At 60.7% G+C, this 115,343-nt stretch carries 93 protein-coding genes and 1 pseudogene (2 of these 94 cut by a window edge); 60 read left to right on the top strand and 34 right to left on the bottom strand.

Features of this window, described 5'->3' with window-relative positions; all coding sequences use genetic code 11:
- On the top strand, positions 1-763 hold the 3' portion of the coding sequence (locus ACE3O2_RS11925) for a 6-phosphofructokinase (RefSeq protein WP_374337755.1). Its footprint begins 359 nt before the window's first position; the window shows 763 of its 1,122 coding nt (coding positions 360-1,122); its start codon lies off the left edge, out of view; the stop codon is at positions 761-763.
- Here ACE3O2_RS11925 and ACE3O2_RS11920 read toward each other — a convergent pair.
- Positions 749-3,196, bottom strand: coding sequence for a DUF1631 family protein (locus tag ACE3O2_RS11920; RefSeq protein WP_374337753.1), 2,448 nt, complete (start codon positions 3,194-3,196; stop codon positions 749-751). The genes ACE3O2_RS11925 and ACE3O2_RS11920 overlap by 15 nt on opposite strands.
- Before the next feature lie 166 nt (positions 3,197-3,362).
- Between ACE3O2_RS11920 and ACE3O2_RS11915 the strand changes: the two genes are divergently transcribed.
- Positions 3,363-4,541: an acyl-CoA dehydrogenase gene (locus ACE3O2_RS11915; protein WP_374337751.1), complete on the top strand. Its 1,179-nt coding sequence runs from the start codon at positions 3,363-3,365 to the stop codon at positions 4,539-4,541.
- An 80-nt stretch (positions 4,542-4,621) separates the two neighbouring features.
- Complete coding sequence (locus ACE3O2_RS11910; RefSeq protein ID WP_374337749.1) at positions 4,622-5,830, top strand: CaiB/BaiF CoA transferase family protein; 1,209 nt, start codon at positions 4,622-4,624, stop codon at positions 5,828-5,830.
- Between the two features lie 97 nt (positions 5,831-5,927).
- On the opposite strand, the gene ACE3O2_RS11905 is transcribed toward ACE3O2_RS11910, so the two are convergent.
- The 4 genes from ACE3O2_RS11905 to ACE3O2_RS11890 all read right to left on the bottom strand — a co-directional run bounded on the left by ACE3O2_RS11905 (position 5,928) and on the right by ACE3O2_RS11890 (position 11,078).
- Positions 5,928-7,697, bottom strand: a complete 1,770-nt coding sequence (locus ACE3O2_RS11905) for a DEAD/DEAH box helicase (RefSeq protein ID WP_374337747.1) — start codon at positions 7,695-7,697, stop codon at positions 5,928-5,930.
- A gap of 177 nt (positions 7,698-7,874) precedes the next feature.
- A complete protein-coding gene (locus tag ACE3O2_RS11900; RefSeq protein ID WP_168877193.1) occupies positions 7,875-8,549 on the bottom strand; it encodes a GntR family transcriptional regulator in 675 nt (224 codons plus the stop codon).
- A 107-nt stretch (positions 8,550-8,656) separates the two neighbouring features.
- A complete protein-coding gene (locus ACE3O2_RS11895; RefSeq protein ID WP_374337745.1) occupies positions 8,657-10,084 on the bottom strand; it encodes an aldehyde dehydrogenase family protein in 1,428 nt (475 codons plus the stop codon).
- A gap of 88 nt (positions 10,085-10,172) precedes the next feature.
- A complete protein-coding gene (locus tag ACE3O2_RS11890; protein WP_168877191.1) occupies positions 10,173-11,078 on the bottom strand; it encodes a dihydrodipicolinate synthase family protein in 906 nt (301 codons plus the stop codon).
- Positions 11,079-11,535: 457 nt separating this feature from the next.
- On the opposite strand from ACE3O2_RS11890, the gene ACE3O2_RS11885 reads away from it, so the two are divergent.
- The 4 genes from ACE3O2_RS11885 (at position 11,536) to ACE3O2_RS11870 (ending at position 15,542) form a co-directional block, all read left to right on the top strand.
- Positions 11,536-12,546 (top strand): 4-hydroxyproline epimerase, encoded by a 1,011-nt coding sequence (locus ACE3O2_RS11885; protein ID WP_374337743.1) that lies wholly within the window; start codon positions 11,536-11,538, stop codon positions 12,544-12,546.
- A gap of 2 nt (positions 12,547-12,548) precedes the next feature.
- Positions 12,549-13,799, top strand: a complete 1,251-nt coding sequence (locus ACE3O2_RS11880) for an NAD(P)/FAD-dependent oxidoreductase (protein WP_374337741.1) — start codon at positions 12,549-12,551, stop codon at positions 13,797-13,799.
- A gap of 82 nt (positions 13,800-13,881) precedes the next feature.
- Positions 13,882-15,015, top strand: a complete 1,134-nt coding sequence (locus ACE3O2_RS11875; protein ID WP_374337739.1) for a branched-chain amino acid ABC transporter substrate-binding protein — start codon at positions 13,882-13,884, stop codon at positions 15,013-15,015.
- Between the two features lie 143 nt (positions 15,016-15,158).
- Positions 15,159-15,542 (top strand): VOC family protein, encoded by a 384-nt coding sequence (locus ACE3O2_RS11870; protein WP_374337737.1) that lies wholly within the window; start codon positions 15,159-15,161, stop codon positions 15,540-15,542.
- Positions 15,543-15,556: 14 nt separating this feature from the next.
- On the opposite strand, the gene ACE3O2_RS11865 is transcribed toward ACE3O2_RS11870, so the two are convergent.
- The gene (locus ACE3O2_RS11865; protein ID WP_374337735.1) at positions 15,557-16,195 is read right to left on the bottom strand and encodes a helix-turn-helix domain-containing protein; all 639 of its coding nucleotides are present in this window, start codon (positions 16,193-16,195) and stop codon (positions 15,557-15,559) included.
- A gap of 462 nt (positions 16,196-16,657) precedes the next feature.
- Here ACE3O2_RS11865 and ACE3O2_RS11860 point away from each other — a divergent pair, with 462 nt between their 5' ends.
- On the top strand, positions 16,658-17,761 hold the full coding sequence (locus ACE3O2_RS11860) for a hypothetical protein (protein WP_374337733.1): 1,104 nt from the start codon (positions 16,658-16,660) through the stop codon (positions 17,759-17,761).
- Between the two features lie 200 nt (positions 17,762-17,961).
- Here the strand turns inward: ACE3O2_RS11860 and ACE3O2_RS11855 are convergent, their stop codons facing one another.
- From ACE3O2_RS11855 to ACE3O2_RS11840, 4 genes are all read right to left on the bottom strand, one after another.
- Positions 17,962-18,612, bottom strand: coding sequence for a response regulator transcription factor (locus tag ACE3O2_RS11855; RefSeq protein WP_168877186.1), 651 nt, complete (start codon positions 18,610-18,612; stop codon positions 17,962-17,964).
- A complete protein-coding gene (locus ACE3O2_RS11850) occupies positions 18,612-20,597 on the bottom strand; it encodes a sensor histidine kinase (RefSeq protein ID WP_374337731.1) in 1,986 nt (661 codons plus the stop codon). The genes ACE3O2_RS11855 and ACE3O2_RS11850 overlap by 1 nt, the downstream gene beginning before the upstream one ends.
- A 101-nt stretch (positions 20,598-20,698) precedes the next feature.
- Positions 20,699-21,385, bottom strand: coding sequence for a phosphoadenylyl-sulfate reductase (locus ACE3O2_RS11845; protein ID WP_374337729.1), 687 nt, complete (start codon positions 21,383-21,385; stop codon positions 20,699-20,701).
- A 39-nt stretch (positions 21,386-21,424) separates the two neighbouring features.
- Entirely contained in the window at positions 21,425-22,201 is a 777-nt protein-coding gene (locus ACE3O2_RS11840; protein ID WP_168877183.1) for a sulfite exporter TauE/SafE family protein, read from the bottom strand.
- 117 nt (positions 22,202-22,318) lie between these two features.
- On the opposite strand from ACE3O2_RS11840, the gene cysB reads away from it, so the two are divergent.
- Positions 22,319-23,248 (top strand): HTH-type transcriptional regulator CysB, encoded by a 930-nt coding sequence (gene cysB / locus ACE3O2_RS11835; protein WP_168877182.1) that lies wholly within the window; start codon positions 22,319-22,321, stop codon positions 23,246-23,248.
- A 79-nt stretch (positions 23,249-23,327) separates the two neighbouring features.
- Positions 23,328-23,819 carry a GAF domain-containing protein gene (locus ACE3O2_RS11830; RefSeq protein ID WP_374337727.1) on the top strand — a complete coding sequence of 164 codons (492 nt, stop codon included), beginning with the start codon at positions 23,328-23,330 and terminating at the stop codon, positions 23,817-23,819.
- Positions 23,820-23,832: 13 nt separating this feature from the next.
- On the opposite strand, the gene ACE3O2_RS11825 is transcribed toward ACE3O2_RS11830, so the two are convergent.
- A complete protein-coding gene (locus tag ACE3O2_RS11825) occupies positions 23,833-25,089 on the bottom strand; it encodes a diguanylate cyclase domain-containing protein (protein ID WP_374337725.1) in 1,257 nt (418 codons plus the stop codon).
- Between the two features lie 143 nt (positions 25,090-25,232).
- Between ACE3O2_RS11825 and ACE3O2_RS11820 the strand changes: the two genes are divergently transcribed.
- Together ACE3O2_RS11820 and ACE3O2_RS11815 are read left to right on the top strand one after the other, a co-directional pair.
- Positions 25,233-26,372, top strand: coding sequence for an efflux RND transporter periplasmic adaptor subunit (locus tag ACE3O2_RS11820; RefSeq protein ID WP_374337723.1), 1,140 nt, complete (start codon positions 25,233-25,235; stop codon positions 26,370-26,372).
- Positions 26,369-29,497 carry an efflux RND transporter permease subunit gene (locus ACE3O2_RS11815; protein ID WP_374337721.1) on the top strand — a complete coding sequence of 1,043 codons (3,129 nt, stop codon included), beginning with the start codon at positions 26,369-26,371 and terminating at the stop codon, positions 29,495-29,497. Before ACE3O2_RS11820 ends, ACE3O2_RS11815 begins: the two co-directional genes overlap by 4 nt.
- Here ACE3O2_RS11815 and ACE3O2_RS11810 read toward each other — a convergent pair.
- From ACE3O2_RS11810 to trxA, 4 genes are all read right to left on the bottom strand, one after another.
- Positions 29,488-31,107, bottom strand: a complete 1,620-nt coding sequence (locus tag ACE3O2_RS11810; RefSeq protein WP_374337719.1) for an ArnT family glycosyltransferase — start codon at positions 31,105-31,107, stop codon at positions 29,488-29,490. The two genes, ACE3O2_RS11815 and ACE3O2_RS11810, sit on opposite strands and share 10 nt — an antisense overlap.
- A gap of 71 nt (positions 31,108-31,178) precedes the next feature.
- A complete protein-coding gene (gene rpmE, locus ACE3O2_RS11805) occupies positions 31,179-31,385 on the bottom strand; it encodes a 50S ribosomal protein L31 (protein WP_373282880.1) in 207 nt (68 codons plus the stop codon).
- Positions 31,386-31,480: 95 nt separating this feature from the next.
- Positions 31,481-32,740 carry a transcription termination factor Rho gene (gene rho, locus ACE3O2_RS11800; RefSeq protein WP_168877176.1) on the bottom strand — a complete coding sequence of 420 codons (1,260 nt, stop codon included), beginning with the start codon at positions 32,738-32,740 and terminating at the stop codon, positions 31,481-31,483.
- A 136-nt stretch (positions 32,741-32,876) separates the two neighbouring features.
- Complete coding sequence (gene trxA, locus ACE3O2_RS11795; protein WP_168877175.1) at positions 32,877-33,203, bottom strand: thioredoxin TrxA; 327 nt, start codon at positions 33,201-33,203, stop codon at positions 32,877-32,879.
- A gap of 294 nt (positions 33,204-33,497) precedes the next feature.
- Here trxA and ACE3O2_RS11790 point away from each other — a divergent pair, with 294 nt between their 5' ends.
- Both ACE3O2_RS11790 and aac(3) read left to right on the top strand, forming a co-directional pair.
- Positions 33,498-34,268: a hypothetical protein gene (locus ACE3O2_RS11790; RefSeq protein WP_168877174.1), complete on the top strand. Its 771-nt coding sequence runs from the start codon at positions 33,498-33,500 to the stop codon at positions 34,266-34,268.
- A gap of 100 nt (positions 34,269-34,368) precedes the next feature.
- Complete coding sequence (gene aac(3) / locus ACE3O2_RS11785; protein ID WP_374337715.1) at positions 34,369-35,190, top strand: aminoglycoside 3-N-acetyltransferase; 822 nt, start codon at positions 34,369-34,371, stop codon at positions 35,188-35,190.
- A 35-nt stretch (positions 35,191-35,225) separates the two neighbouring features.
- On the opposite strand, the gene lpdA is transcribed toward aac(3), so the two are convergent.
- From lpdA to ACE3O2_RS11765, 4 genes are all read right to left on the bottom strand, one after another.
- Positions 35,226-36,986 (bottom strand): dihydrolipoyl dehydrogenase, encoded by a 1,761-nt coding sequence (lpdA, locus tag ACE3O2_RS11780; RefSeq protein WP_374337713.1) that lies wholly within the window; start codon positions 36,984-36,986, stop codon positions 35,226-35,228.
- A gap of 9 nt (positions 36,987-36,995) precedes the next feature.
- Complete coding sequence (gene aceF / locus ACE3O2_RS11775) at positions 36,996-38,717, bottom strand: dihydrolipoyllysine-residue acetyltransferase (RefSeq protein ID WP_374337711.1); 1,722 nt, start codon at positions 38,715-38,717, stop codon at positions 36,996-36,998.
- 68 nt (positions 38,718-38,785) lie between these two features.
- On the bottom strand, positions 38,786-41,449 hold the full coding sequence (aceE, locus tag ACE3O2_RS11770; protein ID WP_374337709.1) for a pyruvate dehydrogenase (acetyl-transferring), homodimeric type: 2,664 nt from the start codon (positions 41,447-41,449) through the stop codon (positions 38,786-38,788).
- A 577-nt stretch (positions 41,450-42,026) separates the two neighbouring features.
- The gene (locus tag ACE3O2_RS11765) at positions 42,027-43,622 is read right to left on the bottom strand and encodes a peptide chain release factor 3 (RefSeq protein WP_168877170.1); all 1,596 of its coding nucleotides are present in this window, start codon (positions 43,620-43,622) and stop codon (positions 42,027-42,029) included.
- 285 nt (positions 43,623-43,907) lie between these two features.
- Here ACE3O2_RS11765 and crcB point away from each other — a divergent pair, with 285 nt between their 5' ends.
- The 7 genes from crcB to fliI all read left to right on the top strand — a co-directional run bounded on the left by crcB (position 43,908) and on the right by fliI (position 50,158).
- Positions 43,908-44,288, top strand: a complete 381-nt coding sequence (gene crcB, locus ACE3O2_RS11760; RefSeq protein ID WP_374337706.1) for a fluoride efflux transporter CrcB — start codon at positions 43,908-43,910, stop codon at positions 44,286-44,288.
- A gap of 45 nt (positions 44,289-44,333) precedes the next feature.
- Positions 44,334-44,897, top strand: a complete 564-nt coding sequence (locus tag ACE3O2_RS11755; RefSeq protein ID WP_374337704.1) for a thermonuclease family protein — start codon at positions 44,334-44,336, stop codon at positions 44,895-44,897.
- A gap of 130 nt (positions 44,898-45,027) precedes the next feature.
- Positions 45,028-45,345 carry a flagellar hook-basal body complex protein FliE gene (fliE, locus tag ACE3O2_RS11750; RefSeq protein ID WP_168877167.1) on the top strand — a complete coding sequence of 106 codons (318 nt, stop codon included), beginning with the start codon at positions 45,028-45,030 and terminating at the stop codon, positions 45,343-45,345.
- Between the two features lie 18 nt (positions 45,346-45,363).
- On the top strand, positions 45,364-47,106 hold the full coding sequence (gene fliF, locus ACE3O2_RS11745; RefSeq protein WP_374337701.1) for a flagellar basal-body MS-ring/collar protein FliF: 1,743 nt from the start codon (positions 45,364-45,366) through the stop codon (positions 47,104-47,106).
- Complete coding sequence (gene fliG / locus ACE3O2_RS11740) at positions 47,103-48,101, top strand: flagellar motor switch protein FliG (RefSeq protein WP_168877165.1); 999 nt, start codon at positions 47,103-47,105, stop codon at positions 48,099-48,101. The genes fliF and fliG overlap by 4 nt, the downstream gene beginning before the upstream one ends.
- A complete protein-coding gene (locus ACE3O2_RS11735) occupies positions 48,091-48,774 on the top strand; it encodes a flagellar assembly protein FliH (protein WP_374337699.1) in 684 nt (227 codons plus the stop codon). Before fliG ends, ACE3O2_RS11735 begins: the two co-directional genes overlap by 11 nt.
- A complete protein-coding gene (gene fliI / locus ACE3O2_RS11730; RefSeq protein ID WP_374338098.1) occupies positions 48,758-50,158 on the top strand; it encodes a flagellar protein export ATPase FliI in 1,401 nt (466 codons plus the stop codon). The genes ACE3O2_RS11735 and fliI overlap by 17 nt, the downstream gene beginning before the upstream one ends.
- On the opposite strand, the gene ACE3O2_RS11725 is transcribed toward fliI, so the two are convergent.
- Together ACE3O2_RS11725 and ACE3O2_RS11720 are read right to left on the bottom strand one after the other, a co-directional pair.
- Entirely contained in the window at positions 50,159-51,091 is a 933-nt protein-coding gene (locus ACE3O2_RS11725) for an exopolyphosphatase (RefSeq protein ID WP_374337697.1), read from the bottom strand.
- A 71-nt stretch (positions 51,092-51,162) separates the two neighbouring features.
- Positions 51,163-51,747 carry a methyltransferase gene (locus tag ACE3O2_RS11720; protein ID WP_374337695.1) on the bottom strand — a complete coding sequence of 195 codons (585 nt, stop codon included), beginning with the start codon at positions 51,745-51,747 and terminating at the stop codon, positions 51,163-51,165.
- Positions 51,748-51,812: 65 nt separating this feature from the next.
- Between ACE3O2_RS11720 and ACE3O2_RS11715 the strand changes: the two genes are divergently transcribed.
- From ACE3O2_RS11715 to ACE3O2_RS11695, 5 genes are all read left to right on the top strand, one after another.
- Positions 51,813-53,753, top strand: a complete 1,941-nt coding sequence (locus tag ACE3O2_RS11715; protein ID WP_374337693.1) for an ATP-dependent DNA helicase — start codon at positions 51,813-51,815, stop codon at positions 53,751-53,753.
- Positions 53,754-54,052: 299 nt separating this feature from the next.
- A complete protein-coding gene (locus tag ACE3O2_RS11710) occupies positions 54,053-55,276 on the top strand; it encodes an ABC transporter substrate-binding protein (RefSeq protein WP_374337691.1) in 1,224 nt (407 codons plus the stop codon).
- A gap of 135 nt (positions 55,277-55,411) precedes the next feature.
- On the top strand, positions 55,412-56,422 hold the full coding sequence (locus tag ACE3O2_RS11705) for a DUF2157 domain-containing protein (RefSeq protein ID WP_374337689.1): 1,011 nt from the start codon (positions 55,412-55,414) through the stop codon (positions 56,420-56,422).
- The gene (locus ACE3O2_RS11700; protein ID WP_374337687.1) at positions 56,419-57,549 is read left to right on the top strand and encodes a DUF4401 domain-containing protein; all 1,131 of its coding nucleotides are present in this window, start codon (positions 56,419-56,421) and stop codon (positions 57,547-57,549) included. The genes ACE3O2_RS11705 and ACE3O2_RS11700 overlap by 4 nt, the downstream gene beginning before the upstream one ends.
- A complete protein-coding gene (locus ACE3O2_RS11695) occupies positions 57,536-58,120 on the top strand; it encodes a GDYXXLXY domain-containing protein (protein WP_374337685.1) in 585 nt (194 codons plus the stop codon). Before ACE3O2_RS11700 ends, ACE3O2_RS11695 begins: the two co-directional genes overlap by 14 nt.
- Positions 58,121-58,124: 4 nt before the next feature.
- Here the strand turns inward: ACE3O2_RS11695 and ACE3O2_RS11690 are convergent, their stop codons facing one another.
- Positions 58,125-58,865: a substrate-binding periplasmic protein gene (locus ACE3O2_RS11690; protein WP_374337683.1), complete on the bottom strand. Its 741-nt coding sequence runs from the start codon at positions 58,863-58,865 to the stop codon at positions 58,125-58,127.
- Between the two features lie 73 nt (positions 58,866-58,938).
- Between ACE3O2_RS11690 and ACE3O2_RS11685 the strand changes: the two genes are divergently transcribed.
- Both ACE3O2_RS11685 and glyA read left to right on the top strand, forming a co-directional pair.
- Positions 58,939-60,855 (top strand): ATP-binding cassette domain-containing protein, encoded by a 1,917-nt coding sequence (locus tag ACE3O2_RS11685; protein ID WP_374337681.1) that lies wholly within the window; start codon positions 58,939-58,941, stop codon positions 60,853-60,855.
- A gap of 51 nt (positions 60,856-60,906) precedes the next feature.
- On the top strand, positions 60,907-62,154 hold the full coding sequence (gene glyA / locus ACE3O2_RS11680) for a serine hydroxymethyltransferase (RefSeq protein ID WP_374337679.1): 1,248 nt from the start codon (positions 60,907-60,909) through the stop codon (positions 62,152-62,154).
- 66 nt (positions 62,155-62,220) lie between these two features.
- Here the strand turns inward: glyA and ACE3O2_RS11675 are convergent, their stop codons facing one another.
- Genes ACE3O2_RS11675 through ACE3O2_RS11655 form a run of 5 tightly spaced genes read right to left on the bottom strand, consistent with a single transcriptional unit; the run spans position 62,221 to position 66,514 of the window.
- The gene (locus ACE3O2_RS11675; protein ID WP_374337677.1) at positions 62,221-63,129 is read right to left on the bottom strand and encodes a patatin-like phospholipase family protein; all 909 of its coding nucleotides are present in this window, start codon (positions 63,127-63,129) and stop codon (positions 62,221-62,223) included.
- Between the two features lie 9 nt (positions 63,130-63,138).
- Positions 63,139-63,999 carry a L,D-transpeptidase gene (locus ACE3O2_RS11670; protein ID WP_374337675.1) on the bottom strand — a complete coding sequence of 287 codons (861 nt, stop codon included), beginning with the start codon at positions 63,997-63,999 and terminating at the stop codon, positions 63,139-63,141.
- Complete coding sequence (locus ACE3O2_RS11665) at positions 63,989-65,113, bottom strand: M48 family metallopeptidase (RefSeq protein ID WP_374337673.1); 1,125 nt, start codon at positions 65,111-65,113, stop codon at positions 63,989-63,991. The genes ACE3O2_RS11670 and ACE3O2_RS11665 overlap by 11 nt, the downstream gene beginning before the upstream one ends.
- Before the next feature lie 38 nt (positions 65,114-65,151).
- Positions 65,152-65,952 (bottom strand): TIGR00266 family protein, encoded by an 801-nt coding sequence (locus ACE3O2_RS11660; protein ID WP_374337671.1) that lies wholly within the window; start codon positions 65,950-65,952, stop codon positions 65,152-65,154.
- A 58-nt stretch (positions 65,953-66,010) separates the two neighbouring features.
- Complete coding sequence (locus tag ACE3O2_RS11655) at positions 66,011-66,514, bottom strand: DUF2946 family protein (protein ID WP_374337669.1); 504 nt, start codon at positions 66,512-66,514, stop codon at positions 66,011-66,013.
- Between the two features lie 96 nt (positions 66,515-66,610).
- Between ACE3O2_RS11655 and ACE3O2_RS11650 the strand changes: the two genes are divergently transcribed.
- The 10 genes from ACE3O2_RS11650 to ACE3O2_RS11605 all read left to right on the top strand — a co-directional run bounded on the left by ACE3O2_RS11650 (position 66,611) and on the right by ACE3O2_RS11605 (position 78,015).
- Positions 66,611-68,491: an ATP-binding protein gene (locus ACE3O2_RS11650; protein WP_374337667.1), complete on the top strand. Its 1,881-nt coding sequence runs from the start codon at positions 66,611-66,613 to the stop codon at positions 68,489-68,491.
- A 161-nt stretch (positions 68,492-68,652) separates the two neighbouring features.
- The gene (locus tag ACE3O2_RS11645) at positions 68,653-69,891 is read left to right on the top strand and encodes an EAL domain-containing protein (protein ID WP_374337665.1); all 1,239 of its coding nucleotides are present in this window, start codon (positions 68,653-68,655) and stop codon (positions 69,889-69,891) included.
- 116 nt (positions 69,892-70,007) lie between these two features.
- A complete protein-coding gene (locus ACE3O2_RS11640) occupies positions 70,008-70,979 on the top strand; it encodes a prephenate dehydrogenase (protein ID WP_374337663.1) in 972 nt (323 codons plus the stop codon).
- The gene (gene aroA / locus ACE3O2_RS11635) at positions 70,966-72,258 is read left to right on the top strand and encodes a 3-phosphoshikimate 1-carboxyvinyltransferase (RefSeq protein ID WP_374337661.1); all 1,293 of its coding nucleotides are present in this window, start codon (positions 70,966-70,968) and stop codon (positions 72,256-72,258) included. Before ACE3O2_RS11640 ends, aroA begins: the two co-directional genes overlap by 14 nt.
- Before the next feature lie 98 nt (positions 72,259-72,356).
- Positions 72,357-74,075 (top strand): arginine--tRNA ligase, encoded by a 1,719-nt coding sequence (gene argS, locus ACE3O2_RS11630; RefSeq protein ID WP_374337659.1) that lies wholly within the window; start codon positions 72,357-72,359, stop codon positions 74,073-74,075.
- 60 nt (positions 74,076-74,135) lie between these two features.
- Positions 74,136-74,372, top strand: a complete 237-nt coding sequence (locus ACE3O2_RS11625; RefSeq protein ID WP_374338096.1) for a helix-hairpin-helix domain-containing protein — start codon at positions 74,136-74,138, stop codon at positions 74,370-74,372.
- On the top strand, positions 74,369-75,043 hold the full coding sequence (gene cmk, locus ACE3O2_RS11620; protein ID WP_374337657.1) for a (d)CMP kinase: 675 nt from the start codon (positions 74,369-74,371) through the stop codon (positions 75,041-75,043). Before ACE3O2_RS11625 ends, cmk begins: the two co-directional genes overlap by 4 nt.
- Positions 75,044-75,205: 162 nt before the next feature.
- A complete protein-coding gene (gene rpsA, locus ACE3O2_RS11615) occupies positions 75,206-76,882 on the top strand; it encodes a 30S ribosomal protein S1 (protein WP_168877637.1) in 1,677 nt (558 codons plus the stop codon).
- 81 nt (positions 76,883-76,963) lie between these two features.
- Positions 76,964-77,260: an integration host factor subunit beta gene (locus ACE3O2_RS11610; protein WP_168877143.1), complete on the top strand. Its 297-nt coding sequence runs from the start codon at positions 76,964-76,966 to the stop codon at positions 77,258-77,260.
- A 71-nt stretch (positions 77,261-77,331) separates the two neighbouring features.
- On the top strand, positions 77,332-78,015 hold the full coding sequence (locus ACE3O2_RS11605) for a hypothetical protein (protein WP_374337654.1): 684 nt from the start codon (positions 77,332-77,334) through the stop codon (positions 78,013-78,015).
- Here ACE3O2_RS11605 and ACE3O2_RS11600 read toward each other — a convergent pair.
- Positions 78,012-78,344 carry a hypothetical protein gene (locus ACE3O2_RS11600; protein WP_168877141.1) on the bottom strand — a complete coding sequence of 111 codons (333 nt, stop codon included), beginning with the start codon at positions 78,342-78,344 and terminating at the stop codon, positions 78,012-78,014. The genes ACE3O2_RS11605 and ACE3O2_RS11600 overlap by 4 nt on opposite strands.
- A gap of 88 nt (positions 78,345-78,432) precedes the next feature.
- Between ACE3O2_RS11600 and ACE3O2_RS11595 the strand changes: the two genes are divergently transcribed.
- Positions 78,433-79,644 carry a sorbosone dehydrogenase family protein gene (locus ACE3O2_RS11595; RefSeq protein ID WP_374337652.1) on the top strand — a complete coding sequence of 404 codons (1,212 nt, stop codon included), beginning with the start codon at positions 78,433-78,435 and terminating at the stop codon, positions 79,642-79,644.
- 76 nt (positions 79,645-79,720) lie between these two features.
- Here ACE3O2_RS11595 and nemA read toward each other — a convergent pair whose 3' ends face one another.
- Together nemA and ACE3O2_RS11585 are read right to left on the bottom strand one after the other, a co-directional pair.
- Positions 79,721-80,812 (bottom strand): N-ethylmaleimide reductase, encoded by a 1,092-nt coding sequence (nemA, locus tag ACE3O2_RS11590; RefSeq protein ID WP_374337650.1) that lies wholly within the window; start codon positions 80,810-80,812, stop codon positions 79,721-79,723.
- Positions 80,813-80,865: 53 nt separating this feature from the next.
- Complete coding sequence (locus ACE3O2_RS11585; protein ID WP_374337648.1) at positions 80,866-81,453, bottom strand: TetR/AcrR family transcriptional regulator; 588 nt, start codon at positions 81,451-81,453, stop codon at positions 80,866-80,868.
- A 96-nt stretch (positions 81,454-81,549) separates the two neighbouring features.
- Here ACE3O2_RS11585 and ACE3O2_RS11580 point away from each other — a divergent pair, with 96 nt between their 5' ends.
- The 17 genes and pseudogenes from ACE3O2_RS11580 (at position 81,550) to ACE3O2_RS11500 (ending at position 104,289) form a co-directional block, all read left to right on the top strand.
- On the top strand, positions 81,550-81,930 hold the full coding sequence (locus ACE3O2_RS11580; protein ID WP_374337645.1) for a hypothetical protein: 381 nt from the start codon (positions 81,550-81,552) through the stop codon (positions 81,928-81,930).
- A gap of 268 nt (positions 81,931-82,198) precedes the next feature.
- Positions 82,199-82,768, top strand: a pseudogene (locus tag ACE3O2_RS11575) (TetR/AcrR family transcriptional regulator); the annotation flags it as partial.
- 193 nt (positions 82,769-82,961) lie between these two features.
- Positions 82,962-85,337, top strand: a complete 2,376-nt coding sequence (locus ACE3O2_RS11570) for a 3-hydroxyacyl-CoA dehydrogenase/enoyl-CoA hydratase family protein (protein WP_374337643.1) — start codon at positions 82,962-82,964, stop codon at positions 85,335-85,337.
- Positions 85,338-85,381: 44 nt separating this feature from the next.
- Positions 85,382-86,581, top strand: a complete 1,200-nt coding sequence (locus tag ACE3O2_RS11565; RefSeq protein ID WP_374337641.1) for an acetyl-CoA C-acyltransferase — start codon at positions 85,382-85,384, stop codon at positions 86,579-86,581.
- A gap of 94 nt (positions 86,582-86,675) precedes the next feature.
- A complete protein-coding gene (locus ACE3O2_RS11560; RefSeq protein WP_374337639.1) occupies positions 86,676-87,506 on the top strand; it encodes a DMT family transporter in 831 nt (276 codons plus the stop codon).
- Positions 87,507-87,596: 90 nt separating this feature from the next.
- Positions 87,597-88,451 (top strand): transglycosylase SLT domain-containing protein, encoded by an 855-nt coding sequence (locus ACE3O2_RS11555; RefSeq protein WP_374337637.1) that lies wholly within the window; start codon positions 87,597-87,599, stop codon positions 88,449-88,451.
- 136 nt (positions 88,452-88,587) lie between these two features.
- Positions 88,588-90,255 (top strand): energy-dependent translational throttle protein EttA, encoded by a 1,668-nt coding sequence (gene ettA, locus ACE3O2_RS11550; protein WP_168877132.1) that lies wholly within the window; start codon positions 88,588-88,590, stop codon positions 90,253-90,255.
- Positions 90,256-90,314: 59 nt separating this feature from the next.
- Positions 90,315-91,061 carry a 5'/3'-nucleotidase SurE gene (gene surE / locus ACE3O2_RS11545; protein ID WP_374337634.1) on the top strand — a complete coding sequence of 249 codons (747 nt, stop codon included), beginning with the start codon at positions 90,315-90,317 and terminating at the stop codon, positions 91,059-91,061.
- Complete coding sequence (locus ACE3O2_RS11540; RefSeq protein ID WP_374337632.1) at positions 91,058-91,714, top strand: protein-L-isoaspartate(D-aspartate) O-methyltransferase; 657 nt, start codon at positions 91,058-91,060, stop codon at positions 91,712-91,714. The genes surE and ACE3O2_RS11540 overlap by 4 nt, the downstream gene beginning before the upstream one ends.
- Before the next feature lie 30 nt (positions 91,715-91,744).
- A complete protein-coding gene (locus tag ACE3O2_RS11535) occupies positions 91,745-92,761 on the top strand; it encodes a peptidoglycan DD-metalloendopeptidase family protein (protein WP_374337630.1) in 1,017 nt (338 codons plus the stop codon).
- 248 nt (positions 92,762-93,009) lie between these two features.
- Positions 93,010-93,963: an RNA polymerase sigma factor RpoS gene (gene rpoS, locus ACE3O2_RS11530; RefSeq protein WP_168877129.1), complete on the top strand. Its 954-nt coding sequence runs from the start codon at positions 93,010-93,012 to the stop codon at positions 93,961-93,963.
- A gap of 252 nt (positions 93,964-94,215) precedes the next feature.
- A complete protein-coding gene (locus ACE3O2_RS11525) occupies positions 94,216-95,889 on the top strand; it encodes a DUF2138 family protein (RefSeq protein WP_374337628.1) in 1,674 nt (557 codons plus the stop codon).
- On the top strand, positions 95,868-96,545 hold the full coding sequence (locus ACE3O2_RS11520) for a DUF1175 domain-containing protein (RefSeq protein WP_374337626.1): 678 nt from the start codon (positions 95,868-95,870) through the stop codon (positions 96,543-96,545). The genes ACE3O2_RS11525 and ACE3O2_RS11520 overlap by 22 nt, the downstream gene beginning before the upstream one ends.
- Positions 96,479-101,068: an alpha-2-macroglobulin gene (locus ACE3O2_RS11515; RefSeq protein ID WP_374337624.1), complete on the top strand. Its 4,590-nt coding sequence runs from the start codon at positions 96,479-96,481 to the stop codon at positions 101,066-101,068. The genes ACE3O2_RS11520 and ACE3O2_RS11515 overlap by 67 nt, the downstream gene beginning before the upstream one ends.
- Positions 101,047-102,705 carry a DUF2300 domain-containing protein gene (locus ACE3O2_RS11510; protein WP_374337622.1) on the top strand — a complete coding sequence of 553 codons (1,659 nt, stop codon included), beginning with the start codon at positions 101,047-101,049 and terminating at the stop codon, positions 102,703-102,705. Before ACE3O2_RS11515 ends, ACE3O2_RS11510 begins: the two co-directional genes overlap by 22 nt.
- A 2-nt stretch (positions 102,706-102,707) precedes the next feature.
- A complete protein-coding gene (locus tag ACE3O2_RS11505; protein WP_308418721.1) occupies positions 102,708-103,499 on the top strand; it encodes a DUF2135 domain-containing protein in 792 nt (263 codons plus the stop codon).
- Positions 103,500-103,509: 10 nt separating this feature from the next.
- Positions 103,510-104,289: a YfaP family protein gene (locus ACE3O2_RS11500; RefSeq protein ID WP_374337619.1), complete on the top strand. Its 780-nt coding sequence runs from the start codon at positions 103,510-103,512 to the stop codon at positions 104,287-104,289.
- Between the two features lie 45 nt (positions 104,290-104,334).
- Here the strand turns inward: ACE3O2_RS11500 and ACE3O2_RS11495 are convergent, their stop codons facing one another.
- Positions 104,335-105,534 carry a PLP-dependent aminotransferase family protein gene (locus ACE3O2_RS11495; RefSeq protein ID WP_374337617.1) on the bottom strand — a complete coding sequence of 400 codons (1,200 nt, stop codon included), beginning with the start codon at positions 105,532-105,534 and terminating at the stop codon, positions 104,335-104,337.
- Between the two features lie 219 nt (positions 105,535-105,753).
- On the opposite strand from ACE3O2_RS11495, the gene ACE3O2_RS11490 reads away from it, so the two are divergent.
- Together ACE3O2_RS11490 and ACE3O2_RS11485 are read left to right on the top strand one after the other, a co-directional pair.
- The gene (locus tag ACE3O2_RS11490; RefSeq protein WP_374337615.1) at positions 105,754-106,341 is read left to right on the top strand and encodes a LysE family translocator; all 588 of its coding nucleotides are present in this window, start codon (positions 105,754-105,756) and stop codon (positions 106,339-106,341) included.
- Positions 106,338-107,750, top strand: a complete 1,413-nt coding sequence (locus tag ACE3O2_RS11485) for a PLP-dependent aminotransferase family protein (RefSeq protein ID WP_374337613.1) — start codon at positions 106,338-106,340, stop codon at positions 107,748-107,750. The genes ACE3O2_RS11490 and ACE3O2_RS11485 overlap by 4 nt, the downstream gene beginning before the upstream one ends.
- On the opposite strand, the gene dnaE is transcribed toward ACE3O2_RS11485, so the two are convergent.
- Positions 107,747-111,211, bottom strand: coding sequence for a DNA polymerase III subunit alpha (gene dnaE / locus ACE3O2_RS11480; RefSeq protein ID WP_374337610.1), 3,465 nt, complete (start codon positions 111,209-111,211; stop codon positions 107,747-107,749). The genes ACE3O2_RS11485 and dnaE overlap by 4 nt on opposite strands.
- An 82-nt stretch (positions 111,212-111,293) precedes the next feature.
- Between dnaE and ACE3O2_RS11475 the strand changes: the two genes are divergently transcribed.
- Positions 111,294-112,202 carry an alpha/beta fold hydrolase gene (locus tag ACE3O2_RS11475; RefSeq protein WP_374337608.1) on the top strand — a complete coding sequence of 303 codons (909 nt, stop codon included), beginning with the start codon at positions 111,294-111,296 and terminating at the stop codon, positions 112,200-112,202.
- Here ACE3O2_RS11475 and ACE3O2_RS11470 read toward each other — a convergent pair.
- Positions 112,185-112,865 (bottom strand): hypothetical protein, encoded by a 681-nt coding sequence (locus ACE3O2_RS11470; protein ID WP_374337606.1) that lies wholly within the window; start codon positions 112,863-112,865, stop codon positions 112,185-112,187. The two genes, ACE3O2_RS11475 and ACE3O2_RS11470, sit on opposite strands and share 18 nt — an antisense overlap.
- 37 nt (positions 112,866-112,902) lie before the next feature.
- Between ACE3O2_RS11470 and ACE3O2_RS11465 the strand changes: the two genes are divergently transcribed.
- The gene (locus ACE3O2_RS11465; protein ID WP_374337603.1) at positions 112,903-113,706 is read left to right on the top strand and encodes a substrate-binding periplasmic protein; all 804 of its coding nucleotides are present in this window, start codon (positions 112,903-112,905) and stop codon (positions 113,704-113,706) included.
- A gap of 53 nt (positions 113,707-113,759) precedes the next feature.
- Here ACE3O2_RS11465 and recN read toward each other — a convergent pair whose 3' ends face one another.
- A protein-coding gene (gene recN / locus ACE3O2_RS11460; protein ID WP_374337601.1) for a DNA repair protein RecN crosses the window boundary here: on the bottom strand, positions 113,760-115,343 show its 3' portion. 75 nt of this gene lie beyond the right edge of the window; 1,584 of the gene's 1,659 nt are visible here — the last part of the coding sequence; its start codon lies off the right edge, out of view — the gene reads right to left on this strand; it ends in the stop codon at positions 113,760-113,762.

The raw sequence follows: 115,343 nt of genomic DNA, 5'->3' as shown, positions 1-115,343 counted from the left end.
CGATGGCACCATGCAGATGGCGGATCGTCTGCAGCGGCTGGGTGTGGGGGTCGTCGGAGTACCCAAGACCATTGATAACGATTTGCTGGCCACGGACCAGACTTTTGGCTTTGATACCGCAACGGCCGTGGTGAGCGAGGCGCTGGACCGGCTGACCACCACGGCTTCCTCGCACCACCGGGTGATGGTGCTGGAGGTGATGGGCCGTACCGCGGGCTGGATTGCGCTGATGGGCGGGGTGGCCGGTGGCGCCGACGTGATCCTGTTGCCCGAGATCCCGTTCCAGTGGCAAGCCGTGTTTGACAAGGTCAAGGCGCGTGCAGCCATGGGCATGCGCTATAGCATTATCTGTGTGGCAGAAGGTGCACAACTCCCCACCGGCGGCGAAGTGGTGCAGCGCATGGATCGCCGCCGTACCGACCCCAAGCGGCTGGGGGGGATTGGGGCCGTGGTGGCGGAGCATATTGAGGCGGGAACCGGGCTGGAGGCACGGGTCACCGTGCTGGGGCATTTACAGCGAGGTGGGTCACCCACTGCGTTTGACCGCATCCTGGCAACCCGGCTGGGCAGCCATGCGGCAGATTGCATCTGCCGTGGGGAGTCTGGTGTTCTGGTGGCGTATCACCAGATGGGGACCTGCACGGTACCCTTGTCTGCGACGCTTGCCGGGCGGCGCAATGTCCCGGCAGACCATGATCTGATCCAGGCCGCCCGCGCGCTGGGAACCTGCTTTGGTGATGAGGCAGGCTCAGGCCGCGCGTGAGCGGTCCACCTTGTCGGCGTTTTCCAGCAGCAATGTGACGGCACGCTCGAACAGTGGACGATCTTCCAGAAAGCGTGCCCGCCCGATGCGGATCAGTTGCAGGAACAGCTTGACCGTCATCACCGACGGGGTGGGGTGGTCACCAATGCGGATCACCATCCGCGGCTCATCGGGGTCAACCCAGCTCAATACCGCCCGCTGTGGACGCCCATCCAGATTAACCTCCACCGCAACCCCAATCCGTAAACGTTCCAGCGCGCTTTGCTCGGTGGCCTTGTCGAACTGTACGCTGGGCTCGCTGCCATACAGGTATTCGTTGACGATGGATCGCACGGCGTCATGCTGACTATCCAGCACCTCAATGCTGGCAGCAACCTGACTCAGTTCCTCATTACGAACCAAGGGGTGAGGCTCCGCCGCATCGCTGTGGGGAGCCGCATCCGGCGCATTGTCATGAATGAAGGCGTGAAAGCGCTGCTCAAAGGCGGTCAGTGTCAAGCCAGGCAACTGGAGCGGGTTTGCCTGCAAGGCCTGGCGATGCAGGCCGGAAAAGTTCCTCATCAGTTGATCGGTTTCCGCTGCCGGTTGCCCGATGAACTGCATGCCACTGCGCAGGGTATTGACCAGGGCGGGGAGCGCGCGGGTCAGTTGGCGGCGGTCCTCTTCCGTCAGCTTGGGCTCGGCACTCCACAGCAGGCGAGGCACACAGGCCCTAAACACCTGGCTTTGCAACAGGTCGGATTGCTCGGCACGCTCAATCACCCGCGCCCAGGTATCGCTCAGAAAGCCCCACAGCAAAGGCGAGATTTGCAGTTCCCCGATAGCATCGGTCAACTGCAACACAATCTGCCCAAGCCGGGCACTGCGTTTGTCGGCGGTTGCCAGCGCCTGCAGGGTTTGATGCACAGGCGCATCCTGGCTGTTCAGCACATGACTGATGAAGCTTTCCAGCTGATCGAGCATGCGGGTAAACCGCTCAGTGCCGGGAGCATCGTCTTGCAGCAGGGTTTCGACGATATGGCTGATTTCCTGCGTGACCCGCTCGCCGCTGGGGTCGATTTGCTGCAGCCCCAGTGAAATGCTGCCAATACGGTTCACCAGCTGGCGCGCCGGGTGCTGCTTCTGGGTGAGCAAGGTGGGGTCGGTCAGTGCTTGTTTCAGCACCAGAAACTGCATGCGACCCAACTGGGTGCGGACGTCGGTAGGCACCTTGCCGTCACGCAGGATCAGCTCGAACAGCATGGACACCAGATCAATCACCATCAGCTCTTGCGGATGACTGGTCAGGCTGCCTAGGTAGCTGCGGTTCTCCAGGATCAGGTTGCGCAGCTGGCCGTGTGCATCCCGCATGTGCTGGCTATCCGGCGTGGCGGCCTGCTGCAGGGTACTGATGGATTGCACCAGGCTGGATTCCAGCTCAGTGGCCACCAGCGGGGGGGATGCGGTGGCGTCCCCTGCGCTGATGCTTTCCTCTCCCTGAAACAAACCCCGCAGCATGGCGCCAACCTGCTGTGGGCCAATCAGCCAGCTTCCCCAACCCTCCTGTTCGCTGGAGGGCGCACTGGCCTGCATGCTGACAGACGGCTGGGCGGCTTGGGGCATTTCTCCAGTGGGCATCGCGGAGGAGGCCGCGCCTGTGGGGCGAGGCATGCTGCGGCGCTGAACCATTTGCATCAGCATCGCTTCGGGTGAGGGCGTGTTGCTACCGGGTGAGGCCAGCTGATCAGGCTCCGGCGGGGCTTCCGGCATGGGCGTTGCTGCAGGGGTGGGGCGCGGTGTGCGTTCCGGACGTTGCACCACCTGCAAGGGCAGTTCCGCCGGTACCCCCAGCTCTGCCAGGGATTGGTTGGTGGCTTGGTAAATCTGGGCGGCAGAAGGGTACAGGCTCAGCGCCAGCTGATCAATCAGCACATCACTGATATCGCGTGACCACGCCATGCGCTCCACACCATTGGCCAATCCCTTGGCCAGCAGGTAGGGCCGAAACGGGTTTTCCCGTTCGATCGCGTGGGTTTGCCCGAACAGCACGGTGATGCGGATGGTCAGATCCGAGAGTTGTTCTCCTGCGTGCTCTCTGAGCTGGCGGCAGATGCCATCCAGGCGCATTTCAGATTCAACCGCCTGCATGCTCACCAAAGACAGGCTCTGGTTGAGGCGGTCGGCATAGCTGGGGCGATAACTGCTGAAGGCTGTCTGCAAGCTGCGCTCCAGCAGGGGCTGCAAAGCCAGCACGATGGCATCTTGCAAGGCATCGGATTCATTGCTGAGCACCGTGCGGCTATCCAGCAATAGACCTTGCAATTGCATGGACGTGGCGTGCTCGGCACGTTCAAACAGACGGTCCTTTGCGGCCTCGAGCATGGCGGGCAACAGGGTGGTGCACGTTTGCAGAAAGGCGCTGGAGGCGGCGTTCAGGCAGTCTTGACGAGTCATGGTGTTATCCTAGCCTGAAACAGCAGGACTTGCGAGCAGACCACTTTGACTGGGCTGTAAAAACTGCAAGGTTGAAAATTGCAGCCTGCCCGGTTTTACGGTAGTATTTTCGCATTGCAGAATATTATTCCGCCAAGCGGAACTAATAAACCACAGGAGACCCACGATGAGCCGCTTCAACTTTCAATGGGATGATGCCCTGCAGCTGACCCAGCAACTGACCGAAGAAGAGCGCATGGTGCGTGATGCTGCGCACAGCTACTGTCAGGAACAGTTGATGCCGCGCGTGCTGGAAGCCAACCGCCATGAGCAGTTCGATCGCAGCATCATGAGCGAGATGGGTGAGCTGGGTTTCCTGGGCGCGACCATTCCGGAGCAATACGGTGGTGCCGGGCTGGGCCATGTGGCCTATGGTCTGATTGCACGTGAAGTGGAGCGGGTGGATTCTGGCTATCGTTCTGCCATGAGCGTACAAAGCTCGCTGGTGATGTACCCGATCTACGCCTATGGCAGCGAAGCGCAGCGCATGAAGTACCTGCCCAAGCTGGCCAGTGGCGAATGGGTAGGCTGCTTTGGCTTGACCGAACCCAATCACGGCTCCGACCCCGGCAGCATGATCACCCGTGCCCGCAAGGTTGATGGTGGCTATATACTGTCCGGCAGCAAGATGTGGATTACCAACTCGCCGATCGCCGATGTCTTTGTGGTGTGGGGCAAGGATGACGCGGGCGAGATTCGTGGCTTCATTCTGGAAAAGGGCATGAAGGGTCTGCACGCACCGAAGATCGAAGGCAAGTTCTCCCTGCGTGCATCGATCACCGGCGAAATCGTGATGGACGAAGTGTTTGTGCCGGATGCGCAATTGCTGCCCAATGTGAAAGGCCTCAAGGGGCCGTTTGGCTGCCTGAACAAGGCGCGCTACGGCATTGCCTGGGGCGCCATGGGCGCAGCAGAGTTCTGCTGGCATGCTGCCCGTCAGTACACGCTGGACCGCAAGCAGTTCAACCGCCCGCTGGCCGCCAACCAGCTGGTGCAACTGAAGCTGGCCAATATGCAGACCGAGATCACGCTGGGCTTGCAGGCTGCCCTGCGCGTCGGCCGCCTGCTGGACGAAGAGCAATGGGCGCCGGAAATGATCTCGCTGATCAAGCGCAATAACTGCGGCAAGGCGCTGGAGATTGCCCGTGTCTCGCGTGACATGCACGGTGGCAACGGCATCGCGGACGAGTTTCATGTCATTCGCCATGTGATGAACCTGGAGGCGGTCAATACCTACGAAGGCACCCACGACATCCATGCACTGATCCTGGGCCGTGCGCAGACTGGCATTCAGGCCTTCAGTTAAGCGCTTTTCGTTTTGGGTGTGCTGGCGGCTTCCCCTCGTCCCGCTGCTGGCCCCCCCCACCTCTCTGGCAGGAACATCCCATGAGTGCCTTGTCTTCCATTCGCGTGCTAGATCTCTCCCGGGTGCTGGCCGGACCGTGGTGCAGCCAGAATCTGGCCGATCTGGGGGCGCAGGTCATCAAGGTCGAGCGACCTGGCCAGGGCGATGATACCCGGGGTTGGGGCCCTCCCTTCCTCAAGGACAGCGGCGGGCAGGATACCCGTGAGGCCGCATACTATCTGTGCGCCAACCGTGGCAAGCAGTCCATCACGGTGGATTTCACCCAGCCCGAAGGGCAGGCGCTGTTGCACGAGCTGGTCAAGCACTGTGATGTGGTGCTGGAGAACTTCAAGGTCGGCGGCTTACGCAAGTACCAGCTGGACTACGACAGCCTGAAAGCGATCAAACCCGACCTGGTGTACTGCTCCATCACCGGTTTTGGTCAGACCGGGCCCTATGCCGACCGGGCCGGTTATGACTTCATGGTACAAGGGTTGGGGGGGCTGATGAGCATCACCGGCGCCCCGGATGGCGAGCCACAGAAGGTTGGGGTGGCAGTTGCCGATCTGTTTACCGGCATGTATGCCACCACGGCCATCCTCGCCGCCCTGTTCCATCGGCAGCAAAGTGGGCAGGGGCAGCACATCGACATCGCCTTGCTGGATTGCCAGCTGGCGATGCTGGCCAACGTCAACATGAACCATCTGATCGGTGGGGTGACACCGCCACGACAAGGCAATGCGCACGCCAATATCGTGCCCTATCAGGTGTTTGCCACGGCGGATGGCCACGTGATTGTGGCGGTGGGCAATGACAGCCAGTTCGCCCGCTATGCGGCCTTGTGCGGTCACCCGGAATGGGCGGCGGATGAGCGCTTTGCCACCAATCGGGCGCGGGTGCAGCACCGGCAGGTGCTGGTACCGATGATCGCCGAGGTGATGCGTACCCGCACGCGCGATGAATGGATTGCGCTGCTGGATGCAGAGACCATTCCCTGCGGCCCGATCAATACCATCCCGCAGGCGTTTGCCGATCCGCAGATCCAGCATCGCGGTATGCGGGTGGACATCCCCCACCCTGTGGCGGGCAGTGTGCCGCAAGTGGCCAGCCCAATGCGCTTCTCGGCCACGCCAATCCAGTATGAGACGCCACCGCCCTTGCTGGGACAGCATACGGCGGCAGTCTTGCAATCGGTGTTGGGGAAATCGGATGAGGCCTTGGCGCAATTGCAGGCGCGAGGGGTGATCTGAGACGGGGTCGGCCTGCTTCACCCCATAAAAAAACCGCCAGCGGTCATCCCGGCTGGCGGTTTTTTCATGGGCGGCAAGGCGCTAATGGATCACCGGCTTAACCACCACGACGCGAGTTATTGCCTCGATTGCGGTTGCCATTGCCATTGCCGCCGCCACCTTGGCGCTGGCGGTTCTGGCCTTGGCCTTGCTGTTGCGGGCGGCCTTGCTGACGGTCGCCCCGGTTGCCGGGCTTACCGCTACCTTGGGTGCTACCGCCACGAGGCTGGGTGGGGCGGGTCTGGGTGCTGGCCCAGCCATCACTGTTGAAGTGGTGCCCGGTTAGTTCACGATAGCCATCAATCTCGCGGTTATCCGGCATGATGCGGTTACCATTGACGGCTTCATCCAGGTCCTCCAGACGCTGCGGGTTGCCCAGCAGGGAGGCTTGCTGTCGTGGCTTGCGGGTGTTCCGGTTCTGTTGTTGCGCGGGCTGACCGCGACCTTGAGCTTGCTGTGGCCTGCTTTGTGCTTTTGCCGGGCCTTCCTGTGGCTTGCGGGGCGGGCGTGGCTCACTCCCTGCCTGGCGCTGGCGATCGCTACCTTCTGCGGTAGGCTTGCGCGGTGCACGTGCTTGAGGTGCACCCTCGCTGGCAGGCTTGCGCCCCTGCCTGGACTGGCCTTCACCTTGCGGGCGGGCCTGACGGCCTCGCTGTTGCGGCGGTGGGTCTGCCGGGCGGTTCGGATCAGGCTCGAAGCCCTCTACCTGCACCCGCTCAATGTCACGCTTGGTCAGTCGTTCAATATCGCGCAGCAGCTTCTGTTCATCCGGGCTGACCAGCGAGATGGCCTCACCGGTTGCGCCGGCGCGGCCGGTACGGCCAATACGGTGCACATAATCTTCCGATACATTCGGCAGCTCGTAATTGACCACATGCGGCAACTGGTCGATGTCCAGACCGCGTGCGGCAATATCGGTAGCCACCAGCACCTGCAGCTCGCCGGATTTGAATTCGGCCAGCGCACGGGTGCGTGCATTCTGGCTCTTGTTGCCATGAATGGCGAGCGCGGTGATGCCGGCCTTGGCCAGCTTTTCAGCCAGTGCGTTGGCGCCATGCTTGGTGCGGGTAAAGACCAGCACCTGAAACCAGTTATGATCCTGAATCAGCTTGATCAGCAGGTCACGCTTGCGCTCCTTGTCGACCGGGTACACCTTCTGGGTGACCAGATCAATCGGGGCGTTGCGGCGGGCCACTTCCACTTCTGCCGGGTCTTTCAGCAAACCGTGCGCCAGCTCACGGATCTCGTCGGAGAAGGTGGCGGAGAACAGCAGGTTTTGCCGCTCGGCTGGCAGCAGGGCCAGAATCTTGCGGATGTCACGGATGAAGCCCATGTCCAGCATGCGGTCGGCTTCGTCCAGCACCAGGATCTCGACCCCGCTCAGGTCCAGTGTGCCTTGTGACACGTGGTCCAGCAGGCGGCCGGGTGTCGCCACCAGAATGTCGACCCGGCTTTTCAGCGCCTTGATCTGCGGGTTGATGCTGACCCCGCCAAACATCACCATCGAGGCCAGCTTCAGGTATTTGCCATAGGTGCGAACGCTTTCCTCCACCTGCGCGGCCAGCTCACGCGTCGGTGTCAGGATCAGCGCCCGTACCGGCGGGCGACCACTGGAAGGGCCCGGTTTGGTGCGGTTGCTCAGCCGGTGCAGGATGGGCAGGGTAAAGCCGGCAGTTTTACCGGTGCCGGTTTGTGCCCCAGCCAACAGATCACGGCCAGACAGTACCACCGGGATGGCCTGTGCCTGAATGGGCGTGGGGTCGGTGTAACCTTGTTCGGCAATGGAACGCAGAATCTCCTCGGAGAGGCCGAGTTCAGTAAACAGCATGGATGGACTCCGGGCAGCTACCCAGGCACGCGGGGCGTGGTTCGGTCGGAGGGTTGGCCCTGTCAGCGATTATCGGATCATGGGTCCGTGCTTGCAGCTACACGGTCACGCCACCGACCGATGGTGGCGTGGATGATTAAACAGGATTATAACATTGATTTCCGGGGCTGGATGCTATTAGCGGGATTGACCCTGCTTGGCAAAATAATTTTCCAGCGCATGCTCGGCACCCAGGATGTGCTCACGCAAGAAGCGTGCACCACCCTCGGCGTCCTTCTTCCGGCAAAACTCCAGCAAGGCGCTGTGCTCCGATTGCGCCCGCTGGCTGTAATCGGCATACAGAATCTGCATGCGGGTATACCGCTCGGTCTTGTTCAGCAGGGATTCCACCAGTGCGAGGCTGTGTGGCCGCCCGGCGGAGCGGTACAGCGACAGATGGAACTGGGCGTTCAGTCGGCCCCACAGGGACACATCCTTCTTCTTCAGCGCCGCTTCGAACTGTTTGAGCAGGCTTTCGGCCTCCTTCAGCTCGGCTTCCGACTGTAAAGGGATGGCCCGCTGCAGCAGGTCACATTCAACCAGAGCCCGGATGTCCAGCAGTTCCTTTACATCGGTAAAAGAAAACTGGGTGACGGTAGCGCCTTTGTGATCCAGGATTTGCACCAGACCTTCGGCTTCCAGCTGACGCAACGCTTCTCGTACCGGTACGCGGCTGACGCCAAACTCCTGGGACAGCGCCTCTTGCCGCAGCTGCATGCCATCTGGCAGCTCGCCGGTCAGGATCTGGTTGCGCAGGGCTTCCGTTACCGCACCAGTCAGGGTTTGTCGGGCAATCAGCGGAGGTTTGGACATGCGGGTTCTCGTGGTATGGGCAGACGCCTGTTGTAATATGCGGTTTTATCACCCGCCAGACAAAATGTCCACTGCTCCCGGCCTGGCAGGCCGGGAGCTCCCGGACGTCAAGCTGCTACGTAGGCGGTCTTCACCGTGGTGTAAAACTCGGCCGCGTAGCGACCTTGCTCACGTGGACCATAGCTGGAGCCTTTGCGGCCGCCGAACGGGACATGATAATCCACCCCGGCGGTCGGCAGGTTCACCATCACCATACCCGCTGCTGCGCGGCGGCGGAACTGGGTGGCCAGCTTGAGTGACTGGGTACAGATGCCGGAGACCAGCCCAAAGGGCGTGTCGTTGGCAATGGTCAGCGCTTCTTCAAAGTCTGCCACCTTGATGACGCTGGCGACCGGGCCAAACACTTCTTCACGGTTAATGCGCATCTGGCTATGGGTGCCGGTGATCAGCGCCGGGCTCATGTAGTAGCCGTCTTTCTCGGCTTGCAGGCGTTCTCCACCATATGCCAGCAGTCCGCCTTCTGCCGTGGCGATGCCGACATAGTCGAGATCCTGTTGCAACTGCCCCGCATCCACGACCGGGCCAATGTGGCTGCTGATATCCAGCGCGTGCCCCACCTTCAAGGTCTTCAGGCGCGACACCATGGCCTCGACAAAGGCATCATGGATACCCGCAGTCACCACCAGACGACTGGAAGCGGTGCAACGCTGACCAGTCGAGAAGTAAGCCCCATTGATGGCAGCCTCCACCGCCAGCTTGAGGTCGGCATCGTCCAGCACCACCAGCGGGTTCTTGCCGCCCATTTCCAGCTGGAACTTGCTGCCGCTGCCAAGGCAGGCGGCTGCCACTTTCTTGCCGGTATCTTGCGAGCCGGTGAAGCTGATGCCATCCAGCCCGGCGTTCAGCAACACATCACCCACTTCACGGCCACTGCCCATCACCAGATTGAAGACCCCGGCGGGAACACCTGCCCGGTGCAGGATGTCAGCCAGCGCCCAGCTGGAGGCCGGAACCACGCTGGCGGGCTTGAAGACCACGGCATTGCCATAAGCCAGCGCAGGGGCAATCTTCCAGGCCGGGATGGCAATCGGAAAGTTCCACGGAGCAATGATACCGACGACACCCAATGGCTCGCGGGTGATGCTGACTTCAATTCCAGGGCGCACGGAATCCAGTACCTCGCCGTGCTGGCGCAGGCACTCACCGGCAAAGTATTTGAAGATATTGCCGGCACGAACGACTTCACCCATCCCCTCGGCCAGAATCTTGCCTTCTTCACGGCTGAGCAGGCGCCCCAGCTCTTCCTTGCGGGCCAGAATTTCGCTGCCTGCACGGTCGAGGATGTCAAACCGCTGCTGCGGGGTGGTGGCTGCCCAGGCAGGGGCAGCCTGCCGCGCCGCGGCAATGGCATCCAGAGTTTGCTGACGATCGGCACTGGCGTACTCGCCGATCACATCAGACAGGTCGGAGGGGTTGCGGTTGACAATGGCGTGGGCGCTCTGAACCCATTCACCGTTGATCAGATTGGCAAACATGGCAGTTCCTTTTCCGTGGAGGAGGCAGCTTCACCGTAATGACAAACCCGGCGCACCAGGCGCCGGGTTGGGGGAGGGCAGATGAGAATCAGATTTGCGGCAGGGTCGGGCGCTTTTCCAGCGCAGTGCGAATGATCTTCTCGACCTGGGCGCGTTCTTCGCCAACCAGCGGCAGGCGCGGCGCACGCACGTGCTCAGTGCCAACACCCACGATGGCTTCTGCCAGCTTGATGTTCTGTACCAGCTTGGTGGAGATGTCCAGACGCAGCAGCGGCTGGAACCAGCGGTAGATGGCACGGGCCTCTTCCCAGCGGCCGGCTTGCACCAGACGGTAGATGGTCACGGTCTCTTTCGGGAATGCGGTCACCAGACCCGCCACCCAGCCGGTAGCGCCCATGGCCATTTCTTCCATCGCCAGATCGTCCACGCCGCAGAAGATGCCATAGCGGTCACCGCAAGCGTTGATCACCTGGGTAACGCGGCGCACGTCGCCGGTGGATTCCTTGATGGCCACGAAGTTTGGCTCATCGGCCATTTCCACCAGCATGTCCGGCGTGATGTCCACCACGTAGGCCAGCGGATTGATGTAGAGCATGATCGGCAGCTTGCTGGCCTGGGCCACGGCGCGGTAGTGTGCGATGGTTTCACGGCGGTCGGACACATAGCGCATGCCCGGCAGTACCATCAGACCATTGGCACCTTGCTCTTCCGCTAGCTTGGCCAGACGGCACGCATCTGCTGTGGTGCCTTCGGCCACCGTCAACAGTACCGGCACGCGGCCACGGCTGGCTTTCAGACCTGCGCCCAGTACCGCCAGCTTTTCATCAAAGGACAGGGTGGAGTTCTCGCCCAGCGAGCCGCAGACGATGATGCCATCTGCGCCGCAGTCAATCTGCCACTCAATGTGTTGTTGGGTACCTGCAAGATCCAGAGCGCCGTCGGCGGTGAACTTGGTGGTAACAGCCGGATAAACGCCAGTCCAGGGGCAAGCCATGAGTTTACTCTCCATCTTTGATTGGTCAGACCTGACATCCGGACTGTAGTGGCAGCCCTGAATGCTCGGGTATGCTGCGCATCATATCTTTTTTGTATACAATATTCAATATGTACAGCAAATAAATTAGGTTGCACCGTAGAACTACAAGCGTACACCCCATGTGATGCGTAGTAATACGTAGATGATTATGCAGGCTGGAAAAAGGCTTGTTCTCCACCGTCTTGTAATGTATACAATATACATATTGCAAGGGGTAACCCGGTGAGAAGACAGGCATTTCCAGCATGCCATTGTGTATGGTGTGGCAGTTTAATGGATGCTGACTGTTTTCCTTGTTTGGTCATCAGGTCACTTTGCCGGTGAATGTTTGGCCTTTTTGATGTTTTTCAAAACCCTGTTTGGTAATCAGATCAATACCATGAACAATCATGAAACCTCCCATGCATCAGCCGTAATGTCGCCTCGTACGGCTCATACCTTCCACTGCATCGACGGACACACCTGTGGCAATCCGGTTCGGCTGGTCGTGAGCAATCATCCCCCTTTGCTGGGCGCAAACCAGGGGGAGCGGCGGGTTCATTTCATGGAACAGTTCGACTGGATTCGTACCGGTCTGATGTTCGAGCCGCGTGGCCATGCCCAGATGTCGGGTGCTTTCCTGTACCCGGCGACCCGCCCTGACTGCGATATTGCTGTCTTGTACATTGAAACCAGCGGGTGCCTGCCGATGTGCGGTCATGGCACCATTGGGGTAGTAACTTTTGCCATTGAGCGTGGGCTGGTCACGCCGCGTACACCGGGGGAACTGCGGCTGGAAACGCCTGCAGGCCTGGTGGTGGCCCGCTATGAGATGGATGGTCAATACGTCAAAGGCGTGCGTATTACCAATGTACCGTCTTTCCTGTTCCGTACCGATGTCAAGGTGGTGATCCCGCAACTGGGTGAGCTGAAGGTGGACATCGCCTATGGGGGCAACTTCTACCCCATTGTGGAAGCGCAGGAGAATTTCCGTGACATGGCGGATTTCAAGCCTTCTGAACTGGTGGAGATGGGGCGGGCGGTGCGCCAGTATCTGAACGAACACTATGAGTTTGTGCATCCGGAAGACCCCAAGATTCGTGGCGTGCGGCACTGCCTGTGGACCGGTGCGCCGCGCCAGCCAGGCTCGGATGCACGTAATGCCGTGCTGTATGGCGAGGCAGCCATTGACCGCTCGCCCTGCGGGACCGGTACCTCGGCCCGCATGGCACAGCGCTATGGCCGTGGCCTGCTGAAGGCAGGCGACCAGTTTGTGCACGAGAGCATCATTGGCAGCCAGTTCATCGGCCGTATTGAGGCTGAAACCAAGGTGGGTGATTACGCTGCGATGGTGCCCAGCATTGAAGGCTGGGCGGTGATTACCGGTACCAGCCAGATCACGCTGGATCCGCGTGACCCCTACTGTCACGGTTTTGAGGTGGCCTGACCATGACGGCGCGCAAACAGGTTGTTGTGGTTGGGGCGGGCATCGTCGGCATTTGTTGTGCCGCCTGGTTGCGGCAGGACGGGCATGAAGTGGTGCTGGTCGATGCAGAAGCGCCAGGCCGCTCCACGTCGTTTGGCAATGCCGGTGCCTTTGCCGTGAGTGACATTGTGCCGCTGTCCGAGCCGGGGGTATTCCGCCGCATTCCGGGCTGGATGATGGACCCGCTGGGACCGCTGGCCTTGCAGTGGCGCTACCTGCCCTCATTGACCCCATGGCTGTTGCGTTTTGTCTGGGCCGGTCGACGCAGCAAGATGCAAAGTTTGACCTCCGCCATGGCGCAGTTGCTTAACCGTGTCTATGCTGATCTGGAGCCGCTGGCTCATTGGGCGGGGGTGAATGCGATCTGGCGACGACATGGCTCGTTGACTGTGTATGACGGACCCGGAGACCTTGCCAAGGATGCCGCCAAATGGCAGATCAAGCGTGACCATGGCATCCGCTGTGATGTGGTGGAGGGGGGGCAGCTCAAGAGCCTGGAGCCTGCGCTGGACCCGCGCTGGCAGCACGCGGTGCATGTGCCATCATGGTCTCATGTGGACGATCCCTATGTCTTCACGGAAGGGATTGCCCGCAAGGCGATGGCAGAGGGTGTCACCCAGGTACGTCAGTCGGTCTCGGCCTTCCTGCTGGAGCAGGGGCGGGTGACCGGGGTGAAACTTGCGGGGGGCGACACACTCAAAGCAGATCATGTGGTGGTGGCCGCGGGGGTTTGGTCGGGCGAGCTGGCGAAGCAACTGGGCTACAAGGTGCCACTGGAGAGCGAACGCGGGTATCATGCGACCCTGCCGAATGCCGGGGTAGCGCTGGACAAGTTCATTTTGTCGGCCTCGGGCGGTTTTGTGATCCTGCCGATGGCGGATGGCGGCATCCGGGTGGCTGGTACGGTCGAACTGGCGAGCAAGGATGCGCCCCCCAATATGCGGCGTGCTGAAGTGCTGATCGACAAAGCCAAGCAGTATCTGCCCCAGCTGAATGATGCCGGTGCCAGCTTCTGGATGGGAAACCGTCCTGCGCTGCCGGATACTGTGCCGGTGATTGGCAAGGCGCCACGGCACGACAATGTGAGTTTTGCCTTCGGTCATGGTCATCTTGGCCTGACGCTGGGGGCGACAACAGGCCGGATCATTGCTGATCTGGTCGCCGGTCGACAGGCTGCCTACCCCCAGGAGGCATGCCGGATTGATCGTTTTTGAGAGTACGGACGCATGCGATGCCCCGGCGCATGCTGTTTTTCCGTTATGGGGCTCATAAAATCAAACGAGGAGTGAATCGATCATGATGAACCCGAAGAAACTGGCCCTGTCTGCCATCGCCCTGGCGTTTGCCGCCAGCTCCGGTCTGACCCTGGCTGATACCGTTGTGAAACTGGGCTTTGCTTCGCCGCTGTCTGGCGCACAAGCACACTATGGCAAGGACAATGAAAATGCAGCCCGTCTGGCCGTAGAAGAGCTGAACGCCAAGGGTGTGATGGTAGGTGGCCAGAAGGTCAAGTTTGAACTGGTGGTTGAAGACGACCAGGCCGACCCGCGCATGGGTACGGTGGTGGCCCAGAAGCTGGTGGACGCCAAGGTGAGCGCCATCATCGGTCACTTCAACTCCGGCACCTCCATTCCGGCCTCCAAAGTGTACGCCGATGCGGGCATTCCGCAGCTGACCGTGGCGACCAACCCGAAGTACTCCCAGCAAGGCTTCAAGAGTGCCTTCCGTCTGGTGGGTAACGACGCGTTCCTGGGCAAGGTGCTGGGCGAATATGCCGTCAAGACCCTGAAGGCCAAGAACATTGTGGTGGTCGATGACCGTACCGCCTATGGTCAAGGTCTGGCCGAGCAGTTTGAAGCTGCGGTGAAGGCCAACGGCGGCAAGATCCTGCGCCACGAATTCACCACCGACAAGGCTGTGGATTTCAGCGCCATCCTGACCTCCCTGAAGGGCAGCAATCCGGACGTGCTGTTCTACGGTGGTGCGGATGCGCAAGCTGCGCCGCTGGTCAAGCAAATGGCCGGCCTGGGCATGACCGCCAAGATCATGGGCGGTGACATGCTGAATACCGACAAGTTTGTGGAAATGGCAGGCGGCAAGCCGGCTGAAGGTCACTTCTCCGCTGTGGCTGGTGCCCCGCTGGACAAGCAACCGGGCGGCGCTGCATTCGAGAAGAAGTACAAGGCCAAGTACAACCAGGAAGTGGTGCTGTTTGGGCCGCAGTTCTATGATGCCGTGTACTTGGTTGCTGAAGCCATGAAGAAGGCCAACAGCACCGAACCTGCCAAGTATCTGGCAGCGTTGAAGACCATCAGCTACAAGGGCGTGACCGGCACCTTCGAATTCGAAGCCAACGGTGAGCCGAAGAATGCCCCGGTCACCATTTATGAAGTGAAGGGTGGCAAGTGGCAAGTGGTGACGGTGAAGTAAGGACTGCAATGAGTCCTGCACCGTGAGGTGACCACAGATCAGGCCGGGTTTGCCCGGCCTGATTTTTTGGTATTGACGGCTTTGTTCAAGACATCACGCCAGGCAGGCGGGTAAGCTGATCCAGTTTTCAAGCAAGGAGTGAGATGATGAAGCTGGGATACACCATTTTCTATGTGCATGATGTGAAGAAAAGCTTGGCCTTCTACCAGGCTGCATTTGGTTTCGACTGTCGCTTTCTGCATGAATCGGGTGACTGGGGCGAGCTGGAAACCGGTACTACCACACTGGCGTTTTGTTCACATGCCTTGTTGCAGCAGATGGGTAAACGTACGCAGGCTCCGGACCCTTTGGCGGCATGCAGCGAGATCGCCTTGGTGACGGAAGATGTTGCTGCAGCTGTTGAACGGGCCTGTCAGGCAGGGGCGACGCTGCGACAATCACCGGAAGAAATGCCCTGGGGGCAGATTACCGCATATGTCAGCGACCCGGATGGTTTCCTGGTCGAAATTTGCACTGCAGTGGGCTGAGCGTTCCGCCGCGCTCAAGCAAAGGCCGGGGCCGACAGTAGCCCCAACCATGTGGGCTGGTTGCGCAACTGGCCGGGGGTATGCTGGAACCAGCGCTGAAAGGCGCGCGTCATGTGCGCCTGGTCAGCATAGCCCACATCGCAGGCCAGAGCCGTCAGGGGCGTGGCTGAGAATAGGGCGCGTGCCGCACGGCGAGCACGCGCCAGCGCAATCCAGTATGCGGGATGGCGACCCGTGGGTGTCAGCAAGCGCTGCAAGGTGCGCTCACCCACCCCCAACTGGCGACAGGCGACGGCTACACTCGAGCTGGCAGCCAGCCCCTGCAACGCCTCATGTATCCGCGCATCCAGTCGTACTTCTTCACCAATAATGGCATTCAGGTCAACCGCATCCGGGTTACGCTGCAGCTGCAAGGCGCGGAGCAGACGGCTTTCATCAAACTGGGCACCGGGCTGGAAACGATAGCCGAGGTAGCGCTCGCCGACTACGCCTTCTACGGTGTAGGCCTGATCGGCCAGCGGGGCGATCAGGGCCACACGTTGACCTGATGAACGGGTGTGGATGATCAGGTCGCGACAACCATCTGGCGGCACCCAGAATGCGCCGCTGGCTGCCGTAGTGGCTTGCCAGGCTTCGAGAATGACAGGGATCATGAGGTGTATCACAGCATGGCAGGATAGACATCCATGATACGGGATTGTCTGGCAGAGTGGGGTGCGGCTATTTTGTTGCTTCGCAACAAAACGAAATGATGTACTGCGCGTTGTCAAACTACACGGCAGGGTGAGGCATGGGAGGGAGAAAAAAGAGGCCCGGTGTGAACCGGGCCGCAAACTCCAAAGGAGAAAAGAGGAGACACTATCAAGAAATCAGAAGAACCTCATTCCTGATGACTGCATTATGCTACAAGACAATTCAGTTTGCAAGCTAAATGTTGTGCACAGCAGCAAAAAAATGACATTCTATCCTGACAGCCCAACTCAGAGTAGGCTGCCCTTGGGAAAGTTCCATGCCGTCCCACTTTTTTGTGACCCGCTGCACAAACGGGCTGGGCATGGTTGTGCAGGCGGTGCTGGTATACTGTCGTCTTGACTGATGAAACCTCTGAAGAACCGATGACCATGCTCTTGCCTGATCCCCGCCAGTACGCCCGGATGGACCCCAAGCAGCCCTTGCTGCGCCGTGTAATGAGCCACCTGACCCAGGCGGATCAGCCGGAAACCTTGATCGCCCTGCAACACGAGGTACGCGATGCCTTGCTGTCGGGACAGGACGAAGCCTTGCAGCACGCACTGCAGGCAGCACCTGCCCAAGAGGCGCATGACCTGCTGTGGCAGCAGCTGTGTCAGCTGGTGGATGGGGAGGTGCTCAGCCGCCCGGATGGCAAGCGGGCTCGCCTGTTCATGTTGCCGCTGATACTGGTGGCGGGTGCACGGCAGGAGGTGACCATTCCGGCGACCTTGCCAGATGCGGCGGCTGTCATGGCCTTGCTGCAACAGCACGGGGTGCTGGCCGACAGCAATCAGGTCTGGCTGTCTGATACTCTGTGCGATTTACCGTCCATGGATGCTGTTTCAGCCAGTACCTGGTATCAGGCCATGTTGTCCGTGCAGCAAGGCGGACAGGGCTTGCCCTTGTCGTTGCCGGCATCACCGTTAGTGGTCAAAGGCAATGAAGGGGTGCATGTACGCTGCTTGGTGGGCTTGGCGCTGGAGCAGGAGGGGGAGTCGCTGGTGCGGTTGGGGGGGGATGCGCAAGGTTGGGGGTTGGCACTGTGCAAACTGCTGCAGACCCAATGGCAACAGAATGGGCTGACCCTGTTTGTCATGCCCCGCCCCATGAGCGGGGTGATGGCGGGTCGGCATGATGCGCGTTTTACCTGCCTGGAAGTGGCATTTCAGTTGTTTGCCAGCACTCAGATTCGTAAGGTACGGGAGGGCGTGGGCGATCCGGCAGCCGTGCTGGCGTGTCATGAAGGTGGCGAGCTGCGGGTGTGCTTGGGCTCGGTACTGCAGCCCTCCTTGCGGGAGCGTTTTGTCTGGCGCCTGTCGGCGCTGGATCGGGTTGCTTCGGTGCAGCACATGATGGAAAGCTTGTTGCAGGAGTGCCAGGTGACGGACATTCGCCGTGTTCGTGACGTGCAGCCTGCGTTAGGAACGGACGGGCAGCCCTTGTTCCTGGATCTGGATCAGGTTGCGGCGGATGAGGCCGTGCACTGAATAAAAAAATAGCCGCACTACGTATCCAGATAGTGCGGCCTGAGTGAGGACAAACCGGCGTAAGCCGGTTCAGCAGTCTACGCGATTGGGAGCGCAGGTCGCTGACAGCAAAACCATCAACAACCAAGACTACGAAGCGGATATTAAGCGAGCACTTGCGCTATGCCTATTGGGTTCGCTACCGAAGCGGCTGCGTAGAACTACGGACTAGCCGGGCCAGAGAGCGGGCTATAGCCGTGCTCGCTGACACCGGTCAGATAGAGGCGCACCAGTTCGGCCAGTGACTGGGTTTCCAGCTTGGCAAAGATGTTGGCACGATGGGTTTCTACGGTGCGGGGGGACAAATCCAGCACACGGGCAATCTGCTTGTTGGACAAACCTTCGACGATCTGGACCAGAATCTCATTTTCCCGGTCGGTCAGCTTGGACAGCCGGGCTTGTGCCTCGCGGGTCAGGGTTTGCTGACGACGACTGCGGATGTGTTGAGTGACCGCCTTCTGCACGGAATCCAGCAGTGCTTCTTCATCCACTGGCTTGATCAGGAACTCCACTGCACCAGCCTTGAAGGCGCGGCGGCACAGGTTGAGATCGCCATGGCCGGTGATCACCACCACTGGCAAATCACACTGCTCATCCAGTAAGCGTTGCTGCAATTGCAGGCCGGTCATGCCGGGCATGCGGATATCCACGATCAGACAACCAATGGTGTTGCGGTCGAAGGCGCTCAGAAAGCTTAGCGGATCCGCAAAGGCGTCTACCCGCATACCCATGGTTCGTAGCAACAGGGCCAAGGCTTCGCGCACATCGTCATCATCGTCAATCAGGTAGACCAGCGGGGAGAGGGCGTCCATCAGTCGGGTTCCTTGGTAAGGGGCAGCACCAGTACGAAGCGGGCTCCACCCTCTGGCAGGTTCTCTGCCTGCAAGGTGCCGCCGTGCGCGCTGACGATATTGTGACAGATTGCCAGCCCGAGGCCCATGCCATCATTCCGGGTTGTGAAAAAAGGTTCAAACAGGCGTGGCAGGTCCGCTTCGGCAATGCCGCTGCCATTGTCTTCAATGCTCAGGCTCAGTTGCCCCCCTGCCAGCAGCGTACTGCTCAGACGGATGCGACCTTGCTTGGGCTGGGCGCGGCTGATGGCATCCATCGCGTTGCGAATCAGGTTGACGATGACTTGCTCAAGCTGGATCGGGTCGCCATGCATGACGGGCAAATCGGCGGCCAAGCCGTCCTTGACCTTGATCTTCAAGCGGGCCAGATCCTCGCTCAGCAACGCTAAACCGTGCCGTACCACCTGGTTCAGCTCCAGCGGCTGCTCGGTAAAGCGCTGGCGCATGGCGAGGCTGCGCAAGCGCAAGACGATATCGCCCGCCCGCTTGGCCTGCTTGACGGTGCCTTCCAGCACGTCGCAGGCCTGTGCCCATTCTTCCGGGCTCTCACGCAGCAGCCGCAAGGTGGCCTGGCTACGGCTGAGAATGGCGGTCAGCGGCTGGTTCAACTCATGGGCGATGCCAGAGGCCATTTCTGCCAGTGAACTCTCCTGGGTGACGCGCGTCAGCAAGGCCTCATTTTCGCGCAAGCGGCGCTCCGCACCTTCCAGCGCGGCCAGCGCCCGCCGGCGGAAGGGGCCAATGTCACGGAAGGTCAACACACCGCCATGGAAGTCACCCACTTCGTCGAACAGCGGTGACAAGGCTCCCTCCACCATGCGTTGCCCGCCTTCCGGCAACGACAGCAGGAGGCCCTCTGGCAACTCTAGCACATCCTGACGACTGCGGATGGTGTCCAGAATCGGATAGCGGCGTGCCTCCATATCGGCTCGTGCCAGGTGCAGCGTCTGATCCACATCCAGGGTCAGTACCTGCTCACTCAGTTCGGCCAGCATGCGGGCGGCCGGGTTGACCAGGGTGATGCGGCCATTGCGGTCAAAGGCGATCAGCGCGTCGGCGGTGGCTTCCACCGTGGTAGAAGCCCTCAACCGTTCCCGTGCCAGCTGGTTGGCACTGCTGCGTGCAATGGAGCGGGCATACTGGCGTTGGACCAGCAGGCGCGTCAACAGGGTGACCATGACGGCGATCAGGGCGACCAGTGCCACCAGGCGATCGGGCGCCAGCTCTTGCAGGTAGACCGGGCGCCAGGCATGCAGCAGGAAGGGCTGGGAGGCAATGGACAGCGGGTGGTCGTAACGCGGTGGTTCCATCCAGTTGACCCGCACCGAGTTGCTGCGCGGCGCCGGGTTGTCCAGCACGGGGATGTCCCCGACCGGGGCGACCAGACGAAAGCCCATCTGCTCGGAGGGAAGGTCTTCTTGCCGTAGCAAGGCAGTGGGGTCGATCAGTAATACCGTGAGCTCGACGTCACCATCATAGGTTTGTTGCCGCGAGACCAGAACATGCCGATCGCCTGGAGCCCGCTCGACGCCTAGCCAGTCCTTGTCAGCCGGGATGTCAAACAGGCTTTCACCATCCGGCCAGTCGATCGGGGCGGCGCCGGTTCGCCATTGCAACTGGGGTCCAGAGCGATGGTTCAGGTATTGCCAGTTGGCGATACCCGCCACTTGCGGGTAGCGGCTGCGGATTGCTTCGGCAAAGCCACTCAATTCAAACGGTGAGGGAATGGGCGACAGGGTCTGAGTCGCGCCAATCGACGCCAGGATGGCGTCGTGCTGCTCGGCCCTCTGGGTCAGTAGCCGGTTGAGAATGCGGGTATCCTGCTCAAAGGACGAGGAGATTTGCAGGTACTGCGTGAACAGCATGGCCCCGATCGCCAGCAGGCTGAGGAGCAGCCAGGTCAGCAAAGCGAGCAGGAAGATACGAGTACGCGGGGCTAGCGTCATGCCAGTAGACCGTGAGCGGTTCATGCAGGCGCGACAATAACACCCTCACCGACGCGGGACAATCCATCTCCACCGGCGCGCACCGGTGGAGATGGTGGAGATCAGCCCTTTTTGATATGCAGGCCGCACTCTTTGGTTTCCGGGTTTTCCCACCACCAGCGGCCAGCACGAACGTCCTCACCTACCGTGATGGCGCGGGTACAGGGGCCACAGCCAATAGAAGGATAGAATTTGTCGTGCAGTTCGTTGTAGGGAATGTTCTGGCTACGGATGAATTCCCACACTTCCTTCTCGGTCCACTCGATCAGCGGGTTGAACTTTTCCAGCCCGTTGTCTTTGTCGAATTCCTGATTGCCGAGATCCTTGCGGGTCGGGGATTGCTCGCGGCGCAGGCCGGTAATCCATGCCTTTTGACCCTGCAGGGCGCGGCGCAGCGGGTCGATCTTGCGGATGCGACAGCACTCTTTGCGCTGCTCCACGCTGCGGTAGAAGCCGTTGATGCCGTGTTCGCGCACATAGCCTTCGGTGGCGGCCGTATCCGGGAAATACACCTTGACCGGGTGGCTGGCGTATTGCTCTTCCACCTGTTGCATCAGGGCATAGGTTTCGGCAGGCAGGCGACCGGTATCCAGGCTGAATACCGTGATGTTGAGCGCATGCTGGCTGATCAGGTGGGTCAGCACCATGTCTTCCGCGCCATAGCTGTTGGCAAATACCGCAGGTTGATAGTCGTTGGCGATGGTCTTCAGCAAAGTCACCGTGTCTTGCAGTTTCTGATCAAACGTCATGCTTACTCCTTGGATCAATTCAGTCTGGCACCATGGCCATTACAGGAAGACAAACTTGCTGCCGATCACCGCCAGCATCACTGCCAGCAGCGGGCGCGTGGTCTTGTCCGACAGGCTGCCGGACAAACGGCTGCCAATATAGATGCCCGGCAGGGAGCCTACCAGCAAAGTGAACAACAGCCCCCAGTCAAGATGCCCCATGCTGGCGTGTCCCAGACCTGCAATCAGGGTGAGCGGCACGGCATGCGCAATCTCGGTGCCCACCAGACGCACGGTCGGGATCATCGGAAAAAGGACAAACAGGGCGATGGTGCCAATGGCCCCTGCGCCGATTGAGCTGAGGGTCACCAGTACCCCGATCACGATCCCGGTCAGCACGGTGGAGGCAGCGCGGCGTGGTGTCAGTTCCACCGGCGCGTCGGGCTGGTGCCGCAGCAGGCGGAGAATCCAGGGCTTGCACAGGATGGCGACTGCCGTCAGCAGCAGGGCGACCCCCAGTGCATGGGTCAGCAGATTGTTCAGGACTTTGCTCGACAGGTGCCAGTGCTGCAGCAGCAGCACGGTCGCAATGGCTGCCGGCGCGCTGCCCAGCGTCAGCCAGCCGGTAATGCGCCAGTCGATACTGCGCTGGCGATGATGTACCAGTACCCCGCCGGCCTTGGTGATCGCGGCGTATAGCAGGTCAGTACCCACCGCTTTGGTCGGTGGGAAACCCAGCATCAGCAGGATGGGGGTCATCAACGAGCCGCCACCCACCCCGGTCAGACCGACGATCAGCCCTACGGCAAAGCCGGAGATGACTTGTACGAAATTCATGAGAGGGTGCCCACTGTGCGAGAACGGCCATGCTAACAGTGGGGCTATATGGACTGGAAAGAATATTGTGTTAGTATTTTATACGATCTGGTTATTTTGCTGCGGAGCCGCATCATCATGAAGCTGCAACAGCTACGCTATCTGGTAGAAGTCGCCAAACAAGGTTTGAATGTATCGGATGCGGCAGAAAAGCTGCATACCTCGCAACCGGGCATCAGCAAACAGATTCGCTTGCTGGAGGATGAGCTGGGGATCCAGGTGTTCATTCGGCACGGCAAGCGGGTGGTGGATGTCTCCAAACCGGGGCGGGCGGTGCTGGAAATCTCCGAGCGCATCCTGCGTGAAGCGGCCAACCTGAAACGGGTGGGCGATGAGTACGCCAATCATGATGCCGGCAGCCTGACCATCGCCACCACCCACACCCAGGCACGCTACGCGCTGCCGGATGTGATCCGGCAATTCATGACCCAGTATCCCAAGGTTCGCCTGTCCATCAAGCAAGGCAGCCCCACCCAGATTTGCGAGATGGTGCTGAGTGGCGAGGCTGATCTGGCCATTGCCACCGAAGGCATCGACCGCTATCGCGAGCTGGTGATGTTGCCCTGCCAGCAGTGGAACCGCAGTGCAGTGGTGCCGGAAGGCCACCCGCTGCTGCAGTTGCAACGTCCGATCACTCTGGCGGACATCGGGCAGTACCCGCTGATTACCTATGACTTTGCCTTTGCCGGGCGCAGCAAGATGCAAAAAGCGTTTGAGTCTGCCGGGATTGAGCCCAATGTGGTGCTGACCGCGATTGACTCTGATGTGATCAAGACCTATGTCGGCCTGGGGTTGGGGATCGGCATTCTGGCGACGATGGCTTTTGAGCCACAGCGCGACACTCAGCTTCGGGCGATTGATGCCAGCCATCTGTTTGAGCCTTCCACCACCCGCATCGGCTTCCGCCGAGATGCCTATTTGCGCAGCTTTGCCTTTGACTTCATGAAGCGCTTTGCACCGCACCTGACCGATGAGGCCATCGAACAGGCGACGCATCAGGGTCATTGACCGGATACACTTGCTTTCTGACCCGCAGTGGGCTATGACTTGAACAGCATGCCGCATTCGTGATTGCAAGGGGAGCCAGATGGACAACATCGTGGAGGTCATGAAGCAACTGTTTGTCGAGTACAGTGGCAAGCAGATTGATCTGGCAACCTTCCTCAGCCGGCTTAATGAGGCAGTGGCCGCACATCTGGAAATCCAGCGAATGGGCATCTGGCTGCTGGTGCAAGGCGGTGCCGCGCTCAGCAGCGTCGACCTGTATGACGCAGAAAGCGGGCAGCACAGCCGGGGTGCGCTGCACTATCAGGAAGACAATCCGGATTACTTTGCCGCGCTCAGCGGTCAGGGCAAGGTGGTGGCCAGCAAGGTGACGGCGGATCCATCGCTGGCCTCATTGCTGGACAGTTATTATGATCCTTGCCAGATTGAGGCTGTGCTGGATGTGGCCATCATGCGGGAAGGCAGCATGATCGGTGCCATCCGCTGCGAACAATGTGGCGGAGAGCGCATCTGGACCGACTCGGACGTCCGCTTTGTCGAGCAGGTGGCCTCTATCGTTTCCCGCGTGCGCTGAGCACGCTTCCTGCTTACTCTGATGCAAAACGGTAGGTATGCTTGCCGGCGGCTTTGGCGGCGTACATGGCGAGGTCTGCCTTCTTGCGGATGGTGCTGGCATCATTGCCATCTTCCGGTGCACGGGCAATGCCGATACTGACCGACGCCTGCAGGCTGTGCTCACCGATCTGGATTGGATCTGCCAGGGCTGACAGCAGCTTCTCTGCGCCGGTCGCCGCTGCCAGCTCACTGCGCACCCCTTGCAACAGCACCACAAATTCGTCGCCGCCCAAACGGGCTACCGTATCGCTTTCACGTACGGCCTGAAACAGCCGCCGCCCGATTTCCCGCAGCAACTCATCGCCGACATCGTGACCCAGGGTGTCGTTAACCTGCTTGAAATTGTCCAGATCCAGAAACAGCAAGGCGAAGGGTTGCCCCTGCCGGTTCAGTAAAAACAGGGCCTGTTGCAGCCGCTCATGGAACAGCAGGCGGTTGGGCAGGGCGGTGAGCGGGTCATAGAACGCCAGATAGATCATGCGCTCTTCGTTTTTCTTGCGCTCGGTCATATCGGTCAGCAGCGCAAAGCGGGTGACTTCCTGCCCGCGCTCATCGCGCAGTACATTCGCCTGTACCTGCACGGTCAGGGGAATCCGGTCTGCGCGCAGCATGGAGAGTTCACCGCGCACGGTTTCCTGCTGTTCAGGCCAGTGCCGGTCGGTCAACGGAGTAGGTGGGCAATCGGGTGCCAGAAAGTCGGCCAGGGTGGCGCCCAGCACTTGCTCGGTCGAGCAGCCCAGCAATTGGCAGAAGGCCGGGTTGGCGTCAACGATGCGGTTGGTCGCCACATCAAACTGCAGGTAGCCTTCACCACAGGTGGTGAGAATCTGCTGATGCAGGGCTTCGTTGGCCTGCAGCTGGAATTCACGCTTGCGCCGCTCGGACACGTCGTGCAAGGAAAGCCAAAGGTAGCGCTGATCCCCCTGCCATTGCTCCCGTGCGGACAGCAGCATCCATACCGGGCGGCCGTGCGCGCCCTGCAGCCGGGCTTCAAACTGGCGTACAGGACCCTGCTTCAGCCGCAACTGCAGCTCTCGCCAGTCCGTACTGTGTAAAAACAGGCTGTCCAGCGGCTGGCCTCCGGCGGGCAGCTGCAGCTGTTCATGGGCTGCGGGATTGGCTTGCAGCAGCAGCCCTTCCGGCAAACGCACCAGCAGTACCGGCGTGGGTAAATGAATCAGTAGCCCATCATGGGCGTCGACAGGCAAATCAGCGTGTGAATGCGTCATGATCAAAGGGTCGCCAAGGTATGTGCAGTATAGCGGATGTCTTGTCCTGTCACCGTGTAAACGCTTTGTAAAGCCCATTGCTGTAGGGTAATGAGCCGATATAATCAAAGCCCACCTGTCCCCTTACTTTTCAGGAACGCCCCATGTCTGTTTTGCGTCGCCCCTGGTTCTGGTTATTGCTGCTGGTATTGGCAGCGCTTGCCGCACTCATCGTGCTGCGTCCCGGCAAGGGCGGGCAGTCGGAGCGCGGGCAACGTAACCGTGACAAAGGCAGCCAGCTGCTGGTGCTGGCCGAAGGGGATGTCTACCGGATGCAGGCCGGAGTTCGCGTGCAATCCACGCCCTTCACCGGCTCGCTGGTAGCTCGGCGGCAGACCATTCTGGCTGCGCCAATGGAAGGGCTGCTGGCTGAGGTCAAGGTGCGCCCCGGTCAGGTGGTAAAACAGGGTGAGGTGCTGGCGATATTCGACGAGCGCGATTTGCAAGCCCGCCTGCAGGAGCGCAAGGCAGCCGTCAGCAGTGCCGCGTCGCAGCTGAAGCTGGCGGAGCGGAATCACCAGAGTCGTCTGGCGCTCAAGGAACAAGGGTTTATTTCGCCCAATGCCTTGCAGGAAAGTCAGGCGGCGGTGACTGAGCGGGGGGCTGCGCTGGCGTCCCAGCAAAGCCAGCTCAAGCTGGTGCAGCGTGCCGCGCAGGACGCGGTGATCCGCGCCCCGTTTGACGGCATTATTGCGACCCAGGATGTGCAGGCCGGGCAGAATGTGGCCGCGCGGGCGCGCTTGTTTCTGCTGGTGGATCCCGGCAGCCTGGAAATCGAGGCCAGCCTGCAGCCTGAACAGTTGCCCAAGGTACAGATCGGCATGCCTGCCCGTTTTAGCGTGGAGGGACTGGGGGAACAGTCCTGGTCTGCGCAATTGAGCCGGATTGCGCCACAGACGCAAGGGGGGGCTCGGCAGATTCCGGTCTGGCTCAGTTTGACGGTGTCTTCACCGGCGCTGCGGGGCGGACTGTTTGTCAGTGGGCAGCTGCAAGGCGGGAGTCAGCCAGTGCTCTTGGCGCCCAAGTCTGCCATCAGCATTGAGGACGGCAAAGCAACGGCGTGGGTGGTGCAAAAAGGCAAGCTGCAGCAGCGCCAGCTGGTGCTGGGGGAGCTGGACGACAGTGGCAATTTTCAGGACGTGCGCAGCGGTCTGCAGCCAGGTGACCTGCTGGTGCGGGTGAGGCTGGCTTCGGCCAAACCGGGGCAGGCCGTACGTGTGCCGAAAGCTGGAGCACCGGCATGAATCTGACCCGTATCAGCATTCACAACCCGGTGTTTGCCTGCATGATGATGCTGGCGATTCTGGTGCTGGGGGTGTCGTCCTACAAGAAGCTGACGGTGGAGCAATTCCCCGATGTGGGCTCGCAGGTGGTGATCATTGTCACCAACTATCCTGGGGCCACCCCGGAGGTGGTGGAGACGGACGTCACCCGTCGGGTGGAAGAGTCGATGAACACCATCAATGGGGTCGATGAGATTTCGTCGACCTCGTATGAGGGTAGCAGTGTCGTGACTGTGAACTTCACCCTGTCGACCAATATGGACGACGCGATGATGGACGTGCGCGACAAGATTTCTGTGCTCACCCCCCGGCTGCGTGATGGGGTGGATGCACCAGTGATTCGCCGTACCAATCCGGATGATCGGCCGATCATCTCCCTCTCCTTGACCTCCAGCAGCCATTCGGCCCGACAGCTCACAGAAATGGCCGAGAATACCCTGGTCAAGCAACTGCTGACGGTGCCAGGGGTCGGCCAGGCTTCCGTGGTGGGTGGCGTGAAGCGCCAGATCATCATCCAGCCCGACCCCTTGCGGCTGCAGGCTGCCAATGTCGGGGTGGACCAGTTATCTGCCGTGCTCAAGCGGGAAAATGGCCAATTGCCGGTCGGGGTGTTGAGTGGCGGTGGCCGTGATCTGGTGGTCCAGCTCGAAGGCAAGATTCGTGATCCGCAGCAGTTTGGTGAGCTGATTGTGGCCCGTCGTGGCGACAGCGTGATCCGGGTACGCGATGTCGCACGGGTGGTTGACGGTCAGCAGGAGAAGAACTCGCTGGCCCTGATAAATGGCAAACCGGCGGTGGCCATCGACATCTACAAGGTGAACAAGAGCAACACCGTCGAAGTGGCCGATGCCGTCAAGCGCATGAAGGATCGCCTGCAGGAACAACTGCCGACAGCGATGAAGCTGGACGTGATTGCTGATGGCTCGGTGCCGATCCGTAACTCACTCAACGACGTGACCACCACCTTGCTGGAAGGGGCGCTGCTGACCATCATGGTGGTGTTCCTGTTCCTCGGCTCTTGGCGCAGTACCGTGATTACTGGCCTGACCTTGCCGATTTCGCTGCTGGGTACCATCTTTTTGCTCGACCTGTTCGGCTTCAGCCTGAACATGATGACGCTGATGGCCCTGTCGCTGTGCATTGGCTTGCTGATTGATGACTCCATCGTGGTGCGGGAGAACATTACCCGGCACATGGCCATGGGTAAGCCTTCCAGACTGGCTGCGCTGGAAGGTACTCAGGAAATCACGCTGGCGGTGCTGGCCACCACGCTGACCATTGTCGCGGTGTTCCTGCCCGTAGGGTATATGGGCGGGATCATTGGCCGCTGGTTCCATCAGTTTGGCATTACCGTGACCGCTGCCGTACTGTTTTCCATGTTCGTCAGCTTTACGCTGGACCCGATGTTGTCCTCCGTCTGGCGCGATCCCCAGGTGCAGGATCACAAGCCGATGCCGCTACTGGGGCCGCTGCTGGGCTGGATTGAGCGTCAGCTTGAGCGCCTCTCAAACGGCTATACCGGCTTGATTCGCTGGGCGCTGCGTCATCGCTTGGCCGTGGTCGGCATGTCCATAGGTGTGTTGGTGCTGAGTTTTGTCTTGATGGGCCGGCTGGGCAGCGAGTTTGTGCCGGATGCCGATCAGTCTGACATGGTGCTGTCTGCCAAGACACCGGTGGGCTCCAGTCTGGAGTACTCGCGTAGCAAGGTGGAGCAGGTGGAACGCATTCTGCGTTCTTTCCGTGAGGTGGAGCGTACCTATTCCACGGTCAATACCGGCTTTGTGCAAGGGCGAAACCAGTTCTCCATCCGTATCAAGCTGGTGCCCCGCAAGCAGCGCAAGCTGGGGCAGAAGGAGCTGGCGCAGCGTTTCCGCGCCCGGGTGTTGCAGGTGGCAGGGATTGAGCTGCGCAGTATCGGTGGGGCCAACTCCGCTGGCGGGGGCGGCAAGCCGGTATCGCTCAGCATTCAAGGGGGGGATATCCGCGAATTGCAGCGCCTCGCAGATCAGCTGCGCAGCCGCATGAAGCAGATACCGGGACTGGTGGATGTCGAGTCCAGCCTGAGTGATGCCAAGCCGATGCTGGCCCTGCGCATCAAGCGCGATGTGGCCTCGGATCTGGGTATTTCCCTGCAGCAGATCAATCAGGCATTGCAGCCGCTGGTAGTCGGCGACACGGTCACCACTTGGGAAAGTGAAGACGGCGAGAACCACGATGTGGTGGTACGCCTGGATGAAGCCAACCGCAAGAACCCGGCCGATCTGGCACAGCTGCGGCTGCAAAGCAGCAAGACCGATCCACAGACCGGTCAGCCCCTGCTGGTGCCGTTGTCTGCCGTGGTCAGCTTTGTCGACAGCAAAAGCCCGAACCAGATCAATCGCCGTTCGCTGCTGCGCGAGATCCGGCTGAGCGCCAATGTGGATGGTCGTCCGGCGGGTGAAGTTGGCAAGGACTTGCAACCGGTGGTGCAGAGCATGGCGCTGCCACCGGGTTACCGCATCGTTACCGGCGGGGCCAACAAGGACATGCAGGAGTCCGCCGGTTATGCCGCTGCTGCGCTGGGGCTGGGCGTGATCTTCATCTATATGGTGCTGGCTTCGCAGTTCAACAGCTTCCTGCACCCGCTGGCCATCATGACGGCGCTGCCGCTGTCCTTGATCGGGGTGGTGCTGGGGCTGATGGTGGGTGGCTCAACCATGAACATCTTCTCGGTGATCGGCATCATCATGCTGATGGGGCTGGTGACCAAGAATGCCATCCTGTTGGTGGACTTTGTCGAGCAGGCGGTGCGCAACGGGGTAGACCGCATGACCGCCATTCAGGAAGCCGGGCGGGTGCGGCTACGCCCCATCCTGATGACCACCTTTGCCATGGTGCTGGGCATGCTGCCACTGGGTCTGGGGCTGGGCGAAGGGGTCGAGCAGCGTGCACCGATGGCTCACGCGGTGATCGGCGGGGTGATTACTTCAACCATCCTGACGCTGGTGGTGGTGCCGGTGGCGTATAGCTTGCTGGATGATTTTGGCGACTGGCTGCGCAGGCTGACCGGGCGGCAAAAAGCCACGGAAGGCCACGCTCAAGGCTGACGTTGCAGCAGCCAGTAGCCTTCCTTGCGGTCACCGCCACGATGCCCTTGCCAGATAATGCGCCAGCCGGCGGGGGCAACGCTGCGCTGGGTGGTCTTGGCCAGTTTCCAGCGGCATGCCTGATCCCGAACGGGAAGGTCGATGCCCTGGCGATAGGCCAGCAGGGTGAGCACGGTGCGTGGCATGTCGGCCGTGTGGATGCAGCTGCGGTCTGCGGGCAACTGCCGGGCCAGCTGCTGCAGCATGGGCTGGTAGTCCTTGGCCGCGACAATCCAGGGTAACCACAAGGTCATGATCAGCCCCCAGGCCATGGTGGCACCGGCCACCCAGCCACTGAGGGCTTTACGCACATCATGGCGCTGCTGCCACATGATCCACAGCCACAGCCCGGTCAGCAGCAGGGCAAACGCCAGCAGTACCGGGTGCAGCTCATGCTGGTAGGTGGGGCTGGCCCGGTGCATGCGCATGGCGATACGGCCAGGCCATCCGGTGCTCAAGGCCAGCCAGCCCAGCCAGACCAGCAGGGCGATCAAGCCAAAGGTACAACGGCCAAACCAGTTGAAGGCGGCGATACCGCCACGGCGCAGCCGGTCCAGGCCCGGCACGGCCAGCAGGCACAGCGCAGGCAGGCACAGCATGGTGTTGACGTCATGCTCATCCGGTTGCCAGGCATTCCCCAATATCCACAGCAGGCTCGCCAGCAACAATTGCAGGTGCAGTACCCGTGATGGCGCAGAGCCCAGTGGATTACGCCGCAGCGCCAGCAAGGCCAGCGGCCAGGCCGGCCAGGCAAACCACGGCACCATACCCAGGTAGTAGCGCAGACGGTGAGCATCAAAGTGAGCTGCCAGCACCTGCTGCTGCCACCATTGATCAAAAATCAGCGGGGCATGCTGCCTCAGAGCCAGCGGCCACAGCAGGAGCAAGGGCAGGGCGATGACGCTGGCAGGCAACAATGCCCGTAGCCACTGTGCGGTGGCGACGCCGGGCCGAGGCCAGGCAAACAGCAGCAGGGTCAGGATGCTGACGGCCAATGCCAGTGGCCCGCCACCGAGCAAGGCAACGGGGAGCGCCAGACCCAGACACAGGCCCGCCCGCATGGGCCGCTCGGCCAGCAGGCTCAGGCCGTACAGTTGCAATGCGGCACCTAGTAATGCCGCCTGTTCCGGCATGACCAGATGCGCGCGCGACAGCAGGCCAAAACAGCCCATCAGCATCAGTACGGCCAGCCGCCCTTGTCGCGCCCCCCACATATGCTTGCCCGCCAGCCCGACCAGCAAGAAGGTCAGGCCCATCATCAGCACCGCAGCGAGTCGGGCCGTTTCGTGCAAGGCGATCCAGTGCGAGGGCAGGATTTTGGCGAACGCCGCTGCCAGCCAGTAGGTGAGCGGTGGGTTGTCGAGAAAGGGTTGGCCATTGAGTTGTGGAATCAGCCACTGGCCATGCAGCATGCTTTGTACCACGCCAATGACTTCGACCTCTTCCCCCCGCCATGGCGCATGCCCAAAGGTGCCGGGCAGCAGCCAGGCCAGGCATAGCAGCAGCAAGAGCCAGGAATGGTCGCGTGGTGGTGTTGGCGGCAGGGCGGACGCGGGCGTGTAAGTCAGCATGGCAACGTCAATGGCAGATCACAGAGACAAAAAAAGGCAGCCCAGGCTGCCTTTTTTCTGCGGCGTGATGCTTAGCGCACCATGCTGCCGTACTTGTTCTTGAACTTCTCGATACGACCAGCAGTATCCACCACCTTTTGCTTGCCGGTGTAGAACGGGTGGCACTGGGCGCACACTTCAATGTGCAGGTCCTTGGCCATGGTCGAGCGGGTGGTGAAGGCGTTGCCGCAGCTGCAGGTCACCTTGATTTCGGTGTAGTTCGGGTGCACGTCTTTCATCAGACTTTCCTTTGCATGAGCGTACCGGGATTGTGCCGGTACTTTGTAAAAGCGGAATTATGGACGAGTTTTATCTCGTCCGCAACTGTCAGGTCTTAGCCCCGGCGCATCGAGTCAAAGAAACCCGAGTTGCTCTTGGTGGCTTTCAGCTTGTCCAGCAGGAATTCGGTCGCTTCCAGATCGTCCATCGGGTAGAGCAGCTTGCGCAGCACCCAGATCTTCTGCAGCACATCCTTGTCGATCAGCAGCTCTTCACGGCGGGTGCCGGAGCGGTTGACGTTGATGGCAGGGTACAGGCGCTTCTCGGCCATGCGACGGTCGAGATGGATTTCCATATTGCCGGTGCCCTTGAATTCTTCGTAGATCACATCATCCATGCGGCTGCCAGTGTCGATCAGCGCAGTGGCAATAATGGTCAGCGAGCCGCCTTCTTCGATATTACGCGCAGCACCGAAGAAACGTTTCGGGCGTTGCAGGGCATTGGCGTCCACACCGCCGGTCAGCACCTTGCCGGAAGCAGGAATCACGGTGTTGTAAGCACGGGCCAGGCGGGTGATGGAGTCGAGCAGGATGACCACATCCTTTTTGTGCTCCACCAGGCGCTTGGCCTTTTCGATCACCATTTCTGCGACCTGGACGTGACGGGTCGCCGGTTCATCAAAGGTGGAAGCTACCACTTCACCCTTCACCGTACGGGACATTTCGGTCACTTCTTCCGGGCGCTCGTCGATCAGCAGTACGATCAGTTCCACGTCCGGGTGATTGGCGGTGATGGCATGGGCAATGTGTTGCAGCATCACGGTCTTGCCGGACTTGGGCGGGGCGACCAGCAAGCCACGCTGACCCTTGCCGATGGGCGAGATGATATCAATCAAGCGACCGGTGGCGTTCTCTTCCGAGGAGATGTCCCGTTCCAGCTTCAGCGGTTCGGTCGGAAACAGCGGCGTCAGGTTTTCAAACAGGATCTTGTGCTTGGCCGATTCCGGTGTGTCACCGTTGACGCGGTCTACCTTGACCAGGGCAAAGTAACGCTCGCCTTCCTTCGGTGTGCGAATCTCGCCTTCGATCGAATCACCGGTATGCAGGTTGAAGCGGCGAATCTGGCTGGGGCTGACGTAAATGTCGTCTGGTCCGGCCAGGTAAGAGGTATCCGGGCTGCGCAGAAAGCCAAAACCATCCGGCAGCACTTCCAGCGTGCCTTCACCGTATATGCTTTCGCCCTTTTTGGCCTGATTCTTCAGCAAGGCAAAGATCAAATCCTGCTTGCGCAGGCGACTGGCCCCGTCGATTTCATTGGCAATCGCCATGTCAACCAGTTCGGAGACGTGCAGGCGCTTGAGGTCAGATAAATGCATGGGCTGATCCGCTAATCGGGTGTAAAGGACTGAAAATATAAGAAGAAAACAGGATGCTGCTGGAACATCACCCGGGCGGCTCTGGATTCAAGAGCGGAAACCCGGGCGAAACAAATTTGCGCGGATACTAGCGGGTTTACAGGTTGCTGTCAAGGAATGTGGTCAACTGGGATTTGGACTGCAAGCCCACCTTGGTTGCCACCACATTGCCATCCTTGAACAGCATCAGGGCGGGAATGCCGCGCACGCCATACTTCTGCATGGTGCCGGGGTTCTTTTCGGTATCCAGCTTGGCGATCTGCAGCTTGCCAGCATATTGCGGGGCCAGCTCATCCAGCACCGGTGCCAGCATGCGGCACGGGCCACACCATTCTGCCCAGAAATCCAGCAGTACTGGCTTATCCGATTGCAGAACGTCCTTTTCAAAGGAGTCGTCCGTTACATGTTTGATATGTTCGCTCATGGTATGTCCTTTAGTCGGGGTGCGGTGCAATGAAAAGCAGAGGCGTGAGAGGCTGGATACCGTTCCATCCTAGCCCATGCCCGGCCTGCTGTGAAGCTGGAGCAGTGCTTTACGCATAGCTGGGGGCGGTTGTCGTGATTACAAGGGGGCAGGCCCAATCTGTGCCGGGAAACGGGTGATCCAATAATGAATGTAAATTCGCTTGATCTCTGCTACAGTGGGCGACAGCACCCCGAGATCATCGGGTAGGCCTATAACTACAGCTATGACCCCAAAGACTGTGGAGACACTAAAATGCAATGGATGAAACAACTCGGCGCAAGCCTGTTTGCAGTATTGCTGATGTTGGCCGGTACGGCCCAGGCAGAAGACAGTGCGGTAGCACCGGCGCGTCTGGTCGGTGAATGGAAGGGCAAGTGGTATCTGGAGCAATTCCAGTTTGAGGACAAGATGGTGTTGCGGATTGACGCCATCGAAGGCTCCACCCTGAAGGGTGTGGTCTCCTTCTTCGGCACGCCAAATGGTGATGTGACCGGGCCCATGATGGATGCGCAATATGCCCCCGACAGCAAGATGCACTTTGGTGCGGTGAATGGCGAAGTCACCATTGACCTCAAGCCGGTTGAGCGTGACGGCAAGCTGTCGATCCAGGGCAAGTTTGAATACAAGGGTTATGTTGGAGTGGTGAAACTCTCCGACTTTGCCCCCGGCACCGCTACCGCAACGACCACCCCGCCAGTAGCTGGCAATGCGGATTTGCTGGGTGAGTGGAAGGGCAAATGGCTGCTGGATCAGTTCCAGTTTGAGGACAAGCTGGTGGTGAAAGTGGACCAGGTCGATGGCAGTAAGGTCATGGGCCAGGCGCTGTTCTACGGTACCCCGGATGGTGATGTAGCCTATGCCTTTGAGGAAGGCAAGATCGAGGGGGATGTGGTCAAGGCCCGGCTGAAAAATGGTGAGGTGACCATCGAGTTCAAGGTGGTGACCAAGGATGACAAAAAGTCGATCCAGGGCAAGTTTGAATACAAAGGCTATGTTGGCGTGATCAAGGCCGGTCGCAGCTGAGCGCTACCGGCGTCAGGCCCCACCCAACACCCCGCTGCGGCGGGGTGTTGTTTTTGGGGCGGGCCGGACCCATGTCATCCCTGTTAAAACCGGAGGGCTTATGCTGACCATTGGAGAACTACAGTACTGGAGTCCGGCTGAGCTGCAGGCCCACCTGCGGCAATTGGGGCTGAAAGCGGGTGATGAGGTGATGCTGCACGCCGCCATGCGGCAGGTTGGCCCCTTGCTCAATGGCCCTGATGCCCTGATCGCCGCCATCCTTGCCGTGATTGGTCCGCAGGGGACCTTGCTGTGCTATACCAACTGGGATCAGCAATACGAGGATGCACTGGATGAAACTGGCGCCGTACCTTCGCTGCTGAAACCACATATCCCGCCGTTTGACCCACAGTGCTCCCGGGCCAGCCGCGACCATGGCGTGATTGCGGAACATGTACGCAGCTGGCCGGGGGCGCTGCGCAGCGGCAATCCTGGTGCATCAGTAGCCGCGATTGGCGCACAGGCCGCGTGGTATACCGAAGCGCACCCCATGCAGTATGGTTATGGCGAGAACTCCCCATTTGCAAGGCTGGTGGCGCGCAAGGGCAGGGTGCTGTTGGTGGGCGCGCCGCTGGATACTGTCAGCTTGCTGCACCATGCCGAGCACCTGGCCGACATCCCGCGTAAGCGGGTGGTGCGTATGGAGGTACCATTGCGGATAGAAGGGGAGACGTTCTGGGTCTGGCAGGAGGAGTTTGATACCTGCGATCCCGTGGTGGAGGGACTGGCAGACGACTACTTTGCTGACATTGTGCAGTCTTTCCTGTTGCAGGATGGTTGTCTGGGCGAGGTAGGCCATGCGGCCAGTGTACTGCTGCCGGCAGACCGGCTGGTGTCCTACGCAGTGGATTGGCTGGAGAATTGGAGCAACCAGCAGGCTTGATGCACCCGGCACCCTTGCGGGTGCCGGGAACCGTCTTAACGCTTGCGTTGCGGCGGTAGGTCGGTGCAGCTGCCTTCAAATACTTCTGCAGCCAGACCAACCGACTCACCCAGCGTCGGGTGGGCGTGGATGGTTTTGCCGATATCTACGGCGTCTGCGCCCATTTCCACAGCCAGGCAGATTTCACCCAGCAGATCACCTGCGTGGGTGCCGACAATGGCACCACCAATAATGCGATGCGTTTCAGCATCAAAAATCAGCTTGGTGAACCCTTCGTCGCGACCATTGGCGATGGCACGACCACTGGCGGCCCACGGGAACACACCCTTCTCGTAGCGAATGCCTTGCGCTTTGCACTGGTCTTCGGTCAGGCCAACCCAGGCCACTTCCGGGTCGGTATACGCTACCGACGGGATCACCTTGGCGTCGAAGTAGGCCTTCTCACCATGGGCGGCTTCTGCCGCCACATGGCCCTCGTGCACCGCCTTGTGTGCCAGCATCGGCTGGCCGACCAGATCGCCAATCGCAAAGATGTGTGGCACATTGGTACGCATCTGCTTGTCGACCGGGATGAATCCACGCTCGTTGACCACCACACCAGCGGCTTCGGCGTTGATCAGCTTGCCATTCGGTGCGCGGCCGGCTGCCACCAGCACCATGTCGTACAGCTGCGGCTCGCTTGGCGCGCCTTCGCCTTCAAACCAGACCTTGATGCCTTCCGGCAAGGCTTCCACCTTCACGGTCTTGGTCTTGAGCATCACGCGGTCGAACCGGTGCTGGTTCATCTTCTGCCACACCTTGACCAGATCGCGGTCTGCGCCCTGCATCAGGCCATCGAGCATCTCTACCACGTCCAGGCGGGCACCAAGTGAGGAGTACACCGAGCCCATTTCCAGCCCGATGATGCCACCACCGATAATCAGCATCTTCTTCGGAATCTGCCGCAGCTCCAGTGCACCGGTGGAGTCCACAATGCGCGGGTCTTCCGGGATGAAGGGCAGCTTCACCACGCGCGAACCGGCGGCGATGATGGCCTGCTTGAACTTGATGACCTTCTTGCCACCAGCCGCCAGCTCCACTTCCAGATGGTGCGGATCCACAAAGCGGCCAACGCCTTGCACCACCTCCACCTTGCGAGCCTTGGCCATGCCGGCGAGGCCGGTGGTCAGCTTGCCGATCACCTTTTCCTTGTAGCCACGCAACTGGTCCAGATTGATCTGAGGCTCGCCAAACTGGATGCCATGTGCGGCCATCTGGCGGGTTTCATCCAACACGGCTATTGTGTGCAGCAATGCCTTGGAGGGGATGCAGCCTACATTCAGGCACACGCCACCCAGCGTGGCGTAGCGCTCCACCAGCACCGTCTTCATGCCGAGGTCGGCAGCGCGGAAGGCGGCGGAATAGCCGCCCGGCCCGGCACCCAGTACCAGCATGTCGTACTCTCCGTCGGCACTGCCAGCAAAGCTGGCCGCCGCCGGGGTTGCTGCGGGAGCGGGGGCCGGTGTCGAGGCAACGGCGGCCGGGGCGGGGGCTGCTGCGGGGGCTTCCGCTGCGGCAGCGGCTTCGATCACCGCCAGCACGCTGCCTTCAGACACCTTGTCACCCAGCGCCACCTTCAGCTCCACGATGGTGCCTGCCGCAGAGGCGGGCACTTCCATGGTGGCCTTGTCGGTTTCCAGTGTGACCAGTGAATCATCCACCTTCACGCTGTCGCCCACTTTCACCAGCAACTCGATGACATCGACGTTCTTGTAGTCGCCAATGTCCGGCACCTTCAGTTCAATACGGGTCGTCATGTTGGCCCCTTACAGCATCACCCGGCGGAAATCCGCCAGGATCTGTGCGAAGTAGGTGTTGAAACGGGCGGCTTCCGCGCCGTCGATCACGCGGTGATCCCACGACAGGCTGAGCGGCAGCATCAGGCGTGGCACAAACTGCTTACCATCCCACACCGGCTTCATGCTCGACTTGCACACCCCCATGATGGCCACTTCCGGCGCATTGATGATCGGGGTGAAGTAGGTGCCGCCAATGCCACCCAGGCTGGAGATGGAGAAGCAGCCGCCTTGCATCTGCTCGGGCTTCAGCTTGCCATCGCGCGCCAGCTTGGCCAGCTCGCCCATTTCCTGGGCAATCTGGAACACGCCTTTCTGGTCGACATCGCGAATCACCGGTACCACCAGCCCGTTCGGGGTGTCTGCGGCAAAGCCGATATGGAAGAACTGCTTGAGGACCAGCTGGTCGCCATCGAGCGAGGCATTGAAGGTCGGGAACTTCTTCAGCGCTGCTGCCGCCGCCTTGAGCATGAAGGCTAGCATGGTGACCTTGACGCCGCTCTTCTCGTTTTCCTTGTTCAGCTGAACGCGGAAGGCTTCCAGCTCGGTGATGTCAGCATCTTCGTGGTTGGTGACATGCGGAATCATCACCCAGTTGCGATGCAGGTTGGCACCGGAAATCTTCTTGATGCGCGACAGCGGCTGCTTTTCCACTGGGCCGAACTTGCTGAAGTCGACCTTGGGCCATGGCAACACGTCCAGGCCACTGCCACCACCGGCTGCGGGCGCGGCGGCTGCGACGGGCGCACCGCTGGCCAGCTGCTGCAGCGCGCCTTTGACAAACTGCTGCACGTCGCTTTGCACGATGCGGCTCTTGGGGCCGCTGCCTTTGACCTTGGACAGATCAACACCCAGCTCGCGGGCAAACCGGCGCACCGACGGGCTGGCGTGGGCCTGGGCAAAGCCGACTTCGTCAATCGGCGTAAACGCTGGTGCGGCGTGTGTGGGCATCAGGTTGCCATCCATGCCGGCGGACACCGGCGGGTTGCTGACGGAGGCGACAGGCGCAGCGGCGGTGGCAGCCTGTGCAGCAACCGGTGCTGCGACCAGGGCAGGGGCTGCAGCAGGGGCTGGCGCTGCTGTCGCACCACTGCTGGCGACCGTGATGATCAGGCTGCCTTCCGATGCCTTGTCGCCCACCTTCAGGTGGACACTTTGCACCACGCCTGCGGCGCTGCTCGGTACTTCCATGGTGGCCTTGTCGGTTTCCAGCGTCACCAGCGAGTCATCCACCTGCACCGTGTCACCAACCTTGACCAGCACTTCGATGACATCAACGCTCTTGTAGTCACCGATATCCGGCACCTTGACTTCGACTACACCGCCTGCGGCAGACTGGCTGGGTGCGGGTGCGGGTGCGGGTGCGGGTGCGGGTGCGGGTGCGGGTGCGGGTGCGGGTGCGGGTGCGGGTGCGGGTGCGGGTGCGGGTGCGGGTGCGCTGACGCCTGCTGCGGCAGCCTCCACCCGGACCAGTACGCTACCTTCGGATACCTTGTCGCCCAGCTTGATCAACACCTCTTTCACCACCCCGGCGGCGGCGGCGGGGACTTCCATGGTGGCCTTGTCGGTTTCCAGCGTCACCAGCGAATCATCCACCTGTACCGTGTCGCCAACCTTGACCAATACTTCAATCACCTCGACATCCTTGTAATCGCCAATGTCGGGTACTTTCAGTTCAATGAGCGTGCTCATGTCTGTTCCTGTCTAGTGTAGCGGGCTGCCGTGGTGAGGCAGCCCGGTCGATTCCAGCGTGGAAGCCCTTATACGGTGGCCGGATTGGCCTTCTCCGGGTCCAGACCATACTTGGTGATGGCTTGCGCCACCACATCGCGACCGATCTTGCCTTCCTTGGCCAGCGCCGACAGCGCCGAGACGGTAATGAAGTAGCGGTCCACTTCAAAGAAGTGGCGCAGCTTGCGGCGAGTGTCCGAACGGCCAAAACCATCGGTACCCAGCACCACGTACTGCCCCGGCACCCAGTTACGGATCTGGTCTGCGTAGTTGCGGATGTAATCGGTGGTGGCAATGAACGGCCCTTGGCGGCCCGACAGCTGCTCCTCCACATAGCTCAGCTTCGGCTCGGCGGTCGGGTTCAGCAGGTTCCAGCGTTCCGCAGCAACCGCATCACGCTTCAGCTCATTGAAGCTCGGCACGCTCCAGATGTCCGATTCCACACCCCAGTCGTCGCGCAGCAGGTCGGCGGCGGCGATGGATTCGCGCAAGATGGTGCCGGAGCCCAGCAGCTGCACCTTCTTGTCGCTGTCCGCACCTTGCTTGAACAGGTACAGGCCCTTGAGAATGCCTTCCTCCACCCCTTCCGGCATCTCCGGGTGGGTGTAGTTTTCGTTCATCAAGGTGATGTAGTAGTAGATGTTTTCGTTTTCGGCGTACATCCGGCGCAGGCCGTCCTGCACGATGACCGCCACTTCATAGGAGAAGGTCGGATCGTAAGACAGGCAGTTCGGGATGAAGCCCGCGAACACATGGCTATGACCATCCTGGTGCTGCAAGCCTTCACCGTTGAGCGTGGTGCGGCCGGCGGTACCACCCAGCAGGAAGCCGCGCGCCCGCATGTCGCCCGCTGCCCAGGCCAGGTCACCAATCCGCTGGAAGCCGAACATCGAGTAGTAGATGTAGAACGGAATCATCGGCACGCCATGGTTGGCGTAGGCCGTCGCCGCAGCAATCCAGTCCGACATGCCGCCTGCTTCGTTGATGCCTTCCTGCAGGACCTGGCCGCTCTTGTCTTCCTTGTAGAACATCAGCTGTTCGCTGTCCTGCGGCACGTACAGCTGCCCGACCGAGCTCCAGATGCCCAGCTGGCGGAACATGCCTTCCATGCCGAAGGTGCGGGATTCATCCGGCACGATCGGTACCACGTGGCGACCAATATTCTTGTCCTTCACCAGCATGCCCAGCATCTGCACAAAGGCCATGGTGGTGGAGAGTTCGCGCTCACCGGACGATTTCAGCAGGCGCTCAAAGGTGCTCAGTGCCGGGATGTCCAGCGCGGTTTCCACTGGCTTGCGCGAGGGCAGGTAGCCGCCCAGTGCCGCGCGGCGACCCAGCATGTACTGCATTTCCGGGCTGTCGTCGGCAGGCTTGTAGAACGGTACTTCCGGCAGTTGCTCGTCGCTGACCGGGATGCGGAAGCGGTCACGGAACTCGCGCAGCGAGTCGATATCCATCTTCTTTTGCTGGTGGGTGATGTTCTGTGCTTCACCGGCACGGCCCATGCCGTAGCCCTTGATGGTCTTGGCCAGAATCACGGTCGGGCGGCCGCCAGGATTGTTCACCGCCTGATGGTAGGCGGCGTACACCTTGTGCGGGTCGTGACCGCCACGGTTCAGACGCCAGATGTCCTCGTCGGACATGTTGGCGACCATTTCTTCCAGTTCCTTGTACTTGCCAAAGAAGTGGACGCGCACATAGCGGCCATCCTTGGACTTCATGGTCTGGTAATCGCCGTCCACGCACTCTTCCATGCGCTGCTTCAGCAGGCCCTTGGTGTCGCGTGCCAGCAGCGGGTCCCAGAAGCTGCCCCACACCACCTTGATCACGTTCCAGCCCGCGCCACGGAAGTCACCTTCCAGTTCCTGGATGATCTTGCCGTTACCGCGCACCGGGCCGTCCAGACGCTGCAGGTTACAGTTGATGACAAACACCAGGTTATCCAGCTTTTCGCGGCCAGCCAGCGAAATGGCGCCCAGCGATTCCGGCTCATCCATTTCACCGTCACCGCAGAAGCACCAGACCTTGCGGTTGGTATCTTTCGACAGGCCGCGGCTTTCCAGATACTTCATGAAGCGGGCCTGGTAGATGGCCATGATCGGGCCTAGACCCATGGACACGGTCGGGAACTGCCAGAAGTCGGGCATCAGCCACGGGTGCGGGTAGGACGACAGACCGCCGCCATCCACTTCCTGACGGAAGCTGTTGAGCTGGTCTTCGCTGATACGGCCTTCCAGATAGGCGCGCGCATAGATGCCGGGCGCCGAGTGGCCCTGCATATAGACCAGGTCGCCGCCGTGTTCGGCGGTGGGTGCATGCCAGAAGTGGTTGAAACCCACATCGTACAGGGTGGCAGCCGAGGCGAAGGAGGCAATGTGGCCGCCCAGCTCGGAAGAATTCTTGTTGGCGCGAATCACCATCGCCAGTGCGTTCCAGCGAATGTACGACCGGATGCGTTCTTCCAGCGCATGATCACCCGGGCTGCGTGCTTCCTTGTGCGGCGGAATGGTGTTCAGGTAAGCGGTGGTCGCCGAGAAGGGCAGGTGGGCACCGGTACGGCGCGCCTTGTCGGTCAGCGTTTCCAGCAGGAACTGGGCGCGTTCGCTACCTTCGTTTTCCAGAACGCTTTCCAGCGCTTCCAGCCACTCCCGGGTTTCTTGCGGGTCGATGTCATTCGGTGGTAGTGCAGTCATCGTGGACCTCTTGCTCTTGATGTTGTCTCGCAAAGGCAGCATAGCCTGTTGGCGGGCGGATGGCCTGCTTTCAGGTGTCAGTTTGCCGGTGGTTTTGGATCAGGCAGAAACAGCTTGTAGCGCCAGTATCCGGGAACGCCAAGGCTACGGGCTTGCGCTGGGTCAAGCGAGTCGGGGGATGGGGATGCTGTACAACGTATCGGTACCGGATCATGCCCTTGCCTTGTGGATGGGGTCAGTGCGCTGGCGCACATGCGCAGCGCCAGCCGACTGGCACACTACAGTTGCGCCGTATTATGCCTACTGTGTACAGGTGAGTAAAGTGTAGTAAAGGTACATTGTTAGCGCACAAACAAGTGAGATTTTGACAGTGAATTGCCATTTGTGCGCCGCATCATGCCGTATAAGGCGCATCCTGCCTTGAGAGGTAGATGGCGATATGCATGATTTTCGCGTATTGAAACTACAAAGCCTGCGAAATATTAGTGAGGTAATTATGCGTGAACGCTGATTTTATTTTGCGGGCGGGCAAGAAAAAGGCGCGCCAGTCTGGCGCGCCTGCCATGAAGGCGTGGAATTACAGCTGAGCGGCGTGTTCCCGGGTGGCGTGAAACACCACATCTGGCCAGCGTTCCTGCGTCAGCTGCAGGTTCACGCGGCTGGTGGCCAGGAAGGCCAGATTGCCGCCCGCGTCGATCGCCAGTTGATGCACCAGCGCCTTTTCAAATTCAGCGCGCTGCTTGCTGTCCTTGAAGCTGACCCAACGGGCGGTGGCCGTGCTGGTTGATTCAAACACGGCGTCCACGCCGTATTCGTTGGCCAGACGGCTGGCCACCACTTCAAACTGCAGTACCCCCACGGCCCCCAGAATGATGTCGGCACCGTTCAGCGGTTTGAACACCTGCACCGCCCCTTCTTCACCCAGCTGCTGCAGCCCTTTGTGCAGCTGCTTGATCTTCAGCGGGTTGCGGATGCGGGCGGCCTTGAACAGTTCTGGTGCAAAGAAGGGGATGCCGGTGAACTGCAGTACTTCACCCTCGGTGAAGCTGTCACCAATCTGCATATTGCCGTGATTGGGGATGCCGATGATGTCACCCGCCCAGGCCTCTTCCACCTGCTCGCGCTCGTGTGCCATGAAGGTCACCACGCTGTTGGCGGAAACATCACGGTTCAGGCGCACGTGTTTCATCTTCATGCCACGCTCGAACTGGCCGGAACATACCCGCACGAAGGCAATGCGGTCACGGTGTTTCGGGTCCATATTGGCCTGAATCTTGAACACGAAGCCGGAGAACTTGGCTTCGGTCGGTGCTACATCGCGCTGCATGGTGTGGCGATTGCCCGGTGCGGGAGACCAGTCCACCAGTGCATTCAGAATCTCGCGCACGCCGAAGTTATTGATGGCAGAACCGAAGAACACCGGCGTTTGTTTGCCGGCCAGGAAGGCCTGCAGGTCAAACGGGTGTGAGGCCCCCTGCACCAGCTCGATTTCGTTGCGCAGCTGCTGGATTTCCAGCGGGAACAATTCATCCAGACGCGGATTGTTCAGGCCGTCGATCACCTCGTTGACCAGCTGGTTGGCGGATTCCTGACCGGCGTCGAACAGTACTACCTTGTCCTGCAGGATGTTGTACACCCCGCGGAAGGTCTTGCCCATGCCGATGGGCCAGGTAATGGGCGCGCACTGGATCTGCAGCACGTTCTCCACCTCGTCCAGCAGCTCCAGCGAGTCGCGCACTTCACGGTCGTACTTGTTCATGAAGGTGACGATGGGGGTGTCGCGCAGGCGGCAGACATTCAGCAACTTGATGGTTTGCTCTTCCACGCCCTTGGCGGCGTCGATCACCATCAGTGCCGAATCCACGGCGGTCAACACCCGGTAGGTATCTTCAGAGAAGTCCTGGTGGCCGGGCGTGTCCAGCAGGTTGATGACGTGCTCGCGGTAGTCGAACTGCATCACGCTGGAGGCGACGGAAATGCCGCGCTGTTTTTCAATCTCCATCCAGTCGGAGGTGGCGTGGCGGCCTGATTTGCGCGCCTTGACGGTGCCGGCGAGCTGAATGGCTCCCGAGAACAGCAGTAGCTTCTCGGTCAGGGTGGTTTTACCCGCATCGGGGTGGGAAATTATGGCGAAGGTCCGGCGACGGCCGACTTCGTTAGCGATCTGACTCATGATGTTAGCCTTGGGCAAGGGCGGCACCGCAGCCGCCACAGCAATACAGATCGACACCGGCAGCATGGGCGGTGTCGATGATATGTTCGGGTATTCCGCTGATCAAAACAGGGGTTTTACATGGCTCTGGCCTGGTTCGGGGTCGGCAGCGTGCAGTGCACTTGCCGGAAAGAGGCTTGCGATTGTACGTAAGCGCATGAATCAAATCAAATTTCATATGCCTTGCTGCCGCAAGGGTAGCGCTCTGGCACAATCTGCAGCCAGATGCAGCAACAGGAGAGGGACATGATGTGGTTGGCGGTAGGGGCGGGGGCTGCACTGGGGGCCTGGTTGCGCTGGGGCTTGAGTGTGTGGCTGAACCCGGTATCCAGCTGGTTGCCGCTGGGCACCTGGCTGGCCAATCTGGGGGGCGGCTACTTGATGGGGTTGGCAATGGGGGCGATTTTGGCGCACCCGCACTGGTCAGCGGAGACGCGGCTGTTTATCATGACCGGCTTTTTGGGTGGCCTGACCACGTTTTCCACCTTTTCCTCAGAAGTGCTGACCCATTTGCTCAAGGGTAACTGGGTGGCCGCAACCGGGATGATCCTGTTGCATGTCTGTGGCTCGGTGATGTTGACCCTGCTCGGTTTCTGGCAGGCGCAACAATGGTGGGGGCGGACCTGAGTCGGAGACAAGGAAATGCGCAGGCAGTCGATACTTTCTGCGGTCATGCGGTTGTTGAACGCCCGCAGTGGCACCGCGCGACTGATGGCCATGGTAGCCTTGCTGCTGGCATTGTGGGCGGGCTGGCAATGGCAGGGGCGCGGCGGCCAGCATCGTGCGGCTGCGGGCGAGATTGTCGGTACGGTGGTCGGGATATCGGATGGTGATACCTTAACGGTGCTGGATGCGGATCATCAGCGCTACAAGGTGCGGCTGGCCTTTATTGATGCGCCAGAGAAATCTCAGCCCTATGGCATGCGTGCCAAGCAGGCGCTGTCTGATCTGGTCTATCAGCAGCAAGTGCGGGTGAAGGTGGTGGAGCAGGATCGCTATGGCCGTAATGTCGGGCAGGTCTGGCTGGGCGAGCAGGATGTCAACTTCCGGCAGGTACAGCAGGGGATGGCTTGGCACTACCAGCAGTATGCCCGCAAGGGCCAGTCGGGCGAGGACTTTTCCCGGTATGAGTCTGCGCAGTCTGAGGCGCAGGGGCAGGGCTCCGGCTTGTGGGCAGACCGGTCGGCAGAGCCACCGTGGCAATATCGCCGCAACCAGCGCGACGGGGCGGGCTGATTCGGCAGAAAGCCGCACCACAGGCGGCATCTCGTGTCATAATATGAAACATGACGTCAGGGTCATGATGGGCGTGGTGCAAGCGCCGCATGGCCTGCTTTGAACCCATCCACAGAACGGAGGTCGCGCAATGAACGTAAACGGCGTGCAGCAACTTCTGTCCAACATGCGCTCGATGGCCGATCAGGCTGCCGGTGGTACTGCGACGGAGGCCCCAACGAGTGGGGGTGACTTTGCCGGGATGTTGCAATCGGCGGTCAACCGCGTCAACGATCTGCAAAAGCAGGCAGAGTCTGCCCAGCAGTCTTTCGCCGTCGGGGAGCCGGGCATGGATCTGCAGGATGTGATGATGGCCATGCAGAAGGCCAGCCTTTCTTTCCAGACCCTGGTACAGGTGCGTAACAAACTCACCACCGCCTATCAGGAAATCTCCAACATGCAGGTTTGAGGGTAGCGTCTCCTGGCTATGGCACAAGCGGCAACGCAACCCTTCTCCGCACTGACGACACGCTTCAGCGAGCTGCCCAACTCCCGCAAGGTCGCCATCATGGTGGCGGTTGCTGCTTTGGTGGCAATGGTGGTGGCGGTCCTGCTGTGGGCGCAGAAGCCCGCGCAGAAAACCCTGTTTGCCAACCTGTCGGACAAGGACAGTGGCGCGGTGGTGGCTGCATTGCAGCAATTGAATATTCCCTACACCGTCGAACCCGGCAATGTGATCATGGTGCCGGAAAACGTGGTGTACGATACCCGGATCAAGCTGGCCACTCAGGGCTTGCCCAAGTCCGGCGCTGCGGGCTTTGAGCTGATGGACAACCAGCGGCTGGGGATTTCCCAGTTTGCCGAGCAGGTATCTTACCAGCGTGCGGTGGAGGGCGAACTTTCGCGCTCCATTGAGTCCATTGATGCCATTGAGTCTGCCCGGGTGCATCTGGCCTTTCCCAAGAGCACCGTTTTTGTCCGCGAGCAACAAAAACCCACTGCTTCCATCCTGCTGAACCTGCGCGGCGGCCGTACCCTGGATGAAGCACAGATTGCCGGCATCATGCACCTGGTTGCCAACAGTGTGCCGGATCTGCCGATGAAGAATGTGTCCATCGTCGATCAACGCGGCAACCTGCTGTCGGACAATACGGCAGGTGCCCGTCCTGGTGGACTGGATGCCAAGCAGCTGGATTACGTCCATCAGGTGGAAAGCAGCTTTGCACGACGGATCGAAGAGATCCTGTCGCCGGTTTGGGGTAAAGACAACATCAAGGCTCAGGTGACGGCACAGCTGGACTTTGCCCAGACCGAGCAGACTTCGGAAACCTTCAAGCCCAATGGCGCTGCCTCCGAAGCAACGGTGCGCAGTCAGCAGACAGTGGAAACCATTGGGGATGGCAGTACCGGGGCGGGCGGCGTGCCGGGTGCGCTCTCCAATCAGCCACCGGGTGCGGCCACCGCACCATTGACCGCGACCAATCCACCCGGCAGTACCACCCCCAATGCCACGACCGGTAGCGGCACCACGCGCCATCGTGAAAACACCACCAATTACGAAGTGGACAAGACCGTCAGCCACACGCTGTTGCCGACGGGCAGTGTCAAGCGCTTGTCCGTGGCGGTGGTGGTGAACTACAAGAAGAAAACCGTATCCGGTAAGGACAGCTTTGTCCCGCTGACCCGACAGGAGTTGGGGCAGGTGGAGAATCTGGCGCGCGAAGCAATGGGCTTCAATCAGCAGCGTGGTGACAGCCTGAACGTGGTGAATGCCCAGTTTGCGGATAGCCAGCTGGCTGCTGCAGCGCCGACTTCACTGGTGGACAAGGTGATGGCGCAGGCTACGCTCAGCTGGATGGACTGGCTGAAGTACGCGGTAATCGGCGGCATTGCGGCCTATCTGTTCTTTGGTGTGTTGCGCCCCTTGATGCGTGATCTCACCGGCAGCAGCTACCGCATGGAGCCGCAACTGGCCGGTGCAGGCGCCGGTGCCGGGCAGGGGGGCGCGGCGGGCGTGCCAAGCCTTGGGCCGGATGGTGAGGTGATGGATACGGTGAGCCTGTCACCGGAAGAGCAGCACCAGGCCAGACAGCGTGAAGATGCCGAAGAGGCTGCTCGTGTCGCCAGCTATGCCGACAATCTGAGCACAGCCAAGAATCTGGCCAAGGAAGACCCGCGCATGGTGGCGACCATCATCCGCGAGTGGATCGTGAAGGAGGATGACGCATGAGCGACGCTGGGGTTCGACGCGGTGCCATCCTGCTGATGTCGCTGGGGGAAACCGAGGCCGCCGAGGTGTTCAAATACCTGGGCCCGAAAGATGTGCAGAAGCTCGGTTTTGCCATGGCGGCGATGGAGGGGGTGACCCGCGAGGAAGTGGATGATGTGCTGCGCGATTTCCGCGCCGCCTCGATGAACCGGGCCAATCTCGGCGCTGCCGATGAGTATATCCGCTCGGTGCTGACCATGGCGCTGGGGACCGACAAGGCCGCCAACCTGCTCGACCGTATCTTGCAGGGCGGTGACAACACCGGCATTGAAAGCCTGAAGTGGATGGATTCCAGCTCGGTGGCGGAGCTGATCAAGAACGAGCATCCACAGATCATTGCCACCATTCTGGTACACCTGGAAGAAGACCAGGCCAGTGAGATTCTGGGCTGCTTCGTCGAGCGCCTGCGCAATGATGTGATTCTGCGGATTGCCACGCTTGATGGTATCCAGCCCTCGGCGCTGCGTGATCTGAACGAGGTGCTCACCCAGCTGCTGTCCGGCTCGGACAAGATCAAGAAGAGCGCACTGGGCGGCGTGAAGATGGCGGCCGAAATCCTCAACTTCATGGGTGCGGTGGTGGAAACGTCGGCCATTCAGGCCATCCGCGAATACGACCCCGAGCTGGCACAGAAGATCCAGGACAAGATGTTTGTGTTCGAGAACGTGATCGACATCGACGACCGCGGCATTCAGCTGCTGCTGCGTGAAGTGCAGTCCGATTCACTGGTGCTGGCGCTGAAAGGGACCAGCCAGGCACTGCGGGACAAGATCTTCAAGAATATGTCGCAACGTGCCGCCGAAATGCTGCGGGATGACTTTGAGGCCAAGGGGCCGGTTCGCTTGTCGGAAGTGGAAGCCGAGCAGAAGGAAATCCTGAAGATTGTGCGCAAGCTGGCTGACGAAGGTCAGATTGTCCTCGGCGGCAAGGGTGGGGACGAAGGCCTTGTCGAATAGGGTAATCCCGGCAGAGGCCCTGACCCAGTATCAGCGCTGGGAGCCCGCCACCAATTTTGGCGTACCCCTTGCACCGCCTGAGTCCGTAGCCGACCCGGCAAGCGAGAACCATCAGCAGGCGGAAGCACTGCTGCCTGAGGCCGAACCCGAAGTATTGATGATGCCGACCGCCGAAGAGCTGGCCGCCATTCAGCAGCAGGCCCACGATGAGGGTTATGCCGCAGGCTTGCAGATGGGGCAGGATGAGTTGACCCACCGGCTGGCGGTCCTCACCGAGTTGACGGGGCACCTGTCGCAACTGGTGAGCCAGACCGAGCAGCAACTGGCAGCTGATCTGGTACAACTGGCAGTCCGCATGGCCGAGCAGGTGCTGCGCGATACCCTGCGTGAGCAGCCCCAGCGGCTGCTGGCACTGGTACAGGAAGTGATTGCAGATATACCTTATCTGGGCGAGCAGCCGCGCCTGTATCTGCATCCGGAAGACCTGGACTTGCTGCGACATAGCTTGCAGGTTGAGCTTGCCCCTGATGGCTGGTTACTTCAGCCGGACCCTGCTCTGACCCGTGGCGGTTGCCGCCTGGAAACGGCGGGCGGCAGTGTGGATGCCACGCTGGAAACCCGGTGGCAGCGCGTGCTGGCCGCACTGGGGCAAGGCCATGCACAGCCTGACTGATTATCAGCGTTACCTGCAGGATGCCGCCATTGCGGTAGGCGATGTGCAACCCTGGCAAAGCTCAGGGCGTCTGGTGCGTGCCGCCGGGCTGGTACTGGAGGCTATCGGGCTCCGCCTGCCGGTAGGCAGCAGCTGCCGGATCGACGCCGGCGAGTTCCAGATTGAAGCCGAGGTAGTCGGTTTTGCCGGTGACAAACTGTTTCTGATGCCGCTGTCGGATGCCTACGGGCTGGAGGCGGGGGCACGGGTGGTGCCGGTAGAGGCGCTGGGCCAGCATACCCCGACCTTTGGCGAAACCTATTATCGTCCGGCGGCGGGTGAGGACAAGGGCCGGCAAGTACCCGTGGGTGAAGGGCTGCTGGGCCGGGTGCTGGATGGCATAGGCCGCCCATTGGACGGCAAAGGCCCTTTGCGCTTTGAGCGGCTGGTACCCTTGGGTAGCCGCCCCTACAACCCGATGGAGCGGATGCCGGTGAAGCAGACGCTGGATGTCGGGGTGCGGACGATCAATGCCATGCTCACCGTCGGGCGCGGGCAGCGTCTGGGCCTGTTTGCCGGTTCCGGCGTCGGCAAGAGTGTGTTGCTGGGCATGATGGCGCGCTATACCGAGGCGGATCGGGTGGTGGTAGGCCTGATCGGCGAGCGGGGGCGTGAGGTCAAGGATTTCATCGAGAACATTCTGGGTGAAACAGGGCTGGCGCGCTCGGTGGTGGTGGCTGCGCCTGCCGATGCGCCACCGCTGATCCGGCTGCACGGCGCCTCCTACGCCACCCGACTGGCAGAGTATTTCCGTGACCGCGGCGAGAATGTGCTGCTGATCATGGATTCGCTTACCCGCTACGCCATGGCGCAGCGCGAGATTGCTCTGGCGATTGGGGAGCCCCCCGCCACCAAAGGTTATCCACCTTCCGTATTTGCCATGCTGCCAAGGCTGGTGGAGCGCGCAGGCAATGGCCGAGCGGGATCGGGTTCCATTACGGCTTTCTACACGGTGCTGTCGGAGGGGGATGACCAGCAAGACCCGATTGCTGACAGCGCACGGGCCATTCTGGATGGCCACATCGTGCTGTCGCGGCAGCTGGCGGATCAGGGCCATTACCCGGCCATCGACATTGAGCAGTCCATCAGCCGGGTGATGACCGACCTGATCGACCCGCAGGAGCTGCAGCAGGTTCGCCAGTTCAAATACCTGTATTCACGCTACCAACGCAACCGCGATCTGATCAATGTCGGGGCGTACAGTCGGGGGGCGGACCCGATTCTGGACCGCGCCATCGCGCTGATCCCGCAAATGGAAGCTTTCCTGCAGCAGGATATCCACGAACGGGAGGACTACCCCGGCGCGCGGCAGCGGCTGGGGCTGCTCTACCCGCAAATGCTGTAATCAGCCGTCCTGATTGATCTTGCTGGTCAATGCGCTGAGCACGGCATTGGCCTCGTGATTCTCGACCTGGCAGGTACCGGCATTCTCATGCCCACCGCCGCCATAGCGCAGCATCAGCTCACCAATATTGGTTTTTGAACTGCGGTTGAGGATGGACTTGCCGGTAGCCAGTACGGTGTTCTGTTTGTCACGTCCCCACATCACGTGGATGGAAATATTGCACTGCGGGAAGAGGGCATAGATCAGGAAGCGGTTTGCCGCATAAATGGTGTCTTCATCACGCAGGTCCAGCACCACCAGATTCTGATACACCTTGCTGCAATTGAGAATCTGCGCCTTGGCTTTGGCTTCGTGCTCACGGTATAGCTCGATGCGCTCTACCACGTCCGGCAGTTTGAGGATGTCCTCAATGCCGTGGTCGCGGCAGTAGCGGATCAAATCCATCATCAGCGCATAGTTGGAAATACGGAACTGGCGGAAGCGACCCAGCCCGGTGCGGGCGTCCATCAGATAGTTGAGCAGTACCCACCCGTCCGGATTGAGGACCTCCTCCTTGCTGAAACGGGCCGAGTCGGCCTTGTCGACCGCTTCCATCATGTCATCGCTGATCTGCGGGAAACGCTGCTTGCCGCCGTAGTAGTCGTACACCACTCGTGCAGCGGAAGGCGCATCCGGATGGATGATGTGGTTCTTGCGCTCGCCTTCATTGCGGATGGTTTCCGAATGGTGGTGGTCAAACACAAGGTGTGCGGCTGCCACGTAGGGCAGGTTGGTGGTGATGTCATGGCCGGTAATGGCCACCTTGCCATCCTGCATGTCCTTGGGGTGGACGAACAGGATGTCATCAATCAGCTCCAGTTCGTTCATCAGGACCGCGCAAACCAGCCCGTCAAAGTCGCTACGGGTAACCAGGCGAAACTTCTGTGCAGACATGGGTAACTCCATACAGGAAAAGCAAGGGCTTCTTACAGCGTAAACCCTGAACCCCGGCTCCGCCAGTGACTTTACGCACAGCGTCGCCAGATCATCCAGTACTCCTGGCCAGAGAAAACCGGCAGGCTGTAGCGGGCTTGCGCACATGCCAGTCTCTCAAAGCCGGGGCCGAGTAGCTGCTGTACTGTGGCCTCATCTGTACCAAAGGGCGGGCCATTGGGTTTGTCGGCCAGGAAAAAATAACCTGCCAGATAGCCACCCGGCTTCAGCAAGGTTTGCATGCCACGTCCCCAGTCAGACCAGCGACTGCGCGGCAGTGCGCACAGGAAAGCCCGTTCGTAAATCCAGTCATAACCCTGCGGGTCATTCAGTGCAAAGAAATCCGCCTGATGGACACAGTCTGCCAAGGGGCCGAGCACCGCTTGTGCTGCAGCGACGGCATCCGGGCTGAAATCAATGGCGGTAACCTGATGGCCGCCCTGAGCCAATGCCTGCACCTCGTGGCCATGCCCGCAGCCGGGAATCAGCACTCGCCCCCGCTCGTGCTGATGAGCGAACTCGGCAATTTCATGCGGAATGCCGCCCGCATTCCATGGGGTGACGCCATTTTGATAGCGGCTGTTCCAAAAGTCGGCCTGGCTGCTGTCCTGCGGCATAAGGGGGTCCGGTCGGGTGGCAAGATGCGGTATGATGCACCCCCCAGCTTTGAAATGTCACCCCCGTGCCGTTGACCCTGATTGATGCCTTTGCAGAGGATGGCCCGCTGGCCAAGGCGATACCCGGTTTCCGGGCGCGCGAGGCACAGCAGGAAATGGCCGCCGCCATTGAAGCGACCATCCGCGAAAACCGGGTTTTGGTGGCAGAGGCTGGCACCGGTACTGGCAAGACCCTGGCCTACCTGGTTCCCGCCTTGCTCTCCGGTGGCAAGGTGGTGATCTCTACCGGCACCAAAACCCTGCAAGATCAGCTGTTCCTGCGTGACCTGCCTACTGTCCGTGCTGCGCTGAAAAGTCCGGCCCGCATTGCGCTGCTCAAAGGGCGCGCCAACTATGTCTGTCTCTATCACCTGAAACGCGCGCAGGAGCAGGGGCGCTTTGCGTCACGCGAAGATGCGGCCATGCTGCCGAAGATCATCCGTTTTGCTGAAGTCAGCCAGAGCGGTGACCGCAGTGAGCTGGGCAGCGTGCCAGAGTCGGCACCTGTGTGGTCCGCGGTGACCTCGACCCGCGACAATTGCCTCGGCCAGGAGTGCGAAGACTACGAAGCCTGTTTCGTGATGAAAGCGCGCCGTGAGGCGATGCAGTCGGATGTGGTGGTGGTGAACCATCACCTGTTCTTTGCCGATTTGGCCCTGCGCGATGGCGGTGTGGCCGAGTTGTTGCCGAACTGTAATACCGTGGTGTTTGATGAGGCGCATCAGCTGCCGGAAGTGGCCACCCAGTTTTTTGGCGATACCTTGTCATCCAGCCAGCTGATTGAACTGTCGCGTGACAGCCGTATCGAGGCGCTGTTGCACGCACGTGATTTTGCGGTACTGCCGGAAGCGGCTCAGGTGCTGGACAAAGCTGTGCGTGACCTGCGTTTGACTTTCCGCATGGAGGTGGCGCGCCTGTCGCAGCAAGAGGTATTGGCAAACGACGCGTTCGTGCAGCAGCTGGAGGAGGTGGGGCGTGCCTTGCAGGAACTGAAGGAACTGCTCGATAGCCAGGCCGCCCGCGCAGAAGAGCTGAAGCGCTGCGCCGAGCGTGCCGATATGCTGCTGCAGTTGTTTGATGCCTGGCAGAACCTGACGGAAGGTACCTTGATCCGCTGGCTGGAGCTCACCCAGCACGGCTTCCAGATGCACAGCACACCGTTGTCGATTGCCAGCCTGTTCAACCGTCAGCTCAAGCAAGGGGTGCGCAGCTGGATTTTTACTTCGGCGACCTTGTCGGTCGGTGGGGATTTCAATCATTACTGCAATGAAATGGGGCTGTATGAGGCGACCAGCCAGAGCTGGGACAGCCCGTTTGCCTATGGCGAGCAAGCCTTGCTGTATGTGCCGGAAGGCATGCCGGAGCCGAACGCGCCGGGCTATACCCGCGCAGTGGTGGAGGCGGCCTTTCCCTTGGTGGCGGCGAGCCAGGGGCGTGCTTTCCTGCTGTTTACCAGTCTGCGTGCCATGCGCGAAGCGCATGAGTTGCTGAGCATCCGGCTGGCGGGTGCCGACTTGAGCTATCCCCTGTTGCTGCAGGGAGAGGCTTCGCGCACCGAGCTGTTGGAGCGCTTCCGGCAGGAGCCGCACGCCATTCTGGTGGCCAGCCAGAGTTTCTGGGAAGGGGTGGACGTAGCTGGTGATGCCCTCACGCTGGTGGTGATCGACCGCTTGCCATTTGCCGCACCGGATGACCCAGTGCTGGCGGCACGGATTGAACATCTGCAGAAGCAGGGGCTCAACCCTTTCATCCACCATCAGTTGCCGAATGCTGTGATCACCCTCAAACAAGGTGCCGGGCGGTTGATCCGTACCGAAACCGATCATGGGGTGTTGATGATCTGTGACCCCCGATTGATCGACAAACCCTACGGCAAGCGTATCTGGCGCAGCTTGCCGCCCATGCGGCGCAGCCGTCAGCGAGAAGCTGCGGTGTCCTTCCTGGTCGAGCGCTTGCCCCAGCTTTAATGCGGATTAGCTGCGGTGTGACTGCGCTGTGGTAAAGCGCCGATCTTGGCACGCGCTGTGACCCCGAGATAACGCCACTTTCTCTGCTTTTCGCGTTACGCCCTCTTTGTTCACGAGACGGTAAGCCGGTTTTAAGACACCTGTCCTTTTGCATATTGCAGACCGGTTGTAACCGCGTGAATATTAATTCAAAATACACAAAGCAGTGAACTGAAGTTCAATAACAACTGCGCCAAAAAAAATACAGACCCGGCAGCATGAACTGACGGGTGCTTTCCGAAGAGAGACAGGAGAACACCATGACTTTCACCCCCCGCCTGCTGGCGGTGGCTTGCCTGACTGCGTCTTTCGCCCAGGCAGCGACTGGTATTTCCGACAACGTGGTCAAGATCGGCGTACTGACCGATATGAACGGCATCTACGCCCAGGTTGGGGGTAAAGGTACCGTTGCCGCGGCACAGATGGCGATTGCCGACTTTGGTGGCAAGGTGCTGGGCAAACCCATCCAGCTGGTCTCTGCGGACCATCGTAACGAGCCGGAAGAAGCGGTACGCATCGCCAAGGGCTGGATGGAAGGCGGCGAAGTTGACATGGTCACCGACCTGATGAATTCCGAAGTGGCGCTGGAAGTACAGCGCTACGCCGCCACCCAGCGCAAGATCACCATGACCACGGGGGCCACCACCAGCCAGCTGACCAACCGAGCTTGCACTCGATACGGCATTCACTACGCGATGGATGCCTATGCGCTGATCACCACGTCGATCCGAGAGGCCTCGGTGGACGGCGCTGATAGCTGGGCCATCCTGATGGTGGACTACGGCAAGGCCAGCCCGCTGACGGGTGACATGCTGGATGGGCTAGCACTGATCAAGCAGTCTGGCGGTAAATTTCTGGGCAGTGTCAAGCACGAGCCTGCCCAGGCGGACATGACTGGGCCGCTGCTGGAAGTACAGGCCAAGGGCGCCAAAGAGCTGGTGCTGGCCAATGCCGGTGGTGACTTTGTCAATGCCATGCGCCAGGCCAAGGATTTTGGTCTGGCTGAGAAAGGGCAAGAATTCATCGGCGTAGTGGTGTATGAGTCCGATATTCGAGCGCTCGGTCTGGATGCGGCACAAGGCATGCGCTATACCACCGCCTTCTATTGGGACATGAACCCGGAAACCCGGGCCTGGGCGCAGCGGTTCTACAAAAAATTTGGCAGCATGCCTAACCAGAACCAGGCTGGGGTGTACTCAGCCGTTACCCATTATCTGAACGCGGTACGTGACACGGGGACCGATGAGGCCGATACCGTGATGGCCAAAATGAAATCGACGCCGATTAATGACTTCTTTGCCAAGGCTGGGCGCATCCGCGAGGATGGCCGCATGATTCATGACATGTACTATGTACAGGTGAAGCGGCCTTCCGAGTCCAAGGGCGACTGGGACTTGCTGAAGGTGATGCGGACCATCAAGGGAGACAGGGCCTTCCGCCCGGTGGAGAAGAGCGGCTGCGCGCTGCTGAAACAGTCCAGCTAGCCGCAGACCCTGTCCAAAGGGGGCAGTGTTGTCCCCGGTGACTGCCGGGTTCATTTTTCAATACTTGTACGCTTGACGTTTCCGTGGCTGGGCAAGCGGGTTATGATGCCCGCATTGTCCGGCATGGAGACCCCCATGAGTGATCATCGACTCAGACAGCTGGCAGCGCAGGGACTGCTGGATGCGTCTGGCTTTCAGCGAGCCTTGCGGATGGCCGGGTTACGACCCACGCCGCCGGTCTGGCGCAAGCAATCGGATCTGTTGTTGCTGGTCGGCGGGGTGCTGATGTTGCTGTCCGGCATCGTCAGTTTCTTTGCCTGGAACTGGAATGCCCTGCCGGGTTGGGCCAAACTGACCCTGGTGTTGACCGGGCTGGTGCTGGCGGCCGGAATCAGCCTGATCAGCCCATGGGAACAGGCGCGTGGGCAGTGGTCACTGTTTGCCGCGGTGGTGATGATCGGGGTGGTGGCTGCCGTGGTGGGGCAGGTGTATCAGACCGGTGCCGACCCCTGGCAACTGTTTGCCCTGTGGGCCGTGCTGGGCTTGCCCTGGACATTGCTGGCACGCTTTCAGCCATTATGGTTGTTATGGCTATGCATCCTGTCGCTGTCGCTATGGCTATGGCAAAGCCTGTACAGCAACAGTGCCTTTTCCATGCATGCCATCAATATGCCCATGCTGTTGCTGCACACGCTAGCGCTACTGAGCTGGGAGCGCTGGCGTGGCCATCTGCCGCACTGGCAGCATCGGGTGGTGCCGCGCCTGCTTGGCGCGGGTATTGCCTGGCAATGTACCCTTGCGCTCTGGTCGGTGGTCGGGGACTGGCACAATTACTTCTGGATGGAGCACGGTGGCTGGCATGATGGTGTCGGCGTGCTGCTGGGAACCATCACCTTGCTGCCCAGCCTGCTGTGGCTGGGAGGCGGCTTCGCGCTCTATTACCGCCGAAAGGAGTTGTTCATGGTGACTCTGCCGGTGTTTGCGGCGGGAGGGGCCATCCTGATCGGTGTGGGTTCGCGCATGCGCATGGGCGACACTGGTACCTGGCTGATCCTTGCACTGCTCAGCATTGCCATGAGTATCGGTGTGGTGAAACTGCTGCGGCAGTGGCATGGGCAATGGTCTGAACAGGAGGGGGCAGCATGAGCACGCTCAGTGTGTCTGAAGTCCTGCAGGAGCTGCAAAGGGAAGGGCGGCTGCCGGCAGAATTGCCACCCGAAACCCAGCGTGAGCTGCCTTGGTATCTGGATGCCCTGCTGCTGGTTGCGGCCTGGGTTTCGGCCATTCTGGTGATCATCTTCACCTGTCTCCTGCTGTTTGCCAATGGTGGCGAGGGTTCACCGGGCAGTTTTATTGCCTTTGGCGTGATTTACACGGTAGCCGGCTGGGCGCTGATGCGAGTCAAGCAGCGTGCCGTGTTTCTTGAGCACATTGCTGTACCACTGTTTGTAGCGGGCGGAAGCTGCTTGTGGTTTGGCCTGTTTTCCAGACTGAATATCGGTTGGGAGGATAAGGAAAAGGTTGCCGCCCTGTATGGGCTGGTGATTGCGGCTGCGTATTACGTGATCGGGGCCAATGCGTTTGCCCGCTTTCTGGCTGCGGTGGCCATGCTGGCGGCTATTGAGGTGCTGGTGTGGACCTCGCTACGCTACGGTTGGGATCCGGAGGATGGTAGTCGGCAAGTGTGGGATGTGCTCTCCATCCCGCAAACCCTGCGAAACCTGCTGGAGTGTCTCGCCCTCTGGCTATGCTTCCGCTTCAACGACGCTGCACTGGTACGGGGCTGGCGGCACTGGCTGCGTCCGTTCTTCTGGGCTCTGCTCGGTGCCGTCATCCTGCAGGCCATGGTGCAGTCTACTGCTCATCAGTGGTCAGGGCAGGGGGATGAGCTGCGCACCTGGTGGAATGCGCAGAGTCTGGTGTTTGCGTTGCCATTGCTGCTGTGGCTGGGGCGGCGCCTCCTGAAACACGAAGAGGTGCCCTTGGCTGCACTGGCACCCTTGCTGCTCTTCCTGCCAACCGCCGTATTGTCGCCCATGCTGGGTGTGGGGCTGCTGGTGTTGCTGATGGGGATGGAGCATGGGGACCGTCGTCTGCTGGGCATCGGTGTGCTGTGTGTGGTAGCTGGCTTTGGCTACTTCTACTTCAATCTGGGCTGGACCTTGCTGCACAAGTCCATCCTGCTGATGGTCAGCGGCAGCCTGATGCTGGTCTGGTACAGCTGGCGTCGTCGTGTACAGCACCAACAAGGAGGCAGCCATGAAATGGTCTGAACGAGTGCCACGGCAGCGCAGCTTGTTTCTGGCGGGTTTACTGCTGCCACTGCTGGCCTTTGCCGGGCTGATCGGGCGCAATGAGGGCTTGTTGCACCAAGGACGGGTGGTGGTGCTGGCGCTGGCGCCGGTGGATCCACGCTCTCTGATGCAGGGCGACTACATGGCACTGGATTACGAGGTGGCGCAGCAGCTGGGGGATCAGCTGCGACAGAAAGAGGATGCTGTGCGTGAAGCAGCACGGCAAAAGAACCCGAATGCCGTGTTGCCCGAAATAGAGCACCCCGAACAAAGTCGCATGGTGCTCAAAGCCGACCCTGGCGGGGTGGCGCGCCTGCAGCGGCTGGAAGATGGCAAGCCCTTGCGGGCCGGTGAGTTCTATTTGAGCTTCAAATGGCGTACCCGCTGGTCGTGGGACCGGCCCGCCTTGCCAAGCGAAGCCTGGTTCTTTCAGGAGGGTGAAGGCGAGCGCTTTGCCAAGGCCCGTTTTGCAGTTCTGCGGGTGGGCGAAGATGGCCGCAGTTTGCTGGCAGGCTTGCAGGATGAGCAGCACAAGCCCATTTTGCCGTGAAGGTTCAGGCAGGGGGCTTGGGGGCTGCAATATTCCCCACTGCACGCAGCCCTTGATTGAACTGGTTGAGTAGCCATTGGCCGCGCGGTGTTTTACGGAACACCACATTGAGGGCTTTTTGTTCCAGCAAACGGGGCTGCAGGCGCAGCTGGTGGGCATGGGCGCGTAGTGTACTTTGGGTGAGGAGCAGATACTCGAACACTTGGGCATCCATGACCGCGACATCCACCCGTCCAGCGGCGAGCTTGTGCAGCAGGGTCAGGTCATCTGCGCTGCGGTCACTATTGAGCGTACCTTGTGCAATCAGGCGGTCCAGCTCCGGCGTATTGACATAGCCTTGCACCACCCCAATCGTTTTACGCTGGGCCGCCAGGTCTTCCAGCCGTGTCCAGACCACCGGATTGGCCACCCGTTCTGCCAACCCCAGCGGGCTGTAGGCCACGGGCAAAGAGTAGAGCCATTCCTTGCGCAGCATTGCATCGTCGTACTCCACCAGATAGCCATCATATGGTGCCGCACGCGCCAGGGCGATGGTGCGCGCCCAAGGGTAGAAATCGACTTGCAACTGGATGCCATTGCGGGCAAATGCTGCGCGCACCGTCGCCACGGCGCGGCCTTGCTGTGGCAGATGTGCACCCATATAGGGGGCCCACTCGCTGGCGGCAAAACGGGCCGTCAGGTGCTGTTCGCACCAGGCTGTCAGGGGGATGTACCAGAGACACAGCAGGATGGTCAGCTGTCGCATCGCAACTCGTCAGCAGGGATCGGGTGCCTGAATTATAATCCCGACTTTGCCCGTTTTCTGATGTCAGGTTGCCATGCCCCTTCTTAGCCTTGAAAATGCCTCCCTTGCCTTTGGTCATTGGCCATTGCTGGATGGCGCCAACCTCTTGCTCGATCGCGGGCAGCGCCTGGGCCTGATTGGCCGTAATGGCGCCGGCAAGTCCTCACTGATCAAGGTGCTGGCGGGTGAGCAGGTGCTGGACGACGGGGTGTGCTGGCGTGCGCCGGATGCCAGGGTGGGCTGGGTGCCACAAGAGCCGGTTTTTGGCGAGGGCGAGACGGTGTTTGCTGCAGTGTCGTCCGGGTTGGGGGAGCTGCAGCAATTGCTGCAGCGTTACCATGTGCTGACCAGCCATCTTGCCCAGCATAGCGATGAGGCAGAGCTGGCGGAGCTGCTGCACGTGCAGGGTGAGCTCGAAGCCCGTGACGGCTGGCGTTTCAATACCCTGGTGGATACCGTGTTGTCGCACCTGGCCTTGCCGGCGGATACGCTGGTGGCGGACCTCTCCGGTGGCTGGAAGAAGCGGGTGGCGCTGGCGCGTGCGCTGGTGTCCGAACCCGATGTGCTGCTGCTGGATGAGCCGACCAACCATCTGGACGTCAGCGCCATCCAGTGGCTGGAGAGTTTGCTGCTGGGCTTCGGCGGCGCCATTCTGTTCATTACGCATGACCGCCAGTTCCTCGACAATGTCGCAACCCACATCATCGAGCTGGACCGGGGCTTCCTCACCAGCTACAGCGGCAACTTTAGCCAGTATCAGGTGAAGAAGGCCGAGCAGTTGCAGATCGAGGCGGTGCACAACGCCAAGTTCGACAAATTCTGGAAAGAGGAAGAGGTCTGGATCCGCAAGGGGATCGAGGCGCGGCGTACCCGTAATGAAGGCCGCGTGCGGCGACTGGAAGAGTTGCGCCGTATCCGCGCTGACCGTCGTACCCAACAGGGACAGGTCAATCTGCAGCTGGACGTGGGCGAGCGTTCTGGCAAGCTGGTGGCGGAACTGGAAGATGTGTATTTCGGCTACCCAGAGCAAGCCCCGCTGATCCGCCAGTTTTCCACCCGCATTCAGCGGGGTGACCGTATTGGTTTGATCGGGCCGAATGGGGTGGGCAAGACCACGCTGCTGAAGCTGATCCTGGGCGAGTTGGCCCCGGTCAGCGGCAAGGTCAAGCAAGGTACCAACCTCAGCATTGCCTATTTTGACCAGTTCCGCGCGCAGCTGGATGAGGATGCCACGCTGACCGATACCATCAGCCCCGGCAGTGAATTTGTCGAGATTGGTGGCGTGCGCAAGCATGTGATCAGTTATCTGGAAGAGTTTCTGTTCCCGCCCGCCCGCAGCCGTTCTCCCGTGCGCTCGCTCTCCGGTGGTGAGCGTAACCGCCTGCTGCTGGCACGATTGTTTGCCCGCCCGGCCAATGTGCTGGTGCTGGACGAGCCGACCAACGACCTTGATATTGATACGCTGGAACTGCTGGAAGCCTTGCTGCTCAACTATCCGGGTACCGTTTTTCTGGTCAGCCACGACCGGGTCTTCCTCGACAATGTGGTGACCAGCGTGATTGCCTTTGAAGGCAATGGTGTGCTGGAAGAGTATGTGGGCGGTTACTCCGACTGGCTGAGCTGGCAGCGCAGCCGGGCGGCCGCGTCTTCCGCTGTCCGCAAGGCTGAACCCGCGCGAGATGCCGCGCCTGTTGAGCGCAAGAAGAGCAGCAGCGCGAAGCTAAGCTTCAACGAGAAGCGGGAACTGGAGCAGTTGCCGGAGCAGATTGCCGCCCTGGAACAAGAACAGGCCGCTTTGCAGTCAGCGCTGCTGGATGGCACGCTTTATCGTGATGATCCCAAGGGCGCGGTTGCCAGGCAGGCACGGGTGGAGGAGATTGAAACCCTGCTGCTGGAAAAACTGGGACGCTGGGAAGAACTGGAAGCCAAACAGGCAGGTTCGCAGGCGTGATAAAATCGCCCGGTTCCGTCATACCTCTTCACTGTTCAGGAGCGTTGCACCATGTATAGCAAGTCCGTCACGCTGGCCCAGCATGATCCCGCTGTGTGGGCCATCATCCAGCAGGAAGTTCAGCGCCAGGAAGACCATATCGAGCTGATCGCCTCCGAAAACTTCACCAGCCCGTCGGTGATGGAAGCACAAGGTTCGCAACTGACCAATAAATACGCCGAGGGCTACCCGGGCAAGCGTTTCTACGGGGGCTGCGAGTACGTCGACCAGGTGGAGCAACTGGCGATTGACCGCGTCAAGCAGCTGTTTGGTGCCGAATACGCCAACGTGCAGCCGCATTCCGGCTCGCAGGCCAACCAGGCGGTGTACTTCTCCATCCTGAAGCCGGGCGACACCGTGATGGGCATGAACCTGGCCCACGGTGGTCACCTGACCCACGGCTCCCCGGCCAACCTGTCCGGCAAGATGTTCAACATCGTTGCCTACGGCCTGAACGCCAATGAAGAGATTGACTACGACGACATGGAACGGGTGGCACTGGAAACCCGGCCCAAGCTGATCATCGGTGGTGCCTCGGCTTACGCGTTGCGCTTTGACTTTGCGCGCATGGCCGAAATCGCCAAGAAGGTGGGCGCATACTTCATGGTCGACATGGCGCACTATGCCGGTCTGGTGGCTGCGGGTCTGTACCCGAACCCGGTACCGCATGCCGACTTCGTGACCTCGACCACCCACAAGACCCTGCGTGGTCCACGTGGTGGCCTGATTCTGGCCAAGGCCGAACACGAGAAGATGCTGAACTCCAACGTGTTCCCGTCGCTGCAGGGTGGCCCACTGATGCACGTGATCGCAGGCAAGGCTGTTGCCTTTGGTGAGGCACTGAAGCCGGAGTTCAAGGCCTATCAGGAGCAGGTGCTGAAGAACGCAGCAGCCATGGCGGAAACGCTGGCCTCGCGAGGGGTTCGCATCGTGTCTGGCCGTACCGAATCGCATATGTTCCTGGTGGACCTGCGCCAGAAGGGCCTGACCGGCAAGGCGGCGGATGCGGCGCTGGGTCTGGCACACATCACGGTCAACAAGAACGCCATCCCGAACGACCCGGAAAGCCCGTTCGTCACCTCTGGCATTCGCATTGGTTCGCCCGCCATTACTTCGCGCGGCTTCAAGGAAGACGAAGCCCGTCAGGTGGCGCATCTGGTGGCGGATGTACTGGACAATCCGAATGACGAAGCCAATCTGGCCACCGTGCGGGAAAAGGTGAAGGCGCTGACATCGCGCTTCCCGGTGTACGGCAAGTAAGCGTTACGGCAGGCCATAAAAAAGGAGGGGAAACCCTCCTTTTTTATTTTGCGCAGTTATCAACGCTCAGGGTTTTTGCAGCGCGGCCAGTTTCTGCTTGATCTGCGGCATCAGCGCTTGCGCTGCCTTTTCACCTTCCAGTATGGACATGTGTTTGCTGTCAAAATCGTCCGCTGCGAATTGGCCGACCTTGGGTGTGATCACCACGCTGGCCTGCTTTAGCTCTTCTTCCTTGATGGTCTTGCCCATGATGGTGGCAGACTGCAGCAGCACATCCTTGCTGCTGGTGATCGGACCGCTGTTCGGGCTGCCGGAAATGTCCACCGCAATGATGAAGTCTGCACCCATCTGCCGCGCATACTTGACCGGCACCGGGCTGACCACGCCGCCATCCACATAATCCACCCCGGCGATGTTCACCGGCTGGAATACACCCGGCACGCTGCTGGAAGCGCGCACCGCCATGCCGACATTGCCGCGCTGGAACAACACGCCCTGGCCGGTTTTCAGATTGGTGGCCACTGCGCCAAACTCACGCTTGAGCTTCTCGATGGGCTGGTTCTTGACGTTCTTGTTGATGAAATCCTGCAGGGCCTGCCCCTTGATGAAGCCCCGGTCCGGCAAGGTCCAGTCACCCACCTCATCCTGATCCAGACTCAGCGCCAGCTTTTGCAGGTCAAAACCGGAGTAACCTGCGGCATAAAGCGAGCCCACCACGCTGCCCGCGCTGGTGCCGACCACGATCTTCGGGTCAATGCCGTTGGCTTCCAGCACCTTGATCACCCCCACGTGGGCAAAACCGCGCGCAGCACCGCCGCCCAGCACCAGCGCAATCTTGACTGGTTTCGGTTGCGGCTTGGGTGTGGGCTTGCCTGCATTGGCGGCTGGCGTATTGGCGGGTGGGGTGGTGGCCGGGCAGGCCAGCAGCAAGCTGCTGAGTACGGTCAGCAACAGCATCCGGAAAACGGTGTTCATGTGTATCAATCAGTCTAGGGGCAGAAAAAAGCGGTCAGTATGCGGTGAAAGCGGTTGCAAGCCAAGTTCCTGCAATCGCGAGGCGGGCCAGTCGGTCTGGGGGGCGAGCCAGGCGGGACCGTCCAGCCCCGCATAGCGTCGTGTCAGTCCCGCCCGGAGCAGCAGGCGGCGAAACAGGTCAGGATGCACATCTGTGGCACAGAGCTGGGTGATTTCGCCCGATGCACTCAGTTGCAGGCCACCTAACCAGCCGTCGAAATGCAAGCCATATTGCAGCAGGATGGTTTGCGCTTGCGGGTCGTGGGGTAGACCCTGATTGGCGAAGTAGGTGGCGGCCATCTGCGTATCAACATTCACCACCTGTGCGCGTTCTTGCTGCGCCACAATATGAACTCGCACGCTTTCGGTCAAATGTGGGAAGAGGGCGATCAGGTCTTCATTGCGCATGCGGATACAACCATGTGACGCAGGCTGCCCCATGGGCTCCGAATCCGGTGTGCCGTGCAGGTAGATGTAGCGCTGCAAGGTACCCACCGACCCACCCAGGTTGAAGCCAGGTTCCAGCCCGTCCAGCCACACAATGCGACTCAGAATCCAGTCCCGGCTGGGGTGTTGGGCCGCCAGCGCCGGGCTGTAGATTTCTCCGGTGGGCAGGCGGGCCACAAAGACTGCACCCGGAGGCTCATCTTTGCCGATCAGGGCATGAATGCGATGCCAGCCACGAGGGGTTTGCTGACTGCCCGTTAACTCTCCTGCACCTCGCGCTCCGGTCGAAACCGGGTATGCCCCCAGCAGGGAGCCTGTTTCATCCAGCAGTTCCAGACTTTGCCGTGACAGGTCAATCAGCAGGGTGGTCAGCTTATTTTGCAAGGCTTTGCTTCAGTTTGGGCCACGGGTAGGGCAGGGGCGTAAACTTGCGAGCTTGCAACCCTGCCAGGCGGCTACGCAGGTGAGCAATCCGCTCCTGTGTATCCGGGTGTGAAGACAGCAATGCCGGCGGTGCGCTACCGCTGGCCTGATCGAGCTTCTCGAACATGCTGACCATGCCTTGCGGGTTGATGTCTGCTTTCAACAGGGTATCAAAACCCTTGTTATCGGCATCCCGTTCATGGTCCCGCGAGAATTTCAGGTCGGCCAGCTCGGTGGCCATCTGTGCAGGCAGGCTACCGCTGTAGTCGCCCAGGGCAAAGTGTGCAATGGCGGCGAGTCCGAGGTTTTGTACCATGCCCTTCAGGCTGTGGCGTTGCTCAACGTGCTGCACTTCATGTGCCAGCACTCCGGCTAGCTCCTCCGGGCTGCTGCTGGCTTTCACCAGGCCGCTGTTGACCACCACAATTCCACCCGGAATGGCAAAAGCATTGATCGCGGGATCATCGGTCAGATACCACTGGTAGCGGTAAGCGGATCCCTTGGTCAGTCGTTGGCCCATTTCCTCCAAGGGGGCCTGCAGCGGGCTCTGTTCAATCAGCCGCAGATGGGACTTCTGCGCTTCGAACACCGCCTGGCCCAGGGCGGCTTCCTGTTCTACCGTGATGCGATCGGTGGCCCAGCTGGCGATCCGGTCTGCTTGCCACCAGAGCAGGCCCAACAGGATCAGCGGCGTCAGAATCACCAGAACCAGCACGCTCCAGCCAATACGGACCACCCAGTTGGCTTTGCGCTGCACCTTGCTCAGCGCCGCCAGCTGCTTTTCCAGGCCAACGGGCGGTTTGCTCCGCAAACGCTGCTGGGCATTGAGGTCAGACAGGGCAATCATCCACTGCCCTCCCTCATGACGCCAGCTGAACTGCCACTGCTGCGCATTGAAGCCACCGCGACTGAGCTGGACCTCACTCAGCGGGGCCGTCAGGCGCTGCCCATCCGGCAGGCACACCACCAGCGAACCGGGAACCAGCTCGACCAGGACATCCTGGCCCGTGGCCTGGCCGGGGCTGAAACATTGACCGACAAAACTGTGCGCCGTCAGGCTGGCGGTGCTGCGCATGGCAAAAGGTATCCTGTATCAGATGGGTTCAGGGGAGGTCAGTCGTTATCACCGTCCAGCAGGCTGCCCAGACCGCCGAGCAGTGAGCCTTCTTCTCGACCGCCGCCGCCCTTGGCGTAGCTGGAGGCTGCAACAATACGGTTGGCCATGCGTGACAGCGGCAGGGATTGCAGCCAGATTTTGCCGGGGCCGCGCAAGGTCGCAAAGAACAGGCCTTCACCGGAGAACAGGGCGCTCTTGATCTTGCCAACATACTGGATATCGTAGTCAACCGAGCTTTGCATGGCCACCAGGCAGCCAGTATCCAGCCGCAGCACTTCACCGGGGGCCAGTACTTTTTCGCAAACGGTACCGCCTGCGTGGACGAATGCCAGACCATCCCCTTCCAGCTTCTGCATGATGAAGCCTTCACCGCCAAAGAAGCCCGCGCCCAGTTTTTGCTGGAAGGCGATGCCAATGGAAACGCCCTTGGCAGCGCACAGGAAAGAATCCTTCTGGCAGATCAGCGTACCGCCGACATCGGGCAGATGCACGGGCACAATGTGGCCCGGATAGGGGGCGGCAAACGCAACTTTACGCTTGCCCGTGCCATTATTGACGAAGATGGTGGTGAACAGCGACTCACCGGTCAGCAAGCGCTTGCCTGCGCCGAACAGCTTGTTCATGAAGCCCTTTTGCTGGGCGGAGCCATCGCCGAAAATGGTGTCCATTTCGACGCCATCTTCCATATACATCATGGCACCGGCTTCGCCCACGGCAGCTTCCTGCGGGTCCAGTTCTACCTCGACATACTGCATGTCGTTGCCGAGGATACGGTAATCAATGACGTCCATGGCCATGGTCGGTTTACTCCCTGTTGGTGTTAACTGCAATGATAATTCAATATGGCCGCCCTCTCTATGGGGTCGGCAGCGGATTGACGTTGAATTGTTGCAAGAGTTCACGGGATGCGACCAAAGGTAGCAAAACAGGCTGCCCTGCCAGGGTAAGTTGTGGCGGTTCTGTATCCAGAATGTCCAGCTGGGCGAGACTGCGGTCGTCCAGGATGGCCAGCCGCCCCTGCTCCGAGAGCCAGACTTGGCCGGTTTCATCCCGCCAGCCTTGCAGTGGATGTTGTCCCCAGCGCTGTCCAGTATGGTCATGGAGTTCGCCGGCAGTGGTCAGGTGCAGCACATAGGGGGCCGCATCCAGCTCGATATAGACGCGCTGGGGGCCATTCTGGAAGTAGTGGCATCCATCGGCTGCCGCTGCATAGTTGCGGCCAATGAAGTCACGCAAGCCCGGGTGGTGGACACGGGTGTTGTCCAGCCACCAGTCACCACGTGCATCCAGGCGCAGCCAGCCATAGACGGCGGGGACGCCAGGCCACCGCTGCAAAGCGCGCTTTACTTGATCGTCCATATACTCCCTGCTTCAATTTTCATGTTTTTCAGCTAGCATGACACTATCTGGGCGCGCATCATCGTTTCAACCCATTGCGACGGGAGTGGAGCCAAGTTGTTGAAGCGGGCGTTGTCAATCAAGCAGTCCATCATCGGTGCGATCATCATTGGTTTGCTGATCCCGTCATTGCTCAATGGCTATTTTTCCCTGCAACGTTCCGAACAGCAACTGCGCAGCAATCTGGAGCTGCAGCACGGTCAGGTACTGAGTAATCTGGTGCTGGCGATCCAGCTGCCATTGTGGAATTTGAGCCCGGATTCCGGCCAGCAGATTGTATCCTCGGTGATGGAAGATCCCCGCATTGTCCGCATCAGCGTAACCGATGCCCATCTGGGGACCTTTCTTGAGATGCACAAACCAGAGCGGCAACTGGGGCAGCTACGTACCCAGAGCAAGCCGGTGTACTTCGAGAATCAGGTGATCGGCTTCGTCACGGTCGTGATGGACGATGGTTATTTGCGTAACCAGATCGGCAACAACCGTAACGCCATGCTGTGGACCTTGCTGGGACAGCTGGCGTTTTCCCTGATGCTGATCGTACTGCTGCTGCAGTTACGGCTGGTACGCCCTCTGATGGGGCTGATGCGGGATTCTACCCGGCTGGCCGCTGGCATGCTGGAGCATCCCTTTACCTGGACCCGTAATGATGAGTTGGGCAAGCTGGGTAATAGCCTGGAATATACCCGGCAGGCACTCAACAAGCTGATTCATGAACTGGAAGAGAAAAACCGCCGCTTGGAAGAAGATCTGCAGGTGCGCAAGCGGGTTGAGGAGGCATTGCGGGCGTCCGAGCAGCGTTTCCGGACCCTCGCCAATGCCGCTCCGGTGGGGATTTTCCGTACCTCGGCGGATGGGCGCTGCATTTTCATGAGTGCGTACTGGAATCGGCGCACGGGTCTGGGGGTGGAAACTGTGATTGGCACCGACTGGACCATGCTGGTGCTGGCCGACGATCGGGGGCTGGTGCAGTCGCGCTGGCAGCGGGATTGCGAGCAGGACGGTGCTTACGTGGGTGAGTTCCGGGTGCCGAGCAGCTTTGGTGCGCCGTTCTGGGTGGATTGCAAACTGGCGCCGCTGGTGGACGACTATGGGACCCTGTCCGGTTATGTGGGTACCTTGATGGATGTGACCGAGCGCAAGCGCGCAGAAGTGCTGCTACGCGAAGCCAAAGAGGCTGCGGAATCGGCCAGCCGGGCCAAGACCGAGTTTCTGTCCAATATGTCGCATGAGCTGCGTACCCCGATGCATGCCATCATTTCTTTCTCGGAGATGGGCGAGCGCAAGCTGGGAACGGTCAGCAATGAAAAGCTGGGGCAATACTTCTCGCGCATCCATCAGAGCGGTAACCGCTTGCTGGCCTTGCTGAACGACCTGCTGGATCTGTCCAAGCTGGAAGCGGACAAGATGGTGTACACCATGCAGCCCACCCGTCTGGGCCTGGTGCTGGAAGAAGTGGTACAAGAGTTCATGTCGCTGGCGCAGGAGCGAGGCGTCGAACTGGTGATCCAGGAACAGGACCCGGTGCGGGCCGCCATGGATGCCATGCGCATCGGTCAGGTGGTGCGGAACCTGCTGGCCAATGCCCTCAAATTCACCGTGCAAGGCAGTCAGGTGCTGTTGACGGTCAAGGAAGCCAGCCATACTGATGGCGAAGAGGTGCTGGATGGCTTGCTGTTCACGGTACGTGACCATGGGCCGGGCATACCCGAGGCCGAATTGCTTACCATCTTCGACAAGTTCATCCAGAGCAGCAAGACCAAGGATGGTTCTGGTGGTACCGGACTGGGTCTGGCCATCTGCCGGGAGATCATTCAGGACCATGCGGGACATGTCTGGGCAGAGAACCACCCGGAAGGCGGAGTGATATTCAAGGTCTGGCTGCCGCTGGAGCAAGACACCTTAAGTCAGACCATGAACGCGCCATCCGTATTGTAATGCGCCGGCATGGTGCGAGAGGCGACGGTGCATGGGCCAGACTGGTGCGTCCGCGGATATTTTCATGACTTGCGGCCCGGTTGATCCCAGGCACAAGAATTGCAACCGACAACGGGCATACTACGATCAGGATCCAGATGCTGCCCATGAACGCGAGAGCCATGACACACCCTGTAGAACATACCCGCCCGAATCCTTTTGCGGCACTGATGGGTTTCCCCATGGTGGTGGAAAGCCATTTTCAGCCCATCTTCGGTCTGGCGCACCGTCATACCGTCGGCTTTGAAGCCCTGCTGCGGGTGGAGCTACAGTCGGCGCACTGGGGGAGTACCCGTCAGTTTCTGGAGCATGCTCAGCTGGAGAATGACAGCAGTGCGGTAGACTGCGCCTGCCTGGATCTGCATCTGGCCCATTTTGGGCAATGTGGAGGCAGTGGTAGCTGGTTATTCCTGAACTTGCTGCCTGAGGGTTTTGTGGATCGAGAGCTGGTCCAATATCTGCTGCCGGAGATGCTGGACCGCTACGGGCTGGCGGCGGATAGCCTGGTGCTGGAGGTGGAGCGGCTGGAACCCGACATGCTGGATGCCGCTCACGAAGCCGCCTTGGAGTGGCGGAATTTGGGCTGTCTGCTGGCGGTCAGCCAGTTTGGCCGGACCAATGCCAATCTGGACAGTATCTGGCGTCTGCGACCGGACATCGTCAAGCTGGATCAATCGCTGGTGGCGCGTGCCGCTCAGGATGGTCGTGCGCTCAATATGCTGCGCGGTCTGGTTTCCCTGCTGCACGATGCCGGGTCGCTGGTGGTGATTGAGGGGATCGAGAGCCATGCCCAGGCCATGGTGGCGATGCAGGCCGACTGTGATTTCGTGCAGGGTTTTTATTTCGGCATGCCACAGGCCGACATCCGGGTGATTGGCGAGCGCAGCGAAGTATTCGATCGCTTGTGGAATGATTACCGCCAGCTGGATCATGATACCAGCGTGGCGCAGCGCGAGAAGCTCGCACCTTATATCGAAGCCTTCCGGCATATTCCGACACGGATGATGATGGATGGACAAACCCTGGCGGTGGCCGCAGGCAGCTTTCTGGATCTGCCCGCTGCGGCGCTGTGCTTTGTGCTGGACAGCGAGGGCCGCCAGATCGGTGAGGGGCTGCCGGGGCACAGCCGACGGGTTGGCACCACGCGGTTGCACCGCTTGCAGGAAACCGCCGGAGCCAGCTGGATTCGCCGTCCATACTTCAGGGATGCCATGCATGCGCTCGGCGAGTTGCAAGTATCCCGCCCGTATCTCTCGGCCAGCACCGGCCGGGCCTGCGTGACCCTGTCGATCGCGTTTGAATCCGGCGGACAGTGTGTGGTGCTGTGTGGCGACCTTGACTGGGAGGATGCAGTCGGCTGACGGGCCGGTTATAATCGCTGCTGTGTGTCCTAACGTATCGACGAAAGAGCGTAGCGCAGGCTGCGCTCTTTCTGCTTGTGTTGCCTGAACTGTTGACGCCGGAGTTGAAAACCGCCATGCCTGCCACCTTGCCCCTCTCGGTTGCCCCGTTGCGCCGCCTGACCATTGTCGGGGTGGGGCTGATTGGCGGCTCGTTTGCACTGAGCCTCAAGGCCGCCGGGCTGGTGCGGGAAGTGGTGGGGGTGGGCCGCTCTCAGGCCAATCTGGAGACCGCACTGGAGTTGGGGATACTGGATCAGGCCACGACTTCGCTGGCGCAGGGCGTGGAAGGCAGCGAGCTGGTGCTGCTGTCTACTCCCGTGGGGCAGATGGGCGACTTGTTCCGCCAGCTGCGCGAGCTGCTGCCGCCCGGCGCAGTGCTGACCGATGGGGGTAGCACCAAATCCGATGTGGCGGCGCTGGCCCGCGCGCACCTGGGTGAACGGCTGGCCGATTTCGTGCCGGGGCACCCGATAGCTGGCGCCGAGTTCAGTGGTGCCAGTGCGGCCCGTGCGGATTTGTACCGGCATAAACAGGTAGTGTTGACGCCTTTGCCGGAGTCCAGCCCAGTAGCCGTGGCACGGGTACGCCAGCTGTGGCAGGCGTGCGGTGCCCTAGTGCCGGAGATGAGCCCGGCACAGCATGACCGGATTTTTGCGGCAGTGAGTCACTTGCCGCATTTATTGTCGTTTGCCCTGGTGGAAGAGCTGGCCCGTCGCCCGGATGGCGAGGTGTTTTTTCAGTATGCTGCCAGTGGTTTTCGAGATTTTACCCGCATCGCCAGCAGTCACCCTGAGATGTGGCGCGACATCAGCCTCGCCAACCGCGAGGCCCTGTTACAGGAGCTGGAGGCCTATCAGGCCCAATTGCTCCGTTTGCGCCAGATGCTGCTGGAACACGATGCCGCAGGACTGGAGGCGGTATTTGCCACCTCACGCCAGGCGCGCAATGCCTGGCTGGACAAGAAAAAGCAGGCGTTGCAACCGCTACCGGATGCCGCCTCCTCTAACCGCATAGCAGGAAATGAAGTTCCCGATGGAAAGTCTTGATCTCGCGCCCATTGCGGCGGTAGCGGGCAGCGTGCAGCTGCCCGGCTCGAAAAGCATCTCAAACCGTACCTTGCTGCTGGCTGCGCTGGCACAAGGACAGACCGAAGTCCGTGGTCTGCTGGATTCGGACGATGTGCAACACATGCTGACTGCGCTGCGTGCGCTGGGCGTGCACTGGGCCCAGCAGGGCAAGAGCCGTGACTTCGTGGTGGATGGGGCGGGAGGTGCATTCCCAGTCAAACAAGCGGCATTGTTTCTGGGCAATGCCGGTACCGCTTTCCGGCCCCTGACCGCCGCATTGGCCCTGATGGGGGGCGAGTACCAGCTGTCCGGTGTACCCCGCATGCACGAGCGCCCGATCGGCGATCTGGTCGACGCCTTGCTGCCGCTGGGCGCGCAGGTGACCTATCTGGGCACGCCGGGCTACCCGCCGCTGCAACTGCGCCCCGGTGTCAGGGTTGAGCAGGACAAGGTCTCGGTACGCGGCAATGTCTCCAGCCAGTTTCTGACCGCGCTGTTGATGGCCTTGCCGCTGACCGGGCGGGCAATCACGGTTGAGGTTGAAGGCGAGCTGATCTCCAAGCCCTACATCGAGATCACCCTCAACCTGATGCAGAAATTCGGCGTGACGGTCGAGCGGGATGGCTGGCAAGCCTTCCACCTGCCGGCCGGTCAGCAGTACCGTAGCCCGGGGGTGATCCATGTGGAAGGCGACGCCTCCAGTGCATCCTATTTCCTCGCCGCCGGTGCCATTGGTCAAGGCCCGGTACGGGTCGAAGGGGTGGGCCGCGACAGCATTCAGGGCGACAAGCGCTTTGCCGAAGCGCTGGAACAGATGGGGGCCTGCATCGTCTGGGGTGACAACTGGATTGAAGCCTCAGCACCGGCTTCGGGTCGCTTGCAGGCGATTGACGCCGACCTCAATCATATTCCGGATGCGGCCATGACCATTGCGGTTGCAGCCTTGTTTGCCGAGGGCACCACCACCATTCGCAATGTAGCCAGCTGGCGTGTCAAGGAAACCGACCGCCTGACCGCCATGGCCACCGAGCTGCGCAAAGTGGGGGCAACCGTGGAGGAGGGTGCGGATTATATCCGGGTGACGCCGCCCGCATCGTTGACGCCCAATGCCGTGATCGACACCTATGATGACCATCGCATGGCCATGTGCTTCTCGCTGGTGGCGCTGGGTGGGGTGCCGGTGCGCATCAATGATCCCAAGTGCACCGCCAAGACCTTCCCGACCTATTTCGAGGTGCTGGACAGCATCCGACGATGACCTGTGCCTGCGACAAGGACAGGTGAGTCTGGCGCTATCCCGTCAGGCTCAGGCAGTGTATTGAGCAGCCGTATCCCGGCTGCAGACAGGATTTGAACATGACTTTGCAACACTTGCTTTCACAACGGGTACAGGCTGCATTGACCGCCGCAGGCGCGCCGGAGGCGCAGGCCATGCTGCAACCGGCCGCGCGCCCGGAATTTGGTGACTATCAGGTCAATGGCGTGATGTCCGCCGCCAAGCAGTTGAAAATGAACCCGCGCCAGCTGGCCCAGCAGGTGGTCGATGCGCTGGACCTGACAGGGATTGCCGACAAGGTGGAGATTGCCGGTCCCGGCTTTATCAATATTCACCTGTCCCCTGCTTTCCTTGCCCAGCAAGTGATGAACGCACGCGCTGATGCCAAGCTGGGGGTGGAGCCGCTGCCGCCGCAAAAGGTGATGGTGGAGTACTCCTCCACCAACCTGGCCAAGGAAATGCACGTCGGCCATCTGCGCTCCACCATTATTGGTGATGCCATGGCACGGGTACTGGATTTTCTCGGGCAACAGGTGATCCGGCAAAACCACGTTGGCGACTGGGGCACCCAGTTTGGCATGCTGATTGCGCACCTGCTGGAGCATATCGAGGCGGGTGACAGCGAGTTGGCGCTGGGCGATCTGGAGGTGTTCTACCGTGAAGCCAAGGTCCGCTTTGATGCCGACCCGGCGTTTGCCGACCGTGCCCGGCAGTATGTGGTGCAGCTGCAGGCCGGAGAGCCGCAGGTGCTGGCTTTGTGGCAACAGTTCCTTGACGTGTCGATGAGCCATTGTGATGCGGTATACCAGAAGCTGGGCGTGCAGCTGACGCGGGCTGATGTCCGTGGTGAATCCGCTTACAACGATGACCTGCCTGTACTGGTGGCCGAGCTGAAGGCAAAAGGTCTGTTGACCGAGAGCGATGGCGCGCAGGTGGTGTATCTGGATGCCTTCAAGGGCCGCGACGGCGAAGCCCAAGCCTACATCATCCAGAAAAAGGATGGCGGCTATCTGTATTCCACCACAGATCTGGCGGCGATCCGCTATCGGGTGCAGCAGCTGCAGCTGGACCGCTGTCTCTATGTGGTGGATGCCCGCCAGGCGCTGCATTTCCAGCAGCTGTATACCGTGGCCGAGCTGGCGGGCTGGAAGCCTGCCAGTCTGCAGCTGGAGCATGTGGCTTTCGGTACCATGATGGGCAAGGACAACAAACCGTTCAAGACTCGCTCAGGCGATACGGTGAAGCTGATCGAGCTGCTGGATGAGGCGGAAGAGCGGGCGTTTGCGGTGGTCAGTGAGAAAAAACCTGACTTGCCGGATGCCGAGCGCCGGCGTATTGCACCAGTGGTGGGGATCGGCGCGGTGAAATACGCCGACCTCTCCAAGCACCGTACCAGCGACTATGTATTCGACTGGGACAGCATGCTGGCGTTTGAAGGCAATACCGCGCCCTATCTGCAATACGCCTATGCGCGGGCATGTAACATCTTCCGCAAGGTCGAAGCATTCGACGCTGCGGCGCCGGTACAGTTGCAAGAGGCCACTGAGCGCGGGCTGGCGCTGGTGCTGGCCCAGTTTGCCGATACCCTGCACCAGACCGCACGTGACAGCTGCCCGCATTACCTGTGTGCCTACCTGTACCAATTGGCAGCGCAGTACATGCGCTTCTACGAATCCTGCCCGGTGCTGAAGAGTGAAGGCGCGGTGCAGCAGAGCCGCTTGCAGTTGTGCCGCTTGACGGCGGATACCCTGCGCACCGGTCTGGGTCTGCTCGGCATTGGTGTGCTGGACACTATATAAAAGATGCTTGAGTTCTGTGTCCCCCCGGCAAACCCTGTTGCGCTGAAAGCCTTGTAGGTCATCCCCGGGGTCGGACCGGCCTGTGCGCTGGACTTGTGGCAATTGGGTATCCATACGGTAGCCGACCTGCGCGGGCGGGATGCCGGGCAGCTGTATGAGGCCTTGTGCGTGCTGCAGGACTGCCGTGTGGACCGCTGCATGTTGTATGTATTTCGTTGTGCCATTTACTACGCCGAAACCGAACATCCGGAGCCGGCCAAGTTGAAATGGTGGTATTGGAAGGACACCCCGACATGACGTCGACGATTCCGGTAATTGCCATTGACGGCCCAACGGCCTCGGGCAAGGGCACGGTAGCGCAACGCGCCGCACAAGCCCTCGGTTTTCATTATCTGGATTCCGGTTCGCTATACCGGCTGGTCGCGCTGGTGGCCCTGAATCAGGAGATCCTGCTGGATGACGAGCCCAGGCTGACCGCAGTGGCGGCGACGCTGGATGTGCGCTTTGAGGGCGAGCATATCCTGCTGAGCGGGAGCGATGTGGCGCACGCCATACGACACGAGCGGGTAGGGATGGCCGCCAGCAAGCTCTCGGTGCTGGGGGGGGTGCGCCAGGCGCTGTTGCAGCGACAGCGCGATTTTCGCCAGCTGCCCGGGCTGGTGGCGGATGGCCGTGACATGGGCTCGGTGGTGTTTCCGGACGCCGGGCTGAAGATTTTTCTGACCGCCAGTGCCGAGATTCGGGCGGAACGACGGCATAAGCAGTTGATCAATAAGGGGAATGGTGCTAATCTGACGGATGTTCTACGGGACATCATGGACCGCGACGCGCGCGATAGCAGCCGAGCGGTAGCCCCGTTGAAGCACCATTCGGATTCGATGCTGCTCGATACATCCCATCTGACCATCGACGACGCTGTCGCCTTTGTGGTCCGGGCATACCGCTCATCAGAACCTCGACATGGCTAGGGTTTCGCCGCACCTGCGCACGGTCGCCTGACCGGGCTTGGGGGCGGTTTTTCAGGTGGCTGCACATGGGGTGCAGCCGGTGAGTAACGAACGAGCTGTCGCAAGATGGCTACTCAGGTAACAATCTCTATGTCTAACGTATCTACTGCTGCCATGGGCTCCATGGAAAGCTTCGCCGCCCTGTTCGAAGAAAGCCTGCAACGTCAGGAAATGCGCGCAGGTGAAGTGATCACCGCTGAAGTGGTGAGCGTGGACCACAACTTCGTGGTGGTGAACGCCGGTCTGAAGTCCGAATCGCTGATTCCGGTCGACGAATTCAAGGACGACAAGGGCGAGCTGACCGTCAAGCCGGGCGACTTCGTGCAGGTTGCCATTGATTCGCTGGAAAACGGCTACGGTGAAACCAAGCTGTCCCGCGACAAGGCCAAGCGCCTGGCAGCATGGCTGGATCTGGAAGTGGCTCTGGCTGAAAACAAGGTGATGAATGGCGTGATCAGCGGCAAGGTCAAGGGTGGCCTGACCGTGATGATCAACGGCATCCGTGCCTTCCTGCCGGGTTCGCTGGTCGACATTCGCCCGATCAAGGACACCACGCCGTTCGAAGGCAAGCCGATCGACTTCAAGGTCATCAAGCTGGATCGCAAGCGCAACAACGTGGTGGTTTCCCGCCGCGCTGTGCTGGAAGAAAGCCAAGGCGCAGAACGTCAGGCACTGCTGGCCAACCTGAAGGAAGGCGCAGTGGTCAAGGGTATCGTCAAGAACATCACCGACTACGGTGCGTTCGTTGACCTGGGTGGCATCGATGGTCTGCTGCACATCACCGATCTGGCATGGCGCCGCGTCAAGCACCCGTCCGAAGTGCTGACGGTGGGCGACGAAGTCGAAGCCAAGGTGCTGAAGTTCGATCAGGAGAAGAACCGCGTTTCGCTGGGTCTGAAGCAGCTGGGCGACGATCCGTGGATCGGTCTGTCCCGTCGCTACCCGCAAAGCACCCGTCTGTTCGGCAAGGTGACCAACCTGACCGACTACGGTGCATTTGTTGAGATCGAACAGGGTATCGAAGGTCTGGTGCACGTGTCCGAAATGGACTGGACCAACAAGAACGTTCACCCGTCCAAGGTGGTGTCGCTGGGCGACGAAGTCGAAGTCATGATCCTCGAGATCGACGAAGACCGCCGTCGTATCAGCCTGGGCATGAAGCAATGCATGTCCAACCCGTGGGACGATTTCGCCGCCACGTACAAGAAGGGCGACAAGATCAAGGGTACCATCAAGTCGATCACCGACTTCGGTATCTTCATTGGTCTGCCGGGTGGCATCGACGGTCTGGTACACCTGTCCGACCTGTCCTGGAGCCTGCCGGGCGAAGAGGCCGTTCGTTCCTTCAAGAAGGGCGACGAAGTGGAAGCCGTGGTGCTGTCGATCGACGTGGAGCGCGAGCGCATCTCCATGGGCATCAAGCAGCTGGACGGGGATCCGTTCAACAACTACATCGCCATCAACGACAAGGGTTCCGTGGTGAAGGGTACTGTGAAGTCCCTGGACGCCAAGGGTGCTGTTGTGGTCCTGGAAGGTGATGTGGAAGGCTACCTGCGTGCTACCGAAGTCTCCCGCGAACGCGTGGAAGATATCCGCTCGGTGCTGAAGGAAGGTGACGAAGTCGAAGCCATGATCATCAACGTTGATCGCAAGAACCGCTCGATCAACCTGTCGGTCAAGGCCAAGGACATGTCGGATGAGTCTGAAGCCATGAAGGCGCTGGAATCTTCCGGCACCGCTGGCACCACCAATCTGGGCGCACTGCTGAAGGCCAAACTCGACGGTCGCAACGCCGAGTAATCCAGCGCAATCACGCCGGACGCCCCGGCCTGCTCAGGCAGGCTGGGGCGCTTGATGCAGTACTTCCAGGACAGGGGCCACATGACGAAATCCGAGTTGATAGCCAAGCTCGCGATGCGTTATCCGCAACTGGTCGCCAAGGATGCCGAGTTGGCGGTCAAAGCGATCCTCGACACCATGGCTCAGGGCTTGGCCGAGGGCCAGCGCATCGAGATTCGTGGTTTTGGCAGTTTTGACCTGAACTACCGGCCGCCCCGTACGGGACGGAATCCGAAGTCGGGCAGCAAGGTGGAAGTGCCACCCAAATATGTCCCCCACTTCAAGGCGGGCAAGGAATTGCGTGAGCGCGTCGATAGCACGATAGCTCGGGAAGACTGAAGCCAGTCCATCCCGCATCAGAAGGCATGGTGAATTCACCATGCCTTTTTCTTTTCAGGATGTTTAGCCCTATGTGGTCAAGGCGTGCCCGATTTCTACCGTTTGAGCACTGGCCGCGCCACCGGCGCAGTGAGGCGGTGATTCAGCTGAAAAATCGCATGCGGCGCTACGCCGCCGACTATGGTGGACGCTTTGATAGTCTGTTTGCGCTGGATGAACCAGAGCCTGCAGCGGCGGGCTGCAGCTGGTTTGATTTCTATTTTCCGGGCAGCAATCGTTTCACGCTGTGGAATACGTCGCTGGTGACGGCGCGCGCCGCGTTTCAGGAGGAAGCCGGTCGGCTGGCGCGTGAACAAGCCTATGCGGCGTTAACGGCGGCTGAGCGGGAAGCCGAGCAACAGATCGAGTTTATTCCCGCGCTATTTTCCGATACCGGCAAGGTGTGGGCCTACGAAGCGGTTTCACCGCCCGAGCCACACTATGCTCGTTTTGAGGGGCGTACCTTGCACCAGCAGATGATGAAGCTCAAAGCAGACATCCTGCTCCATACGCCACCAGTGATCCATGAGTGCTTCCAGATACAGCCCGGCTATCGCTACGGCGTAGGGCTGAAAATGGTACTGGACGTGGATGTGATTGATCGGGCGGTGGTTGAATATGCCATTGACCGTTTTCTGGCGGTGGGGGAGTGCAATTGGCGGTCTGCGCAGCCTGTTCCGCTGGACCGCTTGCGCGCGCTGGATGAGCGGGCTTAGCGCAGGGTCATCAGTTCACGATAGCGGGTTTCGTCGAACAAGAAGTGCGACGACGTGTCGTCGTCAATGCAGACACAATCCACGGTGATCTTGACGTAGCGGCCCAGCCGCCGCCAGATGGCTGAGCTCAAGCGCTTGGCAAACAGGCTCTCGGTTTCAAAAGCCGGCAGGTTGGCTTCAGAAGACGCCGTCAGGATGAAGGCCCCTTGCCACGGCTTGCGGCTCAACTGCTCTGGCCGCATCCAGTACTGGCGAATGGCATCCAGCGCACGATGGCACTCCAGTTCACTCAAGGGTGCCAAGGTCAGGGTGATGCGATAGCTGTTCATATAGCCTCCGCTTCAATGTTAGCATGCTGGCATTTCCGCACACCAGATGCAGGCTGAAGGTCTGCAACAACCTATTATGGAGCGTGACATGCGTGCAACACGAGTGGCCGTATTGCTGGCGGCAGCTTTCTTGTCTCCTGCAGTCTGGGCCGACAAGTATCCGACCAACGGCGAGTGTGACGGGTTCCCCAAGATCGACGTTGCGACCCCCAAAGGTTTTTGCGTCGGCCTGATCGCGGATGACTTCAAATTCCCGCGCGGCCTGCTCCCCTTGCCGGGCGGGGATCTGCTGGTGGTCGATATGCGCAGCTGGGATCCGAACAAAGGTAGCTTGTGGCGCATGCAGCGTAATGGCAAGCAGTGGAGCAAGAGCCAGCTCTTCAGCAAGCTGGACCGGCCCAACGGTTTGGCATTGGGGCCGGACGGTATGGTCTATCTGGGTGTGGTCGGTGGCGTGATGCGGTTCGACCCCAAAGCTGCGCAGCCTGCGCTGCAGGCCGTGATTGGTGGCGACTCGGGTATTGAGCCGCTGCAAGGCACCGGTCGTCACCCCTTAGTCAGCCTGCTGTTCGATGCAGAAGGGCAACTGCTGGTCAACGTTGGTTCGGCATCGGATAACTGTGACAAGGCCAATGGCCCCAGCTGCGCGGAAGCCGAGGGCGAGCAAGCGCGTGGCGTGGTGCGTCGCTACCGCTTCGACAAGCCCGGCGGCAAGGTGACCGGCTGGAGTATCTACGCACGCGGCTTGCGCAACTCCATGGCCTTGGCACTGCACAGCAGTGGCAGCATCTGGCAAGGCGAGAACAGCCGCGATGCCATCAACAAGAAAATCAATCTGCCGGATAACAATGATAACGACCTGCCGCACGATGAAATCAACCGGCTGACCGCGGGCAGCAGCCACGGCTGGCCCTACTGCTATGACATGAACGTCAACGCGCCGGAGTTTCCCAAATACGACTGCCGCAAGCAGCAAGCACCGGTGGTGCTGCTACCGGGCCACGCTGCGCCGCTGGGCATGACCTTCTACACCGCCAAGCAATTCCCGGCTCCGTGGCAAGGCCGCTTGCTGGTGGGCTTTCACGGCTACCGCGACAATGGCCACCGTGTGGTGGCCTATGATGTGGCTGCAGACGGCACCCCCCAAGGCAAACCCATCCCGCTGATCGAGGGTTGGGGGCCGAAAGATACGCAACCGATGGGTGCGCCAGTCGATGTGCGGGTGGGGGCGGACGGCGCGGTGTACATCAGCGAAGACCGCAATGGTACGGTGTTGCGGCTGGTATATCGGGGCGGATGAGTGCCAGGTTAGGCAGACGTGAGAAATCTTTTAAGGCGTGACGGAAATGAAAGCATTTCTGTCACGCCCAGTTGTCTTACAGCGCCGGGTAATCGGTATACCCTTCGGCACCGCCGCCGTATAGCGTTTCGGCCCGCAGCGGGTTGAGTGTGGCGCCGGCCTGGAAGCGGGCAGGCAGGTCTGGGTTGGCGATGAAGCTGCGACCAAAGGCGACCGCGTCGATCAGGCCGCTCTGGATCAGCTGGTCGGCATCGTCCGCCTGATAGCCACCGGAACCGATGATGACACCGGGGAAGCGCTCACGCAGGCCCTTGCGGAACGCCTCGCTCAGCTCCGGTGCACCACCCCAGTCGGGTTCGGACAGGTGCAGGTAAGCGATACCGCGCTTGGCAAAGGCTTCGGCCAGATAGTAGGCCATGCTGTCCGCTTCGCTATCCTGGGTGTCATTGAACAGACCATGTGGCGAAATGCGAATGCCCACATGCTTGGCATCCCAGCTGGCGATCACCGCATCCAGCACTTCCAGTACCAGGCGCGCGCGGTTTTCGATGGAACCGCCATATGCATCGCTACGCTGGTTACTTTCCGTGGCGAGAAACTGGTTCAGCAGGTAGCCATTGGCGGCATGGATTTCCACCATGTCGAAACCCGCGGCGCGGGCGCGCTCGGTGGCCTGTGCATAGTCTTCAACCAGCGCTGGCAGCTCTGCGGTTTCCAGCGCACGCGGCAGGCTGGTCGGCACACGCTCCAGTTGCCCTGCCGCATTACGGATGGTGGTGTTGCTGTCGGCCTGAATGGCGGATGGGGCGACGGGGGCGGCACCGCCCGGTTGCAGCGAGGTGTGCGAAATGCGGCCCACATGCCACAGCTGCAGCGCAATCTTGCCACCTGCCTGGTGTACGGCATCGGTTACATCCTTCCAGGCGTGGACTTGGGCGTCATTGTAGATGCCCGGTGCCCCGGCGTAGCCTTTGCCCTGCGGGGAGATGTGGGTGGCTTCGGAAACGATCAGGCCTGCACTGGCGCGCTGGGCATAGTATTCCGCCATCAGTGGCGTCGGCAGGTCGCCGGGATCCGTATTGCGCAAGCGGGTCAGTGGAGCCATCAGTACGCGGTTGTTCGCGGTTACGGCACCGATTTGCAGGGGGGTCAACAGTTTGTCCAGCATGGTCATGCCCTTTGTGTTAATTAGACCGGTCGTCTAGTTTTCGACGAAAAAAATCAGGGGGCCTGCAGCAGCAGGCGGGTTTGTTGTAAAGCGAGTTGCAATGGCAAGAGGCTGCGCTGTACCTTGCTCAGCAAGGCACTGCCCACCCACAGGCTGTACAGGGAGGCGGCCAGCTCGGGTGCGGCCTGTGCCGTTGTAATGGAGCCTTCCTGTTGGCCTTGAATAATGCAGTCGGCAATGAGCCCGCAAACCCCATGCATGCCTTCAGCCAGGGCTTCCCGCATCGGCTCAGAAAGATCGGCCACTTCGCCGGAGAGTTTGACAGCGAGGCAGCCACCACCGCTGCAATCGGCTTGATGGTTGGCGACCCACTGCTGGTAATAGCCCAGCAGGCGCTCATGGGCGGTGCCTTCCTCGCGAGTCAGCCTTTGGCGTAGCAGGGCCAGATACTCGGCGAAGTAGCGTTGCAGCATGGCCACCCCAAACGCTTCCTTGGAGGCGAAGTAGTGGTAGAACGACCCCTTGGGTACCTCTGCGGTACCCAGGATTTCAGCCAGACCCACCGCAGAGAAGCCGCGGCCCAGAATGATCTGGGACCCGGTGTCCAGCAGGTGGTTGCGGGTGTCGATGTGGCGGCTCATGGGGTGCAATATACTAGACCGGTCGTCTAGTTGTCAAGGATCATGCGCCAGTCAGCCACTGCTGGCATACTGCAGATCATGATCCAGCCTGAAAGCATGCGCATGTTGGTCCTGTTTGATCTGGCGGCCGTGGTGATTCTATTGATAGGCGTGGCCCATTCCTGGCTGGGTGAGCGCTACTTGCTGCAGCGGCTGGCGCGGCTGGACAATTTGCCACGCCTGTACGGTGGCACGGCGTATACCATGACCTTGCTGCGCTTTGCCTGGCATATCACCACCCTGGCCTGGCTCGGCTTGGCTGGGGTGCTGGTCCTGTTGGCTCGCCCCACCTTTTCTCCCGAGCAGATCGGGCGTGTGGTGGGGCTTTGCTTTCTGCTGCAGTTCGCGGTGTCCCTGTGGGGGTCGCGCGGCAAACACCTTTCCTGGCTGGGGTTTCTGTTGGTGGGTGTGCTGGCCCTGTTGGCCTCTAGCCTGTGAGGCGAGGCGCGCGCTAAGCCCTGCCTGTCCTTCTGTCCGGGTATGACCGATTGTCAGCTGTAACCTTGTGTTGCAGTGCACGGTCTATACTGTTTGCATCCCTGTGAACGAATATTTACCAAGCGAGCGCTTGACAAAATAAAGCCTCAAACGTATGTTTCAAACAACCGTTTGCTTGATGAGGCTTGACCGCGTGCGTGCTGGGACAGGAACTGACCGGAAAAGTGGTGCCACACCGGCAGCTTCGACTGCAGATACGGTGCAACGCATGCTGGATGCCGCCGAGGTATTGTTCGCGGAGCATGGCTTTGCCGGTACCTCGCTGCGGATGATCACCCAGCGGGCGTCAGTCAACCTGGCTTCGGTGAATTACCACTTCGGCTCCAAGGAAGCCTTGCTGCAAGAAGTGTTCAGTCGCCGGTTGGACCCGTTGGTGCAGCAATGCTGCCAGCGCTTGTTGCAGCAGCAGGCTGCCGGGCCGGTCCCGGTGGCGAGCGCGATGGCCATCTTTCTGGAGACGGCGCAGCAGCAGGTCTGGACCCGGGGGCGGGACGGTGGGCGGTTTGTCCGCTTGCTGTCGCGGGCTTTCATTGAGCCGCATCCTGCGCTGCAAGGGATGCTGCCCAAGCATTTTGCACCGCTGGTGATGGCGTACAAGACGGTGCTGCGTGAAGCGCTGCCGCAGCTGGATGAAGCCACCTTGATGTGGCGCCTGCACCTGGCGTTTGGCACCTTGTTCCACGCCTTGGCTGGCAATGATGCGCTGCAGATGGTCGCCCGCTGCGAAACGGTGGATGCCGACGATCAGCGCATGGTGATGCAGCAGATATTACCTTTCCTCTCCGGCGGGATGCAGGCTGGGGCAGGTTGAACGACATCAGGCCGATTGCCTGGGGCAGTCGGCCAGACGGTGCGTGTCTCCGCGCACCAAGCGAGCTTTGCAGTCTGGAGAAACGGCTTGCCGGTGTAACTGGCAAGTGGTGGGTGCCGCAGGGTGCCCTACAATCGAGCGTAGATACACAGGAGCAAGCATGGCCACGTCCAAGAATTTCTATGTCCGCAAGGCGGCGGTGCTCGGCGCGGGTGTGATGGGGGCGCAGATTGCCGCCCATCTCGCCAATGCGGGCGTCGAGTCGGTGCTGTTTGATTTGCCCGCGAAAGAGGGCGACAAGAGTGCCATCGCCAAAAAGGCGATCGACAACCTGAAGAAGCTGAACCCGGCCCCCTTGTCGGTGGCCGGCAAGGCTCAGCTGATCACCCCGGCCAACTACGAAGAGCATATGGACCTGCTCAAGGAGTGTGATCTGGTGATCGAGGCGATCGCCGAGCGCATGGACTGGAAGCTGGACCTGTACCACAAGGTTGCTCCTTTCCTCGGCGCGCAGACCATTTTTGCCTCCAACACCTCTGGCCTGTCGATCAACAAGCTGGCTGAGGCGCTGCCGGATTCGATGCGCAGCCACTTCTGCGGCATCCACTTCTTCAACCCGCCGCGCTACATGACGCTGGTGGAAATCATCCCGGCCACCAGTAGCGATGCAACGATGCTGGACAATCTGGAATCCTTCCTCACCACCACCCTGGGCAAGGGCGTGGTGCGAGCCAAGGACACACCGAACTTCGTGGCCAACCGCATCGGCGTGTTCTCCATGCTGGCGACCATTGCCAACGCGGCCAAGTATGGTATCCGTTTTGACGTGGTGGATGACCTGACTGGAACCCGGCTGGGTCGCGCCAAGTCGGCGACCTTCCGTACGGCAGACGTGGTGGGGCTGGATACCTTTGCCCACGTGGTCAAGACCATGAAGGATAGCCTGCCGAGCGACCCGTGGCATCCGCACTACGATATCCCGGCCTGGCTGCAAAAGCTGATTGAGGCCGGTGCGCTGGGTCAGAAGACCAAGGCCGGTATCTACAAGAAGGTCGGCAAGGACATTCAGGTGCTTGACCCGGTGAGCGGCGAGTACGTGGCGTCTGGCGAAAAGGCCGACGAGTCGGTGAAAGAGATCCTCAAGATCAAGAACCCGGCCGAGAAATTTGCCGCACTGCGCGCCAGCAGCCACCCGCAAGCCCAGTTCCTGTGGGCCTGCTTTGCCGATGTGTTCCAGTACATCGCCTGCCATCTGGCGGATATCGCCAACAATGCACGCGATGTGGATCTGGCCATCCGTTGGGGCTTTGGCTGGAGTGTCGGGCCGTTTGAAACCTGGCAAGCGGCAGGCTGGCAGCAAGTGGCGGGCTGGCTGGCAGAAGACATCGCGGCAGGTAAGACCCTGTCCAGCGCGCCGCTGCCGGCGTGGGTCAATGATGGCCGCCAGGGGGTTCACAGCAGCGAAGGCTCGTACTCTGCGGCGACCAACAGCCTGCAAGCCCGCTCCAGCCTTCCGGTCTATCAGCGTCAACTGGCACCGGCTGCATTGGTGGGTGAGAACAGCAAGCTGGGTGAAACCGTTTACGAAAATGATGGTGTGCGTGCCTGGAGCACCGGTGACGATGTGCTGGTAGTGTCGTTCAAGTCCAAGATGAACACCATCGGCAGTGCGGTGATTGACGGTGTGAACGCAGCGCTGGATCTGGCCGAGCAGCACTACAAGGCGCTGGTGATCTGGCAGACCGAAGAGCCCTTCTCGGCGGGTGCGGACCTGAAGGACATGGCACCGGCCTTCATGTCGGGCGACTTCGCTGCCATTGAAGCTTCGATTGACCGCTTCCAGCAGACCGCCATGCGTCTGCGTTACTCCAGCGTGCCGGTGGTGGCTGCCGTACGTGGCCTGGCGCTGGGCGGCGGCTGCGAGTTCACCATGCACGCCAACAAGGCGGTGGCTGCCCTGGAAACCTATATCGGCCTGGTGGAAATTGGCGTTGGCCTGCTGCCGGGCGGCGGTGGCTGCAAGGAGGCTGCGCTGCGCGCCGCGGTGGACGCCAAGGGCAACGACCTGCTGCCGTTCCTGAAAAACTACTTCCAGAATATCGCCATGGCCAATGTGGCGAAAAGCGCGGAAGAAGCCAAGGAGCTGGGCCTGCTGAAGGCGAGCGACACCATCGTCTTCAATGCCTACGAGCTACTGTATGTGGCCAAGCAAGAAGCGCTGGCGATGGCTGCCGCAGGCTTCCGCCCGCCGGCCAAACTGCAGGGATTCCCGGTCGCCGGTCGTACTGGCGCGGCCACCATCAAGGGCATGCTGGTCAACATGAAGGAAGGTGGCTTCATCAGCGAGTATGACTACTTCCTGGCCTCCACCATCGCAGAAGTGGTGTGCGGTGGCGACGTGGAAAGCGGTACGCTGGTTGATGAGCAATGGATTCTCAATCTGGAGCGCAAGGCATTCGTGATGCTGTTGCAACAGGAAAAGTCGCAAGCGCGGATTTTCAACATGCTGCAAACCGGCAAGCCGCTGCGTAATTGATCGCTGCCCCTTTTGCGCACAGAAACGAATTCGGAGACATACACATGAAACAGATTCAGGAAGCCTATATCGTTGCCGCGACGCGGACCCCGGTAGGCAAGGCACCGCGCGGCATGATGAAGCATGTCCGCCCGGACGACATGTTGGCCCACGTCATCAAGGGTTCGCTGGCCCAGGTGCCCAATCTGGACCCCAAGCTGATTGAAGATGTGATCGTCGGTTGTGCCATGCCGGAAGGCGAGCAGGGCATGAACGTGGCCCGTATCGGCCTGCTGCTGGCGGGCCTGCCGATCAGCGTGGGCGGCGTCACCATCAACCGCTTCTGCTCTTCCGGCATTAATGCTGTCGCCATGGCTGCAGACCGCATCCGCCTGGGCGAAGCCGATGTGATGATTGCTGCCGGTACCGAGAGCATGTCCATGGTGCCGATGATGGGCAACAAGGTGGCCTTGAACCCGGCCATGTTCCAGGACGAGAACGTGGCGATTGCCTACGGCATGGGTCTGACCGCCGAGAAGGTGGCCAACCAGTGGAACATCAGCCGCGATGTGCAGGATGCCTTTGCACTGGCCTCGCATCAGAAAGCATTGGCCGCCATTGAGGCCGGTGAGTTCAAGGGCGAAATCACCCCGCTCGAGGTGGTGAACCGTACCGCCAACCTGGCAAGCGGCGAAGTGATCAGCAAGACCCGCGTGCTGGATACCGATGAAGGCCCGCGTGCCGATACCACGCTGGAAGGCCTCGGCAAGCTGAAGACGGTGTTTGCGGCCAAGGGTAGTGTCACCGCCGGTAACAGTTCGCAGATGTCGGACGGTGCGGGTGCCGTGATTCTGGTGAGTGAAAAAATCCTCAAGCAGTTCAACCTGACCCCGCTGGCACGTTATGTGACCTTCGCAGTCAAGGGTGTACCGCCGGAAATCATGGGGATTGGCCCGAAAGAAGCCATCCCGGCTGCACTGAAGCTGGCGGGCCTGCATCAGGACGATCTGTCGTGGATCGAACTGAACGAAGCCTTTGCCGCCCAGGCGCTGGCCGTGATGGGCGATCTGGGGCTGGACGCCAGCAAGGTCAACCCGCTGGGTGGGGCCATTGCGCTGGGCCACCCGCTGGGCGCCACCGGTGCCATCCGTACCGCTACGTTGGTGCATGGCATGCGCCGTCGCGGCATGGCCGGGCAATATGGCATGGTGACCATGTGTATTGGTACCGGCATGGGTGCGGCAGGCATTATCCAGGCCCTGTAATCGCGGTATTTGGCAAACAAAGAGGCGGCCTACTTGGCCGCCTTTCTGTTTGCGGCATGCGGGAGGGGCAGGCTACCATCGCCGCATGCGTGACATGAATCATTACCGGAACCTGCTGGCCTTGCATGGCGCGGTTCTGTTGTTCGGGCTGGCAGCAGTTGCCGGTAAATACCTGAATCTGCCTGCCGTGCTGCTGGTTGCCGGTCGCAGCGGCTTTGCTGCGCTGGCGCTGTGGGGCTGGCTGCGCTTTACCCGAGCCGGTTTGGGTTCAGGCTGGCATCGGGATGTGCTGGGCTGTGGCCTGCTGTTAGCCATTCACTGGTGGACATTCTTCCAGTCCATTTTGCTGGGTAGTGTGGCGACCGGGCTATTGGGCTGGGCCAGCTACCCCTTGTTTGTCGCTATGCTCGAGCCATGGTGCTTTGGCGAATCTCGCCGGGCGGGCGACCTTTGGCGTGCAGCACTGGTTGGTGCGGGCATCGCAGTGGTGGCAACCGAGCGCACGACCCAGGTCTCCTTGATGGGACTGGCCTGGGGCGTCGCATCTGGCCTCAGTTTTGCCGGACTGACTTTGGCAAACCGTCGCCTCTCCACCCGCTTGCAACCGGCGCAGCTGGCCTTCTGGCAGAATGCCGGCGCCGCGCTGTGGATGCTGCCATGGCTGCATATTCCGGCCAGCATGGGCAATGGGCAATGGCTGGGGTTGATGGCCCTGGGGGTGGGCTGCACCGCGTTGGCGCATAGTCTGTTCATGTTCTGTCTGCGGCAATTGCCCGCCCGTCTGGTGAGTGTGACGGCGGCGCTGGAAGTGGTTTATGGTGTACTGCTGGCTGCTTGGCTATTACATGAATGGCCGAGTTTGCAGGTGCTCGCGGGCATGGCCCTGATTCTGGTCGCCACGGTATGGGCGACCCGGCGGCGATAGATGGTGCTCGCCCGCGTGACGATCGTTAACAGTCTGTTGACAGGCTTTCTGCTATAAAGCGACTCTACCCTGAGTGAAATGAGCTTGCCCGTGCGACGATCTCTGCCCCTGATTGCAACATGCCTGCTGCTGGTGGGCAGGGTTGCGCTCGCGGATACGGCAGAGGTGGAAACCGTGCAGACGCAAACCTGGCTGGCCGAAGCGGCCAAGCTGGAGCAGCGCGATCCCTGGCAGGCTGCAGTGCGTTACTGTGGCGGGGCACGCCAAGGCTCTACCGAATCACAGTACCGGCTGGCCATGCTGTATGCCTTTGGTCAGGGCGTGCCTGAAGACCGTGATGCCGCCGCCTCGCTGCTGGCCTTGGCGGCGCAGCAGGGTCACCAGCAGGCGGTCAACATGCTGGAAACTATTCATTACAGCTCGGACAAGCTGCCCGAGTGCGTGCTGGCTGATGTACAGCCTGCCCATGCCCCGGTGACCAACAGCGCCTCCCTGAACGATGTGATCGCCAGCTTGCCGAAACAGCGGCGCTGGATTGTCGACATGGTGCAGCAGGTGGCGCGCTGGAATGATGTGGACCCCCGCTTTGCACTGAGTATTGTCACCGTCGAATCCCGCTTTCAGCCGCACGCCCGCTCGGGTGCCAATGCCATGGGCCTGATGCAGTTGATCCCGGCCACCGCCGAGCGTTTCAACGTCAAGGATGCGTTTGACGCCAGTCAGAACGTCAAGGGCGGGGTGCGTTACCTGCGCTGGTTGCTGGACCGCTATCATGGTGATGTGGCAATGGCCGCCGCCGCCTACAATGCAGGCGAGGGCGCGGTGGATCGCTACAAGGGCATTCCGCCCTACAAGGAAACCCAGCAATATGTGAAGCGGGTGCTGCAGTATTATCCCTACCGCACCCACGCGCGGGACGCCGCCCGCCACACCACCCAGATGTAATTCGCATACACGCCCGCGCATTCCGGCAGCTTTTTTGCCGAGGTGCGCTGTGTTCCCGCCTCCGGTTTGATAAACTTCGGGAGTTTGCCGCCACGGCATGTGGCGGCGTGTGATCAGACTCCTTTCCGGATGACGCATGGCTCAATACGTTTTCACCATGAACCGCGTGGGCAAGATTGTTCCGCCCAAGCGCCAGATTATCAAAGACATCTCCCTGTCGTTTTTCCCTGGGGCCAAAATCGGCCTGCTCGGCCTGAATGGCTCCGGCAAATCCACCGTGCTGAAGATCATGGCCGGGGTGGACAAGGATATCGAAGGCGAAGCCACACCGATGCCGGGCATCAAGATTGGCTATCTGCCGCAAGAGCCGGAGCTGGACCCGGCCAAGACAGTGCGGGAAGAGGTCGAATCCGGCATGGGGGAAGTGTTTGACGCCCAGAAGCGGCTGGACGAAGTCTACGCCGCCTATGCGGACCCGGATGCGGACTTCGACAAGCTGGCCGAAGAGCAGGCTCGGCTGGAAGCCATCATTGCCGCCGGTGCAGGCGACAACGCCGAGCTGCAACTGGAAATCGCAGCGGATGCGCTGCGCCTGCCGCCGTGGGATGCCGTGATTGGTCACCTCTCTGGTGGTGAGAAGCGCCGGGTGGCGCTGTGCAAGCTGCTGCTGAGCAAACCGGACATGCTGCTGCTGGATGAACCGACCAACCACCTGGATGCCGAATCGGTGGATTGGCTGGAGCAATTCCTAGTGCGCTTCCCCGGTACCGTGGTAGCGGTGACCCACGACCGCTACTTCCTCGACAATGCCGCTGAGTGGATTCTGGAACTGGACCGTGGCCACGGCATTCCGTGGAAGGGTAACTACTCCAGCTGGCTGGAGCAGAAGGAAAACCGCCTGAAGCAGGAAGAGTCCTCCGAGTCCGCTCGCCAGAAAGCGCTGAAGCAGGAGCTGGAGTGGGTTCGGCAAAACCCGAAGGGGCGCCAGGCCAAATCCAAGGCACGTATTGCCCGCTTTGAAGAACTGAACTCGGTGGAGTACCAGAAGCGGAATGAAACGCAGGAAATCTTCATTCCGGTGGCGGATCGCCTTGGCAATGAAGTGATCGAATTCACCAACGTGTCCAAAGCATTTGGTGACCGCCTGCTGATCGACGACCTCAGCTTCAAGATCCCGGCGGGTGCCATTGTCGGCATCATCGGCCCGAACGGTGCTGGTAAATCCACGCTGTTCCGCATGATCTCCGGCCAGGAGCAGCCGGATAGCGGTGAGGTGAAGATCGGGCCGACCGTGAAGATGGCCTTTGTTGACCAGAGCCGTGGCGCCATGGACAACAGCAAGACGGTGTTTGAGGAAATCTCCGGTGGCCGTGATGTGCTACAGGTCGGTCGCTACGAAACCCCGTCCCGCGCCTACATTGGCCGCTTCAACTTCAAAGGCGGTGACCAGCAGAAGATTGTCGGTAACCTGTCCGGTGGCGAGCGTGGCCGCCTGCACATGGCCAAGACCCTGATTGCCGGGGGCAACGTGCTGCTGCTGGACGAGCCCTCCAACGATCTGGACGTGGAAACCTTGCGGGCGCTGGAGGATGCACTGCTGGAGTTTGCCGGCAGCGTGATGGTGATCTCGCACGATCGCTGGTTCCTCGACCGGATTGCGACCCACATCCTGGCCTGCGAGGGGGATTCCAAGTGGGTGTTCTTTGACGGCAACTATCAGGAATACGAGGCCGACAAGAAGCGTCGCCTGGGTGAAGAGGGTGCCAAGCCGAAGCGGATCCGCTACAAGCCGATCAGCCGCTGAGCAGGGCAGGGGGCCGCGCCAACCGTGGCCCGCAGGGAAAAACGAAAACAAAGCACAATATGCGTTTTCTACTCAGCAATGACGATGGTTATTTTGCGCCGGGCCTGGCGCATCTGGCCCAGGCTTTGCAAACCATCGGTGAAGTGGTGGTGGTTGCCCCCGAGCGGGACCGCAGCGGCGCCAGCAATTCCTTGACACTGGATCGGCCCCTCTCCTTGCGGCGGGCGGCCTCCGGATTTCAGTACGTCAACGGCACGCCTACCGACTGCGTCCATCTGGCGCTGACCGGCCTGATGGCAGATGCCATGCCGGACATGGTGATTTCCGGCATCAACCACGGTGCCAATATGGGGGACGATACCCTGTATTCCGGTACGGTTGCAGCGGCGACCGAAGGCTACCTGCTGGGTGTGCCTGCCATCGCGATGTCGCTGGCCAGCCGCGGGGGGGCACATTTTGAAACCGCGGCACGGGTTGCGCTGGAACTGGTGCAGCGCTGGCAAGCCTCGCCGTGGCCGGAGCGTCGGCTACTGAACGTGAATGTGCCGGATGTACCCTATGCCGATCTGAAGGGCATGACGTTGGCCCGCCTGGGGCGTCGCCACAAGGCCGAGCCGGTGATTCCGGCGAAGAACCCGCGTGGTGAGACCATCTACTGGGTCGGTCCGCCTGGAGCCGAGCAGGAAAACGGGCCTGGCACCGATTTTCATGCCGTGGCGCAGGGCATGGTGTCGGTCACGCCGCTGCAGATTGATTTGACGGCAAGCAGTCAGCTGGATGAGGTACGCGGGTGGTTACAGGCATGAACAAGACCCCCACCGGTATCGGCATGACCTCACCCCGCACCCGGCTGCGGATGATCGAGCGCTTGCGCCAGCAGGGTATCAATGACGAAGTGGTACTGTCGGTGATGAGTGAACTGCCGCGCCACCAGTTTGTCGAAGAAGCGCTGATGAGCCGTGCATACGATGATGTGTCCCTGCCGATCGGCTTTGGGCAGACCATTTCGCAGCCCTATATCGTGGCGCGCATGACCAGTCTGCTGCGTAATGGGGGCAAGCTGGGCAAGGTGCTGGAGATCGGTACCGGCTGTGGTTACCAGACTACAGTGCTGGCGAAACTGGCGCGGGAGGTGTACTCGGTGGAGCGTATTGCGCCGCTGCTGGACCGTACCCGCACCCGCTTGCGCGAGTTCCGCTTTACCCACGTCCGGCTCAAACATGCCGATGGGCATCTGGGTTTGCTGGAAGCAGCACCGTTTGACGCCATCCTGATGACGGCTGCGGCCAGTCATGTACCGGCTGAGCTGTTGGCGCAACTGGCGCCGGGGGGGCGGTTGGTCATGCCCGTCGGCGTGGCCGAGCAGCGGCTGTGCTGTATTGACATGACCGACAATGGCCCGCAGCAGACGCTGCTGGAGCCGGTCAAATTTGTACCCTTGCTGGCGGGTCTGGGTTGACCTTGCCGCATTGAGCATTTGGAGTGAGTTTTGACAAAAAATGGGCGATGGTATCTGGCGCTGGCCTTGGCCAGCATGGTGCTGGCAGGGTGCAGCAGCCGCTCGGCACCGGCTCCGGTGGAATCCCGTGGCAGTACCGGCACAGCAAATCGCCCGGCGGATACAGGCGGAAGCCGTGCTCCTGTGGTCAATGCGGGTGACAGCAAGCCGCAAAGCCGCCCGCTGAACAGCGGTGATCCGCGTCCGCAGACTCATCAGGTCAGCAAGGGCGACACCTTGTACAGCATTGCGCTGGAGTATGGGTTTGATTACCGCGAGCTGGCCAGCTGGAACCAGCTGGGTGATGTCAACGTGATCCGTATCGGCCAAGTGTTGCGATTGACGCCACCTGGTGGCGAGGGCGGAATGGTCACTCGCCCGCTGGACAGCGCGCCCAGCATCGAGGTGATTGAAGGCCCCAAAGCCGTGCGCTTGCCCTATTCCGAGCAGGCACTGGCGCAAATGAAAGCGGCTGACAGCAAGCCATTGCCCACCAAGCCAAACGTGCCGGCAAAACCGGCAGACACCAAGCCGGCGGATACCAAGCCCACCGATCCCAAACCTGCAGACGGAAAGCCTGCAGATAGCAAACCGGATGACAAACCTGCCAAGACGAACCCGCCGGGTGAGGACGATGAAAACCTGGCTTGGCAGTGGCCGGCACAAGGCAAGGTACTGCGCGGCTTCAACGAGGCTAGCCAGGCCAAGGGGATTGATGTCGGGGGCAGTAAAGGTGCAGCGGTGATGGCTGCTGAGGGTGGCAAGGTGGTGTACGCCGGCAGCAACCTGCGCGGTTACGGCAAGTTTGTCATCATCAAGCACAACAAGCTCTTCCTCAGCGTTTATGCCCATAATGACAAACTGCTGGTGAAAGAAGGCCAGCAAGTCAATAAAGGGCAGAAGATTGCCGAGATGGGGGACAGCGAAGCGGATCAGGTGAAACTGCATTTTGAAATACGCCGCTACGGCAAACCGGTGGACCCGCAAAAACTTTTGCCTGCAAATTAATTGAAATAGCCCGCCGCTTATCCTCTAATACCGACCGTTTGTCGGTTGGGTGGTGGGTCAGATAGTGGCCTGAAGCCGCGCCGTTGCTTGTTCTACGGCAGGCTTCAGGTTTTTTTGCTTTAATTGACTGGTATTTTTTTGACGGAAACCTATAATCGAAGTCAAAACCGATTGGAAATCGAATGAATCGCCGGTCAACAGGCGATGTATACCGTGACAACTGATACAACGACTACATGGAGGGCACCATGGAACGTGATGACTATATTGTTGACGGTGAAACGCTGCTGGATGACAGTGCTGAGGAGCGGGAGGAGAGCACTGAAGCAGCCGAGGAGACAGTCGGGCAAGGGGTGGATTACAACCTCGAAGCCATCAACGATGTAACCCAGATTTACCTGAATGAAATCGGGCAGAACAGCCTGCTGAAACCTCACGAAGAACTGGCTTTGGCCCGTCGCGTGGTGCAAGGAGACGAGGCAGCCCGCTGCGAAATGATCGAGCGCAATCTGCGCCTGGTCGTCAATATCGCCAAGCGTTATATCAACCGTGGCATGAACCTGCTCGATCTGATCGAGGAAGGCAATATCGGTTTGATGCACGCCTTGGACAAATTCGATCCCGAGCGCGGGTTCCGTTTCTCGACCTACGCCACCTGGTGGGTGCGTCAGAGTGTCGAGCGTGCCATCATGAACCAGTCTCGCACCATTCGCCTGCCGGTACACGTGATCAAGGAATTGAACGTTTACCTGCGCGCTCAGCGCCATCTGGAAGCCACCGCCGGACGCGATCCCAGCTTTGAAGACATTGCGCACCTGCTGGGCAAGACGGTTGCGGAAGTGCAGCACATGCTGTCGCTGAATGAGCGGGTGGCTTCGCTGGACGCACCGCTGGATATTGACCCGATGCTGAGCGTGGGTGAATCCATTGCGGATGACAATCAGGAAGCGCCTGAAGACATGCTGCACTCCACCGAGATGCAGTCTCTGGTGCATGAGTGGCTGGGCAAGCTCACCGAACGGCAGCGGGTTGTCATCGAGAAGCGCTATGGCTTCTGTGACAGTGAGGTGTATACCCTGGAGGAGCTGGCTGCAGAACTGGGGTTGACTCGTGAACGTGTGCGGCAAATCCAGATCGAATCCCTCTCTGCACTGCGCAAGATGCTCAAGCGCAATGGTATCAGCCGGGATGTCCTGCTGTAATTTGCACAATAAGGCGCAAAAGGGCCGGGGGTTCCCGGCCCTTTTGCTTGTGGGCTTGCCCACCCCTGCATGACATTACGGCTCTCTCCCGCGCATGTGTACATTTCTTCACAATCCTCCGCTGTATCTTCCATAAGACATCGGTATAATCCGCCACGTATTCCCCATGGTGGGTCTGTTGAATACCTGAACCGTTAAGGGCGTCGCATGCCGCTGTCCCGCAAGAGTAAGTACCTGCTCCTTGGATTGTTTGTGACAGCTGCCGTTGCGGTCACCATCCAGGCCATCTGGCGTCCGTTCGGTGCGCGAGGCGTCGACCGGGTCCGGGTTGTTGATCTGGACCTGACGCACCCTGATGCCCTGATCGACAGTACCAGTCTGTCCCGTTTGCCCAAAGACATCCTGCAAGTCCCCATGTTGAAGGACGTGCTGACCGAGGATTTCGTTTACTACTACGAACAGAATGAAAGCCGCCTGTCGCTGTCCGGTACGGTCCGGCGCATTGCGTTTGAGCATAACCTCAGCCTGGGTGATGAGCTGCTGACCAAAGTCATGAATGAGCCGGGTGAACTGGCCCTGTGGCGTGATGACTCAGGCAAGCTGCGTTACTGGCTGCTGCGGGTGAAACGAAATGGCATGGCGCGCCTGCTGCAAGGGGCGGCTAACGTGGCGCTGTCGGACAGTCAGCTGCGCAAGGCCGGTGAGCTGAGTCTGGGGGGCGACGATGCCACCCTGTACGCGTTGGAGTATGGCCACGAGAAAACCATGCTGTTTGCCAGCCACGGTGACGAGCTAGTGGTGCTGTCCGATGCGGGCATGCTGCTGGAGGCCGCCGACCCTGCTGCCGTCGAGCAAGCGGTCGCCTCTGGTCAGCCGGTACCGGAGGGTACCTTGCTGAAGGACCGTCGTGAAATCATCGAGGGCCTGTTTTCTGACGACAGCGACAAGCAGGATCGCTTCCGCAAGTTGTTCCAGCTCTCGCCGGTCAAGAGTGGCCACCAGATGGTGGTGGATGCCGATTTCCTCTCGTTTGGTTACCAGCAGTTCTTCCCGGGCGTCAACGCACTGAAATTTGAGTTTGATGGCAGCGGCTGGCGTAGTGCCGCATTGCTGGATGGGGAACGTCTGCCCGAGGCGGGCTGGAAGAGCAGCCGCATGTGGCAGGCGGCACCGCATGGTGCGGCCCTGTGTACCAGCTTGCCCGTTGATTGGGCCAGTACTGCTCCTTTGTTGAAGGACATGGCGGAAGATGGCGCGGCAGCCGAAGTGCTTGCCGCCCAGTTGGAAGGCCCCGCCGGGGTGTGCTGGTATGCCAAATCCCGCATCGCTTCGCCTTTGTTCATTACCCGCATGAAGAGTGCCGCCATCGCCCAGCAACAGGCTGCGCAGCTGGGTACCCTGTTTACCGCTCTGATCGGGGCGCAAGAGCCTGCCCGCAAGGACCGCTTCCCGGTGGCGACCCGCAAGCAGGATGGGGCCACCCTGTGGCAACGCCCGGTTAGTGCTCGCTACGGTAGCCACAAGGTTGCGGCGGATCAGGCCGAAGAGTTTTCATCAGACCGTTATTTCCCGGTCACGCTGGCCGTTGCTGGCGAGTACGTGCTGTTTTCACCTGATGAACGTCTGGTGACGGACGCATTGGACGTGCTGGCCAAGCGCTACCCTTCGGCGGCGGATGGTGCTGAGCAGCCGGATCAGCTGGCCATGATTGTGACACCCGCCGGGTTGGCACCGCTGTTCCAGCATGAAGCCTTTGATGCATTGCCGGATGAGCAGGAACCTGTACTTCGTGCCGCCGCACAGCAGCATCTGATTCCCCGGTTGAAAGCCCTGGCCAAATATCCGCCGCTGCGGGTTTCGCTGGCGGGCAGTGTGCCACGCGGTTTGGCCTGGGTGGACTTGCAATGGCAGGCGCAGGCGCGTTGAAGCGGCGACGCTTGCTGCAAGCGCTGGCATGCTGGGCTGTACTGGGGCCGGCTCGCGCTTTACAGCCTGTGCTGACGCCCTCAACCGGCCCGATGCTGGATGCTGAGCAGTCGAAAGTATTTCGTAGCTGGATGATTCGTATCATCGAGTTGCAACTCAGCAGAGGGCCGAGCCCGCGCTGGCAGCACCGTGATTGTGCCGGACTGGTGCGGTTTGCAGTTCGGGAAGCGTTAAGAACACACGATGCCAAATGGCTGCGCGCCAATGGCATGCCGGCCGGGGCGTTGCCCCCGGATGTCCGGCTACGGCCCGAGCAGCAGGGGCTGGGGGCTGTGTGGCAGCATGTGGATGGCAGCAAGCAGGCTTTTGTGACGGCATTGGCACTGGTGCAGCAGAACAGCCGTTACTTGGGCAAGGAAGTATCGCAGGCCGCGCCAGGTGATTTGCTGTTCTTTGACCAGGGGGATGATCAGCATTTGATGGTGTGGACCGGGCGATACATCGCCTACCACACCGGGACGGTCAGTCCGACCGACAACGGTCTTCGGGCCGTCACCCTACAACAACTGCAGCAATGGAAGGATACGCGGTGGCAGCCCCACGGCAACAATCCCAATTTTATCGGCGTCTTTCGGTTGGCCTTCTTGTCGCGCTGAGTGCGCTGACCAGCTGGGCTGCTCCTGCCAAACATGCACCGCTGCCGGAAGTGCCGCCCAGCGGCTATGAAGTCTTCCGTGGCGAACCTTTCTTCCTTCTGTCTGATGCGAGCTACGGCAGCGATAGCCAGGCGCTGGTACGCCTGGAGGTGCCAGGGCGGGATTACCGCAGCTATCTGCAAAAATACTCGGGCGCAGACATCGTGCTGTACCGGGTGCCGCAGCCGCTGGAATTCCTCAAGGCACAGAAAAACCTGCACCGGGTCAACGTCAAGGCGAACTACGCGGGTGAGGGGCTGGCCAATACCCTGAACTACCTGTGGGACAGCTGGTACAAGCAGTCCCGTCTGTCTTGGCAGCGTATCCTGTCGTCCAAGGCGCGTGGGGTGGCGATTGAAAAGGCACCGCAGCTGCAAACCAGCCAGTTCATCCCTAACCCGACCCGCTTTGAGCAGAACCCGCAGTTCAAGCCGCTGCCAGGCTTTGAGCTAATCAGCCGCTTCCGTTACCCCCTTTGGCAGGCCAAGACCATTCAGCCGCCCAAGCAGGTCAAGCTGGATGGCAGCAGCAGTGAGTTCCTCGCCGCCAGTGAGGGCAATGTCATGGTGCCGCTTGGCAAGCTCAAGCCAGGGCTGTATCTGGTGGAAGCCATGATTGGCGCACACCGCGCCAAAACCCTGCTGTTTGTGACCGATACCGTGGCCATTACCAAGAATGCCTCGGACCAGATGGTGGTGTGGACGGCGCACCGCAAGACCGGTCAGGCGGTACCCTCGGTCAATGTCATGTGGAGCGATGGTGCCGGGGTACTGCAGAGTGCCGCCACCAATGCGGACGGCATCGCCCAGCTGCAGCACGCCAGCCCGGAGCACACCTATGTAATGGGGCAGGATGCGGCTGGCGGCGTGTTCATCTCGGAAAACTTCTATTACGACAGCGAAATCTACAACGCCAAGCTGCTGGCCATCACCGATCGCCCGCTGTACCGCCCGGGCAATGAGGTCAAGCTCAAGTTTGTTGGCCGTGAATTCAAGAATGCGCGTCAGTCGGTCGCGTTGCCCGCTGCCGACCTGAAGCTCACCGTGTTTGACCCCAATGGCACCCCCATTGTCAGTCAAACCGTGAAGTATCAGACGGAAAGCGGGGCCGATACCAGTTTCCGCCTGCCCTCCAATGCGACAGCCGGTGGCTATGAAATCCGCTATTCGATGGGGGAGGATGACTACGCTGCGGCATTCCGGGTGGCGGAATATATCAAGCCGCACTTTGACATCAATCTCGCCATGAACAAGGCGGAGTTCAAGACCGGCGAGCCGATTGAGGGCAAAATTCAGCTGAACTACACCGATGGTCGCCCGGTCGCCGGGGCCAATGTCTCGGTCAGCGTTCGCGCCCAGCAACTGACCATGGTGGAAGGCGAGCTGCAATATGCAGGCCTGTTCCCGGTCAAGCTCGAGCAGCAGGAGCTCAAGAGTGACAGCAAAGGCCAGATCGCGCTCAAACTGCCCGCTGCCAAGGAGCCCAGCCGTTATGTTCTGACCCTGTTTGCCAACGAGCAGGCGGCTTATCGTGTGAAGGTCACGCGGGAGCTGTTGGTGCAACGGGGCAGCAATCCGTACCGCATTGTCAGCAGTCGTCATTTCAGCCAGCCCGGTGAAACGGTCAGCTTTGGTTTGCAGCCATTGGGCAGCGGTGGCCTGCCTCCCACACAGTGGGAGCTAGTCCGCCTGGAGTCGCAAACCCGGACTACGGGTGCAATACCGGCCAATGCCAAAGGCTGGTCCATGCCGATCAGCCAGCCCGGCTCGTATACCCTGTCTGTGAAGGATGCCAGTGGCAATCTGCTGGGGGCACTGAGCCACTGGGTGGCTGGCGACGGCCTGCAAGCTACACCTGGTAGCGTGGAAGTGGTGTTCGACAAGGATAGCTATCAGCCAGGTGAAAATGCTGAAGCGCTGATTACCTTCCCCAAACCGGTGACTAACGCCCTGCTGACGCTGGAGCGGGACAAGGTGGAAAAATACGCGCTGCTCAGCAAAGGCGCCGACTGGGTGACATTGACCCGGGTGGGGCAGTCGCAATGGCGGGCGCGTATTCGGGTAGATGAATTGTTCAGTCCGAACATCACCTTCTCGGTGCTGTACGCGCAGAATGGCGACTATACCTTCCAGAATGCGGGCATCAAGGTCGCCCAGCCGACCGTGGCGCTGAATTTCAAAACCAATAAACCCGTCTACCTGCCAGGTGAGACTGTGGTGGTGGATGTCAACAGTACGCTGGGGGGCAAGCCGGTCTCGACCAATCTGTCGGTCAGCGTGGTGGATGAGATGGTCTATGTGCTGCAGCCGGAAATTGCGCCGAGCATTGTGGATTTCTTCTACCACCCGCGGCGTAACAATGTACGGACCTCGGCCAGCCTGTCATTCATCAGTTACGACATGGCCAAGTCGCATTTGCCAGGTGCGCCTTCGTCCAATAATTACAACCAGCGCGGCGTGAAGGTGCTGGAGCGGCCGCGCCGTGACGAAACCGATACCGCGGCCTGGCAGCCCAACCTGAAAACCGACGCCAACGGCAATGCCCGCTTCACGTTTGTGATGCCGGATTCCCTGACCCGCTGGCGCATCACCGGTCGTGCCATGACCGGCGACGGTGCCGTGGGCCAGCGTACCGCCTATGTGCGCTCGGAAAAACCGTTCTACATCAAGTGGACGGCCCCCTCCCGATACCGGGAGCAGGATGCACCCACCGTGGATCTGGTCGCATTCAACCAGACCGACAAGGACCAGGCGGTGGAGTGGCAAGTCACTGGTGCCGGGCTCAGCCAGCGCCAGGCGGTGACGCTCAAGCGTGGCGCCAACTATCTCTCCTTGCCGATCAGCAATCCGCAAGCGGGTGTGGTGACTGCCGAGCTGATGTCCGGAGGGCGGGTGGTGGATCGCTTGCAGACCAATCTGCGCATCAACCCGGTCAATTGGTTGTCACCACGTCAGCTGGCGGTACCGCTGAGCGGTAATGATCTGCCGCTGAATCTGCCTGCAGACGCCCGCAACATCCGCCTCAGCATCATGGGCAGTGCTGCCAGCCAGTTCTCCCGTGTGGTGGACGAGCTGATTGATTACCCCTATGGCTGCGTCGAGCAGACCGCCAGCCGCCTGATTCCGCTGGCGCTGGCCGTACAGGCGCTGGGGGATCAGCCCGATGCCCGTCGCCTGACCCAGTTGCTGGCGACACAGCGGCAACGGCTGGTGTTGCTGGCGGGGGGCGATGGCGTATTTGGCTGGTGGGGACCGGGTAGCCAGGAAGACATTTTCCTGACCGGCTATGCCTACTATGCCGACTGGTATGCCAGCCGCAGCCTGGGGCTGCCGGTGCCGGCGGAGAACTGGCAATACCTGCTGGAAGTGTACAAAAAACACGGCAGCAAGGCTCCGTTGTCACAACGTGCCATGGTGCTGTGGTGGGCCAACCAGATGGGCTTGCCGGTGCAGACCTTGCTGTCTGGCGTCGAGCGCGACCTGATCCAGCAGCAGTCCGGGCCGCTGGTCAAGCTGGGCCGTCAGGACAGCCTGCTGTTCATTGCACCGGAGTCGCAATCTGCGCAGCAGCTGACCCTGGCACTGGTGGCCCAGCTGCACGCTGAGCTGAAGACCCCGCTGCCTGCAGAGCTGGTGGAGCCGGTGGCCGCTGCCCAGACTGCACTACGTGAGTCCGGATCGCCTTTTGTGCAGTCTTTGCTGCTGCTGAGTAATCAGGCCAAACCGGGCGTCACGGCAGCCAGCCTGCTGCCGCTGGTGAGCAGTGACATGCCGACCCAGGAACGGGCAATGGCACTGATCTGGCTGCAGAAGAGCATGGGTGGCACACCCGTGGTCAAGCCGAGTGGTGCCGTGGTCGGTACCGGCTGGGTGGCCAGCACCACACGCAGTGGGCAGGAGCAATGGTCGTGGAGCAGCGCGACCTTGCCTGCACGCCTGCAGTTGCAAAAGCTGCCAGCGGAAGCCGCCACTGCGCTGATTCGCTACGACAGCAGTGCGCTGGAGCCTGCACGCCTGCCGCTGCGCATGGAGCGTCGCCTGTATGTGCTGGAGCAAGACGACAAGGCGTTGACCTTTACCGCCAAGCCCGTCAAGCAGGGTGAGGCGCTGCAGGTAGGCCGCCTGTATGTGGACGAACTTGAGCTGACACCTCCTGCAGGCAAGAGCTACAGCTATGGTCTGCTGGAGGTGCCGTTGCCACCGGGTGCCGATGTGGAGAGTACGACTTCCGGCCTGACCATCACCGGGCTGGACGGGGTGGATGCCGAGCATGGCTTCAGCCGTCTGCAGCATGAAATGGGCCAGTTGTCTTACAACCTGCCGGTGGAACAACTGGGCAAGCGCTGGGTCACCCGGCAGCTGCTGCGCTTCTCGCAGCGTGGCCGCTTTACGCTGCCGCCCGCCCGTTACTTCCGGATGTATCAGCCCGAAGACAAGGCCTTCCAGGGAGATGGCAAGACACCGTGGGTGTTTACCGTACAGTAATCAGCCTGCTGCTGGGCGGCGTGCTGTGGCAACCTGCCGTCGCCCTGCAGATGGCCTGGCAGCGCAAAGGCCAGCAAACCCTGTGGCAGCTGGGTGGCAATCAGCCGCAATCCGCCCCGCTGCCGCCGGGCTTGCAAACGCCACTGGGCAGTGTCTGGAAGCTGTTTGTCTACGGCTATATGGTGGAGCAGAACCTGGCAGGCAGTGACTATGTCTGCCAGGGTGGTAACCCGGAGGAGGTGTATTGCTGCCAGCCGGGACACAGTGTCGATCGCGAGCGAGCCTTGCTGCAGTCCTGCGGGCTGTACTTTGAGCCTCGGCGCTTGAAGATCGCTGCTGCGGACTGGCGTCGGTTCTGGCAGGCACGGCAGGCACCGGGTTGGTTGCAGGATTTACCGCAACTGAAGCCAGAGCGGCAAGTGGCGGTGTCGCAATTGCTGCAGGGCTTGGCACAGTTCCCGCCGCAAGCGCGGCAGCAGGCCGGGCATACCCTGGTATCGGTGCTGACCCAGGGCAAGGCGGAGGGCAGTGTGGCACTGCTGGGCAGCCAGCTGCGGGTTAAAACCTGGACCATGCCGGACCCGGCGCATCCAGGCGAGCGGCAGGGTGGGGCAGCGGGCTGGCTGGCCGATGGCTCCCCGGTCTGGTTGCAGGGGCGAGGAGGCAGTGCCCTGGTGCTGCCACAGCTGGCACCCAAGCTGGTGCCGCTGTTGCAGCCGGTCACCGTGGCCGATACCGAAGCCTGTGTGCGAGTGCGCTACTTTGCCCGCTACCCGATACAGTCGGTGACGCGCAGTGATGGCCGGGCCGTGGTGCCGGGTGTGATGGAAGGGCAGTACCAAGTGCACTTTCGCAATGGTGTCAGCCTGGCCCTGAGCAGCCAAGGCGAGTTATGGCTGCAGCAGACCGTTGCAGGGTGGCAGGTCAATGGTCGGCTGGGCCTGAACGAGTATGTGGCCAGGGTGTTGGAGCGTGAGGGCCGCAGTGAGCCACCGGAGGCGGCTCGGGCACTGGCGATCGCCGCACGCAGCTATGTGGTGCAGCAAGGTGCACGTGAGCAGGGTTGCTTCAGTATGCAAGACAGCAGCAGCCAGCAACGGGTAGCACCGCGCCCCGCCAGCAAAGCTGCGCGGGCGATTGTCGACTGGACGGATGGTCTGGTGCTGACCGGGGTGCCGGTGCAGTACCACTCCACGCGACAGGCGCGGCACCAGCTGGCCTGGACCTGGGCGGTGAGCGCGGCACAGCGAGGCATGACATTCGATCGCATGCTGCAGCAAACCTACCCTGGCAGCAGCCTGGTGTCATACCTGAGCCCATTGGATGGGGATTGTGACCGCTTGCCTCAAGTGGAGCGCTGGCTGGAGCTGCAATTGCCGGTCTGGCAGCGGCGCTTGCAGCGTGAAGAGGGGCTGGAGGCGCTGGCACAAGCACCAGCCGTATGCCGGTTGCCGGGTGGTAAGCCCTACGCCGATGTCGAGCGGGGGCGGATTCATGTGCGTGGTCTGGCGACGGATGAAGACCGGATCACGGTGGCGCATGAAACATTGCATTTGCTGTTCCGTCATCACCCGCGAGGGCAGGACGAGGACTTTGTAGAACAGACCGCCCGGCGGTTGATCCAGCAAGGAGGATGAGCATGCGAACCACCCTGTGCAGCATGATGGCCCTGCTGGCAACGATGCCATGCTGGGCGGGTGGCAGTATCCAGCTGGATGGCCCGCGTGGTGGATGGCAGCACAGTGGCCTGCAGAATGAGCTGGAGCGTGGCACCGCCGCCTATCCCAAACCACCGGTGGATCGTGGCGCACAACGCTACCGCACCCTGATCGAGGGGCGCTTGCTGCAGATGGGCAAGAACCGCAAGCCACACCTGCTGGTGGTCAATGGCAACCCGATGCCACTGTATACCGATGAGCAAGGCCATTTTGCCCGCCCTTACGCCTTCGGGCCAGGCTCCAACAGCATCGAGATCCGCACGCCGGATGGCAAGGAGCGCAAGCGGGTCCAGTTTTACGATAACTACACCACCAAGACCAAGGCGCGCCTGCGGGCCATCCTGACCTGGGATGATCCGCACGCCGAGGTGGATCTGCATGTGATTGCGCCCAATGGCGCGCATGCCTTCTGGGCCAACCCGCAATTGGGGGATGGTGGTGGGCTGGATGTAGACAGCGTGGATGGTGCCGGGCCCGAGATTTTTTCCTCAGCGGCACCGCAGTCAGGTAACTGGCTGTTCTACATCAACTACTGGGGCAACTTTAACGAGGCAGGCTACAACTTTGACGATGATCGCAACGAGCAAGTGGTGATCACGGCACGGCTCAGCCTGATTTTCAATGAGAACACCCTCAACGAGCGGCGTGAGAGCTTTGTGGTGCCGCTGCGCAAGGTGGGGGATCTGACGCTGGGGCGGGCTATTCGCCTGTGAAACGGAACCAATGAACAATCGGATCAAATGGGGGCTGGCCAGCGTGCTGGCTGTGGTGCAGGTTGCGAGCCTGGCAGCAGGTATCCGCATGGATGCACCGATTGGGGGCTGGCGTCACTCAGCCGGAGGTGAGGAGAGTTATACCCAAGAGGTGCACTACCCGGCGGTGCGGGTGAATGCGCGGCCCGGCCAAAGTGCCAGTGCCCTGATCAAAGGGCAGATTCTCAGCATGCCCAAGGCAAAGAAGCAGCCACCCTATACACTGGTGGTCAATGGTGCGGCCATGCCACAGCGCATTGAAGAGGATGGCAGCTTTGAGCGTCCCTATGCCTTCAGTGTGGGCTCCAACAGTGTCGAGATGCGTTCGCCGGATGGCAGTTTGCGCAAGCGGGTGCAGTTTTACGAAAACTATGCCGGCAAGGCCCGGCCCAGGATGCGGGTGATCCTGTCGTGGGACAGTGACGAAACCGATCTAGACCTGCATGTGGTGATGCCGGACGGCCAGCACGTCTTTTATGGCAACCGGGTAGCCACCGATGGCAGCGCGCAGGATGTGGATGTCACCACCGGCTATGGCCCGGAAATTTTTTCCAGCCCGTCCCCGCAGAAAGGCCAGTACCTGGTGTATGTCAATTACTATGGTTCGGGTGAGAACACCTCAGACCTGACGGTGGCGCAAGTGACCCTGGTGACTCAGGAAGGTACGCCCAACGAGAAGCAGCAGTCCTTCCGCATTCCGATGCGCAAGGCCGGGGAGCTGACACTGGTCAAGCAGTTCAGCTACCCGTAAAGGGGGGCGGCAGCACAAGCGCCCGGTGTGCTGCCCCGGCGTGGTTTACCCTGCCAGCTGCTGCAGGCCTTTGGCCAGCCGCTTGGCACCCTCGCGCAGCCCCGCTTCTGGGGTGGTGACAAAACTCAGGCGAATGCTGTTCCGGTCCGGGTGGTCGGCGTAGAAGGATTCGCCCGGCACAAAAATCAAGCCCTGTTCGCGGGTGATCATCAGCAGTTCACGGCTGTTGACGCCATGATTGAAACGCCCCCACAAGAACATGCCGCCATCCGGCATGTTGAAATCCAGCACGGATCCGACCTCCTGCCGCAAGGCTTCCGCCAGTACCTGCGCCCGTGCGCCATAGGCCTGTGCCACCTTGGCGACATGAGGCTCCAGTCGGCCGCTTTCCAGATAGCTGGCGGCGACTTCCTGTGCCAGTGTGGAGCTGTGCAGGTCCACTGCCTGCTTGATCATGACCGTAGCGTGCTTCAGCGCAGGCGGCAGGATCATGAAGCCCAAGCGGAAGCCCGGTGCCATGATCTTGGAGAGGGACGAAATGTAGGCGCAGTAATCAGCTGAACCTGGCACCTGATCCGCCAAGGCCAGCAGGGGCGGGATGGCACTGCCGGAAAAGCGCAGTGCGCCATACGGATCATCTTCCACCACCAGGGTTTGATGCTTCACCGCCCAGCGCAGCAGCTTCAGGCGACGCTCCAGACTCAGGCAGGCACCGGTGGGGTTGGCGAAGTTGCTGACCACATACACCATCTTGGGTCGGGCATCAGCGGGCAGCTGATCCAGCTCGTCCACACAGGCACCATCGGCATCGCCGGAGATGGAAAGAAACGATGCGCCGGCCAGCTGGAAGCACTGAATGGCCGCCAGATAGCTGGGGCGCTCCAGTACCACCGTATCCCCTTCATCCAGCATGGCACGCGCGATCAGGTCCAGGCTCTGCTGCGAGCCGGACGTAACCAGCACCTGGTCCGCACTGGCCTTGATGCCGCGCTCTTGCACCAGATCGGCCAGTGCTGCACGCAAACGTGGCTGACCCTCGGTCACACTGTACTGCAACGCGGCAGAAGCACGCTCACGCATCACCTGCTGCTGGGCGGCCTCGATGCCTGCGACATCGAACAGTTCTGCCGCAGGCAGACCCCCGGCCATCGAGATCATGCCGGGCAAGGTGGCATAGTGCAGCAGGTCACGCACATCAGAGCTTTTGCTGCGCTGGGTGGCGCGAGAGAGCGGTAGGGCAGACATCGGTTTCAATCCTGTGTGGGTCCAGCATGGCACTTTACCTCAGCTGGCCGCTTCTTGTAACGGTGCAGTTGAGGGTGCAATCGGGAAACTGTGCTGCCCGTCTGACCAGAACAGTTTGTGCCGTACTGGTTGGACCGTGTCTTTCCGATGCAGGGCTGGCGGACGTAAGGTAAAGGGCACAGTCGCCCTGCGGCGGCTGAAGCCTGCAGGAGCAAGAGAATGCTGGATATTGCGGCACTGGGTGCCTACTCGTTTGTGATGTCGATCACGCCGGGACCGAACAACCTGATGGTGACGGCCTCAGGGGCGCGCTTTGGTTACCGTGCCACCATGCCTCACTTGCTGGGCATCAGCATTGGCTATGCGTTGATGACCGTGGCGGTGGCGCTGGGACTGCGGCAGCTGTTTGTCTGGTTGCCGTGGTTGTACAGCGGGCTCAAATGGGGGGGCATGGTCTACTTGCTCTGGCTGTGCTGGCAACTGCTGGGCTCAGGCGAGGTGGGAGAGCGCAGCAGTGCCCGCCCGCTGACCTTCTGGCAGGCAGCCCTGTTTCAGTATGTGAACCCCAAGGCCTGGGTGATGGCGATGACCACAGTCAGCCTGTTTGCCGCGCCCTTGATGCCGATGTGGCAGTGGCTGGCGCTGCTGTTTGGAGTGCTGGTGGTGGTCAACTACCCCTGCATCAGCGCCTGGGCGCTGTTTGGCGTGCAGATGCGGCGCTATTTGGTAAACCCGGCTACCCGGCGTATATTCAATGCCATCATGGCAGTGCTGTTGCTGCTGACCCTGTGGATGATGATGCGATGATGTTGCAGCTGGAGCGCGATGGCAGCAAGCGGCTGGGCGACCAGATTGTGGCCCGGATGGAAGCCTTGATCCGCAAGGGGCAGCTGGGTGAGGGCAAGCGTCTGCCTTCTGTCCGGCAGCTGGCCCGTACGCTGGATGTCTCCATGCACACCGTGACCACGGCCTTTGAGCGGCTGGTCGCCCAAGGGCTGGTGGAGTCTCGCCCCGGCAGTGGCTACTATGTGGCCCGTCAGTTAAGAATGCGGCCTTGCCCGCCTATTGAAATGGCGCCGGTGGACCCGGCGACTGCGGCGGGTTTTGCCCAGTATTGCTTGTCTTCATCACTGTCGGTCGACGTACCGGTCGGCAGCGGTTTTTTGCCCGGAGAGTGGCAGGATGGTGTGTTTCAGGGCAGTAGCCTGCAACGTCTGCTGCGAGCGGGCTCGGGAGGCATGGATTCGGCTCCGGTACAGGGGAGCCCACAGCTGCGAGAGCGTATTGCCGAGCGCCTGGTCAGGCAGGGTATCCCGGCAATGGCGGGCAACCTGCTGCTGACGGCGGGCGCCAGCCATGCCTTTGATCTGGTCATCCGTACTGCGCTGAATCCGGGTGATGTGGTGATGGTGGAAGACCCCGGCTACTTTGTGATGCACCAGCAATTGCAGCGGCACGGGGTGCGGATGATCAGTGTGCCCCGGCTGGCGGACGGGCCGGATGTGGAGCGGCTGGCGGAGCTCGCGATGATTCACCGCCCTCGCATGTTCTACACCCAGACGCTGCTGCATAACCCGACTGGCGGCAATACCTCACCGGCGGTGTGCCACAAGCTGCTGAATCTGGCAGAGCGCTACAACTTCCTGATTCTGGAAGACGATGTCTACGGCGAGCTGGCCGGGCCGCACGCACTGCGGCTGGCCAAGATCGACGAATTCAACCGGGTGCTGTACATCAGCAGCTTTACCAAGGTGCTGAACCCCGGCATGCGCATCGGCTATGTGGCGGCACCCACCCCTCTTTTGCCTGCGCTGATGGAGCGCAAGATGTTTGGCGTGCTCACCGGCTCCAGCCTGCAGGAAATGCTGGTGGACGAGGTCATGGCCAGTGGCCGTTACCACCGCCATACCGAGCAATTGCGCAATCGACTGACCCGTGTGCGCAGCCAGGCGATTGCCACCCTGTCGGGCTTGTCGCTCCAGGTGGAGGATGCGGTGCCGGATGGCATCTTCCTGTGGGTGAAGCTGCCGGATGGGCTGGACAGCCAGCGGCTGGCGCAGCAGGCGCTGGCGGAGCGCATCCTGCTGGCCAGCGGGGCCATTTTTTCCTTGACCGGTGGCAGCCTGCACCATCTGCGGCTGAATGTGGCCTATGCGGCGCACCCCCGGTTCATCGCCTTCCTGCAGCGCGCCTTGCAGGAAGGGGGTAGCCGCTAGTAAACGACCTTGGCGGCATCCGCCCCATGCTGACTGCGCCAGAGGTGCAGCAGATCATCGCTGGCACGCACCCGCCAGTCATGCCCCAGCTCCAGCACTGCACTGGCGGCACCATTGCGATAGCGCAGCTTGATTGGCGTTGCACCTTCCTGTTGCCATGGTCGCAAGCGCTCCAGCAGTGCCGCCGGGTCCATACCTGCCGGGTAGGTCAGGTCCAGATGGCTGGCAAAGCGGGTGCGGGCCTCATCCAGTGTCAGGATGCTGTCGGCGTTGACCCGCAAGCCGCCGCTGAATTCGTCGTTGCTGACCTTGCCTTCGATGATCAGCAGCTGGTCTTCCTTCAGCTTGTCCTTGTTGGCATCAAAGGCTTCCGAGAACAGGGTGACTTCTACGGCAGAAGTCGCATCGTCAATGGTCAGGATGGCCATCTTGCCACGCTGGGTCATCTTCACCCGAGTAGCCACCAGAATGCCAGCCAGCCGTTGCGGTGCCTTGTCCGGTGACAGCTGCCCCAGGCGCTGACGGACAAAGGGGGCGATCTCACGGCGATAGCTGTTATACGGGTGGCCGGACAGGAAGAAGCCAATCGCCAGCTTTTCTTCCTGCAACTGGGTCTTTTCATCCCAGGGGGCGACATCCAGCAGCTTGTGCTCGTGCTCGGGCTGGTCCAGCAGATCGAACAGGCTGGTCTGCTGCGCATTGGCGGCGGCCTGCTCGGCTTGCTCCATGGCCAGCCCGACGCTGGCCAGCAGGGCGGCGCGGTTTTTCTCCAGCGCATCAAACGCCCCGGCACGGATCAGCGCCTCGATGGTACGGCGGTTGACGATGCGCTTGTCGGTGCGGTTGCAGAAGTCGAACAGATTGCTGAACGGGCCATGGGCTTGCCGCTCGGCGATGATGTGCTCCACCGCCTGCTCGCCGGTTCCCTTGATGGCGCCCAGTGCGTAGCGGATGCGCTTGGTGTCCACCGGCACAAAGCGATAGTGACTTTGGTTGACGTCGGGTGGCAGGAATTCCAGCTTATTGTCGAGCGCATCTTCAAAGAACACCCGCAACTGGTCGGTATTGTCCAGTTCCGACGACAGCGTGGCGGCCATGAAAGCGGCCGTGTGGTGCGCCTTCAGCCAAGCGGTGTGGTAGGACACCACCGCATAGGCGGCGGTGTGTGACTTGTTGAAGCCGTACTCGGCAAACTTGGTCATCAGGTCGAACAGGTGCTCGGCCAGTGCCGGGTCGTAGCCCTTTTGCTGCGCGCCTTCTGCAATGGTCACCCGGTGCTTGGCCATTTCTTCGGGCTTTTTCTTGCCCATTGCCCGCCGCAGCATGTCGGCCCCACCCAGGGTGTAGCCGCCGATGATCTGCGAAATCTGCATCACCTGTTCCTGATACACGATCACGCCGTAGGTCGGGTCCAGGCAGCCGGTCAGATCCGGATGGAAATAGTCGATGGCCTGCTTGCCGTTCTTGCGCAAGATGAAGTCATCCACCATGCCGGAGCCCAGCGGGCCGGGCCGGTACAGCGCCAGTACAGCGATGATGTCTTCGAAACGGGTGGGCTTCAGCTTGGCCAGCAGTTTCTTCATGCCGTCCGATTCCAGCTGGAACACGGCAGTGGTGTTGGCGTCCTGCAGCACCTTGTAGGTGGCCGGGTCGGTAAACGGCAAATCCTCCAGGCGGGTATCAAAGCCAGGATCAAGCTGCTGCACATACTTCAACGCCAGCTCGATAATCGTCAGGTTGCGCAGACCCAAGAAGTCGAATTTCACCAGACCGACGGCTTCCACATCGTCCTTGTCGAACTGGCTGACCACTGACTCCGAGCCGGGCTGAGCGTACATCGGGCAGAAATCAGTGATCTTGCCCGGAGCGATCAGCACGCCCCCTGCGTGCATGCCCACGTTACGGGTCAGGCCTTCCAGTTTCTTGGCCAGTACCCACAATTCAGCCACTTCCTCTTCGTTCTCGACCCGCTCCTTGAGTGCAGGCTCCATCTCCAGTGCATCGTCCAGCGAGTATTGCTTGCCGGGCGCGGCGGGAATCAGTTTGGACAGGGTGTCGCAGAAGGTGTAGGGCAGGTCGAGTACCCGGCCCACATCGCGCACCACCGCTTTGGCGGCCATGGTACCGAAGGTCGCAATCTGCGAGACCGCATCCACACCATACTTTTGCCGCACATACTCGATGACCCGCCAGCGATTGTCCTGACAGAAGTCGATGTCGAAGTCGGGCATCGACACCCGCTCCGGATTCAGGAAACGCTCGAACAGCAGGGCGTAAGCGGTGGGGTCCAGATCGGTAATGCCGAGGCTGTAGGCCACCAGCGAACCGGCACCAGAGCCCCGGCCGGGTCCTACCGGGCAGCCGTTCTGCTTGGCCCAGTTGATGAAGTCCGCCACGATCAGGAAGTAACCGGGGAAGCCCATCTGCAGGATGGTGTCGGTTTCGAACTTCAGTCGGTCCAGATAGCGGGGGCGCTCGGCATCACGCTGAGCCGCATCGGGATACAACTCCAGCAGGCGGCGCTCCAGTCCCTCGCGGGCGCTGTGCACCAGAAAATCATCCAGCGTCATGCCATCTGGCGTCGGAAACTGTGGCAGGTAGTTTTTGCCAAGCGTGACGGTCAGGTTGCACAGCTGGGCGATCACCAGCGTATTGGCTAGCGCTTCCGGATAGTCGGCAAACAGCTCGACCATCTCCTGCTGGGTCTTGAAGTACTGTTGCGGGGTGAAGTGCTTGGGCCGCCGCTTGTCAGACAAGGTATAGCCTTCGGCGATACACACCCGCGCCTCGTGCGCCTTGAAATCGTCCTCGGCCATGAACTGCACCGGGTGGGTGGCTACCAAGGGCAGGTCCAGTTTGACGGCCAGCGCCGCCATGGGATGAACCAGACCGTCAACCGCAGGGTCACCATTGCGCTGGATTTCGAGGAAAAACTGATTGGGGAAACTGGCGGCCAGTTGCAGGGCGGTGGTTTCTGCTGCTGCCGGGTTGCCGTTGGCCAAATGGGTGCCGACTTCGCCCCACAGGGTGGAAGAGAGGGCGATCAGACCGTGGTTGTCCCCGCCCAGTTCGGCGTCACTCGATGTCGGGTTGTGCTGCAGCCAGGCCGGCAGGATCTCGGCGCGACCCCTGTGCTGGTTTTTGCGATAAGCCAGGGTCAGCAGTTCGCACAGGCGTCCATAGCCCTGCCGGTCGCGCGCCAGCAGCAACAGGCGATAGGGCTTGTCACGGTCATTCAGATTACTGACCCAGATATCGCAGCCGACAATGGCCTTCAGACCCTTGCCACGTGCGGCTTTGTAGAATTTGACCATGCCGAACAGGTTGGACAGGTCGGTGATTGCCAGTGCCGGCATCTGGTCTTGCGCAGCGGCTTTGACGGCGTCGTCAATGCGGACAATGCCGTCACTGACGGAAAATTCGGTGTGCATGCGCAGATGCACGAAATGCGGAGTAGTCATCGCGGCATTTTACCCCGAAACCATGCCGGGCCGGCAGCCATGCCGCTTGCTGCGTAGCAACATCCTGCTTACCATGCCAACCATGGACACTTATTCTCTACGGCGTGTGCCACATTGTGCGACGTTTGAGGGGGCGGGCTTGCCGCTGACCTTGCGCCGCTGGGGTGGCAACGACAAACCCTTGGCGGTGATGCTGCATGGCTGGATGGATGCGGCCGCGACCTTTCAGTTCCTGGTCGATGCCCTGCCGGACGATCTGTTCCAGCGTTACAGCTGGCTGGCGCTGGACTGGCGTGGCTTTGGCCGCAGTGGACGCAGCCTGCGCAGCTACTTTTTCCCCGATTATCTGGCCGATCTGGATGCGCTACTGGCCGAGTATAGCCCGAACCAGCCAGTCGTGTTGCTGGGGCACAGCATGGGCGGTATGGTGGCCGGGCTGTATGCCGGCGTTCGACCGGAGCGGGTGAGCCAGCTGATTTCGCTGGAGGGGTTTGGCCTGCCGGACAGCGACCCCACCCAGGCCCCGAAACGACTGCAGCAATGGCTGGAGGGTTTGCGTGCACCGCCGGTACATCACCCGATGGTGGATCTGGAGGCGCTGGTCAAGAAGCTGCAGAAACAGCATCCCCGCCTGGCTGAGGCGCAGGCGGCCTATCTGGCGTCCGAACTGGGTGAGTCCACGGCTGATGGAGCGTATGCCTTGCTGGCTGATCCAGCCCATCGACTGGTCAACCCGGTGCTATACCGGCTGGCTGAAGCCGAGGCCTGCTGGCGCAATACTCAAGCGCCGGTACTGTGGCTGTACGGCAGTGATCGCTGGGTGTTTGATTTCCTGAAAGAGGATGACGCAGCATTTGCTCACCGCTGCCGCCATGTGCCGCAGTTGCAGTGTGTGGAAATCCAGCACGCTGGACATATGCTGCACTGGGAGCAGCCACAGCAAGTGGCAATGGCGTTGCAGTCTTTCCTGGGGTCAAGCCGAGGGGGCTGAGGCGTCGGGGCTGTCTCCGCCCGGCGCATTATCCATCCAGTACGGGAAGTATTCCCGAATCAGGTTCAGGAAGGAACGCTGGGTCTGGGCACGGGGCATCAGCAACAACATGGCATTGACGCCGGCCCGGTAGGTGGCCGGATTCACAGGCTGGTGCTGCAGGATGAAGTGCAGTGCGCGCAGAAAACGGTCCCGCAGGTCCAGAACCTGCTCCTCGTCACCGGGCGGGGTGGTATCGGCCAGATACTGCGCCAGGCTGGGAATCTCGCGGACCTCCCAGCCATCGCTGTCCATCGCCTCAAACAACTGGATCAGGCTGCCACTGGATTGCAGCAGGATCGGCTGCAAGGCAAAACCATCACCGGCGGCCAGCGCCATCACCGTTTCCAGATCGCCCATCCAGAATGGAAAAAACTCACGGGCGACAGACACCAGGAAAGGGCGGGATTCGTCGCTCGCCATTTTGGCCAGCACCTGATCCACGGCATGACGGTAGGCCACGCTATCCTCGCGGACCTGATCCAGTGCCAGCAGCAGGTAACGCAGGAAGTGCTTGCGCTGGTTGATGCTGGCCGTGCTGGCCCCGCGCTGGCGCAGCAGCTTCAGGTAGGCGGGGAGCGCCTCGGGACCGCTTTGCAGATCGGCAGCAGCTGTAATGGGCATGGGCTGGCAACGTGTCCAAGGTGTACTACAGTAAACTATGGTCAAGCTCAACCAACAAGTCAAGACAAAGGCCCGCAGGAGCTATCTGCTGCTGCTTGTGCTGCTGTTCAGCAGCTTGCACATCCATGCAGAAGAGATCCGCATTGCCATCAATGATGTCGATAACAGCCCGTACATGGTGGGGTCGGGCTCAGCCTTGTCGTCCCCGCCCGGCATTGCGGTAGAGCTGGCCAATACGGTTGCGGCGGATATCGGGGTGACCCTCAGCTGGCAACGTCTGCCCAGCAAGCGTTTATTGCTGGACCTGAAAGAGGGACGGATAGACGCCATCCTCATGCTGTCCTATAGCGAGGAGCGCGCCCGAGACTATGCATACCCGCTGAATAAAGCAGGCCAGCTGGATGACAGCCGACGCATCGGCTACCTCTCTTATGCCTTGTATCGTCAAAAAGGCAGCGCGGTGCAGTGGGACGGCAAACAGTTTCTCAATCTGACCGGGCCGGTAGGGGCCAATACCGGCTACTCGGTGGTGGATATGTTGAAACAATTGGGCGCCACGGTGGATGAGGCCAAGGAAACCACGCAAAACTTTGGCAAACTGGCGCTTGGACGGGTGCAGCTGGTTGCCGCACAGGAAGTGATGGGGGATTATCTGCTGTCAGAGCGCCGTTTTCCCTCAGCGGAAAAATTGCCGGTACTCCTGAGTGGAAAGTCTTACTTCACGGTGTTCAGCAAAGCGTTTGCAGCTCGCAAGCCGGAGCTGATGGAACGTTTCTGGCAGCGACTGTCAGGAATCCGGGATGCCAAAACCCGAACCCTGTTACCTGCATATCTGGATTAACCCCCTGTGGCGGTATGGTGTCTAGCCCTGAGCAAAGGCAAGCGTATACGCCTTCAGGGCTGAGCCAGCAATTCCTGGGCGTGCTGGCGTGTGGTGTCCGTAATCTGCGCGCCACCCAGCATGCGGGCGATTTCTTCCGTGCGCGTCTGCCCGTCCAGCACTGTAATCCGGCTGCGCAGCACGCCGGACTCCAGCCCTTTACTGACCTGCCAGTGTTGATGCCCGCACGCGGCGACCTGCGGCAGGTGGGTAATGGACAGCACCTGATGGCGTTCACCCAGCTGGCGCAGCAAACGGCCCACAATATCGGCAACCCGCCCGCCAATGCCGACATCCACTTCGTCGAAAATCAGGGTCGGTACGGCCGCGACGGTGGTCATCGCCACCTGAATGGCAAGGCTGACGCGGGAGAGCTCGCCGCCTGAAGCTATGCGCGCTAGCGACTGTGCGGGCGCATCGTGGTGGCTGATGCGGTATTCGACGCTCTCCGTGCCAGATGCGCCAGGCGTGGTCAGCGCTTGTAGCGCAACACTGAAGCGACTGCTGGCCATGGCCAATTGCGCCAGCGTATCACTGACGGCGAGTCCCAGTTGCTCAGCCGCTTGCTCCCGCATGCGGCGCAATTGTGCAGCGTGCTGCTGGTAGTCTCGCTCGGCCTCCTGCACGCGCTGCCGCAACCCGTCCTGGTCCGACAGACTGAGCAGTTTCAGGCGTTGCTGCTGCGCGCTGAGCAAGGCAGCATGCAATTCGGCAGGCTCCAGCTTCAGTTTGCGTGCGGTTGCGTACAGATTGGCCAGCTGCTGATCCAGCGCCGCCAGTTCGGCGGGGTCCAGATCGGTTCGGTTACCGTAATGGCGCAGGCTGTAAGCGGCTTCCTGCAACTGGATGGTGGCACTGTCCAGCAGGTCAGCCGCTTCCATCAGGGTGGGGTCAATCTTTGCCAGCTCTCGGATGTGCCCGGCCAGATGGTGCAGGGGGGGCAGCATGGCCTGCTCACTCTCCATCAGCAGTGCCACGCCATTTTGTGCGCCCTCCAGCAGGCTGGCGGCGTGGCTGAGCCGGGCGTGATCTTGCAGCAATTGCTGCCAGGCGTCCGGGGGCAAGGCCACCGGGCTTAATTCCTGAATCTGCCAGTCCAGCCGGGACAAGGCTTGCTCTCGCTCGGCTTGTTGCCGCTCGGCATCCTGCAGGGTTTGCAGGGCTTGCTGCCACTGTTGCCAGGCGGCACGTACGGCCTGCAACTGGGCCTCTGCACCCGCGTATGCATCCAGCAGGCTACGTTGGGCATCGGCCCGTAGCAGCGATTGATGGGCGTGCTGACCGTGAATGTCGATCAGCTGTTCGCCCAGCTCGCGCAGTTGCTGCACGGTGGCGCTGATACCGTTGATAAACGCGCGACTTTTACCTTGTCTGTCCAGCGTGCGACGCAGCAACAACGGCTCTCCGGGCTCGTTTGCCAATTCCTGAGATGCCAGCCAAGTCTGGACTTCCGGCAGCTGGCTGAGGTCAAACTCGGCGCTCAGGTCAGCCTTGTCACAACCCTGCCGTACCAGCGTACTGTCCGCGCGGCCGCCCAGCAACAACCCTAGCGCATCAATCAGCAGCGATTTGCCGGCCCCCGTTTCCCCGGTGAGCAC

The organism is Leeia sp., assembly GCF_041909055.1.
GTDB classification, from domain to species: Bacteria; Pseudomonadota; Gammaproteobacteria; order Burkholderiales; family Leeiaceae; genus Leeia; species Leeia aquatica.
This window is presented reverse-complemented; position numbering and strand designations above follow the sequence as displayed.

Bases quoted from the DNA above. Each gene is read 5' to 3' on its own strand.
- ACE3O2_RS11600 (WP_168877141.1), bottom strand. From the start codon at position 78,344: ATGAACAGCTATCGCATCACCCTGACCTTGGCACCCTTGAGTGAACTG.
- rpsA (WP_168877637.1), top strand. From the start codon at position 75,206: ATGGAAAGCTTCGCCGCCCTGTTCGAAGAAAGCCTGCAACGTCAGGAA.
- cysB (WP_168877182.1), top strand. From the start codon at position 22,319: ATGAAGCTGCAACAGCTACGCTATCTGGTAGAAGTCGCCAAACAAGGT.
- ACE3O2_RS11465 (WP_374337603.1), top strand. From the start codon at position 112,903: ATGGTCAAGCTCAACCAACAAGTCAAGACAAAGGCCCGCAGGAGCTAT.
- ACE3O2_RS11495 (WP_374337617.1), bottom strand. From the start codon at position 105,534: ATGTCTGCCCTACCGCTCTCTCGCGCCACCCAGCGCAGCAAAAGCTCT.
- ACE3O2_RS11710 (WP_374337691.1), top strand. From the start codon at position 54,053: ATGACTTTCACCCCCCGCCTGCTGGCGGTGGCTTGCCTGACTGCGTCT.
- ACE3O2_RS11475 (WP_374337608.1), top strand. From the start codon at position 111,294: ATGGACACTTATTCTCTACGGCGTGTGCCACATTGTGCGACGTTTGAG.
- ACE3O2_RS11485 (WP_374337613.1), top strand. From the start codon at position 106,338: ATGATGTTGCAGCTGGAGCGCGATGGCAGCAAGCGGCTGGGCGACCAG.
- aroA (WP_374337661.1), top strand. From the start codon at position 70,966: ATGGAAAGTCTTGATCTCGCGCCCATTGCGGCGGTAGCGGGCAGCGTG.
- trxA (WP_168877175.1), bottom strand. From the start codon at position 33,203: ATGAGCGAACATATCAAACATGTAACGGACGACTCCTTTGAAAAGGAC.
- ACE3O2_RS11840 (WP_168877183.1), bottom strand. From the start codon at position 22,201: ATGAATTTCGTACAAGTCATCTCCGGCTTTGCCGTAGGGCTGATCGTC.
- ACE3O2_RS11915 (WP_374337751.1), top strand. From the start codon at position 3,363: ATGAGCCGCTTCAACTTTCAATGGGATGATGCCCTGCAGCTGACCCAG.
- ACE3O2_RS11490 (WP_374337615.1), top strand. From the start codon at position 105,754: ATGCTGGATATTGCGGCACTGGGTGCCTACTCGTTTGTGATGTCGATC.
- glyA (WP_374337679.1), top strand. From the start codon at position 60,907: ATGTATAGCAAGTCCGTCACGCTGGCCCAGCATGATCCCGCTGTGTGG.
- ACE3O2_RS11675 (WP_374337677.1), bottom strand. From the start codon at position 63,129: ATGAACACCGTTTTCCGGATGCTGTTGCTGACCGTACTCAGCAGCTTG.
- ACE3O2_RS11520 (WP_374337626.1), top strand. From the start codon at position 95,868: ATGGCAGGCGCAGGCGCGTTGAAGCGGCGACGCTTGCTGCAAGCGCTG.
- ACE3O2_RS11595 (WP_374337652.1), top strand. From the start codon at position 78,433: ATGCGTGCAACACGAGTGGCCGTATTGCTGGCGGCAGCTTTCTTGTCT.
- ACE3O2_RS11505 (WP_308418721.1), top strand. From the start codon at position 102,708: ATGCGAACCACCCTGTGCAGCATGATGGCCCTGCTGGCAACGATGCCA.
- ACE3O2_RS11870 (WP_374337737.1), top strand. From the start codon at position 15,159: ATGATGAAGCTGGGATACACCATTTTCTATGTGCATGATGTGAAGAAA.
- ACE3O2_RS11565 (WP_374337641.1), top strand. From the start codon at position 85,382: ATGAAACAGATTCAGGAAGCCTATATCGTTGCCGCGACGCGGACCCCG.
- ACE3O2_RS11700 (WP_374337687.1), top strand. From the start codon at position 56,419: ATGAGCACGCTCAGTGTGTCTGAAGTCCTGCAGGAGCTGCAAAGGGAA.
- ACE3O2_RS11605 (WP_374337654.1), top strand. From the start codon at position 77,332: ATGTGGTCAAGGCGTGCCCGATTTCTACCGTTTGAGCACTGGCCGCGC.
- ACE3O2_RS11560 (WP_374337639.1), top strand. From the start codon at position 86,676: ATGAATCATTACCGGAACCTGCTGGCCTTGCATGGCGCGGTTCTGTTG.
- rpoS (WP_168877129.1), top strand. From the start codon at position 93,010: ATGGAACGTGATGACTATATTGTTGACGGTGAAACGCTGCTGGATGAC.
- ACE3O2_RS11665 (WP_374337673.1), bottom strand. From the start codon at position 65,113: ATGCGCAGCACCGCCAGCCTGACGGCGCACAGTTTTGTCGGTCAATGT.
- ACE3O2_RS11895 (WP_374337745.1), bottom strand. From the start codon at position 10,084: ATGTTTGCCAATCTGATCAACGGTGAATGGGTTCAGAGCGCCCACGCC.
- ACE3O2_RS11825 (WP_374337725.1), bottom strand. From the start codon at position 25,089: ATGACGCATTCACACGCTGATTTGCCTGTCGACGCCCATGATGGGCTA.
- ACE3O2_RS11500 (WP_374337619.1), top strand. From the start codon at position 103,510: ATGAACAATCGGATCAAATGGGGGCTGGCCAGCGTGCTGGCTGTGGTG.
- nemA (WP_374337650.1), bottom strand. From the start codon at position 80,812: ATGCTGGACAAACTGTTGACCCCCCTGCAAATCGGTGCCGTAACCGCG.
- fliI (WP_374338098.1), top strand. From the start codon at position 48,758: ATGCACAGCCTGACTGATTATCAGCGTTACCTGCAGGATGCCGCCATT.
- ACE3O2_RS11540 (WP_374337632.1), top strand. From the start codon at position 91,058: ATGAACAAGACCCCCACCGGTATCGGCATGACCTCACCCCGCACCCGG.
- ACE3O2_RS11850 (WP_374337731.1), bottom strand. From the start codon at position 20,597: ATGACGCTAGCCCCGCGTACTCGTATCTTCCTGCTCGCTTTGCTGACC.
- ACE3O2_RS11830 (WP_374337727.1), top strand. From the start codon at position 23,328: ATGGACAACATCGTGGAGGTCATGAAGCAACTGTTTGTCGAGTACAGT.
- ACE3O2_RS11845 (WP_374337729.1), bottom strand. From the start codon at position 21,385: ATGACGTTTGATCAGAAACTGCAAGACACGGTGACTTTGCTGAAGACC.
- ACE3O2_RS11875 (WP_374337739.1), top strand. From the start codon at position 13,882: ATGATGAACCCGAAGAAACTGGCCCTGTCTGCCATCGCCCTGGCGTTT.
- ACE3O2_RS11655 (WP_374337669.1), bottom strand. From the start codon at position 66,514: ATGGACGATCAAGTAAAGCGCGCTTTGCAGCGGTGGCCTGGCGTCCCC.
- ACE3O2_RS11645 (WP_374337665.1), top strand. From the start codon at position 68,653: ATGACACACCCTGTAGAACATACCCGCCCGAATCCTTTTGCGGCACTG.
- ACE3O2_RS11820 (WP_374337723.1), top strand. From the start codon at position 25,233: ATGTCTGTTTTGCGTCGCCCCTGGTTCTGGTTATTGCTGCTGGTATTG.
- ACE3O2_RS11910 (WP_374337749.1), top strand. From the start codon at position 4,622: ATGAGTGCCTTGTCTTCCATTCGCGTGCTAGATCTCTCCCGGGTGCTG.
- rho (WP_168877176.1), bottom strand. From the start codon at position 32,740: ATGCATTTATCTGACCTCAAGCGCCTGCACGTCTCCGAACTGGTTGAC.
- lpdA (WP_374337713.1), bottom strand. From the start codon at position 36,986: ATGACGACCCGTATTGAACTGAAGGTGCCGGACATTGGCGACTACAAG.
- ACE3O2_RS11640 (WP_374337663.1), top strand. From the start codon at position 70,008: ATGCCTGCCACCTTGCCCCTCTCGGTTGCCCCGTTGCGCCGCCTGACC.
- ACE3O2_RS11610 (WP_168877143.1), top strand. From the start codon at position 76,964: ATGACGAAATCCGAGTTGATAGCCAAGCTCGCGATGCGTTATCCGCAA.
- ACE3O2_RS11810 (WP_374337719.1), bottom strand. From the start codon at position 31,107: ATGCTGACTTACACGCCCGCGTCCGCCCTGCCGCCAACACCACCACGC.
- rpmE (WP_373282880.1), bottom strand. From the start codon at position 31,385: ATGAAAGACGTGCACCCGAACTACACCGAAATCAAGGTGACCTGCAGC.
- ACE3O2_RS11570 (WP_374337643.1), top strand. From the start codon at position 82,962: ATGGCCACGTCCAAGAATTTCTATGTCCGCAAGGCGGCGGTGCTCGGC.
- ACE3O2_RS11705 (WP_374337689.1), top strand. From the start codon at position 55,412: ATGAGTGATCATCGACTCAGACAGCTGGCAGCGCAGGGACTGCTGGAT.
- dnaE (WP_374337610.1), bottom strand. From the start codon at position 111,211: ATGACTACTCCGCATTTCGTGCATCTGCGCATGCACACCGAATTTTCC.
- ACE3O2_RS11725 (WP_374337697.1), bottom strand. From the start codon at position 51,091: ATGTCTGCACAGAAGTTTCGCCTGGTTACCCGTAGCGACTTTGACGGG.
- aceE (WP_374337709.1), bottom strand. From the start codon at position 41,449: ATGACTGCACTACCACCGAATGACATCGACCCGCAAGAAACCCGGGAG.
- ACE3O2_RS11885 (WP_374337743.1), top strand. From the start codon at position 11,536: ATGTCGCCTCGTACGGCTCATACCTTCCACTGCATCGACGGACACACC.
- crcB (WP_374337706.1), top strand. From the start codon at position 43,908: ATGATGTGGTTGGCGGTAGGGGCGGGGGCTGCACTGGGGGCCTGGTTG.
- ettA (WP_168877132.1), top strand. From the start codon at position 88,588: ATGGCTCAATACGTTTTCACCATGAACCGCGTGGGCAAGATTGTTCCG.
- ACE3O2_RS11470 (WP_374337606.1), bottom strand. From the start codon at position 112,865: ATGCCCATTACAGCTGCTGCCGATCTGCAAAGCGGTCCCGAGGCGCTC.
- ACE3O2_RS11900 (WP_168877193.1), bottom strand. From the start codon at position 8,549: ATGTCCAAACCTCCGCTGATTGCCCGACAAACCCTGACTGGTGCGGTA.
- ACE3O2_RS11765 (WP_168877170.1), bottom strand. From the start codon at position 43,622: ATGAGTCAGATCGCTAACGAAGTCGGCCGTCGCCGGACCTTCGCCATA.
- ACE3O2_RS11695 (WP_374337685.1), top strand. From the start codon at position 57,536: ATGAAATGGTCTGAACGAGTGCCACGGCAGCGCAGCTTGTTTCTGGCG.
- fliG (WP_168877165.1), top strand. From the start codon at position 47,103: ATGAGCGACGCTGGGGTTCGACGCGGTGCCATCCTGCTGATGTCGCTG.
- ACE3O2_RS11685 (WP_374337681.1), top strand. From the start codon at position 58,939: ATGCCCCTTCTTAGCCTTGAAAATGCCTCCCTTGCCTTTGGTCATTGG.
- ACE3O2_RS11755 (WP_374337704.1), top strand. From the start codon at position 44,334: ATGCGGTTGTTGAACGCCCGCAGTGGCACCGCGCGACTGATGGCCATG.
- ACE3O2_RS11720 (WP_374337695.1), bottom strand. From the start codon at position 51,747: ATGCCGCAGGACAGCAGCCAGGCCGACTTTTGGAACAGCCGCTATCAA.
- fliE (WP_168877167.1), top strand. From the start codon at position 45,028: ATGAACGTAAACGGCGTGCAGCAACTTCTGTCCAACATGCGCTCGATG.
- argS (WP_374337659.1), top strand. From the start codon at position 72,357: ATGACTTTGCAACACTTGCTTTCACAACGGGTACAGGCTGCATTGACC.
- ACE3O2_RS11585 (WP_374337648.1), bottom strand. From the start codon at position 81,453: ATGAGCCGCCACATCGACACCCGCAACCACCTGCTGGACACCGGGTCC.
- aceF (WP_374337711.1), bottom strand. From the start codon at position 38,717: ATGAGCACGCTCATTGAACTGAAAGTACCCGACATTGGCGATTACAAG.
- ACE3O2_RS11660 (WP_374337671.1), bottom strand. From the start codon at position 65,952: ATGGCCATGGACGTCATTGATTACCGTATCCTCGGCAACGACATGCAG.
- fliF (WP_374337701.1), top strand. From the start codon at position 45,364: ATGGCACAAGCGGCAACGCAACCCTTCTCCGCACTGACGACACGCTTC.
- ACE3O2_RS11690 (WP_374337683.1), bottom strand. From the start codon at position 58,865: ATGCGACAGCTGACCATCCTGCTGTGTCTCTGGTACATCCCCCTGACA.
- ACE3O2_RS11855 (WP_168877186.1), bottom strand. From the start codon at position 18,612: ATGGACGCCCTCTCCCCGCTGGTCTACCTGATTGACGATGATGACGAT.
- ACE3O2_RS11880 (WP_374337741.1), top strand. From the start codon at position 12,549: ATGACGGCGCGCAAACAGGTTGTTGTGGTTGGGGCGGGCATCGTCGGC.
- ACE3O2_RS11905 (WP_374337747.1), bottom strand. From the start codon at position 7,697: ATGCTGTTTACTGAACTCGGCCTCTCCGAGGAGATTCTGCGTTCCATT.
- ACE3O2_RS11860 (WP_374337733.1), top strand. From the start codon at position 16,658: ATGACCATGCTCTTGCCTGATCCCCGCCAGTACGCCCGGATGGACCCC.
- ACE3O2_RS11865 (WP_374337735.1), bottom strand. From the start codon at position 16,195: ATGATCCCTGTCATTCTCGAAGCCTGGCAAGCCACTACGGCAGCCAGC.
- ACE3O2_RS11790 (WP_168877174.1), top strand. From the start codon at position 33,498: ATGCAATGGATGAAACAACTCGGCGCAAGCCTGTTTGCAGTATTGCTG.
- ACE3O2_RS11890 (WP_168877191.1), bottom strand. From the start codon at position 11,078: ATGGCTTGCCCCTGGACTGGCGTTTATCCGGCTGTTACCACCAAGTTC.
- ACE3O2_RS11580 (WP_374337645.1), top strand. From the start codon at position 81,550: ATGCGCATGTTGGTCCTGTTTGATCTGGCGGCCGTGGTGATTCTATTG.
- ACE3O2_RS11920 (WP_374337753.1), bottom strand. From the start codon at position 3,196: ATGACTCGTCAAGACTGCCTGAACGCCGCCTCCAGCGCCTTTCTGCAA.
- surE (WP_374337634.1), top strand. From the start codon at position 90,315: ATGCGTTTTCTACTCAGCAATGACGATGGTTATTTTGCGCCGGGCCTG.
- cmk (WP_374337657.1), top strand. From the start codon at position 74,369: ATGACGTCGACGATTCCGGTAATTGCCATTGACGGCCCAACGGCCTCG.
- ACE3O2_RS11815 (WP_374337721.1), top strand. From the start codon at position 26,369: ATGAATCTGACCCGTATCAGCATTCACAACCCGGTGTTTGCCTGCATG.